At 68.7% G+C, this 115,343-nt stretch carries 105 protein-coding genes, 1 tRNA gene and 1 riboswitch (2 of these 107 only partly in view); of the genes, 56 read left to right on the top strand and 50 right to left on the bottom strand.

Translation table 11 applies throughout. The annotated features are described in order from the left end of the window. The 3 genes in view from purN to ACY466_RS06650 are tightly spaced (at most 50 nt apart) and all read right to left on the bottom strand, a layout consistent with a single transcriptional unit that may run on beyond the window. On the bottom strand, positions 1–239 hold the start of the coding sequence (gene purN / locus ACY466_RS06660) for a phosphoribosylglycinamide formyltransferase (protein WP_463252161.1). 406 nt of this gene lie to the left of the window's left edge; the window shows 239 of its 645 coding nt (coding positions 1–239); its start codon is at positions 237–239; the stop codon falls past the left edge of the window. 49 nt (positions 240–288) lie between these two features. Beyond that, positions 289–1,920, bottom strand: coding sequence for a cell division protein PerM (locus ACY466_RS06655; protein ID WP_463250884.1), 1,632 nt, complete (start codon positions 1,918–1,920; stop codon positions 289–291). Positions 1,921–1,970: 50 nt separating this feature from the next. Further along, on the bottom strand, positions 1,971–3,011 hold the full coding sequence (locus tag ACY466_RS06650) for a DUF5336 domain-containing protein (protein ID WP_463250882.1): 1,041 nt from the start codon (positions 3,009–3,011) through the stop codon (positions 1,971–1,973). A gap of 49 nt (positions 3,012–3,060) precedes the next feature. Here ACY466_RS06650 and ACY466_RS06645 point away from each other — a divergent pair, with 49 nt between their 5' ends. Then, positions 3,061–3,612, top strand: a complete 552-nt coding sequence (locus ACY466_RS06645; protein ID WP_463250880.1) for a hypothetical protein — start codon at positions 3,061–3,063, stop codon at positions 3,610–3,612. A gap of 56 nt (positions 3,613–3,668) precedes the next feature. On the opposite strand, the gene sfnG is transcribed toward ACY466_RS06645, so the two are convergent. Together sfnG and ACY466_RS06635 are read right to left on the bottom strand one after the other, a co-directional pair. Further along, entirely contained in the window at positions 3,669–4,793 is a 1,125-nt protein-coding gene (sfnG, locus tag ACY466_RS06640; RefSeq protein ID WP_463250878.1) for a dimethylsulfone monooxygenase SfnG, read from the bottom strand. A 13-nt stretch (positions 4,794–4,806) separates the two neighbouring features. Further along, a complete protein-coding gene (locus tag ACY466_RS06635; protein ID WP_463250876.1) occupies positions 4,807–6,027 on the bottom strand; it encodes an acyl-CoA dehydrogenase family protein in 1,221 nt (406 codons plus the stop codon). A gap of 212 nt (positions 6,028–6,239) precedes the next feature. Between ACY466_RS06635 and ACY466_RS06630 the strand changes: the two genes are divergently transcribed. From ACY466_RS06630 to ACY466_RS06620, 3 genes are all read left to right on the top strand, one after another. Next, the gene (locus ACY466_RS06630) at positions 6,240–6,788 is read left to right on the top strand and encodes a hypothetical protein (RefSeq protein WP_463250874.1); all 549 of its coding nucleotides are present in this window, start codon (positions 6,240–6,242) and stop codon (positions 6,786–6,788) included. A gap of 74 nt (positions 6,789–6,862) precedes the next feature. After that, positions 6,863–7,804, top strand: coding sequence for a COG1361 family protein (locus ACY466_RS06625; protein ID WP_463250872.1), 942 nt, complete (start codon positions 6,863–6,865; stop codon positions 7,802–7,804). A gap of 290 nt (positions 7,805–8,094) precedes the next feature. Continuing rightward, entirely contained in the window at positions 8,095–8,676 is a 582-nt protein-coding gene (locus ACY466_RS06620; RefSeq protein WP_463250870.1) for a hypothetical protein, read from the top strand. Between the two features lie 13 nt (positions 8,677–8,689). Here the strand turns inward: ACY466_RS06620 and ACY466_RS06615 are convergent, their stop codons facing one another. The 4 genes from ACY466_RS06615 to ACY466_RS06600 form a co-directional block, all read right to left on the bottom strand. Continuing rightward, positions 8,690–9,703, bottom strand: a complete 1,014-nt coding sequence (locus tag ACY466_RS06615; RefSeq protein ID WP_463250868.1) for a zinc-binding alcohol dehydrogenase family protein — start codon at positions 9,701–9,703, stop codon at positions 8,690–8,692. A 131-nt stretch (positions 9,704–9,834) separates the two neighbouring features. Continuing rightward, positions 9,835–10,740, bottom strand: a complete 906-nt coding sequence (gene sucD, locus ACY466_RS06610) for a succinate--CoA ligase subunit alpha (RefSeq protein ID WP_463250866.1) — start codon at positions 10,738–10,740, stop codon at positions 9,835–9,837. Between the two features lie 7 nt (positions 10,741–10,747). After that, on the bottom strand, positions 10,748–11,911 hold the full coding sequence (gene sucC, locus ACY466_RS06605) for an ADP-forming succinate--CoA ligase subunit beta (protein ID WP_463250864.1): 1,164 nt from the start codon (positions 11,909–11,911) through the stop codon (positions 10,748–10,750). 159 nt (positions 11,912–12,070) lie between these two features. Then, entirely contained in the window at positions 12,071–13,843 is a 1,773-nt protein-coding gene (locus tag ACY466_RS06600; protein ID WP_463250862.1) for a hypothetical protein, read from the bottom strand. Between the two features lie 222 nt (positions 13,844–14,065). Here ACY466_RS06600 and ACY466_RS06595 point away from each other — a divergent pair, with 222 nt between their 5' ends. Continuing rightward, entirely contained in the window at positions 14,066–15,265 is a 1,200-nt protein-coding gene (locus tag ACY466_RS06595; RefSeq protein ID WP_463250860.1) for a M23 family metallopeptidase, read from the top strand. A 72-nt stretch (positions 15,266–15,337) separates the two neighbouring features. Here ACY466_RS06595 and ACY466_RS06590 read toward each other — a convergent pair whose 3' ends face one another. Continuing rightward, on the bottom strand, positions 15,338–17,815 hold the full coding sequence (locus ACY466_RS06590) for a UvrD-helicase domain-containing protein (RefSeq protein WP_463250858.1): 2,478 nt from the start codon (positions 17,813–17,815) through the stop codon (positions 15,338–15,340). Positions 17,816–18,015: 200 nt separating this feature from the next. On the opposite strand from ACY466_RS06590, the gene ACY466_RS06585 reads away from it, so the two are divergent. Continuing rightward, positions 18,016–18,309 carry a chorismate mutase gene (locus ACY466_RS06585; protein ID WP_463250856.1) on the top strand — a complete coding sequence of 98 codons (294 nt, stop codon included), beginning with the start codon at positions 18,016–18,018 and terminating at the stop codon, positions 18,307–18,309. Between the two features lie 45 nt (positions 18,310–18,354). On the opposite strand, the gene ACY466_RS06580 is transcribed toward ACY466_RS06585, so the two are convergent. Next, positions 18,355–19,815: an NAD-dependent succinate-semialdehyde dehydrogenase gene (locus ACY466_RS06580; protein ID WP_463250854.1), complete on the bottom strand. Its 1,461-nt coding sequence runs from the start codon at positions 19,813–19,815 to the stop codon at positions 18,355–18,357. A gap of 64 nt (positions 19,816–19,879) precedes the next feature. Here ACY466_RS06580 and pgi point away from each other — a divergent pair, with 64 nt between their 5' ends. Both pgi and ACY466_RS06570 read left to right on the top strand, forming a co-directional pair. After that, complete coding sequence (gene pgi, locus ACY466_RS06575; RefSeq protein WP_463250852.1) at positions 19,880–21,523, top strand: glucose-6-phosphate isomerase; 1,644 nt, start codon at positions 19,880–19,882, stop codon at positions 21,521–21,523. A 200-nt stretch (positions 21,524–21,723) separates the two neighbouring features. After that, a complete protein-coding gene (locus ACY466_RS06570; RefSeq protein WP_463250850.1) occupies positions 21,724–23,007 on the top strand; it encodes a hypothetical protein in 1,284 nt (427 codons plus the stop codon). A 10-nt stretch (positions 23,008–23,017) separates the two neighbouring features. Here the strand turns inward: ACY466_RS06570 and ACY466_RS06565 are convergent, their stop codons facing one another. Beyond that, positions 23,018–23,770, bottom strand: a complete 753-nt coding sequence (locus ACY466_RS06565; protein WP_463250848.1) for an SDR family oxidoreductase — start codon at positions 23,768–23,770, stop codon at positions 23,018–23,020. A 39-nt stretch (positions 23,771–23,809) separates the two neighbouring features. Between ACY466_RS06565 and ACY466_RS06560 the strand changes: the two genes are divergently transcribed. Continuing rightward, positions 23,810–25,291, top strand: coding sequence for a dihydrolipoyl dehydrogenase family protein (locus ACY466_RS06560; protein ID WP_463250846.1), 1,482 nt, complete (start codon positions 23,810–23,812; stop codon positions 25,289–25,291). 29 nt (positions 25,292–25,320) lie between these two features. Here the strand turns inward: ACY466_RS06560 and ACY466_RS06555 are convergent, their stop codons facing one another. Then, positions 25,321–25,887 carry a molybdenum cofactor biosysynthesis protein gene (locus ACY466_RS06555; RefSeq protein WP_463250844.1) on the bottom strand — a complete coding sequence of 189 codons (567 nt, stop codon included), beginning with the start codon at positions 25,885–25,887 and terminating at the stop codon, positions 25,321–25,323. A gap of 58 nt (positions 25,888–25,945) precedes the next feature. Between ACY466_RS06555 and ACY466_RS06550 the strand changes: the two genes are divergently transcribed. After that, positions 25,946–27,529 carry a carboxylesterase/lipase family protein gene (locus ACY466_RS06550; RefSeq protein ID WP_463250842.1) on the top strand — a complete coding sequence of 528 codons (1,584 nt, stop codon included), beginning with the start codon at positions 25,946–25,948 and terminating at the stop codon, positions 27,527–27,529. 10 nt (positions 27,530–27,539) lie between these two features. Here ACY466_RS06550 and ACY466_RS06545 read toward each other — a convergent pair whose 3' ends face one another. Beyond that, complete coding sequence (locus ACY466_RS06545) at positions 27,540–28,406, bottom strand: Fpg/Nei family DNA glycosylase (protein WP_463250840.1); 867 nt, start codon at positions 28,404–28,406, stop codon at positions 27,540–27,542. Positions 28,407–28,445: 39 nt separating this feature from the next. After that, complete coding sequence (gene cobF, locus ACY466_RS06540) at positions 28,446–29,192, bottom strand: precorrin-6A synthase (deacetylating) (protein WP_463250838.1); 747 nt, start codon at positions 29,190–29,192, stop codon at positions 28,446–28,448. A gap of 25 nt (positions 29,193–29,217) precedes the next feature. On the opposite strand from cobF, the gene ACY466_RS06535 reads away from it, so the two are divergent. The 3 genes from ACY466_RS06535 to ACY466_RS06525 are packed head-to-tail and all read left to right on the top strand — an operon-like array spanning position 29,218 to position 30,866. After that, on the top strand, positions 29,218–30,018 hold the full coding sequence (locus ACY466_RS06535) for a thymidylate synthase (RefSeq protein WP_463252160.1): 801 nt from the start codon (positions 29,218–29,220) through the stop codon (positions 30,016–30,018). Beyond that, on the top strand, positions 30,015–30,518 hold the full coding sequence (locus tag ACY466_RS06530; RefSeq protein WP_463250837.1) for a dihydrofolate reductase: 504 nt from the start codon (positions 30,015–30,017) through the stop codon (positions 30,516–30,518). Before ACY466_RS06535 ends, ACY466_RS06530 begins: the two co-directional genes overlap by 4 nt. Before the next feature lie 21 nt (positions 30,519–30,539). After that, positions 30,540–30,866 (top strand): cupin domain-containing protein, encoded by a 327-nt coding sequence (locus tag ACY466_RS06525; RefSeq protein WP_463250835.1) that lies wholly within the window; start codon positions 30,540–30,542, stop codon positions 30,864–30,866. 22 nt (positions 30,867–30,888) lie between these two features. Here the strand turns inward: ACY466_RS06525 and ACY466_RS06520 are convergent, their stop codons facing one another. Continuing rightward, positions 30,889–31,839: an acyl-ACP desaturase gene (locus ACY466_RS06520; RefSeq protein WP_463250833.1), complete on the bottom strand. Its 951-nt coding sequence runs from the start codon at positions 31,837–31,839 to the stop codon at positions 30,889–30,891. A 385-nt stretch (positions 31,840–32,224) separates the two neighbouring features. Between ACY466_RS06520 and ACY466_RS06515 the strand changes: the two genes are divergently transcribed. The 5 genes from ACY466_RS06515 (at position 32,225) to ACY466_RS06495 (ending at position 37,943) form a co-directional block, all read left to right on the top strand. Further along, positions 32,225–33,436, top strand: coding sequence for a PucR family transcriptional regulator (locus tag ACY466_RS06515; protein WP_463252159.1), 1,212 nt, complete (start codon positions 32,225–32,227; stop codon positions 33,434–33,436). 72 nt (positions 33,437–33,508) lie between these two features. Further along, on the top strand, positions 33,509–34,216 hold the full coding sequence (locus ACY466_RS06510) for an ABC transporter ATP-binding protein (RefSeq protein WP_463252158.1): 708 nt from the start codon (positions 33,509–33,511) through the stop codon (positions 34,214–34,216). Further along, on the top strand, positions 34,213–36,756 hold the full coding sequence (locus tag ACY466_RS06505; protein ID WP_463250831.1) for an FtsX-like permease family protein: 2,544 nt from the start codon (positions 34,213–34,215) through the stop codon (positions 36,754–36,756). The genes ACY466_RS06510 and ACY466_RS06505 overlap by 4 nt, the downstream gene beginning before the upstream one ends. A 121-nt stretch (positions 36,757–36,877) precedes the next feature. After that, positions 36,878–36,953, top strand: a tRNA-Arg gene (locus ACY466_RS06500). 93 nt (positions 36,954–37,046) lie between these two features. After that, a complete protein-coding gene (locus tag ACY466_RS06495) occupies positions 37,047–37,943 on the top strand; it encodes a DUF3089 domain-containing protein (protein WP_463250829.1) in 897 nt (298 codons plus the stop codon). Here the strand turns inward: ACY466_RS06495 and ACY466_RS06490 are convergent. Further along, positions 37,928–38,530, bottom strand: a complete 603-nt coding sequence (locus tag ACY466_RS06490) for a TMEM175 family protein (RefSeq protein ID WP_463250827.1) — start codon at positions 38,528–38,530, stop codon at positions 37,928–37,930. The two genes, ACY466_RS06495 and ACY466_RS06490, sit on opposite strands and share 16 nt — an antisense overlap. Positions 38,531–38,742: 212 nt before the next feature. On the opposite strand from ACY466_RS06490, the gene ACY466_RS06485 reads away from it, so the two are divergent. The 4 genes from ACY466_RS06485 to ACY466_RS06470 all read left to right on the top strand — a co-directional run bounded on the left by ACY466_RS06485 (position 38,743) and on the right by ACY466_RS06470 (position 44,699). Next, positions 38,743–40,092, top strand: a complete 1,350-nt coding sequence (locus tag ACY466_RS06485; RefSeq protein WP_463250825.1) for an HNH endonuclease — start codon at positions 38,743–38,745, stop codon at positions 40,090–40,092. 163 nt (positions 40,093–40,255) lie between these two features. Continuing rightward, a complete protein-coding gene (locus tag ACY466_RS06480) occupies positions 40,256–41,620 on the top strand; it encodes a DEAD/DEAH box helicase (RefSeq protein WP_463250823.1) in 1,365 nt (454 codons plus the stop codon). 287 nt (positions 41,621–41,907) lie between these two features. After that, a complete protein-coding gene (locus ACY466_RS06475) occupies positions 41,908–43,971 on the top strand; it encodes an ABC transporter ATP-binding protein (RefSeq protein WP_463250822.1) in 2,064 nt (687 codons plus the stop codon). Then, positions 43,968–44,699, top strand: a complete 732-nt coding sequence (locus ACY466_RS06470; RefSeq protein WP_463250819.1) for an energy-coupling factor transporter transmembrane component T family protein — start codon at positions 43,968–43,970, stop codon at positions 44,697–44,699. The genes ACY466_RS06475 and ACY466_RS06470 overlap by 4 nt, the downstream gene beginning before the upstream one ends. 15 nt (positions 44,700–44,714) lie before the next feature. Here ACY466_RS06470 and ACY466_RS06465 read toward each other — a convergent pair whose 3' ends face one another. From ACY466_RS06465 to ACY466_RS06410, 12 genes are all read right to left on the bottom strand, one after another. After that, positions 44,715–45,146, bottom strand: a complete 432-nt coding sequence (locus ACY466_RS06465) for a type II toxin-antitoxin system Rv0910 family toxin (RefSeq protein WP_463250817.1) — start codon at positions 45,144–45,146, stop codon at positions 44,715–44,717. 62 nt (positions 45,147–45,208) lie between these two features. Further along, on the bottom strand, positions 45,209–46,852 hold the full coding sequence (locus ACY466_RS06460) for a solute symporter family protein (RefSeq protein ID WP_463250815.1): 1,644 nt from the start codon (positions 46,850–46,852) through the stop codon (positions 45,209–45,211). Next, on the bottom strand, positions 46,849–47,229 hold the full coding sequence (locus ACY466_RS06455; protein ID WP_463250813.1) for a DUF485 domain-containing protein: 381 nt from the start codon (positions 47,227–47,229) through the stop codon (positions 46,849–46,851). The genes ACY466_RS06460 and ACY466_RS06455 overlap by 4 nt, the downstream gene beginning before the upstream one ends. 165 nt (positions 47,230–47,394) lie before the next feature. Further along, complete coding sequence (locus ACY466_RS06450; RefSeq protein WP_463250811.1) at positions 47,395–49,128, bottom strand: sodium/solute symporter; 1,734 nt, start codon at positions 49,126–49,128, stop codon at positions 47,395–47,397. Continuing rightward, a complete protein-coding gene (locus tag ACY466_RS06445) occupies positions 49,128–49,484 on the bottom strand; it encodes a hypothetical protein (protein ID WP_463250809.1) in 357 nt (118 codons plus the stop codon). Before ACY466_RS06445 ends, ACY466_RS06450 begins: the two co-directional genes overlap by 1 nt. A gap of 17 nt (positions 49,485–49,501) precedes the next feature. Further along, positions 49,502–50,305: a LytR/AlgR family response regulator transcription factor gene (locus tag ACY466_RS06440; RefSeq protein ID WP_463250807.1), complete on the bottom strand. Its 804-nt coding sequence runs from the start codon at positions 50,303–50,305 to the stop codon at positions 49,502–49,504. 52 nt (positions 50,306–50,357) lie between these two features. Beyond that, entirely contained in the window at positions 50,358–51,554 is a 1,197-nt protein-coding gene (locus tag ACY466_RS06435) for a sensor histidine kinase (protein ID WP_463250805.1), read from the bottom strand. Positions 51,555–51,564: 10 nt separating this feature from the next. Then, positions 51,565–52,779: a lipase family protein gene (locus ACY466_RS06430; protein WP_463250803.1), complete on the bottom strand. Its 1,215-nt coding sequence runs from the start codon at positions 52,777–52,779 to the stop codon at positions 51,565–51,567. 4 nt (positions 52,780–52,783) lie between these two features. Next, positions 52,784–54,424 carry a Na+/H+ antiporter gene (locus ACY466_RS06425; RefSeq protein WP_463250801.1) on the bottom strand — a complete coding sequence of 547 codons (1,641 nt, stop codon included), beginning with the start codon at positions 54,422–54,424 and terminating at the stop codon, positions 52,784–52,786. A gap of 38 nt (positions 54,425–54,462) precedes the next feature. After that, a complete protein-coding gene (locus ACY466_RS06420) occupies positions 54,463–54,726 on the bottom strand; it encodes an antitoxin (RefSeq protein ID WP_463250800.1) in 264 nt (87 codons plus the stop codon). An 84-nt stretch (positions 54,727–54,810) separates the two neighbouring features. Further along, entirely contained in the window at positions 54,811–55,932 is a 1,122-nt protein-coding gene (locus ACY466_RS06415) for an MBL fold metallo-hydrolase (RefSeq protein ID WP_463250798.1), read from the bottom strand. Between the two features lie 52 nt (positions 55,933–55,984). Next, positions 55,985–56,719: an enoyl-CoA hydratase gene (locus ACY466_RS06410; RefSeq protein ID WP_463250796.1), complete on the bottom strand. Its 735-nt coding sequence runs from the start codon at positions 56,717–56,719 to the stop codon at positions 55,985–55,987. A 61-nt stretch (positions 56,720–56,780) separates the two neighbouring features. Between ACY466_RS06410 and ACY466_RS06405 the strand changes: the two genes are divergently transcribed. From ACY466_RS06405 to ACY466_RS06375, 7 genes are all read left to right on the top strand, one after another. Beyond that, positions 56,781–57,875 (top strand): flavin-containing monooxygenase, encoded by a 1,095-nt coding sequence (locus tag ACY466_RS06405; RefSeq protein ID WP_463250795.1) that lies wholly within the window; start codon positions 56,781–56,783, stop codon positions 57,873–57,875. Further along, complete coding sequence (locus ACY466_RS06400) at positions 57,872–59,503, top strand: ABC-F family ATP-binding cassette domain-containing protein (protein ID WP_463250793.1); 1,632 nt, start codon at positions 57,872–57,874, stop codon at positions 59,501–59,503. Before ACY466_RS06405 ends, ACY466_RS06400 begins: the two co-directional genes overlap by 4 nt. 58 nt (positions 59,504–59,561) lie before the next feature. Then, on the top strand, positions 59,562–59,834 hold the full coding sequence (locus ACY466_RS06395; protein ID WP_463250791.1) for a helix-turn-helix transcriptional regulator: 273 nt from the start codon (positions 59,562–59,564) through the stop codon (positions 59,832–59,834). Then, complete coding sequence (locus ACY466_RS06390) at positions 59,831–60,391, top strand: hypothetical protein (protein ID WP_463250789.1); 561 nt, start codon at positions 59,831–59,833, stop codon at positions 60,389–60,391. Before ACY466_RS06395 ends, ACY466_RS06390 begins: the two co-directional genes overlap by 4 nt. Next, the gene (locus tag ACY466_RS06385) at positions 60,388–61,284 is read left to right on the top strand and encodes an ABC transporter ATP-binding protein (RefSeq protein WP_463250787.1); all 897 of its coding nucleotides are present in this window, start codon (positions 60,388–60,390) and stop codon (positions 61,282–61,284) included. Before ACY466_RS06390 ends, ACY466_RS06385 begins: the two co-directional genes overlap by 4 nt. Then, positions 61,281–62,531, top strand: coding sequence for an ABC transporter permease (locus tag ACY466_RS06380; protein ID WP_463250785.1), 1,251 nt, complete (start codon positions 61,281–61,283; stop codon positions 62,529–62,531). Before ACY466_RS06385 ends, ACY466_RS06380 begins: the two co-directional genes overlap by 4 nt. A gap of 283 nt (positions 62,532–62,814) precedes the next feature. Continuing rightward, a complete protein-coding gene (locus tag ACY466_RS06375; RefSeq protein WP_463250783.1) occupies positions 62,815–64,716 on the top strand; it encodes a BCCT family transporter in 1,902 nt (633 codons plus the stop codon). 84 nt (positions 64,717–64,800) lie between these two features. On the opposite strand, the gene ACY466_RS06370 is transcribed toward ACY466_RS06375, so the two are convergent. Then, entirely contained in the window at positions 64,801–65,322 is a 522-nt protein-coding gene (locus tag ACY466_RS06370) for a CGNR zinc finger domain-containing protein (RefSeq protein ID WP_463250781.1), read from the bottom strand. 26 nt (positions 65,323–65,348) lie between these two features. Here ACY466_RS06370 and ACY466_RS06365 point away from each other — a divergent pair, with 26 nt between their 5' ends. From ACY466_RS06365 to ACY466_RS06355, 3 genes are read left to right on the top strand one after another with little or no spacing between them, the layout of a single operon-like run. Next, on the top strand, positions 65,349–65,528 hold the full coding sequence (locus ACY466_RS06365) for a hypothetical protein (protein ID WP_463250778.1): 180 nt from the start codon (positions 65,349–65,351) through the stop codon (positions 65,526–65,528). Further along, the gene (locus ACY466_RS06360) at positions 65,515–67,368 is read left to right on the top strand and encodes a DEAD/DEAH box helicase family protein (protein ID WP_463250776.1); all 1,854 of its coding nucleotides are present in this window, start codon (positions 65,515–65,517) and stop codon (positions 67,366–67,368) included. The genes ACY466_RS06365 and ACY466_RS06360 overlap by 14 nt, the downstream gene beginning before the upstream one ends. A gap of 15 nt (positions 67,369–67,383) precedes the next feature. Further along, on the top strand, positions 67,384–69,321 hold the full coding sequence (locus ACY466_RS06355) for a propionyl-CoA synthetase (protein ID WP_463252157.1): 1,938 nt from the start codon (positions 67,384–67,386) through the stop codon (positions 69,319–69,321). Here ACY466_RS06355 and ACY466_RS06350 read toward each other — a convergent pair. Then, positions 69,311–70,654 (bottom strand): cryptochrome/photolyase family protein, encoded by a 1,344-nt coding sequence (locus ACY466_RS06350; protein ID WP_463250774.1) that lies wholly within the window; start codon positions 70,652–70,654, stop codon positions 69,311–69,313. The two genes, ACY466_RS06355 and ACY466_RS06350, sit on opposite strands and share 11 nt — an antisense overlap. Before the next feature lie 60 nt (positions 70,655–70,714). Beyond that, complete coding sequence (locus ACY466_RS06345) at positions 70,715–72,892, bottom strand: glutamine synthetase III family protein (RefSeq protein WP_463250772.1); 2,178 nt, start codon at positions 72,890–72,892, stop codon at positions 70,715–70,717. Positions 72,893–73,035: 143 nt separating this feature from the next. On the opposite strand from ACY466_RS06345, the gene ACY466_RS06340 reads away from it, so the two are divergent. Beyond that, positions 73,036–73,755 carry a response regulator transcription factor gene (locus ACY466_RS06340; protein ID WP_463250770.1) on the top strand — a complete coding sequence of 240 codons (720 nt, stop codon included), beginning with the start codon at positions 73,036–73,038 and terminating at the stop codon, positions 73,753–73,755. Then, on the top strand, positions 73,752–75,062 hold the full coding sequence (locus ACY466_RS06335; RefSeq protein WP_463250768.1) for a sensor histidine kinase: 1,311 nt from the start codon (positions 73,752–73,754) through the stop codon (positions 75,060–75,062). Before ACY466_RS06340 ends, ACY466_RS06335 begins: the two co-directional genes overlap by 4 nt. A 20-nt stretch (positions 75,063–75,082) precedes the next feature. Here the strand turns inward: ACY466_RS06335 and ACY466_RS06330 are convergent, their stop codons facing one another. Continuing rightward, a complete protein-coding gene (locus ACY466_RS06330) occupies positions 75,083–75,439 on the bottom strand; it encodes an FKBP-type peptidyl-prolyl cis-trans isomerase (RefSeq protein WP_463250766.1) in 357 nt (118 codons plus the stop codon). A 146-nt stretch (positions 75,440–75,585) separates the two neighbouring features. On the opposite strand from ACY466_RS06330, the gene ACY466_RS06325 reads away from it, so the two are divergent. Then, entirely contained in the window at positions 75,586–76,377 is a 792-nt protein-coding gene (locus tag ACY466_RS06325) for a carbon-nitrogen hydrolase family protein (RefSeq protein ID WP_463250764.1), read from the top strand. Positions 76,378–76,487: 110 nt separating this feature from the next. On the opposite strand, the gene ACY466_RS06320 is transcribed toward ACY466_RS06325, so the two are convergent. The 3 genes from ACY466_RS06320 to ACY466_RS06310 are packed head-to-tail and all read right to left on the bottom strand — an operon-like array spanning position 76,488 to position 79,711. Next, entirely contained in the window at positions 76,488–77,798 is a 1,311-nt protein-coding gene (locus ACY466_RS06320) for a citrate synthase (protein ID WP_463250762.1), read from the bottom strand. Between the two features lie 54 nt (positions 77,799–77,852). Beyond that, positions 77,853–78,773: a carbohydrate kinase family protein gene (locus ACY466_RS06315; protein ID WP_463250760.1), complete on the bottom strand. Its 921-nt coding sequence runs from the start codon at positions 78,771–78,773 to the stop codon at positions 77,853–77,855. Beyond that, a complete protein-coding gene (locus tag ACY466_RS06310; protein ID WP_463250758.1) occupies positions 78,770–79,711 on the bottom strand; it encodes an aldose 1-epimerase family protein in 942 nt (313 codons plus the stop codon). The genes ACY466_RS06315 and ACY466_RS06310 overlap by 4 nt, the downstream gene beginning before the upstream one ends. A 52-nt stretch (positions 79,712–79,763) precedes the next feature. Here ACY466_RS06310 and ACY466_RS06305 point away from each other — a divergent pair, with 52 nt between their 5' ends. Then, positions 79,764–80,519 carry a lysostaphin resistance A-like protein gene (locus ACY466_RS06305; RefSeq protein ID WP_463250756.1) on the top strand — a complete coding sequence of 252 codons (756 nt, stop codon included), beginning with the start codon at positions 79,764–79,766 and terminating at the stop codon, positions 80,517–80,519. A gap of 126 nt (positions 80,520–80,645) precedes the next feature. Here ACY466_RS06305 and ACY466_RS06300 read toward each other — a convergent pair whose 3' ends face one another. Then, a complete protein-coding gene (locus ACY466_RS06300) occupies positions 80,646–81,908 on the bottom strand; it encodes an MFS transporter (RefSeq protein WP_463250754.1) in 1,263 nt (420 codons plus the stop codon). Beyond that, positions 81,905–82,522: a pyridoxamine 5'-phosphate oxidase gene (gene pdxH / locus ACY466_RS06295; RefSeq protein ID WP_463252156.1), complete on the bottom strand. Its 618-nt coding sequence runs from the start codon at positions 82,520–82,522 to the stop codon at positions 81,905–81,907. Before pdxH ends, ACY466_RS06300 begins: the two co-directional genes overlap by 4 nt. 209 nt (positions 82,523–82,731) lie before the next feature. Between pdxH and ACY466_RS06290 the strand changes: the two genes are divergently transcribed. The 4 genes from ACY466_RS06290 (at position 82,732) to ACY466_RS06275 (ending at position 86,861) form a co-directional block, all read left to right on the top strand. Continuing rightward, complete coding sequence (locus ACY466_RS06290) at positions 82,732–83,871, top strand: citrate synthase 2 (RefSeq protein WP_463250753.1); 1,140 nt, start codon at positions 82,732–82,734, stop codon at positions 83,869–83,871. 98 nt (positions 83,872–83,969) lie between these two features. After that, a complete protein-coding gene (gene serC / locus ACY466_RS06285; protein WP_463250751.1) occupies positions 83,970–85,091 on the top strand; it encodes a phosphoserine transaminase in 1,122 nt (373 codons plus the stop codon). Positions 85,092–85,185: 94 nt separating this feature from the next. Next, positions 85,186–86,058, top strand: a complete 873-nt coding sequence (gene sepH, locus ACY466_RS06280) for a septation protein SepH (RefSeq protein WP_463250749.1) — start codon at positions 85,186–85,188, stop codon at positions 86,056–86,058. A gap of 26 nt (positions 86,059–86,084) precedes the next feature. Beyond that, positions 86,085–86,861: a DUF6928 family protein gene (locus tag ACY466_RS06275; RefSeq protein WP_463250747.1), complete on the top strand. Its 777-nt coding sequence runs from the start codon at positions 86,085–86,087 to the stop codon at positions 86,859–86,861. A gap of 16 nt (positions 86,862–86,877) precedes the next feature. Here ACY466_RS06275 and ACY466_RS06270 read toward each other — a convergent pair whose 3' ends face one another. Beyond that, positions 86,878–87,159: a DUF2537 domain-containing protein gene (locus ACY466_RS06270; protein ID WP_463250745.1), complete on the bottom strand. Its 282-nt coding sequence runs from the start codon at positions 87,157–87,159 to the stop codon at positions 86,878–86,880. Next, a complete protein-coding gene (locus ACY466_RS06265) occupies positions 87,156–87,959 on the bottom strand; it encodes a TrmH family RNA methyltransferase (RefSeq protein WP_463250743.1) in 804 nt (267 codons plus the stop codon). The genes ACY466_RS06270 and ACY466_RS06265 overlap by 4 nt, the downstream gene beginning before the upstream one ends. 46 nt (positions 87,960–88,005) lie before the next feature. Here ACY466_RS06265 and ACY466_RS06260 point away from each other — a divergent pair, with 46 nt between their 5' ends. Then, positions 88,006–89,223, top strand: a complete 1,218-nt coding sequence (locus ACY466_RS06260) for a GNAT family N-acetyltransferase (RefSeq protein WP_463250741.1) — start codon at positions 88,006–88,008, stop codon at positions 89,221–89,223. Here the strand turns inward: ACY466_RS06260 and ACY466_RS06255 are convergent. The 3 genes from ACY466_RS06255 to ACY466_RS06245 form a co-directional block, all read right to left on the bottom strand. Next, complete coding sequence (locus ACY466_RS06255) at positions 89,202–90,446, bottom strand: MFS transporter (RefSeq protein ID WP_463252155.1); 1,245 nt, start codon at positions 90,444–90,446, stop codon at positions 89,202–89,204. The two genes, ACY466_RS06260 and ACY466_RS06255, sit on opposite strands and share 22 nt — an antisense overlap. Before the next feature lie 82 nt (positions 90,447–90,528). Next, positions 90,529–90,957, bottom strand: coding sequence for a MarR family winged helix-turn-helix transcriptional regulator (locus ACY466_RS06250; RefSeq protein ID WP_463250739.1), 429 nt, complete (start codon positions 90,955–90,957; stop codon positions 90,529–90,531). A 52-nt stretch (positions 90,958–91,009) separates the two neighbouring features. Further along, a complete protein-coding gene (locus tag ACY466_RS06245; RefSeq protein ID WP_463250737.1) occupies positions 91,010–92,488 on the bottom strand; it encodes an NCS2 family permease in 1,479 nt (492 codons plus the stop codon). 58 nt (positions 92,489–92,546) lie between these two features. On the opposite strand from ACY466_RS06245, the gene ACY466_RS06240 reads away from it, so the two are divergent. Further along, entirely contained in the window at positions 92,547–92,801 is a 255-nt protein-coding gene (locus tag ACY466_RS06240) for a DUF2530 domain-containing protein (RefSeq protein ID WP_463252154.1), read from the top strand. A 155-nt stretch (positions 92,802–92,956) separates the two neighbouring features. Further along, positions 92,957–93,091 carry a hypothetical protein gene (locus ACY466_RS06235; protein WP_463250734.1) on the top strand — a complete coding sequence of 45 codons (135 nt, stop codon included), beginning with the start codon at positions 92,957–92,959 and terminating at the stop codon, positions 93,089–93,091. Here the strand turns inward: ACY466_RS06235 and ACY466_RS06230 are convergent. The 3 genes from ACY466_RS06230 to ACY466_RS06220 all read right to left on the bottom strand — a co-directional run bounded on the left by ACY466_RS06230 (position 93,069) and on the right by ACY466_RS06220 (position 97,211). Continuing rightward, entirely contained in the window at positions 93,069–93,632 is a 564-nt protein-coding gene (locus ACY466_RS06230; protein WP_463250731.1) for a phosphatase PAP2 family protein, read from the bottom strand. The two genes, ACY466_RS06235 and ACY466_RS06230, sit on opposite strands and share 23 nt — an antisense overlap. A gap of 4 nt (positions 93,633–93,636) precedes the next feature. Further along, on the bottom strand, positions 93,637–96,252 hold the full coding sequence (locus ACY466_RS06225; RefSeq protein ID WP_463250728.1) for a sacsin N-terminal ATP-binding-like domain-containing protein: 2,616 nt from the start codon (positions 96,250–96,252) through the stop codon (positions 93,637–93,639). A gap of 101 nt (positions 96,253–96,353) precedes the next feature. Beyond that, on the bottom strand, positions 96,354–97,211 hold the full coding sequence (locus tag ACY466_RS06220) for a DUF3027 domain-containing protein (protein WP_463250726.1): 858 nt from the start codon (positions 97,209–97,211) through the stop codon (positions 96,354–96,356). A gap of 64 nt (positions 97,212–97,275) precedes the next feature. Here ACY466_RS06220 and ACY466_RS06215 point away from each other — a divergent pair, with 64 nt between their 5' ends. From ACY466_RS06215 to ACY466_RS06205, 3 genes are read left to right on the top strand one after another with little or no spacing between them, the layout of a single operon-like run. Continuing rightward, positions 97,276–98,097, top strand: a complete 822-nt coding sequence (locus ACY466_RS06215) for a glutaminyl-peptide cyclotransferase (protein WP_463250724.1) — start codon at positions 97,276–97,278, stop codon at positions 98,095–98,097. A gap of 30 nt (positions 98,098–98,127) precedes the next feature. Further along, positions 98,128–99,741 (top strand): MFS transporter, encoded by a 1,614-nt coding sequence (locus ACY466_RS06210; RefSeq protein ID WP_463250723.1) that lies wholly within the window; start codon positions 98,128–98,130, stop codon positions 99,739–99,741. Then, positions 99,738–100,259 (top strand): DUF2771 domain-containing protein, encoded by a 522-nt coding sequence (locus ACY466_RS06205; RefSeq protein ID WP_463250721.1) that lies wholly within the window; start codon positions 99,738–99,740, stop codon positions 100,257–100,259. The genes ACY466_RS06210 and ACY466_RS06205 overlap by 4 nt, the downstream gene beginning before the upstream one ends. Here the strand turns inward: ACY466_RS06205 and ACY466_RS06200 are convergent. Next, on the bottom strand, positions 100,256–100,675 hold the full coding sequence (locus ACY466_RS06200; RefSeq protein WP_463252153.1) for a cold-shock protein: 420 nt from the start codon (positions 100,673–100,675) through the stop codon (positions 100,256–100,258). The genes ACY466_RS06205 and ACY466_RS06200 overlap by 4 nt on opposite strands. A gap of 207 nt (positions 100,676–100,882) precedes the next feature. Here ACY466_RS06200 and ACY466_RS06195 point away from each other — a divergent pair, with 207 nt between their 5' ends. From ACY466_RS06195 to ACY466_RS06180, 4 genes are all read left to right on the top strand, one after another. Continuing rightward, positions 100,883–101,146 (top strand): hypothetical protein, encoded by a 264-nt coding sequence (locus ACY466_RS06195; RefSeq protein WP_463250719.1) that lies wholly within the window; start codon positions 100,883–100,885, stop codon positions 101,144–101,146. A 28-nt stretch (positions 101,147–101,174) separates the two neighbouring features. Beyond that, complete coding sequence (locus tag ACY466_RS06190) at positions 101,175–101,606, top strand: YccF domain-containing protein (protein WP_463250717.1); 432 nt, start codon at positions 101,175–101,177, stop codon at positions 101,604–101,606. A 63-nt stretch (positions 101,607–101,669) separates the two neighbouring features. Next, the gene (locus ACY466_RS06185; RefSeq protein WP_463250715.1) at positions 101,670–102,956 is read left to right on the top strand and encodes a glycosyltransferase 87 family protein; all 1,287 of its coding nucleotides are present in this window, start codon (positions 101,670–101,672) and stop codon (positions 102,954–102,956) included. 162 nt (positions 102,957–103,118) lie between these two features. Continuing rightward, a riboswitch (cyclic di-AMP (ydaO/yuaA leader) is annotated at positions 103,119–103,329 on the top strand. 8 nt (positions 103,330–103,337) lie between these two features. Next, entirely contained in the window at positions 103,338–103,934 is a 597-nt protein-coding gene (locus ACY466_RS06180; protein ID WP_463250713.1) for a transglycosylase family protein, read from the top strand. 228 nt (positions 103,935–104,162) lie between these two features. Here the strand turns inward: ACY466_RS06180 and ACY466_RS06175 are convergent, their stop codons facing one another. Next, on the bottom strand, positions 104,163–104,354 hold the full coding sequence (locus tag ACY466_RS06175; RefSeq protein ID WP_463250712.1) for a hypothetical protein: 192 nt from the start codon (positions 104,352–104,354) through the stop codon (positions 104,163–104,165). 60 nt (positions 104,355–104,414) lie between these two features. On the opposite strand from ACY466_RS06175, the gene ACY466_RS06170 reads away from it, so the two are divergent. From ACY466_RS06170 to ACY466_RS06150, 5 genes are all read left to right on the top strand, one after another. Beyond that, the gene (locus ACY466_RS06170) at positions 104,415–106,694 is read left to right on the top strand and encodes a helicase-associated domain-containing protein (RefSeq protein ID WP_463250710.1); all 2,280 of its coding nucleotides are present in this window, start codon (positions 104,415–104,417) and stop codon (positions 106,692–106,694) included. Positions 106,695–106,792: 98 nt separating this feature from the next. Continuing rightward, positions 106,793–108,448 (top strand): DNA repair helicase XPB, encoded by a 1,656-nt coding sequence (locus tag ACY466_RS06165; RefSeq protein ID WP_463250706.1) that lies wholly within the window; start codon positions 106,793–106,795, stop codon positions 108,446–108,448. Positions 108,449–108,608: 160 nt separating this feature from the next. Next, positions 108,609–109,295, top strand: coding sequence for a DUF3239 domain-containing protein (locus ACY466_RS06160; protein WP_463250704.1), 687 nt, complete (start codon positions 108,609–108,611; stop codon positions 109,293–109,295). Positions 109,296–109,317: 22 nt separating this feature from the next. Then, positions 109,318–110,511, top strand: a complete 1,194-nt coding sequence (locus ACY466_RS06155) for a pyridoxal phosphate-dependent aminotransferase (RefSeq protein WP_463250703.1) — start codon at positions 109,318–109,320, stop codon at positions 110,509–110,511. Beyond that, on the top strand, positions 110,508–111,554 hold the full coding sequence (locus tag ACY466_RS06150) for an AraC family transcriptional regulator (protein ID WP_463250701.1): 1,047 nt from the start codon (positions 110,508–110,510) through the stop codon (positions 111,552–111,554). The genes ACY466_RS06155 and ACY466_RS06150 overlap by 4 nt, the downstream gene beginning before the upstream one ends. Here the strand turns inward: ACY466_RS06150 and ACY466_RS06145 are convergent. Further along, positions 111,539–113,143 carry a GMC family oxidoreductase gene (locus tag ACY466_RS06145; RefSeq protein ID WP_463250699.1) on the bottom strand — a complete coding sequence of 535 codons (1,605 nt, stop codon included), beginning with the start codon at positions 113,141–113,143 and terminating at the stop codon, positions 111,539–111,541. The two genes, ACY466_RS06150 and ACY466_RS06145, sit on opposite strands and share 16 nt — an antisense overlap. After that, positions 113,140–114,876: an aldehyde dehydrogenase family protein gene (locus ACY466_RS06140; RefSeq protein ID WP_463250697.1), complete on the bottom strand. Its 1,737-nt coding sequence runs from the start codon at positions 114,874–114,876 to the stop codon at positions 113,140–113,142. Before ACY466_RS06140 ends, ACY466_RS06145 begins: the two co-directional genes overlap by 4 nt. Positions 114,877–114,985: 109 nt before the next feature. Between ACY466_RS06140 and ACY466_RS06135 the strand changes: the two genes are divergently transcribed. Continuing rightward, on the top strand, positions 114,986–115,343 hold the 5' portion of the coding sequence (locus tag ACY466_RS06135; protein ID WP_463250695.1) for an alpha-ketoglutarate-dependent dioxygenase AlkB. It continues 272 nt past the right edge of the window; 358 of the gene's 630 nt are visible here — the first part of the coding sequence; it begins with the start codon at positions 114,986–114,988; the stop codon falls past the right edge of the window.

The following is a 115,343-nucleotide window of genomic DNA, read 5'->3' as shown; positions in this document are numbered from 1 at the left end:
CACGACTCCCGATCCGGGAAGTCCTTCAACGGGACGCGGATGGTGTCGATGGAGGTGTTCTCGGCTCCGCACGAGCGGTCGGTGCACACGGCGACGATCTCGGCCGGATAGTTCGGCTCCGACGCCGCATCGGTCAACGCGCGAAGGAGAGTGCCCGTCCCGGAAGCCAGGACGACGACACGAGCCGCGCGGTCCCGCTGCGAGGTCGTACGCGGGGCAGACAGCGTGCTTCTCCTCAGCGTCGAACGGGGTGGACCGGGCCCGGAACGACTAGAAGCCTAGACGTGACTAGGGCCGACGCTCGGACTCGGGGTCGACCGGGTTTTCCGATGCCGCGTCGACCTCGGGTGACGTCGTGGTCCCGTCGTCCTCGAGCTCCACGATCTCGGCGTCGACGACGTCGCCGGCCGCGTCCGGCTCGTCCTCGACAGCTTCGGTGTCGACGGCTTCGGTGTCGACGGCTTCGGTGTCGACGGCTTCGGTGTCGACGGCTTCGGTGTCGACGGCTTCGGTGTCGACGGCTTCGGTGTCGACGGCTTCGGTGTCGACGGCTTCGGTGTCGACGGCTTCGGTGTCGACGGCTTGCGGGTCGACGGCTTCGGTGTCGGGCGCGTCTGCATCCGAGGTGTCCGCATCGGGACCGTCGGCGGAATCGAGCACCGCCGATCGGTCGTCGTCCGGGGCGGGGAGGGCGGCCATCTCGTCGATTCCCGAGTCCGGGTCGGAGTCGACCTCGCGCTCGTCCCAGGTGTGCACCTCGTGGCGACGCATCAGATACGCCGTGACCGCGGCGATCGCGGACCCGACGACGACGCACCACGCGAGAACGAACGCGCCGAACACCGGCACGTCCACACCCAGGTCACCGAACGTTCCGACGGCACCGCCGGCGACAAGACCCAGCCCGACCGCGATCAGACCGAGCGCGACGGACGCGGACGCGGCAGCTCGCACGGCGTCGAGCGTCGTGGTGGTCGCGCGCGCACTCGATCGGCCCAGGACGACGGCCGCCACCAGCGGAACCACCAGCATCGCCGGCCACCACGCCTGCGCCGAGGATTCGGGAAGGACCGCGAGGACGGGGACGGCCGGGATCTCTCCGCCGGTGGCCTCGAAGATCCCCACCGACGCGCTGCCCACGTGCGCGGTCGACCCGACGAGCACGGCGGCGGCACCGACGACGACATTGGGGAGGTACGCGATCGACAGCGCCGTCAGACCCAGCACACCACCGACGCCGCCGCCGGTCTCGAGGAGGGCGCCCAGCGTCGACCAGGACATCAGAAGCGATCCCGCGACGAGCACCGCCGCCCCCGCCATCGTCACCGCCCCTGCGCGTGCAGCCGGCCCGGCGGACGCGGCCAGCCACGGCGGCACGGTGACGGTGCGCAGCGCTCCAGGCCAGGTACCCCGGAACACGCCGATTCCCACGCCGATCCCGTGCACCAGCAGGACCCACCCGAACGTCGCCAGGGCGTTGGGGGTCGACAGCGCGATGACGGTCGACGCATCGTGGATCATCGCCAGCATCACCGCGGAGATCGACAACGGTCCGGCGAGCGCGGATCCCACCACCCACAGCACTTCACGGCGAGTCGACCGCTCGGACAACGCCTTCCCGACGCCGGCCGCGACCGACCACACCAGAACACCGGTGGGCAACAGCGGAAGAACACCCAATTCGGCACCGGCGATGCCCAGCGGCACCTGGTGAACGGCGAGCCAGGTGGCCGCGAGTCCGCCGAACGTCCCGGTCAGGTCACTGTTGGCGCTGACCAGGGTGACCACCACGACGGCCGACACGAGAGCCAACAGAACCCCGACGGGTCGGAAGGCCACGCCGACCAGCACGCGAGCTTCGTCGGGAGTGGGGCCGAACCGAGCCGCCGGGGTGGGGTCGCGATCGAGTAGTGAGGTCATCGCCTGTCAGGTTCTCACCGAGCGACGCGTGGGTGTTTCAGGCGCGCCGATCAGCGCCGATCGTCGGGGTGCTCCGTGACATCCATCGCGCGCGTCGACTCGGGCGCGCTCGAATCGGAGTCCGCCGGGGGCGAGTACCGCTCGGTGGGAGACGTCGTCGCCGAACTGCCCGACGGCTGGCCGTATCCGGCGGGTTGACCCTGAACGGGCTGCCGACCCGACGCGGGCTGCCCGTGACCCGACTGGCTGTACCCCGACTGGCTGTACCCCGACTGGCTGTAATTGGGCTGACCGTACTTCGGTTGGCCGTATCCCTGGGGCTGGCCGTACGCCTGAGGCTGGCCGTATCCCTGAGGCTGGCCGTATCCCTGAGGCTGGCCGTACGCCTGAGGCTGGCCGGAACCCTGGGGCCGACCGTAGGGGTACGGGCTCGGGTTCGGCTGGCTCGGGTTCGGCTGGCTCGGGTTCGGCTGGCCGTATCCCTGCCCCTGCTCCAACGGGTAACCCTGCTGCGCGTTCCCCTGCTGCCCGAAGCTCGGCTGTCCGTAGGCCTGCTGTCCGTAGCTCGGCTGGCCGTACCCCTGCTGTCCGTAGGCCTGCTGTCCGTAACCCTGCTGGCCGTACCCCTGCTGGTTCTGACCCTGCTGCCCGTGCGGGGCAGGTGCCTCGGCGGTCTTCGGTCGCGGAGCCGGAGCGGTGACGACACCCGACTCGAGCAGCAGACTCCCGATGGACGCGACGGACTGCACGAGCCCCAGCAGCAGCACCAGAATCGTGCCGATTCCCAGACCGACCTGTTCGGTCGCACCGAAGATGTCGACGAGCTCACCCCGGTTCATCGCCTGGGCCGCGAGCGTGAGGAAACCGGTCAACGACAGCGCCGCGACGATGGAGGTGTGACGGCCCTGCTTCGGGAGCAACCCTGCCGCTGCGATGAGCGCGGCCACGAACAGCACGGTGATCGACGTCGAATCGCCCAGCGCCCGCTGGAAGAAGTTCGAGGAGTCGACCGCCAGGGTGAACTGTGCGCTGAAGCCGAGGAGGAAGGCCAGCACGCCGGTTCCGATCACCACGTACGACGCAATCTTCACGACGAACGAAGTCCGGTCCTCGGACGTCACCGGTGCTGCGGACGTCGAGGTGTCTGCGGGCGTCGAGGTGGCGACGGGCGTCGACGTGTCTGCGGAGGCCGAGGTGGCTGCGGACGCCGAGGCCGGCCCCTGCTCCGACGACTGGGCGGGTGACGGGAACGCGTACGTCGGGCCGGCCGACGACGCGGCCGGTGCCTCCGAGCCGCTCGCGCGATCCTGCGACGACGTGGAGCTGGGGCTGTCCGACCACGAGGGTCCGGTCCACGACGAATCGGACCATGCGGACTGCGTCGAGGTGTCGTCCGTCCGAGGTGCGCCGCTCGGCTGCGCTTCGCTCGGCCGGGATTCGCTCGGCCGGGATTCGCTCGGCCGGGATTCGCTCGGCGGGGACGCGCTCGGCTGGGGGTCCCTTCGGCCGGAGTCGGGCGTGTACGGGGACGTCGGGCCGTCGGTGCGGTCCGACGACGGAACGTTCGCGTCGTCCGTGGGCTGGGCCGGGGATCCGGTGGAGCCGGACGGTCCGTCGTGCTCGGGTCCCCCTGATGAGACGGTCATCGTCGATTCCTCCTCGTCGGTTCCTGGTACCCGGCCACCCTACTGACCGACGACGACGCCCACCTCTCCCCGGCGGGGGCAGGTGGGCGTCATTCGGACGATTCAGGCAACCGGTGCCGGTTCCCTGACGTCGGCCCGCGCCGCCTCGATCTCGCGGACCAACGGAAGGACCTTCGCACCGAAGTACTCGATCTCCTCCTGGAAGTGGAGGAACCCACCGAGGATCAGATCCACTCCTCGATCCCGGTAGTCGACGATGCGCGTCGCCACCTGCTCGGGTGTGCCGATCAGTTGGGTTCGGAAGCCGTCGTTGTACTGCACGAGATCCTCGAACGACGAGTCGGACCACATCCCCTGCTTGTCGGAGGTGGAGTTACCGGCCTGGCGAACCGCGTCCCGAAAACCCTCCACCGCAGGCCGATTCGCCTTCGCGACGATCTCGCGCAATGTGTCCCGCGCCTCCTTCTCCGTGTCGCGCGCGATGACGAACCCGTTCAGTCCGAACTTCACCTCGCGGTCGTGCGCGCGAGCGACCCGCCTGATGTTGTCGAGCTGGTCGGTGACGCCGTCGAAGTCCTTTCCGTTGGAGAAGTACCAATCGGAGTACTTCCCGGCATTCTCCTGCGCCGCGGACGAGTTGCCGCCCTGGAACAGCTCGGGGTTGGGGCGATCCGAGGTGTTCAGGGGCTTCGGCTTCAAGGTGAAGTCGTGGATCCGATAGAAATCACCACGGAAGTCGACGTCGTCCTCGGTCCAGATCTTGCGCAGCACCTGGAGGAACTCCGCGCTGCGTCGGTACCGCTCGTCGTGTTCGAGCCATGGTTCGCCGAGATGGGTGAACTCGTCCTTGAACCATCCGCTGACGACGTTGACCGCGAAGCGGCCGTTCGACAGGTGGTCGGCGGTGGCACCGAGCTTCGCGAGCACGGCCGGCTGCCACAAGCCCGGATGAACGGCGGCAATGACTTTCAGCCGTTCGGTAGCGAGGAGAAGTGCGAGCGAGAAACTCGTCGACTCGTGCTGGTACTCGGCACCGTAGCTGGCCTCGTACCGCACCTGACTCAGCGCGTACTCGAAACCGTTGTTCTCGGCCGTCCGCGCGAGCTTCTTGTTGTACTCGTATTCCCAGCTCGTGCGCTGCTCGATGGTCGACGTCACCAGTCCCCCACTCACGTTGGGAACCCAGTAGGCGAACTTGATCTCGTCGGAAATGCGTTCGGTGGTCATGACACCTTCTCCTTCAGGAGTACCAGGTCGGTTGCGGAAGTTCGGACGTCAGAACCCACCGACCGACTTCTCGACGCTTGTAGGCAACCGGGTCGTGAAGAGTGTGGGTGCGAACGTTGCGCCAGAACCGGTCGAACCCGTATTTGCTCGCCGTCGCCCGAGCCCCCAGCGCTTCGAAAACGGTCGAGGTGATCTCCAGGGCGACCTCGGTGGCGCGTGCCTTGACGGCAGCGACCCGAACCTCGTGCTCTCCACGCTCCTGCTCGGTCACGTTCCAGGCGTTGTCGTGGATCGATTTGCCCTCCAGCGCAACCGCATCGGCCAAGGCCTCGGCCGCCCACAGCTTGGCGGTGAGGTCACCGTAGATGTCGATGATGTACGGCTCGTCCACGGCCTCGTCCACGGTGCTGTGCAACCACGCCCGAGTGGTGCTCCTGGTGTAGGACGCGGCTTCGTCGAGCGCGCCGCGGGCGATGCCGAGGTAGAAATTCACGAACACGAGCTGAATGGTGGGAACGTTCAGCGTGTTGTAGACCCGGGGCTGGAACTTCTTGTCGACGAATCCTGCTGCGTCGCTCCAGTTCACCCGAACCCGGTCGATGGTGACGCTGCCGCTCTCGGTCTGCCGTTGGCCGATGTTGTCCCAGTCGTCGTGAAAGGTGAGTCCGTCGATGGTCGACGGAACGAGCGCGAAGACGTGCTGCCCGTCCGGGAGTGCGCCTTCGAGCACCGTCACGTCGGAGACCCGGCTGCCCGTGGAGAACGTCTTGGCACCGTCGAAGACGAGGGTGTCGCCCTCGTCGGTGACCGTCACGTCGTTGTCGCGGGGATTGACGGCTCCACCGAAGAACCAGGTGCCGGCCGTCGCGGCCTCTTCGACGGCCGCGATCTGCTCGCGCGTCCCCACCAACCGTGCGGCCCAGAACCACAACAGGTGGTACCCGAGGAGTTGACCGATGGAACCGTCCGCGGTCGCCACCGTGCGGATGACCTGGTAGGCCGTCGGCCAGTCCTGCCCGCCTCCACCGTGTTCGGGAGGCCCGAGCAGGGTGACGAGGCCGGCGTCCTTCAGGAGCTGGACCTCGTCCACCGGGGCGGCGCGGCCCTTGTCACGATCGGCGGCTCCGATCGCCAGAAGCGCGGCGACCTCGGCGGCACGGCCGATCCAGGCCTCGGGCGTGGTCGGCGCGTCGGGCCAGTGTCGAGTCAGGGGGCGATTCTCTGTCGTCGTCATGGCGACCAGTGAAGCCGCGAGGCGCCGCCGTGAGAACACTTCGAATCACCGTGATTCGAGCAGACCGAAAACCGGGTTCTCGATTCCCAAACCCCCATGCGGATTTTTATCGAATAAAACCGATTTGTTTGTAACGCATCACAGACGCTGTCGATTAATCTTGCGTCAACAACAAACCGGCGGGTCTTGCCCGCATTCCCCGAGGAAACGTCATGCGCAGATCCGTCATCGCCGCTGCAGTCACCGTCGGCGCGCTCGCCGGCGCCATCGCCTCCCCCGCCATCTCCAGCGCTCAACCGACCACGCCCAACACCATCGTCACCTTCGCCGTCGCCGGGGGAAACATCGCGATCGCAGCGGAGTCCGGAGCACAGCTGGCCGAGGAGAGCCTGACCAACGTAGCAACGGGAAACCTGGGTAATGTCACCGTCACCGATGACCGCCGAATCATCGGTGGGTGGACCGCGTCCGCGGTCAGCACCTCGTTCAGAACCGGCACTCCCCCGGCAAACGGTACCGAGATCGCGGCCGACCAAGTTCGCTACTCCGGTGGACTGGCCGTGGCAGTGAGCGGATTACCTTTGGCTCTGCCGGGCACTTTGACGAATCCGACACCGACACTGGAAGCGACCAAGCCCGTCCAATCGGCCACCGTCATCGGCCGGAACGCAGCACGCTGGAACCCGACGCTCACGGTGACCCTCCCCGCGAATCGTACTGCCGGTACGTACACCGGAACCATCACACACTCGGTGGCCTGACGCCGGTGCGTTCACACTTTCCACAAGCGGCGGCCGTCCTAGCGACGGTCGCCGCTGCACTCAGTCTGGGCACGATGACCTCTGTTCAGGCACAGGAACCGTCGGCGGAGCCCACCGGGATCGGCATCCGACTACTCGAAGCGCCGGTGGCGCTGGCCGACGACCCTCGCGCGCAGAATTACCTCGTCGACAATCTTCCACCGGGGACCCTGATCGAGCGTCGGATCGGAGTCACCAACGACACCGGCGCCGACACCACGGTGAAGCTCTACGCGGGTGAGGGCGACGTGACCGCCGACGGCTTCGTTTTCGGCGATGGGGTCGAGGGAAACGAACTCACATCGTGGATGACAGTGACTCCGAGCGAGGTACCACTGGCTGCGGGCCAATCGTCCGAAGCCGTGGTCAGGGTCGCGGTACCCGAGGACGCGACGGAAGGCGAGCGGTACGCGGTGGTGTGGGCAGAAGTGGAGTCGCCTCCCATCGCCGGTTCGATTACCTCCGTGACCCGGGCAGGCATCCGTGCATACATCTCGGTGGGGCCGGGCAACGGACCACCGGAGGATTTCGAGGTCACCTCGGTCACCCCCGAGCGCTCCGACACCGGGGCGCCCACGCTGGCGATCGAAGTAGAGAACATCGGGGGAAGGGCGCTCGATCCGACCGGTACCGCAACGTTGTCCGACGGACCCGGCGGCCTGTCGACGACCCCAATAACGGACTCCGGTGGTTCCATCGCGCCGGGAGCCTCCGGGGTGTTGCGAATCGAACTCGACCGCGCCCTTCCGCCGGGTCCGTGGACTGCCGACGTCTCCGTCAACAGCGGACGAGTGAATCGAGATGCGGCGGCTTCGATCACCTTCCCCGAGCAGAGTGGCGACGCAGTCGCGACAGCGACCACCGGCACCATCATCCCGGTATGGGCATGGGCGATCGCAGCCACTGTCGCCGCCGCGGCCATCGTGTCCGTCGCGTGGTTGTTGCGAAAGCGAGCGTCTGCGGGCGTTTCGCGATGATCGCGCCCACGCGGAGTCGAGGCCGCGGACCGATCACGGCATCGGTAGTGACAACTTTCGTTCTGCTGACATGCGTCGGCACACCCGCCGCTGCGGCACAGAACCCGGCCACCTGTGTTCCGGTCGACACCACTGCATCGACCACCACCCCGCCGCTCACCACTGCACCGCTCACCACGGCACCGACGACGGCGTTGCCGCAGTGTCCACCGGATGACCGCACGACAACGTCCGCTTCCTCGACCCCCACGGCGACGACCCCCCTGACGACGACCTCGACCGCCGTCACGGTGACGACGACGATTGCCGGCACCCCACCGTCGTCGATTCCCTCGTCTGCTGTCGATCTCGTTCCCACCGTCACGCTCGACGCACCCGAGACGACGAACATCGGACCCACGACGTCCGCATCTGTTCCGACCCGGTCGGCGCGTGCGGTCGGACCCGCTGCTCTGGCCGCCGAGCTGGGACCCGTCACCGTGACAGGTCCCAGCGCGGCCACCCCGGGTAGCTCGTGGGTGGCCAGTGGTACCGCCGGCGTCACCAGCGCGCTCGGAAGCTGGACCGTATCCGTCTCACTGTCCACGTTCGCCGTCGATGCGGCTCCGAACCGGCCCGTGACCATCAGCAACGCGACCTACGCCGCGAGCTCGGCAACGTGCCTGTCTACGTTGGGATTACCGATCGGACGAACGATCGCGCCGACCACGGTGCCCGTCGCGACGGACGCTCGAAGCTTTCGATCGTCACCGAGTGGCTTGCTCTCCGGAGTCGTCTGTCTCGCCAACTGGACCTATGCCCTCACATTGCCGATCCCCGCCGACGCGCTGGCCGGAAAATATGTCGGGGTCCTCACCCATTCGGTGGCGTGATCCACACGGCCCGTCACACCGTCTCCGCGATCACCACCTTGCCGATCACGTCTCCGCTCTCGATGCGGCGATGGGCCTCACGCACAGCGTCCACGTCGATGGGACCGAGGGTCTCGGTGACGGTCGTGCGAATCGTGCCCGCGTCGATCATCGCCGACACCTCGTTCAACAGCTCGCGCTGAGAAGTGCTGTGCGGCAGATGGAGCGGCACGGTGAACATCAGCTCCCAGAGCCAGGACTGGCTCTTGGCCTTCAGCGGCATGAGATCGAGGCCCACCGGATCGTCGATGGCGACGACGGCTCCGTGCACGGCCAGGACGTCCGCGTAGGTCTCGACGTTGCCCTCCGAGAACGGCGAGAAGATGTACTGCACACCGTCCGGAACGAGCGCCGTCACCTCGTCTCGCAGTGCGCGGCGATCCACGACGTGGTGTGCGCCCATCTGCCGTGCCCACTCGCGCGATTCGTCGCGTGACGACGCCGCCACCACGGTCAGCGAGGTCAGGGCCCGCGCCAACTGGATGACCATCGATCCGGTACCGCCGGAGGCTCCGACGACGAGAAGCGTTCCCTCGCTGCCCCTCTCGATTCCGAGTCGCACGAACAGCGCCTCCCACGCCGTGATGGCGGTGAGGGGGACGGCGGCCGCCTCGGCGTACGACAGCGAGGACGGAGCCCGGCCGACGATGCGTTCGTCGACCAGTTGATACTCGGCGTTGCTGCCGTCGCGGGCGATCGACCCGGCGTAGAACACTCGATCCCCCGGCACATAGGTCTTCGCATCGGGCCCGACGGCGACGACTTCGCCGGCTGCGTCGTAGCCCAGGGTCTTCGGGGCGTCGTCGGCGGAGAACGAGCCGCGCACCTTCATGTCCACCGGATTGACCGACACAGCACGAACGCGCACGAGGACGTCGAACCCGTCGGGCCGAGGTGTGTCGCGTTCGACGGACACGAACGACGTGTCGGAATCCACGGGACCGGACTGCGTGGCCACGATCGCGCGATGGGTGGAGGGGATGCTCATGTCTCGACGGTAGAGGTTGCCCTCGGGGCGCCGACGTCACCCCCACCCACGAGTGAGGGGCACCCTCGGTCCGTGTGCGCGACCGAGGGTGCCCCTCACTCAGGTGGAGAACTTCAGGTGGAGAACGAAACCTACTTGCGCGCCTTCAGGATCTCGCGCGCGAGCTCGGCGGTCTCGGACGGCGTCTTGCCGACCTTGACACCGGCCGCCTCGAGGGCGTCCTTCTTGGCCTGAGCCGTACCCAGCGAGCCCGACACGATGGCGCCGGCGTGGCCCATGGTCTTGCCCTCGGGTGCGGTGAAGCCCGCGACGTAGCCGACGACCGGCTTGGTCACGTGCTCCTTGATGTAGTCCGCAGCACGCTCTTCGGCGTCGCCACCGATCTCGCCGATCATCACGATGACCTCGGTGGCGGGATCCTTCTCGAACGCCTCGATGGCGTCGATGTGGGTGGTGCCGATGACGGGGTCGCCGCCGATGCCGATGGCCGTCGAGAAGCCGAAGTCCCGCAGCTCGAACATCATCTGGTAGGTCAGCGTGCCGCTCTTCGAGACCAGGCCGATGGGGCCGGTGCCGGAGATGTTGGCGGGCGTGATGCCGACGAGAGCCTCACCGGGGGTGATGATTCCGGGGCAGTTCGGACCGATGATGCGGGTCTTCTTGCCCTTCTCCACGTTGTAGGCCCACGCGTATGCGCTGTCCTGCACCGGGATTCCCTCGGTGATGACGACGAGAAGCGGGATCTCGGCGTCGATGGCCTCGACGATGGCGTCCTTGGAGAACGCCGGCGGCACGAAGGCGATCGAGACGTCGGCGCCGGTCTTCTCCATCGCCTCGGCGACGGAGCCGAAGACGGGAAGCTCGACGTCGGAGCCGTCGGCGGCCTTGTGGGACACCGTCGTTCCGGCCTTGCGCGCGTTGACGCCGCCGACGACCTGCGTGCCCGCCTTGAGCATCAGGGCAGTGTGCTTGGTGCCTTCGCCGCCGGTGATGCCCTGGACGATGACCTTGTTGTCCTTGTTCAGAAAGATAGACATGGTTCCCTTACTTCGCAGCCAGCTCGGCGGCCTTGTCGGCGCCTTCGTCCATGGTTTCGGCCAGCGTCACCAAGGGGTGCGCAGCATCGGCGAGAATCTTGCGGCCCTCGTCGACCTTGTTGCCGTCGAGGCGGACCACCAGCGGCTTGTTGGCGTCGTCGCCCAGCTTCTTCAGCGCGCCGACGATGCCGTTGGCCACCGCGTCGCACGCGGTGATGCCGCCGAAGACGTTCACGAAGACGCTCTTGACCTGATCGTCGCCCAGGATGACGTCGAGACCGTTGGCCATGACCTCGGCCGAGGCGCCGCCACCGATGTCGAGGAAGTTGGCGGGCTTGACGCCACCGTGCGCCTCGCCGGCGTACGCGACGACGTCGAGGGTCGACATGACCAGTCCGGCACCGTTTCCGATGATGCCGACCTGACCGTCGAGCTTGACGTAGTTGAGGTCGTTCTCCTTCGCCTTCGCCTCAAGGGGATCGGCCGCGTCGGCGTCCTCGAACGCAGCGTGGCCTTCCTGACGGAAGTCGGCGTTGGCGTCGAGCGTGACCTTGCCGTCGAGGGCGAGGATCTGATCGTCGGGCGTGCGAACCAGCGGGTTCACCTCGACGAGGAGAGCGTCTTCGTTGATGAAGACCTCCCAGAGCTTCTGAATCGTGTTGGCCGCGGCGTCGAGCACCTCGGCGGGCAGCTTGCCGGCCTCGGCGATCTCACGTGCGAACGCGAGATCGACACCCTTGACGGCGTCGACGGGGATGCGAGCGAGGGCGTCGGGGTTCTCCTCGGCGGTCACCTCGATCTCGACACCACCCTCGACGGAGCACATCGCGAGGTAGGTGCGATTGGTGCGGTCGAGCAGGAAGGAGATGTAGTACTCCTCCGCGATGTCGCTGGCCTCGGCGACGAGGAGCTTCTTGACGACGTGACCCTTGATGTCGAGTCCGAGAATCGACTCCGCGTTGGCCGTGGCCTCGGCGACGTCCTTGGAGTACTTCACACCGCCGGCCTTGCCGCGGCCGCCGACCTTGACCTGAGCCTTGACCATGACAGGCTTGCCGATTTCTTCGGCGATCTGCGTGGCACCGGCGACCGTGTCCGTGACACGACCTGCCGACGTCGGTACTTCGTGCTTGGCGAAGAGTTCCTTCGCCTGGTATTCGAAGAGATCCATCAGCTCACCATCTCGTCTGCGTTGACGCCCGCTCGAGGGGTAGGAGCGGGTCCGACTTGGCACTGTAACTTTCCTGCCTGCGGCTCAAACGACAGCCCGGCGATGTTGTGGTTCAGATCACCGAACCCGAGCCGAAACGGACATACGCTGGGCCGGAGGTTACCGGCGGGTACGTCCGACCAGCACTGCGGCGACCACCAGAGCCACGGCCCCGAGCCCGCTCGGGTACACGCCGACGAGGAGCGACACCGGTTCGGTCGACTCCACGAGCGCCACGCCCAGAACCAGAACCGCCGGACCCACCGCGGCCCCGAGCAACAACGACGCTCCGCGCGCCGGCCGCGACCGCAGGGCCACGACGCCCGCCGCCACCACGGCGACCGCGAGGACGACGCGGCCCCAGACGTCGTATCCCCACGGCAGAGTCGCGATCGATCCCACGGCCTGCCCGCCGAGCGAATAGGCCGGGAGAAGGACACCCAGGGCTGCGACGGCGGCCGCACCCACGACCACCGCGGTCGACGATGCCGACGGCTCGCGTTCGATGCTGGTGTCGATGTCGTCGCGTTCCGCCGCGCCGGCGGCAACGAGAACCGCCAGCGCGGCCACCGTGGCGACGATCCCCAGCAGCAGGGCATAGGCCCCCGGTCCGAATCCGACAGCGCCGATACCCGCCGCCAGGACCAACGCCTGCACGACGCTCGCAGCCGCGGCCAGTTGAGCGAACAGGATCATCGCGACAGCGGGGCGCGCGATCGGCGCGAACTCGCTGAGCAACAGCAGCACCGACGTCGCAGCGGTGATCACCGCGATCAGGACGGTCAGCCGGATGCCGGAGACGACGGGCGCTTCCGCGCCCGGCAACGCGAGCAGATCCACCGCGGCCGGAGCTGCGACCGCCACGGCCGACACGATGGACAGTGCCCCGGCCAGGGCATGACGACGGCCCGGACCGCTCGCCGGGCGAGCCGAACCGACCGGGCGGGCCGGACCGCCGGTGCCGACCGGCGTCGCACTGCGTCCGATCACCCACGCCGAGACGGCGCCCGCCGTGACCAGCACGAGTGCGGCCGGCGCTCCCCACCGCGGACCGGCACCGATGTCGATGCGATCCCCGGCGCCCGCGGCACCCCACCACCGCACGAGCATCGTCGACGAGGCGGCCCACCCGACGCCCGTCATGACCGCCGCGGCGACCGGTGCGGAGTTCGAGGTGAGCGCGTACGACGCCAGGATCAGCACCAAAGCCGCCGAGATCGCACTGCCGATCGAGAACAGCACCGGGCCGTCCACCACCGCGTGGGCCAGGAACACCGGATCGGTCGAGGTGTAGGCGGGCAACACGAACGCGACGGCGACGATCACGGTGGCGACGATCAGGAGCGCGACCACCGGGAACGGGAGGCGCCGACCGACCGGAACGTCGTCCTCGGTCGGGGCGTCCGAGGTACGGCGCACCAGGGCGGCGCCGGCCACGCCCGCGACGAACACGAGCAGGTGTCCCCCCGTCACGAGGACAGCACCGAATCCCGCGTCCAGTGCGGCGGCCGTCGAGGGTCTGAACAACTCGAGCCGATTGGCGTCGATGGCGCCCTCGAACAGCTGCAGATCGGTGATCGACGCACCGAATGCGAGAGCGCCGACACCGGCGGTCGCCGCGCCCACCACGTCGGATCGGCCTCGACGGGCGGCCACCACCAAGGCCGCGGTTCCGATCGCCCAGAACACGGTGCCGACGACGACGGCCGGAGTGGACGGCCCGATCACCCCGACACCGCTCACCACGGGCGCGACGCCGGCGACCGCGAGGACGGACGCGAGGATCGGGGCCAGCGCACCGACCGCCGCCGAGACGGCGACGACGAGCGCCGCTCGACGGTCCGGCGGGACCGACGAGGTGAGCGGGTCGGGCGCCACGGCGAGAGGTGTCACGATGGAGGACGGTAACGAACGCAGCCGCGGTTCGTGATCGCAACCGTGGTCGAGCCGGGCGGTGTACCCACTGGGAGTTGTCTTCAAGTATCACCAGGTCGACTTGTGAGCCACCTCACATATACCTCAGGATCCCGCGTTTGGCTTGCGCCTGCTGCAACCGTTTCGTTACCGTCGCCCAGTCACATCACGAGCAGGTTACGATCAGGAGGACGGCAGCTCTTGCAGCACCACCGCACTCCTTTCACGCACAGCCGCTTCGTCACGAATTCTTCGGACACCGCCGCACGCGTCGACGAGAACACCGTGTTCACCCCGGCCGACGACGCGTCGTTCCTGGTGGACACCGGATCCATGAACATCACGGACAACTCGGGTGCCACGTCCCCCTGGGATCGCGACCACGAGACCGAGGACTACGCCGCGTCCACTCCGGCGTACGCCTCGGCAGCCCGGTCCGACCGCACGGACGGCGTCCGCCGTCGCCGCTCGGTCCCGGCGAGCCAGTTCCTCTCCGCGCCCGTTCGCATCACCCCCGCCGCATCCGTCGCGGTCGGCGTCGTCGCCACCGACGACGTGACCCCGGTCCGCACCGGCGGCGCGCACCGTATCCCGGCTCCGCCGAACGCCCTGAAGGGTCGCGTCGCCGTCGTCGCAGTGGCAGCCGGCGCCGTCGTCGCGGCCGGACAGGCCGCACTCGCCGATCCCGCGGCGGCACCCGAGCGCACCGACACGTCCGAGTACGCCCTCGCAGCCGGCGCCGCTCCTGTGCTCGCCGACGTCGCGATGGTCGAGCCCGAGGCACCCGAAGCCCCCGGCGTCGTCAGCGCCCCTCCGGCCGGCCCGCCCGTCACCATCGCCACCTCGACCGGCGCTCCGATCTCGGCACCGACCAACTCGGCCGCACCGCAGATTCTGAACATCGCCGCACCGGTCGATCTGGGCCAGTTCAGCGAACTGCTCGCGAAGGGCCAGCGATTCGCCGAGGAGCGCCTCGCTCGCGAGGCCGAGGCACGACGCCCCCTCTTCGCCCTGCCCGCCGCCGGCACGTACACCTCGGGTTACGGCGCTCGCTGGGGCACGCTGCACGCGGGCGTGGACATCGCCAACGCCATCGGCACCCCCGTCTTCGCGGTGGCCGACGGGGTGGTCGTCGACTCCGGTCCGGCCGCCGGCTTCGGACTCTGGGTTCGCATCCTGCATGCCGACGGCACCGTGACCGTCTACGGCCACATCGATTCGTCCGAGGTCCAGGTCGGTCAGGCCGTGATGGCCGGCGACGAGATCGCCAAGATGGGCAACCGCGGCCAGTCCACCGGGCCGCACCTCCACTTCGAGGTGCACGTGGGCGGCGAGAACAAGGTCGACCCCCTCCCCTGGCTCGCCTCGCGCGGCATCAGCCTCGGCCCCGAGCGCGACTAGGGCCGGCACCGCACACACGCGAAGAACCCCGCACAGTTTCTGTGCGGGGTTCTTTCGTCGTTCCCGAGTCGACTACAGCTTGGTCATGGGAACGCCGCCGATGAGCATCATCTTCACCCGGCCCGACGTGCCGAAATCGATGAGGACCATCGCCCGCTGGCCCGTTCCGTCGGACTCGACGACGGTGCCGAGCCCGTACTTGTCGTGGTTGACCCGGTCCCCGACCCCCAGCGTGAGGGTGTTGTTGGTGGGGCGCGCCTTTCCGAAACTCGGCGACGTCGACGACGGTGACGAACCGCCGGACCAGCCGCCACGCGGGTTGCTGGTCCAGTCGCGCTGCCGACCGGAGCCGATACCGCCGGAGGTGCCGCCGCCCGTGCCCGGATCCTCACGCTTCCACTCGATCAGGTGCTGCGGGACCTCCTGTAGGAAGCGCGACTCCGGATTGTTGATCGGTTGGCCCCACGCCGACCGCATGATCGCGCGGGTGAGGTAGAGACGCTCCCGCGCTCGGGTGATCCCGACATACGCCAGGCGACGCTCCTCGGACAGTTCCACCGGGTCGCCGAGGGCCCGCATGTGCGGGAACTGCCCGTCTTCCCACCCGGTGACGAAGACGATGGGGAACTCGAGCCCCTTCGCCGTGTGCAGCGTCATCAGAGTGACGACGCCGTCGCCGTTGTCGGGGATCTGATCGGTGTCGGCGACGAGCGAGACCCGCTCGAGGAACGCGGCGAGCGACCCGGCCTCGGGCTGTCCGTCGTCGGGCTCGCCGTCTGCGCTGTCCGCGGAGTCCTCGACGAGGTCGGCGTTCACGTCGACCTCGTCGAGCCCCTCGGCGTTTCGAGCGTCGGCGCTGAACTCCCGTGCGACGCTGACCAACTCGTTCAGGTTGTCGAGGCGAGCGCCGTCCTGGGGATCGGAGCTGGCCTCGAGCTCGGCCCGATACCGCGTGCGGTCGAGGACGGCCTCCACGATGTCTCCGATGTCGGCGACCTCGTTCCCGTCCGCGTCGGTGGCGTTCATCGTCGCGCGGAGTTCGTCGATCATCTCCATGAAGGACGAGATCGCGTTCTGCGCGCGTGTGTTCAACAGGGCGACCCGGCCGGCCGCGGCGTCGACGAGAGCAGCGGTGAAGCTGATGTTCTTGCGTTCGGCGTGCACTGCCACGCACGCCTCCGCGCGGTCACCGATCCCCCGCCTCGGCGTGTTGAGGATGCGGCGCATGCTCACCGTGTCGTCCGGATTGGCCAGCACGCGCAGGTACGCCACGACGTCGCGGACCTCCTTGCGCTCGTAGAACCGCACCCCGCCGACCACCTTGTACGGCAGACCGAGGCGAACGAAGATCTCCTCGAGCGCACGGGAGGAGTTGTTGGTGCGGTAGAACACGGCGACGTCGGAGAACTTGCGGTCCCCGCCGTCGACGAGCCGATCGATCTCGCCCGCAACGAACCGGGCTTCGTCGTGTTCGTTGTCCGCGACGTACCCGACGATGGGGTCTCCCTCGCCGGTGTCGGTCCACAGCCGCTTGTCGCGGCGGCCGGTGTTGCGCGAGATCACCGCGTTGGCCGCGGTGAGGATGTTCTGCGTCGACCGGTAGTTCTGTTCGAGAAGAATGGTGCGGGCGTCCGGGTAGTCCCGCTCGAACTCCTCGATGTTGCGAATCGTGGCGCCGCGGAACGCGTAGATGGACTGATCGGCGTCACCCACCACGCACAGCTCGCTCGGCGGAACACCGACGTGTGGAGCACCGTCCTGAGAAGCACCGTCCTGCGGTGCAGCGGAGGTGCCCACCAGCTCGCGGACCAGCATGTACTGCGCGTGGTTAGTGTCCTGGTACTCGTCGACCATCACGTGGCGGAACCGGCGGCGGTAGTACTCCGCGATGTCCGGATGCCGCTGCAGCAAAGACACGGTCTCGCCGATCAGATCGTCGAAATCGAAGGCGTTGGCCGCCCGCAACCGCTGCTGGTAGTAGCCGTACACCTTCGCCACGACCGTCGGGAGTTCCGCCGGATCCTGCTCCGCGTCGAGCGCGGCCTGTTCGGGCCCCACGAGCTCGTTCTTCAGGTTGGAGATGGCGGTGGCCAGCAGACGAGACGAGAACTTCTTGGGATCGAGTTCGAGATCCTTGCCGATCATCGTCAACAGGCGCCGCGAATCATCCGCGTCGTAGATGGAGAAGTTGGAGTTGAGCCCGGGCAGAAGTGCCGACTGGTTGCGCAGGATCCGCACACAGCTCGAGTGGAAAGTGGACACCCACATGAAGTTCGCGCGCGGGCCCACCAGCGACACGACGCGCTCGCGCATCTCCGCGGCGGCCTTGTTGGTGAACGTGATCGCCAGGACCTGGCCGGGAGTGACGTCGCGCTCCGCGAGCAGGTAGGCGATGCGCCGGGTGAGCACGGCCGTCTTGCCCGATCCTGCTCCGGCGACGATGAGGAGCGGGGAGCCGGAGTGCATCACGGCCTCGCGCTGCTGGGGGTTCAGGCCCTCCAGAAGAGAGTCCGAGGACTGGGCACGGCGTACTGGTGACTGAGTGTTCATCGCCCGCCCAGGTTACCGGCGGACACCGACACCTCCGACCGCGCGGGAGGGCGGCGCATACTGGAGTTCGCGGCCGACGACGACCCGCAGCACGATGCGGTAACGATTGCCCGAGCACGTCCGACATACTTCAGTGAGTCGGCACCGAATAACTGTCGACGCAATCAGGTCGCAGGAACACCATCGACTCGAGGAGTGAGATGTCCACATCGACGCAATCCGCGGTCGACCCCGCAGCGATCCCCACCACCGAAGCCGAGATCGACGAGCTTCGCAAGGAGATCGACCGCCTGGACTCGGAGATCCTGGCCGCCGTGAAGCGCCGCTCCGAGGTGTCCCGGCTGATCGGCGCGACCCGGATGGCGTCCGGCGGTCCCCGCCTGGTGCACAGTCGCGAGATGAAGGTGCTGCAGCGCTTCAGCGACCTCGGGCAGGAAGGCCACACTCTGGCCATGCTCCTGCTCCGCCTCGGCCGCGGCCGCCTCGGTCACTGACCGAGGACGGCCCGACCGCTCGACCCGGAGTGCTCGGCCCGGAGCTCAGGGCAGGGCGATGTACTTGGTCTCGAGGTACTCCTCGATCCCCTCGCTCCCGCCCTCACGCCCGAATCCCGACGCCTTGATGCCGCCGAACGGCGCGGCCGCGTCGGAGATGACCCCTCGATTGATGCCGACCATCCCCGTCTCGATGGCCTCGGCGACCCGCAGCGCCCGGTCCAGCCCCTTGGTGTAGACGTAGGCCGCCAGGCCGTACTCGGTGTCGTTGGCCGCCGCGATGCCGTCCTCCTCGGTCTCGAAGCCGCGCACCGCGAGAACCGGCCCGAACACTTCTTCCGTGAGAATCCGCGCGTCGTCGGGGACGTCGGTCACCACGGTCGCCGGGTAGAACCAGCCGCGGCCGTCCGGGGTCTGTCCGCCGAGCCTCACCGTCGCACCCTTGCTCGCCGCGTCGTCCACCAGTTCCGCGACGGTGTCGCGCTGGTCGGAGTTGATCAGCGGACCGAGCTTGGTGTCCGGATCCGTCCCGCGGCCGGTGGTCATGGCCGCCATCTTCTCGGTCACCTTGGTCACGAACTCCTCGAGCACCGAGTTCTGCACGTGAAAGCGGTTGGCCGACGTGCACGCCTCGCCCCCGTTGCGCATCTTCGCCAGCATCGCGCCCTCCACGGCGGCGTCCACGTCGGCGTCGTCGAACACCACGAACGGAGCGTTTCCGCCCAGTTCCATGGACGTACGGAGCAGATTCTTCGCGGATTTCTCCACGAGCATGCGACCGACGCCGGTGGACCCCGTGAACGTGAGCTTGCGCAGCCGCGGGTCTTCGAGCAGTGGCGAGGTCACCGCCGAGGAACTCGATGTCGGCAGGATCGACAGCACGCCCTCGGGCAGTCCGGCGTCGGCGATCAACTTGCCGAGGTAGAGCATCGTCAGCGGGGTCTCCGACGCCGGCTTGACCAGCATCGTGCACCCGGCCGCCAGGGCCGGCCCGATCTTGCGGGTCCCCATGGCGAGCGGGAAGTTCCACGGCGTGATGGCGAGAACCGGCCCGACGGGTTGCTTCGTGACCAGGATGCGACCGTTTCCGGCCGGGGCCTGCGAGAATCGGCCCTCGATGCGCACGGCCTCCTCGGCGAACCAGCGGAAGAACTCGGCGCCGTACTTGACCTCCGCCTTGCTCTCGGCCAGCGCCTTGCCCATCTCGAGCGTCATGAGCAGTGCGATGTCGTCGGCCTGCGCCGTGATCGCCTCGAACACCGCGCGCAGGATCTCGCCCCGCTCGCGTGCCGGGGTCGCGGCCCAGCTCGTCTGCGCCGCGGACGCCGCGTCGAGGGCGCGCACCGCGTCCGCCGGGCTCGCGTCGGCGACCGAGGTCAGAACCTCACCCGTCGACGGGTCCTTCACCTCGAAGGTGGCGCCGTTCTCGGCGTCGACCTGGTGGCCACCGATCCACAACTTGGTGGGTACCGATGCGATCAACTGGGTCTCGTTCATGCCGGTCATCTGCCGGGCATACCCACCTCGGACCCCGCGCTACACGCGCTCCGGCGCATTAGGCTCGACTCCCATGAGTGCCGACATCACCACCACACCCGCCTGGACGACGCTGACCACCCACCACGCGCAGATCGCCGATCGTCATCTGCGCGAGTTCTTCGCCGACGACCCGTCGCGCGGCCGCGAGCTGACCGTCACCGCGGGCGAGTTGTACATCGACTACAGCAAGCACCGCGTGGAGCGCGAGACCCTCGAGTTGTTGCTCGATCTGGTCCGCGCCGCCGATGTGGAGGGGCGCCGCGACGCGATGTTCGCGGGCGAGCACATCAACACCTCCGAGGACCGCGCGGTGCTGCACACCGCGCTTCGACTCCCCGCCGACGCCACCCTCGAGGTCGACGGCCAGGACGTCGTCGCCGACGTGCACGAGGTCCTGCGCCGAATGGGCGAGTTCACCGATCGCGTGCGCTCGGGCGAGTGGACGGGTGCGACCGGCAAGAAGATCGAGACCGTCGTGAACATCGGCATCGGCGGTTCCGACCTCGGCCCGGTCATGGTGTACCAGGCCCTGCGGCACTACGCGGACGCCGGGATCTCGGCGCGTTTCGTCTCGAACGTCGACCCGGCCGATCTGGTGGGAACCCTCGCCGGGCTCGACCCCGCGACCACGCTGTTCATCGTGGCGTCCAAGACCTTCGGCACCCTCGAGACCCTGACCAACGCGACGGCTGCCCGGCGGTGGCTCACCGAGGCTCTGGGCGAGGACTCGGTCGCACAGCACTTCGTCGCCGTGTCCACCAACGCGGAGAAGGTCGCGGACTTCGGCATCGACACGAACAACATGTTCGGCTTCTGGGACTGGGTCGGCGGGCGCTACTCGGTGGATTCCGCGATCGGCCTGTCCGTGATGCTCACCGTCGGACGGGAGGCGTTCGCGGATTTCCTCGAGGGATTCCACATCATCGATCGGCACTTCCTCGAGGCGCCCCTTCACACCAACGCGCCGGTCCTGCTCGGAGCGCTCGGAGTCTGGTACTCCAGCTTCTTCGGCGCCCAGTCGCGCGCGGTGCTCCCGTACTCGAACGATTTGAACCGATTCGCCGCCTACCTGCAGCAGCTGACGATGGAGTCGAACGGCAAGTCCGTCCGCGCCGACGGATCCCCCGTCACCACCGACACCGGGGAGATCTTCTGGGGCGAGCCGGGCACCAACGGGCAGCACGCGTTCTACCAGTTACTGCACCAGGGAACGCGGCTCGTCCCGTCGGACTTCATCGGGTTCGCCGAGCCCACCGACGATCTGCCGACCGCCGACGGCACCGGGAGCATGCACGACCTTCTGATGAGCAACTACTTCGCGCAGACCAAGGTGCTCGCGTTCGGCAAGACCGCCGAGGAGATCGCCGCCGAGGGCACCGCGGCGGACATCGTGCCGCACAAGGTGATGCCGGGCAACCGGCCGTCCACGTCGATTCTCGCGCCCAAGCTCACCCCGTCGGTGGTGGGTCAGCTCATCGCGCTGTACGAGCACCAGGTCTTCGTCGAGGGCGTGATCTTCGGCGTCGACTCGTTCGACCAGTGGGGTGTGGAGCTGGGCAAGACGCAGGCCCAGGAGCTGACGCCGGTGCTCACCGACGCGTCGGGGCCGGGGGACGATCTCGACTCCTCCACCGGCGCTCTCGTCGCCTGGTACCGAGGCGAGCGCGGTCGATAGGACCGACACATGACGAGACCGCGACGTTCCGTCTGGTCGGGGGTCGGACGGAATGCCGCGGTCTCACAGTGAACGTCGTCGGGAAGCGCCCGAGCGTTACAGACCCGTCGACACACCGCGAAGATGGCTGTGAGGGACCACAGCCGGGCGCGGCAGCGGTACCGTCGAATCATGACCGAGCTCGAGACGGGTACCGCTGCATGACCCGCCTGTCCGTCGTCGACGAGATCTTCCTCCGCACCCATCGCGGGATGGGTGTCCCCATCGCCATGCAGGGTGTCTGGATCACGGCCGAGCCGATCACCCCGGACGCGCTCGACGCCATCGACGAGGCCCTGTCCCGCGGTTCCCTCGGACTGCGCATCGTCACCCCGCGTGTGCCGGGAGCGCGGCGCCGATGGGTGAGCAGCACCGGACGCACCGGTGCGCGGTGGACCGAGGGCACCACCGCCGATCGGGCGGTGCGGTGGGCGGACCGCCAGGCCGACGTGCTCCTCGATCCCGAGTACGGACCGGGCTGGTCGCTCTCGGCCGCCCCTCTCGACACCGGCGGCACCGTCGTCTCCCTCGTCTGCTCGCACGTCGTCGCCGACGCCCGCGGACTCATTCGCGCGGCCGAGGCGGCGTTGTCCGGCCGCGACGCCCCCCGGTCCCGACTCGCCGACTTCGACACCAGCGACGCCTCGGACGCGGCCTCGACGCTGTCCACGGTCATCGGCCGCAGTGCCGTCGCCGCGGCCGCGCTGGCGGTGCGTCCGACCCGACGCACCGAGTTGCGTCGCTACCTCTCGTCCTCCCGTGGCGAACCTCGGGCCTCGCCGGCCGCTCCTCCGCCGGGATGGGCTCCCGCCTCGGTCACGGTGGACGTGGACGCCGCCCGATGGGAGGCCACCGCCGCCGCCGACGACGGCACGCCGAACGTGCTGTTCCTGTCCGTCGTCGCGGCCGCGGTCGACGAACTCCGCGGCGGCGGCGGCGATTCCGTTCTGCTGGGCGTGCCGATGAAGGTCGAGGATCAGGGCGGCGCGAACGGCCTGTCCATCACCGCGGTACGCGTCGAACGCGGGCAACATCTCGGTGACATCCGTGGCCGGGCCAAGTCCGCATATCGCTCACCGCTCCGTGGTCCCGCCGGTTTCCCCGACGAACTGCTGCACGTGGTCCCTCAACGCTGGGCGTCGGTGCTGGCACCGTCGACGGGACGACGAGACGCGTTGTGTTCCAACATCGGTGACCTTCCCGACGGCATCCGGACCATCGGTGGGCGACCGGCCATCCGCATCGCGGCCCGCGCCATCCACCCGGTCACCGATCCCGAGTCGGTGGCCGCATCACCCTGCATGCTCTCGGCCTACCTCTGCCGCACCGCCGACGTCTACACGATGTCGATCGTCGTCACCGATCCCTCGGTGGACGGCGACGCGATGCGCATCGCGACGGCGACGTCACTCGATCGACACGGGCTCGATCCGAGCTTCTGGTGACCCCGCCCGGTCACACCATGCGGTCGGTGATCGCGTGCGGCAGGACGCGCAACGCGATGTCGAGCGCCTTCCAGGTGGGACCGGGAAGGGCGGAGCGTCGTGCTTCCTTCTCGATCGCGTCGACCATCGCGGACACGCCCGCATCGAGCGTGGCGAGCAACCGGCCCGCGTCTCCCGCCCCGGCGGACATGTCCGTCGCGATGTATCCGGGCAGGAGCGTCGTCACGGCGATCGGGCTGCGCCGCAGTTCGGCCGTCAACGCCTCCCCGAGTGCGGACACCCCGGACTTCGACGCCGAGTACACCGCCTTGGATCCGGACAGTCCGCGGTCGGCGCTGACCGAGGACACCAGCACCAGATGCCCGGCGCTCTGCTCACGGAAGATCTGCAATGCCGCTTCGATCTGGGACACGGCGCCCACGAAATTGGTGCGGGCCGTCTCGAGGTTGGCCTCCGCGCGCCCGGTCCCCATCCGGGCACCCTTGCCGAGACCGGCGTTGACGATCACGCGGTCGAGGCCGCCGAGCTCGTCCCGCAACGCGGCGAATCCACGGACGACGGACTCGTGGTCCGTGACGTCCACGGGCGCCACGGCCACCGAAACGGACGGAAAACGCTGCGTCAGTTCGGCTTTCAACGCCTCGAGACGATCGGTACGGCGTGCGCACAGCGCCAGGTCGCGGCCCTTCGCGGCGAACCGTCGCGCCATCTCCTCCCCCAGCCCGGAACTCGCACCCGTGATCAGGATCTTCTGCCGCACCATCACGCCACCTCTCGTCAGCCAACCCGAAGGAGTCCCATCATGCCCGCAAGCGACACCTACGACGTCGTCGTCATCGGCGGCGGACCCGTCGGCGAGAACGCGGCGCAGTACGCCATTCAGGGGTCCGACCGCACGGCCGCTCTGGTCGAGCACGAACTGGTCGGCGGCGAGTGCTCGTACTGGGCGTGCATGCCCAGCAAGGCCCTGCTTCTCCCGATCGCGGTACTGAACCAGGCGCGACACCTGCCGGGTACGAGGGAGATCGTCGGGACGCAGACCCTCGACGTTCCGGCCGTGCTCGCCCGACGCGACACCTACACCCACGGACTCGACGATTCCTCGCAGGTGGAGTGGGCCGAGGGCGCGAACATCCACGTCGTTCGGGGGCACGGGCGCATCTCCGGCGAACGCGAGGTGACGGTCGAGTCCGCGGACGGCACCCGCCGGACGCTGACGGCCCGCCACGCCGTCGTGTTGGCGACCGGAACCACCGCGTCCGTACCGCCGATCGACGGACTCCGCGACGCACGGCCGTGGACCTCGCGCGACAGCACGAACCTGCACGAGGTGCCCGAGCGCGTACTGGTGATCGGCGGCGGCGTCGTGGCCTGCGAGTCCGCGACGTGGTTGCTCGCACTGGGTGCGGCCGTGACCATGGTGGTTCGAGGATCGTCTCTGCTCTCGGGGTCCGAGGACATCGCGGGAGAGGCCGTGGCGCAGTCACTTCGGGACGCCGGAGCCGATATCCGGTTCGACTCCGAGGTGTCGTCGGTCTCCCGACCCGACGCGTCCGACACCGGGTACGGCCACCGCCACGGCGGACCCGCGACGGTGACCATCGGCGGCGGGAACTCGAACGAGAACCTGGAGTTCGACGAGATCCTGGTGGCCGCGGGGCGCACTCCCGCGTCGAACGACGTCGGTCTCGATTCCGTACCCGGCGGGCCGACGCCGGGTGAGTACGTTCCCATCGACGACGCCCTGCAGGTCTCGGGCGTGGCGGGCGACTGGCTCTATGCCGTCGGCGACGTCAACGGCCGTGCGCTGCTCACCCACATGGGCAAATACCAGGCCAGGGTGGCGGGTGAGGTGATCGCGGCCCGTGCGGACGGAAAGCCGGTGTCGGGCCGGAAATTCGCGGCCACCGCCGACCACGGCCAGGTTCCCCAGGTCGTGTTCACCACCCCCGAGGTCGCGTCCGTCGGTCGCACCGAGAAGCAGGCTCGCGACGAGGGCATCGACGTGCGCGCGGTGGACATCGACTTCGCCGTCGCCGGCTCGTCGCTGCGCCAGGACGATTTCGCCGGCCGAGCGAAGATGGTGATCGATTCCGCGTCGGACACCGTCATCGGCGTGACCTTCGTGGGCCAGGGAGTGGCGGAGCTGATCCACGCCGGCACCGTGGCGGTGGTCGGACGGGTTCCGCTGGACGTGCTGTGGCACGCCGTCCCGTCGTACCCGACGATGAGCGAGATCTGGCTCCGACTGCTCGAAGAGGCGCGGCGAGACCCGGCGAGCTGAGCGGCTGCGTCAGGTCACCGGCGGCTGCGTCAGGTACCGAGGGGTTGGGCGCGGCGGACCGAGTCCGCCGCCCTCGCCGCGTCGAGCGGAACCGGCGAAAGGATTTCGCCCGCACCGAGCGTGAGGGTGCCGGAGCCGACGGGCGCGATGCGCAGACCGCCCCGGCCGATCAACGCCTTGCGGGTACCGGGCGCCACCATGGTGTCCATCCACCCGCACGGGTGGGCGGGGCGGCCGCCGCGGAACAGGATCGGGCCGGTCCCGGTGTCGAGGACGAACTCCTCACCGCGCAGCGGGTCGAGCTCGAGCCCACGCACCACCACGTTGCGTCGGGCGACGGAGACGTCGACGGCCGGTGCCTGCGCGGCGTCCAGTGCGGCCTCCCAGGCCTCGATCGCGAAGAGGGTGACGGCCGCTTCCGTGTGCGCCTTCACCCCGAAGAAGCGGTCCCCGCGAATGCCCTTCGTCGCGACGACGTCGACGGAATCGGGGAAGCGAGTGGGTACCTCGGCCGGCCCGTCCTTGCTGCGGCCGAAATACGCATGTGACGGCGCGACCAAGAACTGGACGATCTCTATGGGATATCGGTAAGTCATCTCGGCCCCAGTCTATTCGCCGAAGTGGTGTCCGACGCGATCCGTATAGTCCGAAGACATGGGTGACGACACAGGTCAGCAGGCAGTGAACACGGTGGTCCACACCGCGGAGGGGCCGGTTCGGGGCGTGGCACGCCGACGGACCGTGCACTGGCGGGGCATTCCCTACGCCCGTCCGCCGGTGGGGGAGTTCCGGCTCCGGGCACCGCAGCCCGTCGAGCCGTGGACGGTCACGCGCGACGCCTCGCGGTTCGGCAACGCCTCGATCCAGGACACCCGACGCAACCCCATCGGCCCCGGCCGCGGGCAGTCCGTGGACGAGGACTGCCTCACGCTCAACGTCGTCGCCCCCACCGCGCCGTCACGCACGCCACGACCGGTGATGGTGTTCGTCCACGGTGGGGCCTACACCGTGGGCACGTCGTCCACGTCGCTGTACGGCGGCACGTCGCTGGTCACTCGCGGTGACGTCGTCTACGTCTCGATGAACTACCGGCTCGGCTCGCTCGGCTACCTGGACTTCCGACAGTTCTCCACGCCGGACCGTCCGTTCGACAGCAACCTCGGACTGCGCGACCAGGTCGCCGCGCTCGAGTGGGTGCAGCGCAACATCTCCGCCTTCGGCGGCGACCCGGACAACGTCACGATCTTCGGGGAGTCGGCGGGCGGCAACGCCATCACCACGCTGATGGCGGTGCCCGCGGCGGCCGGTCTGTTCCAGCGGGCCATCTCGCAGAGTTCGGCTCCCGGCATGGTCAGCACCAACGGCCGCAGCACGCTGTGGGGCGCGCAGTTCGTCGAACTCCTCGGCGTGGATCCAACCGACACGGCGGCCGCGGCGAGTGCCCTGCACGACGCGACGCCGCAGAAGCTCGAGCAGGTCGGTCGGGCTCTCGGCGCCAAGATCGGCCGCGAGACGCCGGGGCTCATTCCGTTCGGCCCGAGCGTCGACGAGGACTTCGTCCCGGAAGCACCGCTCGAGGCCTACCGATCGGGGCGCGCCCACCGCGTGCCCATGATCATCGGGACCAACCGGAACGAGGGCACGCTCTTCCCCAAGTGGCTCGACGTGTTGCCGACCAACCCGGACCGCATCGACCGCTTCTTCGCCAACACCGACCCGTCGGCGAAGGACCGTATCCTCGCTGCCTACGACGGCTACCCGGGTGCGGAGGCGGCGGTGAACTTCGGTGGCGACCTGACGTTCTGGCGTCCGTCGGTGGAGATGGCCGATGCCCACGCCGAGTACGCCCCGGTGTACGTCTACCGGTTCGACTACGCGACGCGATTCTTCGATCTGCTGGGGCTGAAGGCGACGCACGGTTCCGAGCTGTTCGCCGTGTTCGGCGCGTACGACGCGGCCGTCGGGAAGGCCTTCGCCCTGCTCGGAGACCGGAGCAGCAGCCGCCGGGTCACCGACGAGGTGCAGACGCAGTGGCTCTCGTTCGCGCGAACCGGGCAGCCGACGTCGGACTGGGCGCCGTTCGAGGTACCCACCCGCGCGACCCGAATCTTCGACGCGACGACGCGCATGGAGAACGACCCGCTCGGTGCGCGCCGCGCGGCGTGGGACGGGTTCTCCGGATACGACGCGGCGAGCGACGAATCGTCGCAGGACTTCCGGGTCGCGGCGGAGCGCTGACCCCGGGGGCCTACTTGACCAGGCGGGACAGTCGGCGGTCGGCGAGGATCCGGCCGCCGGTCTGACACGTCGGGCAGTACTGGAACGAGCGATCGACGTACGAGACCTCGCGCACGGTGTCCGAACACACCGGGCAGCTCTCACCCGCGCGAGCGTGGACGCGCATGCCCGACCGCTTCTCCCCCTTCAGCCGAGCGGCATCCTGCCCGACGGACCGGTCGACGGCGTCCTGCAGTACCGAGCGCGTCACGTCGAACAGGCGCTGCATGTCCGGATCGGACAGCGACGCCGTCGTCGCGAACGGGGACAGCTTCGCCGTGTGCAGGATCTCGTCGCTGTAGGCGTTACCGATGCCCGCGAGAAGCTGCTGGTCGACCAGCGCCGTCTTGAGTCGAGAGCTCTTGCGCCGCAACAGTTCCGCGAACTCCGGTTCGGTGACCGCCATCGCGTCGGGTCCGAGACGGGCGATACCGGGGACTTCCTGCGGGTCCCGGACCACCCACACCGCGAGCCGTTTCCGGGTGCCGGCCTCGGTGAGATCGAACGCGGGCGTCAGCCCCTCCGTGGTGAACAGGTGGACCCGCAGCGCGAGCGGACCCTTACCGGGTTTCGGCGGGGTGGACGAGGGGTTGTCGCTCCACCGCAGCCAGCCGCCCCGCGACAGGTGGGTGATCAACCACAGGCCGTCCGCCTCGATCCCGAGGTGCTTCCCGAACCGTGATGCTCCGGTGATGTCGCGACCCTGAAGGTCGGTCACCGGCGGGTCGAACGTCTTGAGGACGCTCAGCGCGGCGACGTCGATGCGACCGACGACCGCGCCCGTCGCATGATCGCGGAGAAACCCCGCGAGGGCCTCGATTTCGGGTAGCTCCGGCATCGGTCCAGCTTATGGTCAGCGGCGCGGCTCATGGCCAAGTCAGGGACGCTGGAGCAGATATGTGTCCATGACCCATCCGGTGCGGTCGCGCAGCGTGCGTCGCGTCTCCACGATCTCCTCGCCCACGTCGCGAACCAGACCCTCACGAACGACGGCGTCGGGAGTGCCGAGATTGGCTCCCCAGTACACGTGCCACTCGGGAAACGCTCGAAAGCCGCAGTCGGAATCGAGCATGACGACGGCCGCGTCGACGCCGTCCGGCACGCCCTGTTCGCGCAGCTGCCGCCCGGTGGTGGTGAGGACCGGCTCGCCGACGCGGTTGAGCACCATGCGGTGGGCGGCGGCCAGGGCCGACGGAGCGGTCACGCCGGGGACGACGGCGATCTCGAACGGGTGAGCCACGACCGCTCGAACCCGTTCGGCGACGCGGAGCGTGCTGTCGTAGAGCGACGGGTCACCCCACACCAACATGGCACCGACGCTGTCTCGCGGTTCGGCGTCGACCAGGTCGGCCAGTGCCCGTGCCCGGCGGTCGTGCCAGTCGTCGACGGCGCGGTCGTAGTTCTTCGGCGCGCGGTCGCGGGGCGGGTCCACGAAGTCGACGATCCGGTGCTCGCGGGTGACGTGCTCGGCCAGAATCTGCGTGCGCACGTCGACGAGTTCCTGCTTCTGCGCACCCTTGTCGATGACGAAGAAGACGTCCACGGTGTTCATCGCCTTGACCGCCGCGACGGTCACCTGATCCGGGTTCCCGGCGCCGATACCGATCACGTGCAACGTCTTCATGTCCGGAAGCCTAAGCTGGGCGCTCGTGATGGTCTCCACCCCGTACGAGGACCTGCTGCGCCACGTTCTCGAATCCGGCACCCCCAAGTCCGACCGCACCGGAACCGGCACCACCAGCGTGTTCGGCCATCAGATGCGGTTCGATCTCGCCGAGGGCTTTCCGCTGGTGACCACCAAGAAGGTGCACCTGAAGTCGATCGTCTACGAGCTGCTGTGGTTCCTCCGCGGCGAGTCCAACGTGGGTTTCCTGCGCGAGAACGGCGTGACGATCTGGGACGAATGGGCCGACGCCGACGGTGAACTGGGACCCGTCTACGGCGTGCAGTGGCGATCCTGGCCGACGCCGTCGGGCGAGCACATCGACCAGATCTCCCAGGTGATCGAGACGATCCGCACCGATCCCGATTCCCGACGCATGATCGTCTCCGCCTGGAACGTCGGGGACATCCCCGAGATGGCCCTGGCACCGTGCCACGCGTTCTTCCAGTTCTACGTGGTCGACGGCAAGCTCTCCTGCCAGCTGTATCAGCGCAGCGCGGACATGTTCCTCGGCGTTCCGTTCAACATCGCCAGCTATGCGCTTCTCACCCACATGGTGGCCGCGCAGACCGGGCTCGAGGTGGGCGACTTCGTGTGGACCGGCGGCGACTGCCACATCTACGACAACCACCTCGACCAGGTGCGCGAGCAGCTCACCCGCACCGCCTTCGCGCCGCCGACGTTGCGCTTGGCGGCCCGCGACTCCATCTTCGACTACACCTTCGAGGACATCGAGGTCGTCGACTACGAGCATCATCCGGCCATCAAGGCGCCCGTCGCCGTATGAGCGCTCGGGTCGGACTGGTGTGGGGGCAGGCCAACGGGGGGATCATCGGTTCCGGCGGCGGCATCCCGTGGCACGTTCCCGAGGACATGGCCCATTTTCGTGAGGTGACCGGCCGTCATCGCGTCGTGATGGGGCGCAGGACGTGGGATTCGTTGCCGGCGCGATTCCGGCCGCTGCCGGGGCGCACCAACGTGGTGCTGACCCGAGACCCGCAGTGGCACGCGGAGGGCGCGCTGCGGGTGTCGACCATCGACGAAGCGCTGGACACCGATCGGGACACCTGGGTGATGGGCGGTGCGGAGATCTACCGACTGGCGATGCCCTACGCGTCGGTGGTGGAACTGACGGAGATCGATCTCGACGTGCCCGGTGACACCGTGGCACCTGCGGTGCCCGACGACTTCGTCGCCGACATCGGTTCGTGGTCGATGAGCGCGAAATCCGGATTGCGTTATCGATTCGTCCGATACACGCGCGATTCCCCGTGCCGAGACTTCTGAACTGCGCAATACTCGCGCATCATGGACAAGAAATCGCTGACCGCGCTCGCCCGCCAGCAGCTCAAGCTCGCCAAGACGGCGTCCAGTGGCCGGAGTTCGCAGACCGTCTACGGCGGGCACCAGCGCAGTCTTCGTCAGACCGTCGTGGCGCTGAGCGCCGGTCAGTCCCTCGGCGAGCACGACTTGAGCGGCGAGTCCACGATCGTGGTGCTCACCGGACAGCTCTCCCTGGTGAGCGGCGAGAAGTCGTGGAAAGGCTCGACCGGCGACCTGCTGGTGGTCCCCGACGCCCGCCACAGTGTGCAGGCCGTCGAGGACGTCACGTTCTTGCTGACCGTCGCCATGTGAGAACGCGGCCGGCAGAGAACCCTCAGGCGTTGACCTCTTCGCGGGCCTGCTCGCGAGCGAGGGCGCGATCGCGAGACTCCTCGAACCGCAGTGCCTGCTGTTCGAGGTCGGCGAGATAGTCGACGACCAGGTCGCGCATCTTCTCGCCCTCGCCCCCGAAATCGTTGCGCTCGAACATGTTCCACTTTCGCAGGACCGGCAGCAGCACCTCGTCCAAGTGCTGCCTCAGGTCGTAGATGCCGTACTTGGCGATCAGGACCGCGTTGCGGCGGAAGTCGGGCTGGTTCAGACCCGGCATCTGGAAGTTCAGCACCACGTCGGCGATCGCCTTCATCGCCTGGTCCGGGGCGAGCTCGATGGCCGCCTCGCACAGGTTGCGGTAGAAGATCATGTGCAGGTTCTCGTCGGCGGCGATGCGGGCGAGCAGCGCGTCGGCGATGGGGTCGTTGCACGCCTTGCCGGTGTTGCGGTGCGACACCCGCGTCGCCAGTTCCTGGAACGTCACGTACGCGACGCCGTGCAGGAGGTTGGCTCCCTCCATCGGCGAGTCGATGCCCACCGTCATGTGCTCCATGCGGGCGCGCTCGAGGGCGACGGGATCGACGCTCCGCGTGACCACGAGGTAGTCCCGCATCGCGATGCCGTGGCGGTTCTCCTCGGCCGTCCAGCGACCGACCCACGTTCCCCAGGCGCCGTCCATCGAGAAGTTCTCGGCGAGGCCACGGTGGTAGGACGGCAGGTTGTCCTCCGTGAGCAGATTCGTCACCATCGCCGCCTTGGCCACCTTGGACAGCGACGACTGCTCGGGTGACCAGTCCTGGCCACCGAGCATCGCGAAGTTCTTGCCTTCGCTCCACGGTATGTAATCGTGCGGATTCCACGCCTTGGCCAACGACAGATGGCGTTCGAGATTGACCTCGGCGACGGGCTGAAGTTCGCGGAGCAGTTCGAGCTGAGTGAGCGGACGCGTCACGGTGGACCCCCTGTGGACGGCAGACGACGAGGACGAACATTCGTCGAGCGTCGACGCTAGGTCGCACGAAATCCTGGCGGCACCAGGTTGCGTCGATGTTGGAAGTAGTCGCAATGGGCGACCGGAGCCCATGGTCGAAATCACAGTCCGATCACGGGACACGACCCAAACCGACACGTTTTACCGTTTATAGGCCTATAATCTGAACTTGCGCCCCGTTTTCGATCCAGAAGCAAGCCCGGAACATGGGTGAAGGCACCAGGAGCTACGTCGCAGCAGTGGGGGGCCACTGCATGTCGCGGACGGAAGGAACACCCACGTGAACGTTCAGAACAGGCAGAACACGGCTCTTGCACCCGACGCCGACACCGTCGCGGCCGGCGTACTGGTCGCCGGCCGCGCGCCGACTGCACTCCGCGACGTCGATGCTCCGGTGACCGAACCCGGAACCGTCGCACGGCGCACCGTGGGTCACTTCGCACCCAACGTCGCGCGCCCGCTCGCCGGCGAACAGCTGCGCAACGAGGTCGGCGAGTTCGCATCTCGCTGCCTGTCCTCCGCCATCGGCGCGGTGGACGAGGGCGGCGTTCCCGCCGCGGAGCAGATCGCCGAGCTGGGTTCGAAGGCCGCGCAGTGGGCTCGTGAAGGCGTGCCGCTGCGCACCGTCCTCGGGATCTACCACGAGGGCATCCAGACGGGGTGGGACCGCGCCGTGGATCGGGCCGGAGGTGACGCCGCCCGCCTCGTTCACGCGGCCAAGTCCTACGTCGCGTTGGCCGAGCGGGTGTCCACCGCCGCGGCCGCCAGCTACGTCGACGAGCTGCAGGCCGTCGCCAGCGAGCATCACACCGCCGCGCACACCGTGGTGACCGCGTTGCTCAGCGGTCACAACGCCCGGTCGGTCGCCCGCCAGTCCGGCATCGAGCTCGCGGACACCTACACCGTGCTGGCCGTCTCCATCGCCGCGCACGCGGACGAGAGCAACCCGGCCGCGCAACGTGCCGTGTCCGCACGACGCAAACTGCGTCGGGTCCAGGCCGAGCTGGCCATCGTCTGCGGCCGGTCTCCCCTGTCGATGCTCAGCTCCGAGGGCGGCACCATCCTGGTCCCCGGTGAGCGCGACGATGCCTGGGTGGAGAACCTGGTCGACCGGATGGGCACGGCCGCCGGCACCGAGGTGACCGCGACCGTGGCCACCAGCTCCGTCAACGAGGTGCAGGCGGCATCGGATCAGGTCCACGAACTGCTCGACCTGGCGCAGCAGCTGCGTCGGCCCGCCGGCGTCTACCGCATGACGGATCTGGTGCTCGAGTACCAGCTCACGCGACCCGGTCCCGGACGCGCCTACCTCTCGCGGGTGCTGATTCCTCTCGACAATTCGCCCGAGCTGCTCGAGACCCTCGAGATCCACATCAATCACGATCTCAACCGGCAGCGCTCCGCGCGGCAGCTGCACCTGCACACCAACACCGTCGATTACCGCCTGAAGCGAATCGCGCATCTCACCGGCTTCGATCCCACGCGCCCGTCCGGGATGCGGCACCTGCAGGCCGCGTTGGTGGCCCGCAAGCTCGAATCGATCTCGCCGAGCGCGTAGACGCCGACTTCGTCGATCGGGGCCTGAGCTGCTTCTTCGTCATCGACCAGTAGCGTCGGCGACATGGCCGAGTTGGAACTGACGTTGTCGAACGTCGTGAAGGAGTACCGCACCGGGGCAGAACCCGTTCGTGCCCTCGACGGAATCGACCTGACGCTCAACGGCGGACAGTTCGTGTCGCTCGTCGCGCCGTCCGGGGCGGGCAAGAGCACCTTGCTGCACATGCTCGGTGCGCTCGACACTCCTGATTCCGGCTCGATCCTCTTCAACGGGATCGAGGTGACGGAGCTCGGTGACAACGAACAGTCCGAGTTCCGTCGGCACCAGGTCGGTTTCGTCTTCCAGTTCTTCAACCTCCTGCCGACGATGTCTGCATGGGAAAATGTGGCCGTGCCCAAACTGCTCGACGGCCTGCCGATCAAGAAGGCGAAAGCCGACGCACTGGCGCTGTTGGACATGGTCGGATTGAGTAATCGAGCCGAGCATCGCCCAGCCCAGTTGTCGGGCGGGCAAATTCAGCGCGTGGCCATCGCGCGTTCTCTGATCATGGATCCCGCGCTGCTCATCGCCGACGAGCCGACCGGAAACCTCGATTCCACGACCTCGCTCAGCGTGCTCGACATCCTCGCGGATGTCGCTCACCGCAGCGATTCTTCACGCGCAGTGGTGATGGCGACGCACGACCTCGAGGCCGCCCGCTTCACCGATCGAACCGTCGGCATGATCGATGGGCGTATCGACAGCGACGTGCTCTCCGCCGACTCGAGTACCGGCCGGTGATACGCTTCACTCCGACCGGCCTCCGGCCTGCCCGCTTGATCCCGACCGGCCTCCGGCCTGCCCGCACTGCCCTCAGCAGATTTCGTGTTCTCGGTCTGCGAGATCTGCGCGCGCACTGGGTCCGCACCCTGGTCTCGACCGCGGTGGTCGCCGTCGCAGCGGGACTCCTCATCGCGGTGCTGGGAACCTACGGCTCGCTCACCGGTTCGGTCGAGCGCCTGGCGGTGTCGATCGCCGGCAACGCCGACCTGGAGATCACCGGAGTCACCGACAGTGGTTTCTCCGCAACCGAACTCGACGTCGTTCGGGCAGTTCCCGGAGTCCGGGCTGCAGTTCCGATGCTGCGCGGCACGGTCACGTCCGGCGGCGGTGACGTGCAGTTGTTCGGTGTCGACGCCTCGATCACCTCTCTCGATTCCGGCCTGCGCGACGGGATCACGGCCAACCCGTCCGCTCTCGCAACGCCCGACGGTGTGCTCGTCGGGAGCGCAACGGGCCTGCGGGACGGTGACACACTCACCCTCGACGGCACCGAATCCACCGTCGTCGGCACCATCGACAGCGCGGGGTCGGAACGGATCGACGGAGGCAATTTCGTCGTTGCCCCACTTGCCGCAGCGCAGAACATCACGAACCGAGCCGGACAGATCGACTCCGTCTTCGTCCTCGACGACGACGGTGCAGACCCGGCCGCGGTCAAGGCGGCCGTCAACGACGCCGTGGCCGGTCGGGTTGCCGTCAACGACACAGACTTTCGAGCGGACCGAGCGAACGACGCCCTCGGTCTGACTCGGAATGCGACCCTCATGGTCTCGCTGATCTCGTTCGTCGTGGCCGGGTTCCTGGTCTTCAACGTGATGAACATGACCATCGCGAAACGGCGCCCCACCCTGGCGCTGCTGCGCTCGATCGGCGGCACCCGCGGCACCATCGTGCGTGACCTGCTGGCCGAAGCCGCGATCATCGGCGCGATCGGCGGAGCGGTCGGTGTTCCGATCGGAATTCTGATGGGGCGCGCCGCGATCGGAAGCCTGCCGCCGTTCCTTCTCCAATCGTTCGACGCCCGGGTCGAGTACGTACTGCCCTCCTTCGCCATCCCCGTCGCGGTGGTGGCGTGCGTCGCCGCGTGCGTTGCCGCGTCCGGACTCGCGGCCGTCCAGGTGTACCGCATCTCCCCCATCGAGGCCCTGTCCGTCGGCGGCGGTGAGACGCGGACCGAGCGCCGCCTCGGGTCGACCCTGGCCGCAGGCGCAGTCGGGGTGGTTGCCGTGATCGGCGCGTGGGTGTTCGCCGCCACGGTGGAGGGCCAACTCGCTCTCGCTGCCGGAGCGGTGTTCCTCTTCGGTGTTCTCGCGCTCTGCATCGCGGGCACCGAACCCATCGTCAAGTGCGCCGCCGAGCTACCACGGCGATGGGGCGGTGCGGGCAGACTCGCGACGGCGACCATCGAACGCGCGCCACGCCGCATCTGGGCAACGGTCATGACGATCGTGATCGCGGTCGCCGTCAGTGTCGGGGTATCGGGCGCCCTCAGCGACCTGACGAAGTCCGCAACCGCATCGTTGTCGTCGCTCAGCCGTACCGACCTCTACGTCTCGTTGCAGTCACCGGACGCGGTGCCCGCCGGAGACACCCTCGATCCTGCTGCCGTGGAACAGGTTCGACGAACACCCGGTGTATCGGGTGTCGTCGAGGGCCAGTGGGCCTACGCCACGATCGGTGAGCAGTTCGTCTCCATCCAGGCCGTGGCCGACGGAAGCAACGCCGTCAGCCTGTCCGCCCTGACACCCGACATTCGCACGCGAGTACTCGCCGGCGACGGCGTCGCCATCTCGCGAACTCTCGGCACGGCCCTCGGCGTGACGGCCGGCGACTCCCTCGAACTACCCACTCCGACCGGGGTACAGCCCGTTCGAGTGTTGGCCCTGGTCGACTACCTCAATGCCGCCGGCGGCACCATGGCGATATCGCTGGACACCATGGAGCGCTTCTTCGACCGCCCCGGAGCCACCTACCTCGAGGTGACCGTCGACGGCGACGTGTCCGCCGTCGAGCGCACACTCGTCTCGGAGCTGCCGCGGGAGCTGAACGTGTACACCGGTCAGGAGGCGCTGGACGGCGCGAGCGGATCCATCGCACAGGCCGGCGCGCTGGCGGTTGCGCTGCAGTGGATCGTCGGGCTGGTCGCCGCTGTCGCTCTGCTCAACACCCTCATGCTCTCCGTACTCGAGCGGCGCCGCGAGCTCGGCGTGTTGCGAGCGATGGGCGGCAACCGAGGCACCCTGGCCAGGATGGTGCTCGCCGAGGCGGTTTCCGTGGGAATCGTCGGCGGGCTGCTGGGATTGGCCATCGGCGCGGCGCTGCAATATCTGAGTACGTTCATTCTCGGTGCGAGCACAGGAATCGCGATCACCTACGCCCCGGGGCCGTCCGTGCTGGTCTACGGATTGATCGCCCTCCTGCTCAGCCTGCTCGGCTCCATTCCGCCGGCCCTGCACGCGGCAAGGCTGACCATCGTGGACGCGATTGCTGCGGATTGACCCGCTGGGACCCGGACGGCGGGCGCCTCGTCACCTGATCGGACGGAAGCTCGACGTCATCTCGCCCAGCACCGGGAAGCCCCGGTAGAGTGCTGGCGGGCGGCTCGGTTCACCGAGCTCGGCCCTCGTAGCTCAGGGGATAGAGCAACCCTCTCCTAAAGGGTAGGTCGCAGGTTCGAATCCTGCCGAGGGCACCACGTCACCGCAGTCATGAACCGATCCGGTGAGAAATCGCTCGCCGAGCGAACAGTTCGTCACCCGATTCTGCTGTCGGACCCTAGAGTTTCTCCATGCGCCGCGCCCTGTTCGTGATCATCGCTCTCCTCGGCGCCTGGGCGCTGACGGCGCCGGCGGCGTCCGCCGAACCCGCCACCACGTGGCTCTGCCGACCCGGCGCGCCCCTGGACCCGTGCGGCGGCGGTACCGACGCACCGGTGGACTGCTTCTACGTCTACCCGACGGCGTCGTTGCAACCGACGGCCAACGCGAACACGGCCGTGACACCGGAGATCGCAGCCGCTGCAGCACTGCAGGCCGGGCCGTTCCATTCTGCCTGCAACGTGTGGGCGCCGACGTACGGGCAGCTCACGTTGACCGCCCTCTTCTCCGGCAATCAGGGACCCGCACGCGACGCCGCACTCGCGTCCGCGTTCACCGACGTCCAGGCGGCATGGGACGACTACCTGGCGAACCACAACAACGGCCGGGGCGTCGTGCTGGTCGGGCATTCCCAGGGGTCACGCATGCTGACCACCCTTCTGCGCGGTATGGACTCCGCGGAACGCTCGCAGGTGGTGTCCGCGATCGTGCCCGGCATTCGCATCACCGAAGCGGACCTGCCCGGAATGGACGTCTGCGTCGATGAATCGCAGACCGGTTGCGTCGTGACCTACTCGGCGTTCTCCCGCACTCCCCCACCCGATTCGCGCTACGGCGGCGAGGGTGTCCTGTGCACCAACCCGGCGTCGTTGGGCGCGAACGACCGCGCGGCGCTGCGTGGTCCGATTCCGAACCTCACCGCGCAGTGCGACGCGAACAACATCCTGATGATCGACGGGCCCGGGGCGTCCGCCCTGCCCGCGCTGCCCAACGAGACGTGGGGACTGCATCTTCTGGACCTGACCCTGCCCCAGCAGACGCTCGTCGACCTGGTGCGGACCCAGAGTGCGGCCTACCTGGCTCGCTGACGCGCGCGGCCGACGAGTCGAACCGTCGGTCCGGTCAGCAGAAGCACCACGAGGCCGATGAGTCCGACCGGTGTGAACGACATCAGGAAAGCAGCGAGTACCAACCCGAAGGTCACCGAGGCGGACACCACCGGCGCCTCACCACGGGCGTCGTCTCGGAGAAGTTCCGGGGTTCGAGCAACCAGAAACCGCGTCGCCATCATGGCCCCGGAGGCAACTGCGATCACGCCGATGTACAGGCTTGCCGACCCGGGATGGTCGGAGTCACCCGACGAAATCAGCTGGGTCGGGAAGGGCAGGAAGACGATCGAGGCCAGCCACACACAGTTCGCAACGACCACGGGGGTCGTGTAGCCCACGAGGTCTCGGTAGACCTCGTGATGCACCCACCACAGATTGCAGATCACCGCGAAAGACAGCGCGAAGGCCAGCAGCTCGGCCCTGTGCTCCACCAATAGCTCCGGAACGGTCGATCCGGAGCGAGGCGCGTCGGAATCGGCGAGCGGTAGGACGAGCAACGTCGCGGCGATGGCCACCACCGCGTCACTGAAGTTGACCAGCCGCTCGAAGCCTCTTTCCCGAACCATCAGGTCATTGTGCGCCGAAACGATCGGGCCGTCGCGTCGACCGACTCGAGAGTGTCCGACCGCTCGCAAGAACCCGACAAATCACTCGAAACTTCTGCCGTGCATGATGATTCGAGACATTGATCGGCACACGCCGTGCGACTCGACCGATCCGGACGAACGTGTCGGACCCCTGTTCTATCGTCGCACTCACGTTCTATTTCGGGGGGATGATGAGCGCACTACTGACGGCCGACGTCGGCACGGACACCACGGACCCGGCACCGCCATCGGTGGAGGAGATCCATGCCTTCACCGAACGGCTCGCCGCCATTCGCGACTACGACACCGCCTCGGCGGACATCGAGGTGATCACCGCGCTCGAACGTCTGCACGCCGTCGGCGCGGCCGGGCAGGCCTCGGTCACCGCGCACGCGAGGTCCGAGATCCGCCGAGATCGTCGCGAGCGTGGCCGGGCACAGACGCAGTGGGACCAAGGAATCGCGCTGCAGATCGGTTTGGCGCGGATGGAGTCGCACCACCGAGGCGGCACCTACCTCGGCATGGCCACGGCGTTGACCGAGGAGATGCCCCACACGCTCGCCGCCATGCGGGCCGGGCGGTTGAACGAGTTCCGCGCCATCCGACTGGTACGCGAGACCGCCTGCCTCACTGCGGATGACCGCCGTGAGGTCGACCGGCGCATGTGCGCCGACCCGGCCACGCTGGACGGCATCGGAACCACGACCTTGACGGCGATGGCCGCGGCGCACGCTGCCGAGCTCGACAGCGCTGCCGTCGTGCGCCGGAAAGCGAAAGCCGTTGCGGGGCGGCGCGTGACCACCAAGCCGGCGCCGGATTACATGGCGTATTTGACCGCGACGATGCCGATGGATCAGGCGGTGTGCGCGTGGGCCACGCTGCGCCGCGACGCGATGACACTGGTCGGCACGGGCGCCGGGGGACGCACACAGGATCAGGTGATGACCGATCTGTTGTTCGAACGCATCACCGGAACCGCCACCGCCACAGGGGCTCCTGTCGCCGTACAGCTGGTGATCTCCGACGAGACACTGCTCGGAGGTGGCGACGAGCCGGCCTTCGTTCCGGGGTACGGACCCGTTCCCGCGTCCGCGGCGAGAGCCTGGATAGCCGAGGCGGTCGCCCGCGGAGAATCGCCCGACGAGGCCGCGACGGTCACGCTGCGGCGGCTCTACGCGAACCCGAGCACCGGGGAACTGACCGGCCTGGAATCACGGGCGCGAGCGTTCCCCGGCGGGTTGGCGCGCTTCATCGATCTTCGCGACAGAACCTGCCGCACTCCGTGGTGCGATGCCCCGATCCGTCACCACGACCACGTCCGGCGCCATGCCGACGGCGGCGAGACCTCGGCCGAGAACGGGCAGGGGTTGTGCACCGCCTGCAATCTGGCCAAGGAGGCCGACGACTGGTCCGCGGACACCGCACGAGATCCGCAGGGAGTGCACACCGTCACCACGCAGACGCCGACCGGGCACCGCTACACGTCCCGCTCGACCCCGCAACCGGCCCCACGCGGTCTGCGAGACACCGATCACACGTGACCATCGGTTACTCTGGACAACGCTGCCGCACCAGGTGTGCGGCGTACGTCGTGGAATCAGCACGAATTTTTCTTACGGCGATCGATACTGCCCACCGGCAGTCTCGCCCTCTGCGCTCCGTTCTCGGGAGTGCTCCGATGCCCGAAAGGCACTCGAACTCTTCATGACCTCTTCTTCGTTCGCCGAACTCGGCGTCAGTGACCGCATCGTCCGCGCCCTCACGGCTGCCGGCATCGCGTCACCGTTCCCCATCCAGGCCGACACCCTTCCCGACACCCTGCAGGGCCGCGACGTTCTCGGTCGCGGAAAGACCGGCAGCGGAAAGACTCTCGCGTTCGCCATCCCGATGGTCTCTCGCCTCGCGGACTCGGCCAAGCCGGTCCGCACCCCGGGCCGCCCGCGTGGTCTGATCCTCGCCCCCACCCGCGAGCTGGCCACCCAGATCGCCGCGGCGCTCGAGCCGCTCGTCATGGCGTCGAACCTTCGGGTCACCACCATCTTCGGTGGCGTCTCGCAGGCCCGTCAGACCACCGCGCTGAGCCGCGGCGTCGACATCGTCGTCGCGTGCCCCGGCCGCCTCGAGGATCTGATGAAGCAGGGCTTCGTCTCCCTGAACGACGTCGAGATCACCGTCCTCGACGAGGCCGATCACATGGCCGACCTCGGATTCCTCCCCGGCGTGACCCGCATCATGAAGGCCACCCCGTCCACGGGTCAGCGACTGCTGTTCTCGGCGACGCTGGACAACGGAGTGGACAAGCTGGTCAAGCAGTTCCTGTCCAACCCGGTGCAGCACTCGGTCGACGACGAGAACTCGCCCGTCGCCGCGATGACGCACCACATCTTCGAGGTCGGCGGCGTCGACGTGAAGAAACAGCTCGTGCAGAAGCTCGCTTCCGGCGGCGGCCGTCGCATCCTGTTCATGCGCACCAAGCACCAGGCCCGCAAGCTGGCCCGCCAGCTCACCGAGGCGGGAATCCCCTCGGTCGACCTGCACGGAAACCTGTCGCAGGCTGCTCGTGACCGCAACCTCGCGGCGTTCTCGGGTGGGGATGCCCGCGTGCTCGTGGCGACCGACGTCGCCGCGCGCGGTGTGCACGTCGACAACGTCGAGCTGGTCGTCCACGTCGACCCGCCCGCCGAGCACAAGGCGTACCTGCACCGCAGTGGCCGCACGGCCCGCGCGGGCAGCGCCGGTGACGTGGTCACGGTCGTTCTCCCGGAGCAGCGCCGCGACCTGTCCGTCCTCATGCGCAAGGCCAAGATCGACGTCGCCCCGCAGCGGGTCACCGCAGACTCGGCGGCGGTCGACGAACTGGTCGGCGCCGTGGCGGACTACGTCAAGCCCGCACCCAAGGAAGCCGCACCGGCTCCCCGTCAGCAGTCGGCTCGCGGCCACGCCCAGCGCGGCGGCCGGGGCGCGGCCAACGGAGGCGGTGGTGGCGGCGCTCGTCGTCGACGTCCGGCGGGCTCCGGCGGCGGTCCGACCCGCGCCGGACGCAGCGAGTCGGCCGGCTACCGCGGCTGATCGGAACACCGGCGCACCTGTGAGTGCGCCCCACGTGACCTTGCTCATCCAGGGTGAGGTGACGAACGCTTTCGGGGCGGTCACGACGAGATGTCGTGGCCGCCCTGTCGGCGTCGTCGTGGAGGAAAACCCGCACGTACAGCCGATTTGTCCGTAACGTCGGTCCTTCGACTCCCACCCGGCGACCGTGTCGGGGTGCGGACACCTCTCCTCGACCGATCCCGTTGGCCACCGGTGCAGCTCACAGCAAGACGAGAGAGGTTCGCCGACGGTGGCACACTCGACGTGTGACATCGAGAGCAGCGACATCCGGCGGCGCCTCCCGGCGCGCGCGTAACGCGCTCCATCCCGAGGAACTGGCAACCGGATCGGTCATGACCGCTCTGGCCGTCGCCTTCGCGGTGATCAGCGAAGTCGTCCCGGTGGCCGGCGCCCTGCAGATCGTCGCGGTGGTCCCGCTCGCCGTCATCGCCCAGCGTCATCGGGTGCGAGCGCTCGCGATCACCGCGACCGGCGGAGTGGTCGTGGTCTTCGTCGCCGCGGGATACGGAACCGCACTGACGTTCGTCATCGCGTCGATCGTGGCCGGCATCGTGGGTCACACGCTGCGGACCGGCGGCGGCGTGGGTCGAGTTCTCGTGCTGTCCTGTCTCACCGGGGCCGTGGTGGGCGCCGCGTCCGTGGGCCTGCTGCTGGCGCTCACCGGTCTGCGCGAGCTGTTCATCGCCATCCTCGACAACTCGATCCGCGGACTGGCCGAGACCATCGGCCGCATCCCGTTTCTCACCGACATCGCGACGACCGTCGCCGACGGTGCCTCCACCGGGCTGGAGTACTGGTGGGTGCTCGTATTCACGTCGGGGTTTTTCTCCACCGTGGTCAGTGCGCTGGCCGCATGGTGGATCCTGCGTGCGACCCTCACCCGGCTCGGCGAGCTCGAGGCCCGCGGCGAACTTCCGGACGTCCACGCCGCGCTCGACGCCGACCCGGATCCCGTCCCGGTACGCCTGAACGGTGTGACCTACCGCTACCGGGGTGCGAACACCGACGCGCTGGGCCCCCTCGACCTCGAGATCGTCCCCGGAAATTTCGTCGCTGTCGTCGGCGCCAACGGGTCCGGGAAGTCCACGCTGGCCCGCATTCTGGTCGGTGCCGAACCCACCGGCGGCCGGGTCGAGCGGCGCGGTCCCACCGGTCTCGGAGTCATCGGCGGTACCGCAATGATCCTCCAGCACCCGGAATCACAGATTCTGGGAACGCGCGTCGCCGACGATGTGGTGTGGGGGTTGCCCGTCGACGATCGCCCGGATGCCGAGCAGATCGAAGGGCTGTTGACCGAGGTCGGCCTGGCCGGTTACGGAGAGCGCGACACCGGCTCGCTCTCCGGCGGCGAACTCCAGCGACTCGCCGTCGCCGCGGCCCTCGCCCGACGCCCCAAGCTGCTGGTGGCCGACGAGGCCACGGCCATGATCGATCCCGCCGGGCAGCGCGCGTTGGTGGCGTTGCTCGCCGAGCTGCCCCGTCGCCACGGCATGGCGGTCGTGTTGATCACGCACCGGTCCACCGAGGCCGCCCACGCCGACGACGTGGTGCACCTCCACCAGGGCCGACGAGTGGTGCATCGTCCCGAGTGGATGGCCTCGATTCCGCACCGGGTGACGGCACCGCCACCGTTGGGCGAACCCCTGCTGGAACTGCGGGGCGTCGGCCACGTCTACAACCTGAGGTCTCCCTGGGCGACCCGCGCCCTGACCGGGATCGATCTCACCGTCCATCGCGGCGAAGGGTTACTGGTGGTCGGCGGGAACGGCTCCGGAAAGTCCACCCTCGCCTGGATCCTCGCGGGCCTGACCTCCCCGACCGAGGGAAGCGCGAAGCTCCGTGGCAAGGCCACCTCGTCGAAGGTCGGCACGGTGGCGCTGGCGTTCCAGCACGCCCGGCTGCAACTGCAACGACGCACCGTGGCCGAGGACATCGAGGCCGCGGGAGGAACCCACGTGGGGTCGCATCACGTGGGCCATGCCCTCGATCAGGTGGGACTCGACCGCAGTATCGCCGGGCGCCGCGTGGACGAGCTCAGCGGCGGGCAGATGCGCCGCGTCGCCCTCGCCGGCCTGTTGATCGGGAACCCCGACGTGTTGGTGCTCGACGAACCGCTGGCGGGTCTCGACCCACCCGGTCGCCGCGAGATCACCGCACTGTTGACCGCGCTACGACGCGGCGGTCTGACTCTGGTGATCATCTCGCACGACGTCGACACCCTGGAATCCGTCCGCACACGCACCGTGATTCTCGAGAACGGCGTACTGCTCTCCGATCGCGCCCCGGAACAGATCGGAGACAGTCGATGAGAGGGATGTTGCTCCGCCAGACGCCGTCCGAGTCGCCGGTGCATCGCCTGTGGGCCGGAACCAAGATCGTGGCCGTCGCCGCCCTCGGTGGGTCGTTGATCTTCTCCCCCACCTGGCCGATGCTCGCGGCAGTGGCCACCTTTCTCGTCGTGGCTGCGATCGCAGGGCGCATCTCGGTCTTCGCCGTGCCGAAGCCGCCGTGGTGGCTCTGGGGGCTCATCGCCTTCGGTGCCCTGGTCAACCTGGTGGTGGGCGTCGACGCGGTGGTGATCTACTTCCGCGGAGTTCTGTTCGGCCTCGTGCTGCTGTGGGCGTCGCTCACCGTCGTCTGGACCACCGCGATGGCGGACATCGCGCCCGCCATCGCCACCCTGCTGTCCCCGTTGCGCCGGGTCGGTGCACCGGTGGACGAGTGGGCGACGGCCATCGCCCTGATGCTGCGCGCACTCCCGATGCTGATCGACGACGTCTACACCCTGGTCGCCGCACGCAAGCTCAGACCACGCAAGGCGGTCCGCAACGGCACGACGCAGGACACGTTCCTCGTCGACATCATGGCCGCGATCATGTCGGTGGCCATTCGGCGCGCGGCCGACATGGGTGAGGCCATCGCGGTACGCGGTGGCTCGGGAAGCATCGCGGCCGGTCGCCGCCGGCCCGGCCGATCCGACGCCGTCGCTCTCACGTTGGTGATCGCGGCCGTCGTCGTCGGGTTCGTTCTGTCCTGACAGGTTAGGACGACGTCACGAGTACAGCGAGACGAACGTCGTCAAGGACTGTTCGATGTCGCCCTTCAGTGCACGGGCGACGCCGGACCCGACCGGGCCGAACAGGGGCGCACCCCCGAGTTCGATGGTCATCTTCAGCTCGGACCCGTCACCGTCGCCGGAGATCTGCAGCTTCAGCGACACCTTCACGCCACCCTTGCCGGAGCCCTTGAGCTGCAACTCCTTCGGCGGGTCGTACTTCTGCACCGTCCATGCCACGCGGTTGCGCATTCCCTTGACGGCGACCACGGACGACATGCGGGTGCCCTCCGCCAGTTCGTCGGGAATGTCGCTGCGCCAACCGTCGTGAATGCTGAGCCACTTGTCGTACCGGTTCAGATCGGACGCGGCCTCCCACGCCTTCTCCGCAGACAGAGGAACCGAACGGACCACCTCGAGTTTCGCCACCGGTGAAGATTAGCCGGTGAGGAAAGTCGCGATGGTCCGTTCGGTTCGGTGAGTCGAGACGACTAGTGTGCGGAAGCCTGTTCGGCGCCGACACCGGTCATGGAGCGAACCTCCATCTCGGCCTGCTTGTCGGTGCTCTCGTTGTCCTTGGAGGTGAGAGTTCCGACGATGCCGAGCAGGAAGGCGAGCGGAATGGAGACGATGCCCGGGTTGGACAGCGGGAAGAAGGCGAAGTCCGAGTCGGGAAGCATCGAGGTCGGCGAACCGGAGACCGCCGGGGAGAAGATGATCAGCAGGATCGTCGAGATCAGGCCGCCGTACATGCTGAACAGTGCGCCACGGGTGGTGAAGCGACGCCAGAACAGCGAGTACAGGATGGTCGGCAGGTTGGCAGCGGCCGCGACGGCGAACGCCAGAGCCACCAGGAACGCGATGTTCTGACCGTTGGCCAGGATGCCGCCGCCGATGGCGAGGACACCGATGACCACCGCAGTGATCCGCGAGACCTGGACCTGCTTCTTGTCGTCGACCTTGCCCTTCTTGATCACCCCGGCGTAGATGTCGTGGGCGAACGACGCCGACGCCGTGATGGTGAGACCTGCGACCACCGCCAGGATCGTGGCGAACGCGACCGCCGAGATGATGCCGAGCAGGATGACGCCACCGAGCTCGAAGGCGAGAAGCGGTGCGGCCGAGTTCTGCCCGCCGGCCGCGGCGAGGATGCGGTCCGGTCCGACGATAGCCGCGGCGCCGTAGCCGAGCACCAGCGTGAAGAGGTAGAACGCGCCGATCAGCGAGATGGCCCAGACGACGCTGCGACGGGCTTCCTTCGCGGTGGGGACGGTGTAGAAGCGCATCAGCACGTGCGGGAGACCGGCGGTGCCGAGCACCAGGGCCAGGCCGAGCGAGACGAAATTCAACTGCGACATCGCCGAACCGCCGTACTGCGCACCCGGGGCGAGGACGTCGCGGGCGGCGACGGTGTCGGACACCGACTCCCCGACCATGGTCTGAGCACTGCCGAGAATGTCGTTGATGTTGAACCCGAACCGGGCGAGCACCAGGAAGGTCATGAGGCCGGCACCGGCGATGAGCAGCGCAGCCTTGATGATCTGCACCCAGGTGGTGCCCTTCATGCCGCCGATGAGGACGTACATGATCATGAGCACACCGACGATCGCGATGACGATCGACTGTCCGACGCGATCGGAGATGTCGAGCAGGAGCGCGACCAGGCCACCGGCACCGGCCATCTGCGCGAGTAGGTAGAAGAACGAGACGGTCAGCGTGGAGAGCGCGGCCGCGGTACGGACCGGGCCCTGCTTGAGCCGGAAGCTCAGGACATCGGCCATCGTGAATTTGCCGGTGTTGCGGAGCATCTCGGCGACCAGCAGCAGGGCGACGAGCCAGGCGACGAGGAAGCCGATGGAGTAGAGGAAGCCGTCGTAGCCGTAGACGGCGATGGCGCCCGCGATGCCCAGGAAGCTGGCCGCGGAGAGGTAGTCACCGGCGATGGCGACGCCGTTCTGCGGACCGGAGAAGCCGCCGCCGGCGGTGAAGAACTCCGAGGAGGTGGCGTTCTTCTTGCTGGCCTTGATGACCACGGCCATCGTCACGAGCACGAAGATTCCGAAGATGGAGATGTTGACCAGAGGGCTGCCGACCGTTTCGGCCTCGATGGTCTGCTGCGCAAGGAATGAGTTCACTGGAGGGGTCCTTCGAGCTCTTCGCGAATCTTCGCGGCGCGGGGGTCGAGCTCGCGGTTCGCGAACTTCACGTAGATGCCGGTGATGACGAACGTGGTCACGAACTGGGCGAGTCCGAGAAGGATGCCGACGTTGATGTTTCCGAACACCGGAGTGCCCATGAAGTCGTTGGCGTAGGCACCGAGCAGGACGTAGATCGTGTACCAGACGAGGAAGAAGATCGAGACCGGGAACACGAAGTTGCGCAGCTTCTTGCGCAGCTCCTGGAACTCGGGCGACGCCTGCATCTCGACGAATTCGTGGGGTTCGGGTACCCGGCGTTCGACACGCTGGGGTTTCGGCGGCTGCGCACCGGGTTGGGCGTCTGCGGTGGTCACGGGCGGCTCCTGACTTCTCGTGAGTACGGCGCTGACGGTAATGAGATGCCGATCACAGCGGAAGGTCGTGGCGGGGGTCACACGCCGAGCTGCGTGCACGTGCGACGAACGGTCGGTGGGCGGCGACGAGCGGCGCGGACGTTTCCCGCGTGGCGACGACGAGACTCAGCCCTTCCGCAACCGCTCCACACCCATCCCCAACCGCTCGGGCGCGTGCATCGCCGTCATGATGCGCCCGATGTCGGCGGGCACGGTCCTGCGGGTGAGCATCGACCCGATCACCATGGCCGCGAAGGCCAGCGGCACGCTCACCGCGGCCGGATACCCCACCATCGCGGAGGCCCAGCCGTCGAGGAGGTCGTCGGGCACGCCACCGAGCACCGCCACGGACGCCGCCCCCGTGGAGACGGCGCCGCCCACGACGAGTCCGGCCGCGGCGCCCACCGCGGTCAGCCCGCGCCACCAGATCCCGAGGACCAGGAGCGGACACAGGGTGGACGCCGCCACCGCGAACACCAGTCCGACGGTGCGCGAGAGATCGAGCGTGGTGACGCCGACCGCCAGGGCGAGCGGTCCCGCCCCGGCCACCACCGCGGCGATGCGGAAATCGCGCACCCGCCCGGCGAGGACGTCCGTGCTGAGGACGCCGGCGATGGTCACGAGGAGTCCCGACGACGTCGACAGGAACGCGGCCATCGCGCCCGCGGCGACGAGCGCGGCCAGCAGATGACCGCCGAGTCCGCCGATCGCCGCCGACGGCAACAGGAGGACGGCCGCGTCGGACGCACCGGTGATGAGCAACTGCGGGACGTAGAGCCGGGCGAAGACCCCGAGCACGGTGGGAAAGAAGTAGAAGACGGACAGCAACCCCACCACGGTGAGTGCCGTCAGCCGCGCCGCGGGACCGTCGGGGTTGGTGTAGAAGCGCACCAGGACATGGGGCAGCCCCATGGTTCCCAGGAACGTCGCGAGCATCAGGGAGTAGACCTGGAACAGCGGTTGCGGTCCGCCCAGCCCGTTACCCGGTTGCATCCAGGTCTCACCGTCCACGGGCGCACCGGCCACCACGGGAACCGGTGAGCCGGCGGCGAGCTCGAGCACGGTCCCCGCGGAGAGGACGTGGTCCCCCTCCGCGAGGGTCACCGCACCGTCGACCGGCGCACCGTCGACGGTGCCGCGCACCACGACGTCGAGCGGGTCGGCGACCTGCACCACCACATCGGTACTGATGTCCACGGAGGTGGACGTCTCGACGGACGGCGGTGCGGGCGTACCCATGTCCCGCGGATCCTGGACGAAGTAGAAGGTGAGCACCAACGCGGGCAGGGCCACCGCGGTCAACTTGAGCCAGTACTGGAACGCCTGGACGAACGTGATCGAGCGCATCCCGCCGCCCACCACGTTGGCGATGACGATGGCCCCGATCGCTGCCGCGCCCACCCAGCCGGGAACGCCGAGCAGAATGTTCAGCGTCAGACCCGCTCCCTGGAACTGCGGCACCAGGTACAGCGTGCACACCCCGGCGACCACCAGCATCGCCAGCGTACGCAGACGGGCCGAGCCCAAACGGAATTCGGCGAAATCCGGAACGGTGTACGCCCCGGATCGACGCAGCGGGGCGGAGACGAACAGCAACAGTCCGAGATATCCGGCCGTGAAGCCGATGGGATACCAGAGCGCGTCGGCCCCGTACTTGGCGATCAGCCCAGCGACCCCCAGAAACGATGCGGCCGAGAGGTATTCGCCGGACACGGCAGCAGCGTTCCAGCGGGGACCGACACTACGGGACGCGACGAGGAAATCGGAGGTGGTGCGCGCCAACCGAACTCCGTACGCGCCCACGGCGACGGTGGCCACCGCGGAGGCGATGACCGCCGCGAGCGTCAGGTACGAGCCCACTAGCGATCGACCAGCTCGGTGAACTCCTGCTCGTTGCGATCGGCGGCGCGAACGAAGAGCCACCCGGCGATCAGCATCACCGGATAGACCCCGACGGCGAGAGTCCACCACGGCACACCGATGCCGAGGAGCGTCACCGAGCCGGCCGCGGGCGCGAGCACCCAGACCAGTGGGATGGATCCGAGGAGCAGGACCACGACCACGGCGGTACGCAGGGCCAGCGCCAACTGCGTGCGCACGAGACCGTCGATCATGGCCTCGCCGACCTCGGTCTGCTCCTGCACCTCGACACGGGTGCGCACGATGCGGGCGCCGCTGCGTTTCGCGAGGACGACGCGTTCGCGTGGATCGGCCATCTCAGGTCACGACCGTGTCACTGACCGGCGAGAGCGGCGCGCGGACCGCGCACCAGCCGATCCCGGAGTTCACGGGTGTGGCGCCGGCTGACGGGAAGCTCGGTGGGCGGGCACTCCCGCAGACCGCGCAGGCACACCACCAACCCGGACCCGACGGTGCGCGTCCCGCTGACCAGGGACACCGCCACCAGGTACGAGCGGTGGACCCGCAGGAACCCGTGCTCGGCCCAGCGCGATTCCAGCGTCGAGAGCGCGATCCGCACGAGGTGAGTGCCGTTGGTGGTGTGCAGGCGCGCGTAGTCGCCCTCGGCCTCGACCCAGGCGACCGTCGACCTCGGCACGAGGGTCGTCACCCCACCGAGCTCGACGGGGATGACGTCGTAGGAATCCACGCGCGGCGGCGCGGGGGCAGGCGGGGCGTCCGAGGGAGCGGTCGTGCCCGTCCGACGCTCCGCCACCCGCCGCACGGCGTCCGCGAGCCGACGGTCGCGGATCGGTTTCAGGAGGTAGTCCACCGCCCCGATCTCGAATGCGGCGACGGCACGGTTGTCGTGCGCGGTGACGAACACGACCGCGGGCGGATCCGCGAAGTTCCCCAGCACTCGCGCCAGTTCCAGGCCGTCGAGTCCCGGCATGTCGATGTCGAGGAACACCCCGTCGACGGGTGAGTCCTGAAGAATCCGCAGTGCCGTGGTCGCGTCGCGCGCACCCTCGACCGACGCGACGGAGGGGTCCGCGCGCAGCAGGAAGAGAAGCTCGTCGAGGGCAGGACGCTCGTCGTCGACGGCCAGCAATCGAAGTCCGCTTCGGGAATCGTTCATGACGGTGCCCATGCTGCCACGCCCGGTATGCGCTCCACGTCCGGTTCGGCCGTCACGGTCGAATTCCGGGCCGGAATTTGGGTATGCGCATGCTGACCTTCGTGCCGGCGTCGGGTGCGGTCTCCACGACCAGCCCGTAATCGTTGCCGAACGCGGCCCGCAACCGGTCGTCGACGTTGGCGAGCCCCACGTGGACCCCGTCGCCGGAGCCGAGCGACCCGGACCGCAGCAACTCCGGATCCATGCCCACCCCGTCGTCCTCCACGGTGATGGAGGCGTCGGTCCCGGCGTCGGCGGCGACGATGGTGATGCGTCCGCTCCCCCGTCCCGCGACCCCGTGCCGGACGGCGTTCTCCACCAACGGTTGCAGAGCCAGGAACGGCACCACCACCCCCAGCACCTCGGGAGCGATCTGCAAGGTGACGTCCAGCGAGTCGCCGAAGCGCGCTCGCTCGAGGGTCAGATAGCGGTCGATGTTCTGCAGTTCGTCCGACAGCACCGTGTACTCCCCCGCCGACCGGAACGAGTAGCGCGTGAAGTCGGCGAACTCGAGCACCAGCTCCCGCGCCCGCTCGGGATCGGTGCGCACGAACGACGCGACGGTGGTGAGAGCGTTGTAGATGAAGTGCGGGCTGATCTGCGCCCGCAGCGCCCGGACCTCGGCGCGGTCGAGGCGTGCCCGGCTGGCGTCGAGCTCGGCCAGTTCCACCTGCTCCCCCACGTACTGTGCGACCTCGGTGCACGCGACGAGCAATCCCGGTCCGGGCCTGGTCGCGGTGACCACACCCAGCACTCCCACCACACCCGCGCCGGTGGTGAGGACCGGCTGCACCACCGCGAAACGCGCGGCGACGTGGGGGTCGGTCGACGTCGGACGCATCAACACCCGGCGCTCGCTCTCGACCGCGCGGCGGGCCGTGTCCACGAACTCGGTGTCCAACCAGGCGTCGTCGTCGACGCCCCCGCCCGGTCCGCCGTCGTATGCGAGCACGGCGCCGTCCGGGCCCGCGACGACCACCGCATCGGCACCGGTGAGGGACCGCAGGTGCGGCGCTGCTTCGGCCGCGGATTCCGCGTCGAGTCCGCGGCGCAACGGCCGCGCGGCGAGCGACGCGGTGTGCAGCGCGACGTGTACGGCGCGTTCGCTCGGGGTGGTGAGAGGTCGGCGTCCCCGGCGCGCGATCACCACGAGGACCGTCGCGACGGCGGCGAGGAGAAGGACCAGCGCCGCCCCGGTGGTGACGGTCATCGCGGCGGGGCTACGCGGTGGCGCACGAGTCGACCGGCGGCGTGCCGAGGAAGCGGTCGACGACCCACTCCACACCCTCGTCGACGGCGGCGGCGTCCGCATGCCCTTGGTCCGGGCGAACCCGGAAGTCGATCACGGCGCCGAGCTCACAGGCCCGACGCGTGGCCGCCTCGGTGTCGACGGCGGGCGTGAGCGTGTCCTGCGACCCGACGAGCACCATCATCGGCCCGGCGGGTTGCTCCCGCGGCAATGCGTTGTCCTCCAACCACGCTCGGATCGAGTCGTAGGCCTCTTGGCTGCGCGGGGCGATGTCGTCGGGACCGATCGCACCGGCCGCCTGCAGTTTCTGCGTCGCCAACGGACCGGTGCACGCGAGGAGGACGTCGCGGAACTCGAGCAACCCCCCGCTCAGGAAATCGGCGTCCTCGAACTGGGGGTACGACGTGCGGAATCCCTCGACGATGAGCGGCATCAACAGCCGTTGCGGGACGGTCAGGGACAGCTCGCCCCCTTCGGGCGCGAGCGGGGTCAGATCGGCCGCGGGTGAGAGCGCCGCGGAACCGACGAACTCGAGCCCGTCACCGTAGTCGTCCGCCATCTCCGCTGCGGCCCAGACCGCCTGTCCGCCCTGGGAGGTGCCCAGCGCGGCCCACCGGGTGCCGGCGTCCGGCGCGATCGCGCGCGCCGCGCGGACGGCGTCGATGAGGTCGTACCCCGCGGCGGACGCGTTCAGGTAGGGGTGCGGGCCGTCGGTGCCCAGACCCTGGAAGTCCGTCACGGCGACGACCGCGCCCAGTTCGAGGAACGGTGTGACCGAGGTGATCGAGCCGAGCAGGTTCGGGTAGAGGGACGGCGCACACTCGTCCGTCACCCCGGTGGTGCCGTGCCCGATGGTGACCACCGGTCGCCCACCGGCGGGAACCGGTCCCGACGGCACGAACACGGTGCCGCTCACCTCGACACCGCTGCCGTCGACCCCGGACGTCGAGCGGTAGACGACGCGGTGCGCCACGGCGCCGAGCGCGGACACCGACTGATCCACCTGACCGAGGACCTCGTCCTCGACCAGAGCGCCGCGCTCGTCTCCGACCGGGGCGGGGGCGGTCTCGGCGGTGGTGCCGGTCGCGTCGGGAGTCACCGGATCGGACGCCTCCGTGGTCGACCCGCAGGACGACACCACGAGCATCGCCGTCAGTGCTGCTGCTGCCGCGTGCAAGCGTCGCACCGTCTCACCCTCGTTCCGCCGCGAACCGCGCGAGCCGCGTCTCGGCTGCGGCCTGTTCGATGTCCAACCCATCCAACACCGTACGCAACACCTCGTCGTCCAACTCCCCCGTCGCGTGCGCCGCGACGAGAGCGGCGCGTTGTCGGCGCAGAACGTTGCGACGCCAGGTGTCGAACAACTCGCCCGACGCCCGGAGCGTGGCCATCCGCTCCTGATCGTCCTCCGTTTCGTCGGCGTCGATGCGCGCCAGCATCACTCGGCGGACCCGCTCGAGCACGTCGGCCACCTCGTCGGCGGGGACGTCGTGCGACGTTGTCGCCGCGGCCTCGTCGAGCGCGTCCCGAACCGCCTGCCGAGAGATGTTCCGCGCCAGCCGTTTCTGCTGCTCCTCCCGCGCATCGCCGTCGGGATCGGCGATGTCGAGAGACCGGATCAGCACGGGCAACGTCACGCCCTGGATCACGAGGGTGCCGACGGCGACCGTGAAGGCGATTGCCTGGATCAACTCTCGACCGGGGAAGTCGTCGCCCGCCAGCGTCACCAGCGGTACGCCGGACGCGGCCGCCAACGTGACCACCCCTCGCATGCCGGCCCAGGACACGACCAGGTTCTGCTTCCAGGTCAGCGGAGGCGACGATCCACCCCACCCGATCCGCGCGGTCGCCCGGTCGACACCCATGCTCGTGAAGATCATCACCGGCCGCACGACGATCACCAGAAGCAACACGAGCAGTCCGTAGAGGAACACCTGGTGCACGGAGCGTCCCGAATCGGAGATGTCGTCGACGACGAACTTCAGCTGCAGCCCCATGTAGGCGAAGACGAACGTCTCGAGCAGGAGATCCAGCGTCGGCCACACGTGCCGTTCCTGGATGCGTGTCGAGACCGTGTCCGACGATTTCGCCGCGCCGAGAACGAACCCCGCGGTCACCACCGCCAGCACGCCCGACGCGTGCACCTGCTCCGCCGCGAGGTACGCGGTGAACGGGATGAGAATGCCCAGAACGGTTTCCAACGCCGAGTCCGCCATGCGGCCGCGCATGAACTTCACCAGTCGCGCCAAGAGGTAACCCACCACGATGCCGCCGATCACCTCGTACGCGAAGTAGAGGACGGGCGAGTCGATTCGGATGCGACGCCCGGTGACGGCCGACACCGTCAGGGTGAACAGCGTGAGCGCGGCGGCGTCGTTGACGAGGGATTCCCCGGTGAGGATCGCCATCACGCGCGGCGGCAGACCGAGTTTGCGTCCGACGGCCACCGCGGCCACCGCGTCGGGCGGGGCGACGACCGCACCGAGCACCAGCGCGGCGGCCAGGGTGAGCTCGGGAACGAGCCAGAACGAGAAGTACCCGACGGCGGCCGCGGTGACCACGACCATCACGACGCCCAGGCGCAGGATCGGTCGCACGTTCCGAACGAAGGTCGCGAACGAGAAGTTCAGCGCCGCCGAGTACAGGAGCGGCGGAAGAACCAGCCCCAGAATCAGATCCGGGGCGAGTTCCGGGCGCGGCAATCCGGGAACGAACGACGCGACCGAGCCGACGGCCACCAGGACCAGCGGTACCTGGAGGTCGAACCGTTTGGCGAAGCCGGCGATGACGACGGCACCGACGACCACGACGAGAAACAGCCAACTGTCCACGTCGACGATTGTGCAGTGCCGCCGAGGTCAGCGGCGCGTCAGATGCCGGCGGGGCCGTTCCCGGTGGGGCCGGTGCCCGTGGGGCCGGTGCCCGTGGGGCCGCTGCCGGGGTTGCCGTCCTTCGGAATCTGGTTCTTGGCCGCCTGCTGGACCTTGTTCACCTTGTCGGCGTACTTGCCCTGCGTCTTCTTGTCCACGAGGTCACCCGCCTTGTCGACGGCCTGCTCGATCTTGTCGGCGTTCTGTGCCGCAGCCTGCTTGCCCTTGCCGATGAGGCCCTTGAGTGTGTCCGCGAATGCCATGACTGCTCCTTGTTCGTGTGCGTCGATCCGGTTCTGCGCGTCACTGGCCTACATGTCGACAGGACGCCGATCGACGCCGGACCGTCACGATACCGCGGTCTCGCTCCACCAGCGTCGCCGCGACAGCGGCCGCAACAGATCGATTCGCTGTCCCACCATGGGTATCGCGGTCGCCACGCCGGTCTCGGCGGCGGCCGTCTCGAGCCGTTCGACGGGTTCGGACCAGTCGTGGAAGGCGAGGTTGAAGGTGGCCCAGTGCACCGGCGTCATCGTCCCGTGTGTCGAGTCGTCCCGCTGGAGAGCGGTGTGCGCCCGGACGGCCTCCTCGGGAGTCATGTGAATGTCCGGCCAGCGATCGTCGTACGCGCCGATCGGCAACAGGGTCGCGTCGAACGGGCCGAACCGGTCGCCCACCTCGGCGAAGGCCTCGGTGTACCCGGTGTCGCCGCCGAAGAACGCGCGGTGAGCGGGACCGACGACGGACCACGACGCCCACTGGGTGATGTCGCGCAACAGGGTGCGACCGGAGAAGTGACGCGCCTCGTGGCAGGTGAGTGCGAGGCCACCGACGGTGGTGGTCTCGTCCCAGTCGAGTTCGACGATCCGTTCCTCCGGCACCCGCCAGCGCCGCAGGTGCGCGCCCACGCCGAGTGGCACGACGAACGGAGCGGTCTGGGTGGCGACGAGCGTGGCGACGGTGTCGCGGTCGAGGTGGTCGTAGTGATCGTGGGAGACGACGATCGCGTCGAGCGGCGGAAGCGCTTCCGCCGCGACGGGTACGGGATGCATGCGGGCAGGTCCGATGACTCGCGAGGGCGACACGCGCTTGCTCCACACCGGATCGGTCAGCACTCGATGGCCGTCGATCTCGATCACGACGGACGAGTGGCCGAACCAGGTGATCGCCAGATCACCGGCCTCCGCGGGGGCGAGGGGCGTCGCGAGGGGAACCGGACGGGGAGGGCGTCCGGCCCGGCCGCGGGTCATCATGGCCACGGCGATCGGACCCTGCTGCCCGGGAGCCGTCTTCGGCGTGCTGGTGCGATTGTGGAACTGGCGATCCCGGTAGTGCGGCGACGCCGCCGCGAACGGGCGGATACGACCGGGGCCGGCGCCGAGGGCGGACGGGACACCGAGAGCGGCCCGGACGAACCAGGACAGTCCTGCGGCTCCGAGGGCGATCGAGGCAACCGTGGCTGGCTTCACTCCCGCCAGGATAGTGGTTTTGCTGTGCACGCGGGTCACGTCAACCTCTGCATCAGCGACCGATGAAGTTCGGGGCGCGCTTCTCGGCCCGGGCCCGCTGCGCCTCGCGGGCGTCCTCGCTGCTCCAGGCGGCGTCGTAGGCGGCCTGCTGGGCGTCGTCGGTCGCGTCCCTGGTCCCGTCGTCGTTGAAGACCATCTTGAGGTGCCGCAGCGACAGCGGCGCCAGATTCGCGATCTCCTCCGCCCACTGCTGCGCGACCTCGAGGGTGCCGATCTTGTTCGCGAGCCCGCAGGTCGAGGCCTGCTCGGCCGGCACCTTCTCCGCGCCCAGGAGGATCGTGCGCGCCACCCCGCCGCCGGCCACCGCCGTCAACCGAGTGACCGTCCACCGGTCCACCGCGATGGCCAGGCGCGTCGAGGGAATCGCGAAGTAGGCACCCGGGGCCACCACGCGCAGGTCCGCCGCGATCGCGAGCTGCGTGCCGGCACCCACCGCGGGCCCGTTGACCGCGGCGACGACCGGAACGGGCACCGTCTGCAACGACGCCATCAATGCCTTCAGCGCCACCGGGAACTCGGCCGCGTTGATGTCGTCCGAGAGGTCTGCCCCGGCGCAGAACGAGGATCCGGATCCGGTCACCACGATCACCCGCGCGCCGTCGGCGGGAGCGGCCTCCACGGCCTCGCGAAGTTCGCGGCACAGGGCCATGTTCAGCGCGTTGCGGCGCTCTTCGCGTCGGAGCTCGATCGTCAGAACGTGACCGTTCCGATGTAGTGCGATAGTCACGTGTCGCCACTTTCTCGTCGCCGGGTATCGAGCCGTCCCCCCGTGTGCGAACCTACCCGGTATGGCGGACACGGTTCGGGTCGCGGTGATCGGCGCCGGACAAGCGGGATTGTCGGCGGCCTATTTCCTTGCTCGCGCGGGGCTCGAGCCCTGGCGTGACTTCGTCGTCCTCGACCGACCCGCCGGTCCCGGCGGTGCCTGGCAGTTCCGGTGGCCGTCGCTGACCCTGCGCACCGTGAACGGCGTCCACGATCTTCCGGGGCTCGCCATGGCGGACGCCGTGCCGGACATCGCTCCCGAAGTCAGTGCGGCACAGACGATCCCAAAATACTTCGCGGCCTACGAGAAGGCCTTCGATCTCCCGGTGCGCCGTCCCGCCCCGGTGCGCGTGGTGTGCGACCGATTCCACGAACCGGGCCGCCACTTTCGGATCGAGCTCGACGGGGTCGACGACGACGTGCTCGATGCCGAGGGGATTCTGAACGCGACCGGAACCTGGGAACAACCATTCGTCCCCCGGTACCCGGGAATGGAGACATTCCGCGGACGACAAATGCACACCCGCGATTACACGAGCGCCGAGGACTTCCGCGGCCGGCACGTGGTGGTGGTGGGCGGCGGAATATCCGCGGTCCAACTGCTCGACGAGATCTCCCTCGTGACCACGACGACATGGGTGACGCGTCGGGAACCGGTGTTCGCCGAGCGAGAGTTCACCCCCGAGGTCGGTCGTGACGCCGTCGCCCGCGTCGAGGACCGAGTCCGCCGCGGACTGCCACCCGGATCGGTGGTCTCCGTGACCGGACTCGTGCTGACGCCGAGCCTGCGGGCCGCCCGCGACCGCGGCGTCCTCGTCTGCCGACCGATGTTCGAGCGCGTGACGCCGGACGGCGTCGTGTTCGCCGGCGGAGAGACGGTAGCGGCCGACGTGATCCTGTGGGCCACCGGCTTTCGCAGCGCACTCGACCATCTCGCGCCGCTGCATCTGCGCGGACCCGGCGGCGGGATCGAAATGGACGGCCGGTTGGCCACGCGGGTCGCGGCCCGGCCGCGCGTGCACCTGCTCGGTTACGGGCCGTCCGCGAGCACCATCGGCGCCAACCGCGCGGGGCGGGCGGCGGTGACCGAACTCCTCGCGACCATACTTGCCCCATGAGCGCCGTACTCCGAGCCGACGGCCTGTCCGCCCGACACGGTGATCGCACCCTGTTCGAGGGCCTGAACCTGACCGTCGGGCCGGGTGACGTCATCGGCCTCGTCGGTGCGAACGGGGCCGGAAAGTCCACTCTGCTCTCGCTCGTCGCGGGCACCTCGACGGCCGAGTCGAGCGGCCGGGTCACCGTCTCACCGCCCGACGCCACCGTCGGGCACCTGACCCAGGAGATCTCGCGCATTCCCGGCGAGACGGTGGAACGGTTCCTCGCGCGCCGCACGGGCGTCGCCGCCGCCGAGGCCGTCATGAACGCCGCGGCCGAGGATCTGGCCACCTCGACGGAGGACCTCTACACCCCGGCACTCGAGAAGTGGCTCGCACTCGGCGGTGCCGACCTCCCCGAGCGCACCGCGGAGGTGTTGGCGGACCTGGGGTTCGATGCACCCGTGGACTCGGCCATGTCCGCTCTGTCGGGCGGTCAGGCCGCACGGGCCGGTCTGGCGGCCGTCCTGTTGGCTCGGTACGACGTCCTGCTTCTCGACGAACCGACCAACGATCTGGACCTCGCGGGCCTGGACCGTCTGGAACGATTCGTCACCGAGACCCAGTGCGCACTGATGGTCGTGAGCCACGACCGAGAGTTCCTGGCGCGCACCGTGACCGGCATCGTGGAGCTCGACCTGGCCCAGCAACGGATTGCCGTGTACGACGGCGGGTACGAGGCGTACCTCGTGGAGCGCGAGGTCGCCCGCCGGCACGCCCGCGAGGAGTTCGAGGAGTACGCGGACACCAAGGGTGGACTCGAGGATCGCGCTCGGATGCAACGCAATTGGCTCGAGCACGGGGTGCGGAACAACCGACGCAAGTCCAAGGACAACGACAAGATCGGTCGCAAGTTCCGAGCCGAGGCCACCGAGAAGCAGGCTGCGAAGGCGCGGCAGACCCAACGCCGCATCGAGCGGCTCGATGTCGTCGAGGAGCCCCGCAAGGAGTGGGAGCTCCGCATGGAGATCGCCGCGGCGCCTCGCAGCGGTGCGATGGTGGCGAGCCTGAACGGCGTCGTCGTGCGGCGCGAGGCGTTCACGCTGGGTCCGGTGACGACGAGCATCGACGCCGGCGATCGCATCCTGGTCACCGGCGCCAACGGCTCCGGTAAGTCCACCCTGCTCGCAGTTCTGCTGGGACGCGTCGAACCCGATACCGGGACGGTGACGCTCGGCTCGTCCATCGCGCTCGGTGAGATCGATCAGGCCCGCGCCGCGTTCGACGGCACCGACTCGGTGGCCGATGCCCTGGCCGGGCACGTTCCCGAGTGGTCGGACGCCGATGTCCGCACCCTGTTGGCCAAGTTCGGGCTGCGCGGCGCGGCGGCGATGCGGGCGTCCTCGTCGCTGTCCCCCGGCGAGCGCACCCGCGCCGGTCTCGCCCTTCTGCAGGCACGCGGAGTGAATCTGCTGGTGCTCGACGAACCGACCAACCACCTCGACCTCCCGGCGATCGAACAACTCGAATCGGCCCTGGACTCGTTCGACGGCACGCTGTTGCTGGTGACTCACGATCGCCGCATGCTGAACTCGGTTCGCAGCACCCGCCGATGGACGCTGACCGACGGGGTCCTCACCGACGCGTGATCGACTCCCGTCGTCCCGGGTATTGACAACTCGTTGTGTTTTCACAACACTTCGATGCATGAGCCCGGTGAAACGGGGGACGCAGCTCCCCATCCACAACCGCATCGGCGTCCTTCGCGCCGAGAGACGGATGACGCGAGCCCAGCTCGCGGAACTCGTCGACGTCAATCCCCAGACCGTCGGTGCCCTCGAGCGCGGCGATCACTTCCCCAGCCTCGACCTCGCCATGCGCATCTGCGACGTCTTCGCACTGCCGATCGAAGCGGTGTTCTCGCGTACCGAGTTCCCGCCGCTCTCCGCCGAGTTGTACTCCCGGAAGGGTGAATCATGAGCTCGCAGACCAATCTCCTGGACCGCTACCAGGCGTACCGAGTACGTCGGCATCTGGCGAACGAGGCGCAGTACCAGCACTACCTGCCGAGCTGGCGGACACGATCGCGCCGACGGCTTCTGGCGTCCGTCCTCGTCGCCGGTCTCGCGTACATGATGGCGGCCTCGGTGTTCGTCCTGTTCGGCCCGGAATGGTCGCCGCTGCTCTGGCTTCCCGGAGCAGCGCTGATGAGCGTGGCGTGGACCGTGATGCAGATTGTCTCGGGTCGGCGCAGCGACGCCCCCGCGGACGCGCTCGACGAGTGGGAACTGGCGCGCCGCAACAGCGCTCGGTCGATCGGCTTCGCGGTGACGCAGGCGATCGTGACCGTGCCCGCCGTCGCTCTCATCTGGACGACGACGTACACCGATGATCCCCGACTCGCCCTGGGCGGCGGATTCGTCGTTCTGACCGCCGTGCTCATCGGAACCTGCACGCCCGGAATCATTCTCGCGTGGACCGCACCCGAGGACGACCCGGAGGACACCGCCACCGCACCCGAGGAGGAAACCGCATGAACGGCTCGACCCTGGAAATCCGCGATCTGCACAAACGATACGGGAACACCGTCGCACTCGACGGAGTCGGCTTCGACGTGAAACCCGGTGAGATGTTCGGCTTCGTCGGCAGCAACGGCGCGGGCAAGACCACCACCATGCGCATCGCGCTCGGGGTGCTCACCGCCGACTCCGGCGAGGTTCTGCTCGGCGGGCGCCCGATCGACCTGAACGTCCGTCGCACCGTCGGGTACATGCCCGAGGAGCGTGGCCTGTACCCCAAGATGAAGGTCGGTGCGCAGCTCGCGTACCTGGCGCAGTTGCACGGACTCTCGTCGAAGGATTCCGCTGCGGCGGTGGCGAAGTGGACCGAACGCCTCGGCATCGACGCCAGGGTGGGCGACACCGTCGACTCGCTGTCCCTGGGCAATCAGCAGCGTGTGCAGTTGGCCGCGGCGCTGGTGCACGATCCCGCGGTTCTGGTGCTCGACGAACCGTTCTCGGGCCTCGACCCGGTGGCGGTGGACGTGATGAGCGAGGTGCTTCTGGAGAAGGCGCGGTCCGGCGTACCGGTGCTGTTCTCGAGTCATCAACTGGATCTGGTGCAGCGACTCTGCGATCGCGTCGGCATCATCGCCGGGGGCCGCATGCGGGCCGTCGGAACGGTGGATCAGTTGCGCGGCGAAGGCGACAGCACCCTCGAGGTGCACGCACCCCGAGCCCGCGAGGACTGGGCCTTCGGACTCCCCGGAGTCTCGGTTCTCGGCCGATCCAACGGACGAACCACCCTGAAGCTCACGCCCGACGCCGACGACCAGGCCGTCCTGAGCGCAGCGCTCGCCACCGGACCGGTGCACGAATTCGCGCACACCAAACCGTCCCTGACCGACCTGTACCGAGAGGTTGTCGCATGAGTACCGACACAGCGAAGACCGAAACACCGAGTACCGACACAGCCGCCGGCGCCCCTGCACTCTCGTCGTGGCGCGCGATCTCCCTGATCGCCAAGCGCGAGTTCGTCGTTCAGGTCCGCAAGAAGAGCTTCCTCGTCTCCAACGCGATCGTTCTGCTGGTGATCGTCGGCGGCATCGTCGGCTTCTCGATCTTCGCCGGCGGCGACGACACGGTGGATCGCACGAACGTGGGACTCGTCGGCGATCAGGCGCTGTCGTCGACCCTCACCACCGTCGGCGATCAACTCGGCACACCCGTCGACGTGCGCGAGATCGCGAACGTCGACGACGCCCGAGCGCAGGTGGGCGCGGGCGAGGTGGACGTCGCCCTGGTTCCCGGCGCGGGTGGAAGCGTCACGGCCGTCGCCGAGGACACGATCGACCCGACCCTGCGTTCGGTGCTCGACGCGGCGGTGGCCGCCGACGCGCAGAACACCGCACTGCAGAATCTGGGCGTCGACCCGGCCGCTCTGGCCGCCGACACCGCCGGGGCCACCGTGACCGTCGAGTCGCTCGAGCCCGATGATCCGCAGCAGGGGCAGCGCCTGATCCTCAGCTTCATCGCCGTGACCCTGCTGTACGCCCAGATCATCACCTTCGGCATGTACGTGGCCATGGGTGTGGTGGAGGAGAAGTCCAGCCGCGTCGTCGAACTGCTCCTGTCGACCGTGCGACCCCTGCAGCTGCTCTGGGGCAAGGTCCTCGGTATCGGCGCCGTCGGTCTGGTTCAGCTCACCGCCTACGGCGCCGCGGGCCTCGCCGCCGGCGTGGGTACCGGAGCTCTCACCGTCACGGGCGCCGCCGTGAGCGTGTTCGCCTCGACACTGGGCTGGTTCGTCCTGGGCTTCGCGTTCTTCGCCGTGCTGTACGCCGCGGGAGGATCGATGGTGTCGCGTCAGGAGGACGTCAACTCGACCACGATGCCGCTGCTGATCCTGATCCTGGCGATGTTCATGAGCGCCTTCTACTCGATCGGCGAACCGGACGGGACGCTGTCGAACGTCCTGTCCTGGATCCCACCGTTCTCGGCCATCATGATGCCGCTGCGGATCGCCGCGGGGGTGGCGCCGCTCTACCAGATCGTCGGCACGATCGTCCTGATGGTCGTCACGACCGCGGTCTTCGCGGTTCTCGCCGCCAAGGTCTACCAGCGATCCATCCTGCGCATCGGCAAGACCGTGTCGTGGCGCGAGGCCCTGGGGCGGTGACCCGGGTCGACCGATTCGAGGACCCGCACGACACCCGGTAATACAGAACGAGAACCGCCCGATTCCCCGAATCGGGCGGTTCGGTTATACCCTCGAAACCACGCACGGGTGATTGGGCGGCTGACATCAGCCCGCGCCAGTCGCAACTGGACCCAACAGGTCCGGACCGCCGGCGTCGTCTGGATCGGGGTCCGACGCGCACACTCGGCCTACCCGCACCGACGTGCCACCGTTCGACCCGAAGTAGTCCGTGACCGATATCCGCAACGCAAGGACTCGACGAATGAACGCAGTTACCTCCGCCTGGCGTGGCTTACGCAAACCCGTTTTCGTACCCGCTTCCATCATCATCGTGGCCATGATCGGCTTCGCGGTGATCTTCGCCGGAACGGCGTCGGACGCGTTCGAAGCGCTGAATTCCGCCATCACCGACGGTGTCGGCTGGTGGTACATCCTGTCCGCGACCGGTTTCGTGGTGTTCTCGCTCTACTGCGGCGCGTCTCGCATCGGCAACATCCGCCTGGGCCGTGACGACGAGAAGCCCGAGTTCGGGGTGCTGTCCTGGTTCGCGATGCTCTTCAGCGCGGGCATGGGTATCGGCCTGGTCTTCTACGGCGTCGCCGAGCCGCTCTCGCACTACATCACCCCGCCCGAGGCGGGCAGGGTCGCCGGCGGTACCGACGCCGCGGCCAACCAGGCCATGGAACTGACGCTCTACCACTGGGGCCTGCACGCCTGGGCGATCTACGTCGTCGTCGGCCTCGGCCTGGCGTACATGACCTACCGCAAGGGTCGCCCGCTGTCCGTGCGCTGGCTCCTCGAACCCCTGCTGGGACGCAAGCGCATCGAGGGACCGATCGGTCACTCGATCGACGTCATCGCCATCGTCGGCACCCTGTTCGGTGTCGCCACCTCGCTCGGTTTCGGTGTGCAGCAGATCTCGGCCGGCCTGGAGTACCTCGGGTGGATCGAGACCAACAACTGGTTGGTCGTCGGGCTCATCGCGTTCGTCACCCTTCTGGCCATGTACTCGGTGGTGTCCGGTGTCTCCAAGGGCCTGAAGTGGCTCTCAAACATCAACATGGTCCTCGCGGCGTCGCTGGCGGTCTTCGTCCTGATCGCCGGTCCCACCCTGTTCCTCATGCAGTCCTGGGTGCAGAACCTCGGCGGATACGTCGAATCGCTGCCCGAGCTGATGCTGCGCACCTCCCCCTTCGCCGACGACGGTTGGGCGGGCGCGTGGACCATCTTCTACTGGGGCTGGTGGATGAGCTGGGCGCCGTTCGTCGGCATGTTCATCGCCCGCATCTCGCGCGGCCGCACCATCCGGGAATTCGTGTTCGGTGTTCTGCTGGCCCCGACGCTCATCGGCTCGCTGTGGTTCACCATCTTCGGTGACGCCGGCATCCTGCGTCAGCGCAACGAGGGCAGCATGCTCACCGCCGACGGCACCGTCGGTACGGACACCAGCCTGTTCCAGCTGCTCGACGGCTTCCCGCTGGCGACGGTCACGAGCGTCCTGGCAATTCTCGTCATCGTCTTCTTCTTCGTCACGTCCTCGGACTCCGGTTCGCTGGTCATCGACATCCTCTCCACCGGAGGCGACCTCGAGACCCCGAAGATCACGCGTGCGTACTGGACGGTGCTCGAGGGTGTGGCCGCCGCGATCCTGCTGCTGATCGGCGGGGCCGGATCACTGACCGCCTTGCAGACGGCCTCGATAGCCACGGCGGTACCGTTCTCCATCATCATGGTGTTGGCGTGCTTCTCGCTGCTCAAGGCGTTCCGGTACGACATCGCGATGACCCCGACGTACGTGCGGGTCGCGGCGAGCGAGGAGCCCACCGAGGCTCCCACTCCGGAGACCGAACCGCTTCCCGGCCAACCCGGGCGTCGTGGCATCTCGTCGACGTTCGCGGGCCTCACTCCGTCCAAGGACGGGCTGAACACGCCCACCGGGGCACGGCTTCTCGCCATCCACTCGGTGGCGCAGAACCAGCTCGAGGTCAACCCCGAGACGGGCACGGTCGAGTTCACCGAAACCGAGGGCCCCAAGGACCCCCTGGGCGGCGAGGTCTTCGACACCCCCGAGTTCGCCGAGTCCGCGGAGGGCGAAGCGCATCAGCGTCGGACCAACGCGAACGGCAACGGCAACGGCAACGGGAGCAACGGCTCGAGCCACTAGTCCCACCGATCCACCCCTCGGCCCGTACGGCGCAGCCCATGCGCGGGGCGGGCCGAGGTGCGTTCGCGTCTCGGCCGACCCTCGTCACCTCGCCCGTGACGCCCGATGCCGCCGCACCGCATCGCGATTGGAACATGCGGTACCGCAGTACCGCTGCCGACCGGTGCGCGAGACGTCGGCGTACACCCGCTCGCAGTCGCCGGCGGCGCACCGGCCCAGTCGGTGCATCCCTCGACCGACGAGGTGCAGCGCGGTACCGACGCTGACGATGGCGCGCACCACGTCGGCCAGCGGAAGCTCCGGATCCCGGTAGTGCAGGTGCCAGCCGTCGTCGGCGTGATTCGTCAGACGCGGATACGCCGACGTCTGCGCCAACAGCGCGTTGAGTGTGAGAGCGCGGCGCTCGTCGGTGGGAGCGTCGACGACACCGAGCCACTCGTCGAGGAACGCGTCGGCGCGGGCGAGGTCGGTGTGCAACAGCACCGTGTCCTCGCTCATACCCGCTGCGAGGCAGCGACGTTCGAATTCCTCCGCGGTGCGCGGGCGATCGTTGACCAGGTTCACGGCCATGCGGACGGCGTATTCGCCGTAAGGGTTGAGATGCACAAGACCATTACAGCAGACTCGGGGACATGACGACGCCCATCACCTGCCTGCACCGCTGGACCACACTGTCGCGGCACCCCACGAGCGAGGGGACGGTGATCTACCAGCGGTGCCACTGCGAGCGATTTCGGGTGCTGCGGGAGGCCCGCGCCGTGGCCGAGCATGTCGGCGGGCTCTGCGACACTGATCGCGATGCCTCCGCGTAGACGAACCACCCGCACCGGAACCACCCGCCGCGCCCCCGCCCGTCGCCGGTCCACCCGCACGGCCGATCCCGTGTTGGCCGCGCCGGCGGCCGGCGAGCGGGTCTGGGTCCTGGACGTCCCGTTCGACGATCGAACGCTCGCCTCCGCGGCGGGGGCGCGGTGGTACCCGGGACCGAAGGTGTTCGCCTACTACAGAACCGAGCTGCCGGACGAGCTGTCCTCGTTCGAGTCACCGCCGTACAGCATCCAACGGTGGCTCGAGGACGATGCCAACGAGGAGTGGCGTCCGGCGGAGATCGGGACGCGGTCCATGACGCCGCGCGAGGCCCAACACGAATCCGTGCGACGCCACCTCGGCGCCATCGCCGACGGCTTCCCGTACTTCGCTCAGATGGACTCCACCGGTCTCGGCAAGACCCTCTCGGTGTGCGAGGCGATTCGCGGTATCGAGGACGAGTCCGTGGGCACCGTTCTGGTGGTCGCCCCGAAGGGCGCCCTCCCGGGGTGGCGCCGCACCATCGCGGATTCGGAGGCCGATCTTCCGCTCGAGAGCCGCCGACGCTGGCTGCTGTGCACCTACCAGTCGACGAAGAAGCTGCTCAGCGTCGAGGCCGACGTCGATCTGGGCAAGAAGGCGCGAACCAAGAACAAGCGCACCATCACGTTGGGACAGTTGAGATTCGACATCGACGTGGTGATCGCCGACGAGTCGCACGCACTGATGAACATCGAATCCCAGCAGTCGCAGATCCTCTGGCGATACCAGGAGGCCGCGCGGTACGTGATCTGGATGTCGGCCACCCCCGGCTATCAGCCGCTGCACTTCGCCTACATGTCCCGCGCGATCGAGCGCAGCGCGTCTCCCGAGACACCCATCCTGGGCGACGAGCAACTTCTCGGCTACGCGGTGACCACGAGATGGGCCACGTTCCTTCAGGATTCGGGCTTCGCGATCAAGACCGGCCGCAACACCGCCGGGCTGACCACGTGGCGGTGGGAACCGGGCAGCCCCGAGGAGCGGCGGCGCGACATCGACCGTATCCACGGCTGGCTATCCGGCGGCGCAGTGCCGTGGTCGATCTCCCGTCCGTCCCCCGAGACGCCGAGAGAGGCTCTGGGACAGGAACTCACGGCCAAGGAGAAGCGTCTGTACGGCGCGGCCTGGCTGGACTACCGCCGCGAGGTGGGACTGCCGGTGTATCGCACCCTCGGCGGACGCCGGGTGCCCGCGACCAACTCCACCACCCGCGCGGCCGCGCTGAGGTTTCGGCAGAAGTGTTCGTACCTGCGCATTCCCGCGTCCGCGGACCAGATCCGCGCGTGGGTGTCGGCGGGCAACCAGGTGTTCGCGTCCCTGTTCTACCGAGAATCCGTGGCCGCCCTCAGCGCAACACTCCGGGAGGCCGGTCTGGCCGTCGCGGTGGTCGACGGCAGTATGGGCAGCGCCGAGCAGGAGCGCGAGATCCGGCGGTTCCAGACGGGTGAGGCACCGGTCATCGTCTCCACGACCACCAGTGCCGTGAACCTGCACAGCAACGAGCTCCTGCTGCCCGAGCGCACGCTGTCCACCTCGGCGCCCCGCATCACCCTCGTGCACGATCCGCGCTGGACACCCATCGACATCCGTCAGATCGAGGGCCGCGCCAATCGCATCGACAACGACCATCGGCACACCTCGTCCACCTGCTACTACGCGTTCGCCGAGGACACCGTGGAGGAGGAGATGGTGATCACCGGACTCGAGCGGATCCAGGACGTGTTCACCCTGGTCGGCAACGACGAGATCATCGACCCCGAGACGTTCCTCGCGGCGAAGGCCTTCGCCGCCGAGGGAACCTGACCTACCGAGAAGGGCCTGTCGGCGGCCCGCGAAACGTACAGTCGGCTCATGACGACTGCCGGTTCCTATCGACGCACGTACGAGTCGGCCGCGACCGATCCCGAGAGCTTCTGGCTGGCCGCCGCCGAGGCCGTCGACTGGGCATCGGCCCCGACCGCCGCGCTCGACGCCACCCGCGCACCGTTCTATCGGTGGTTCCCGGACGGCACCCTCAACACCTGCCACAACGCCCTCGACCGGCACGTCGAGGCCGGTGCCGGGTCCCGCGTCGCCCTGATCCACGACTCCGCGATGACCGGAGCCCGCACGCAGTACACGTACGACGATCTGCTCTCCGAGGTCTCGCGCTTCGCCGGCGTTCTCGCCGCCCGCGGCGTCACCAAGGGCGACCGGGTGGTGCTCTATCTGCCGATGATCCCCGAAGCGGTGATCGCGATGCTCGCCTGCGCCCGTCTGGGCGCCGTGCACTCGGTGGTGTTCGGTGGGTTCGCCGCCAAGGAGCTGGCCGCCCGCATCGACGACGCGGCCCCCGTCGCCGTCGTCACCGCCTCGGGCGGCCTCGAACCGGGTCGGGCCGTGCCGTACCTCCCCCTGGTGCAGAAGGCGTTGGCGTTGTCCACCGCGACGCCGGGCACCGTGATCGTGAAGGACCGCGCGGAGATCGACGGATCGGCAGCCGATCACGACGGATGGCTCGATTGGGACGAGTCGATGGCGATGGCCGAGCCCACCGGGGCCGTCACCGACCCGCTCTACATCCTCTACACCTCCGGAACCACCGGGAAACCCAAGGGCGTCGTCCGCGACAACGGAGGACACGCCGTCGCACTGACCTGGTCGATGCGCAACATCTACGACGTGGGGCCCGGTCAGGTCATGTGGACCGCGTCGGACGTGGGGTGGGTGGTCGGCCACTCCTACATCGTCTACGGCCCGCTGCTGGTGGGCGCCACGACGGTGCTCTACGAGGGCAAGCCGGTGGGCACCCCCGACGCGGGCGCGTTCTGGCGCGTGATCTCGGACCACGGCGTCCGGGCGCTGTTCACCGCTCCCACCGCGCTCCGCGCCGTGCGCAAGGTCGACCCCGACGCGGCGTTGCTGCAGGAGTACGACATCTCCTCTCTCGCAACGTTGTTCGTGGCCGGAGAACGTCTCGATCCGGACACCTGGGAGTGGGCGTCGCGCGTCCTCGACCGACCGGTGGTCGACCACTGGTGGCAGACCGAGACCGGGTGGGCCATCTGCGCGAACCTGCGCGGACTCGAGCCCATGCCCATCAAGGCGGGCTCCCCCACCGTCCCGGTTCCGGGCTTCCGAGTCGGCGTCCTCGACGCGGCGGGAACGGAGGTCGGCTCCGACACCGAGGGCAACATCGTCATCGAACTACCGCTTCCCCCCGGCACTCTCACCGGACTGTGGCAGGACGAGACGCGCTTCGTCGAGTCCTACCTCGCCGCGTTCGACGGGTACTACCTCACCGGAGATTCCGGCTACGTCGACGCCGACGGGTACCTCTACGTTCTCGGCCGGACGGACGACGTGATCAACGTGGCCGGGCACCGATTGTCCACCGGCAGTATCGAAGCCGTGGTGGCGCACCATCCGGCCGTCGCCGAGTGCGCGGTGATCGGCATCCACGACGAGACGAAGGGGCAGCGGCCCAGCGCGTACGTCGTCCTCAAGGCGGGCGTGGACATCGACCCGGACACGTTGCGCACCGAACTCGTCGCCGCGGTGCGCGAGGACATCGGGCCCGTGGCGACCTTCCGCGATGTGACCGTCGTCCAGGCTCTGCCCAAGACCCGATCCGGCAAGATCCTGCGAAAGACCATGCGGCAGATGGTCGACGGCGAGGAGGTCGTGGTGCCGAGCACCATCGAGGACGCCTCGGTGCTCGACGCGTTGGCCGCGGCGTTCGGGCCGCGACCGGACACCGTGGGCCCTAGTTCTTGATCGCGTCGAACCGCCGCAGCGACTCCTCGCGTTCGTGCTTGTGGTCGACGATCGGCTCCGGATAGTCGTCCGGGCGCCCGTTCTTCAAGGTGTGCACGGCCTTTCCCTCGATGTCGCGAAGTTCCGGAACCCACCGGCGTACGTACTCGCCCTCCGGATCGAACTTCTCGCCCTGGGTAGTCGGGTTGAACACCCGGAAGTACGGCGACGCGTCGGTGCCGGTTCCGGCGGTCCACTGCCAGCCGTGCTGGTTGCTCGCGATGTCGCCGTCCATCAGGTGCTGCAGGAAGAATCGGGCGCCCCGCCACCACGGTAGGTGCAGATCCTTCACCAGAAACGACGCGACGATCATGCGGACGCGGTTGTGCATCCAGTTCTCCGACACCAGTTGTCGCATCCCGGCGTCGACGATCGGGAAGCCCGTTTTCCCGTCGCACCAGGCCTGGAACAGCTCGTCGGCGTGCTTGCCCGAATCGAGCTCGATGGCATCGAACCGTTTGTCGTAGTTCTCCCGCGCACTGCCCGGTCGGCGATGGAGCACGTCGGCGTAGAAGTCACGGAAACACAGCTCACGACGGTAGGGCTCCGAGCCCTTGGTGGTCAGGTCGGCCAGCAGCGTGCGCGGGTGCACCGCCCCGTACTTGAGGTACACCGACATGCGGCTCGTGCTGTCCTTGTCGGGACGGTCGCGCTCGTCTCCGTAGTTCTCGACCCGATCGTCGCGGAACTCCTTCCACGCCTTCCGCGCCGCCTTCTCCCCCACCTCGACGTCCACGTGCTGCTTCTCCGTCGGGATCGACACCCGCTTCGGTCCGCCGTCGACGTCCTTGGGGTCCATCCACGACGCCGTCGACGTCGAGGTGTCGGCCGGATCGCGCCAGCCGTGCTCCTGCCACCGCCGGTAGAACGGGGTGAACACCTTGAAGGAGTCACCGTCGTCCTTGGTGACCCGGCCCGGCGAGACGGCGTAGGCGGATCCGGTGAACACCAGATTCACCTTCTCGCCCACCGCCTCGTCGCGGCGCCGACCGTACGGACCGAAATCCTCGCTCGCGTGGACGTCCTCCGCTCCGATCGCCTTCGCCACCTTCGGCACCACCGTCGCCGGGTCGCCCTTCACCACCATCAGACGACCGTCCAGCTGCTCGTCGAGCGCCTCGAGCGTGCGGAAGAGCACGTCACGGCGCGCCCATCCCGACGGCTTCAGCAGCCGGTCGTCCAGGACGAACAGGGGCAGGACGTCGCCCCCGGCCTCGGCGGCGTGCGCGAGGGCGGGGTGATCGGACAGACGGAGATCTCGGCGGAACCAGAGGACGGAGGGCGCAGTGCTCATGGTTGTAGTTCGTACCCGGTTCCGCTTCGGTCCTAACTCCGCGCCCCCGCCTTCGGACTCCTACAGGACGAACAGCATTTCCTGATAGGTCGGCAGCGGCCACAGATCGTCCGCCACCAGCCCCTCGAGCACGTCCGCGGCCGTCCGCACCGCCGCCATCGCCGGAAGCAGCGCGTCCCTCGCGTGGACCGCCTCGGCCATCGCGTCGTGCCCGGGATCGGCGGCGAGGGCCTCCGTCAACGACGCGAGCCCGGACCGCAGTTCGGCCAACGGCGTCGAGACCGCCTCGAGCGAGGCGAGATCGATGTCGAGGCCCACGGCCTTCAACGCGGCCAGGTTCTGCGCGATCTCGGTCTGATAGCGCAACGCCGCGGGCAGGACGATCGTGGTACCCATCTCGAGCGTCAGACGCGCTTCGACCCCGATGGTCAACGCGTACTGCTCGAGTCCGATCTCGTAGCGGCTGTGCATCTCTCGGTGGTTGAACACGTTGTACTTGTCGAACAACTCCAGTGCGGACTCGGTGATCAGCTCCGGCAGCGCGTCGACGGTGGTGCGCAGGTTCGCCAGGCCGCGGGACTCCGCCTCGACCGGCCAGTTCTCCGAGTAGCCGTCACCGTTGAACACCACCGCGCCGTGGTCGGTGATGATCTGGGTGAGCAGGTTCTGCACGGCGGTGTCGAACTCGACGCCGTTCGCGATGGCCGACTCGAGCTCCGTCGCCATGAAGTCGAGCGATTCGGCCATGATCGTGTTGATCACCACCATGGGCTCGTTCACCGTCTGCATCGACCCCGGCGCGCGGAACTCGAATCGGTTGCCCGTGAAGGCGAACGGGCTGGTGCGGTTGCGGTCGCCCGGATCGGTGGGCAGCACCGGAAGCGTGTCGGCGCCGATCATCATCGTGCCCTTGCCCTTCGACGACGTGGCGGCTCCCTTCGCGATCTGGTCGAACACGTCCGCGAGCTGATCACCGAGGAAGATGGAGATGATCGCGGGCGGTGCCTCGTTCGCGCCGAGCCGGTGATCGTTGGTGGCCGAGGCGACCGACGCGCGCAGCAGCCCGGAGTACTTGTGCACGGCCCGGATGACGGCCGCGCAGAACACGAGGAACTGCGCGTTGTCGTGCGGGGTGTCGCCCGGCACGAGCAGGCTGCCCAGATCTGCGTTGCCGAGCGAGAAGTTCACGTGCTTGCCCGAGCCGTTGACTCCCTCGAACGGCTTCTCGTGGAACAGGATCTCCATCCCGTGCTTCTTGGCGATGGTCTTGAACGTGGTCATGAGCAGCTGCTGATGGTCGGCGGCGATGTTGCCGCGCTCGAACATCGGAGCGATCTCGAACTGGCCGGGAGCGACTTCGTTGTGCCGGGTCTTCGCCGGGATGCCGAGCTTGAACAGCTCGCGCTCGGTGTCCATCATGAACCCGAGCACGCGCTCGGGGATGGCGCCGAAGTAGTGGTCGTCGAACTCCTGGCCCTTGGGCGGCTTGCTGCCGAACAGCGTGCGGCCCGCGTTCAGCAGATCGGGGCGAGCGAGGAAGAAGTGCCGGTCGATCAGGAAGTACTCCTGCTCGGGCCCGCAGAAGGACACCACGTGGCCCGGATCGGTGTGCCCGAAGAGCGTCAGGATGCGCTCGGCGTGACCGCCCATCGCCTGCTGCGAGCGCAGCAATCCGGTCTTGTGATCCAGCGCCTCACCGGTCATGGACACGAACACCGTCGGAATGCAGAGGGTGTTGCCGTTGGGGTTCTCGAGCACGTACGCGGGGCTGGTGACGTCCCAGCCGGTGTAGCCGCGGGCCTCGAACGTGTTCCGCAGTCCTCCGTTGGGGAAGCTCGACGCGTCGGGCTCGCCCTGGATCAGCGTCTTGCCGGCGAACTCGGCCATCGCCGAACCGTCGGACACGGGCTCGAGGAAGCTGTCGTGCTTCTCGGCGGTCAACCCGGTCAACGGATAGAAGACGTGGGCGTAGTGCGTCGCGCCCTTCTCGATGGCCCAGTCCTTCATCGCCGACGCCACCGCGTCGGCCACCATGGGATCCAGGGCGGCGCCGTGTTCGATGGTCTTCAGCACCGACTTGTAGACGGACTTCGGCAACCGCTTCTGCATCACGACGCGATTGAAGACGTTGGAGCCGAAGACCTCGCCGGGCGCCTCGGCGTCGGTGAAGCTGACGGCCGGCGGCTGGTGCGCCTCGACCGCGCGCAGGGCCTGGAGTCGGACTGTGTTCGCACTCATGGTGTACCCCTCGTCGGACCGGAGGCGTCCGCGAGGAGTTCGCGGGCGACTTCGCCCGAACGATAGGGGCCGTCGGTTCCGGACATGTTGCGGAATTGTGACCGTTGACGCTCTCCCGCGACCGCACCCGTCACAATCGAGGAATGACCGACAGCGCTCCCCCCACCGGTGCTCCCGCCACCGTTCTCGTCGTCGACGACGATCAGGACGTCCGCGCGTCCGTCGAACGGGGGCTCAGACTCTCCGGATTCACCGTGCTGACCGCCTCGCACGGCGCCGAGGCACTCACCGTCACCGCCGAGAAGGACCCGGACGTCATCGTGCTCGACATGAACATGCCGGTGCTGGACGGCAACGGCGTGGTCACGGCGCTGCGCGCGGTGGGCAACGACATCCCGATCTGTGTCCTGAGCGCCCGCAACTCCGTCGACGATCGCATCGCCGGACTGGAATCCGGGGCCGACGACTACCTGACGAAGCCGTTCGTCCTCGCCGAGTTGATCGCCCGGATCAACGCGATGCTGCGGCGCCGCGCCCCGGTGGCCGCCGACCGCACCGGGACGGCCACCGTGGTCGGGCCTCTGAGCATCGACGTTCCGGGCCACCGTGCGGCCGTCGACGGCACCGCGTTGGACCTCACCAAGCGCGAGTTCGAACTGCTCGCCGTGCTCGCGCGCAACGCCGGCGTGGTGCTCACCCGCGAACGCCTCCTGGAACTGGTGTGGGGGTACGACTTCGTCGCCGACACCAACGTCGTCGACGTGTTCGTCGGGTACCTGCGCCGCAAGATGGAGATCGGCGGCGCGCCGCGCATCCTGCACACCGTGCGCGGCGTCGGCTTCGTGCTGCGAGCGGACACGTGAGAACTCCCCGTCGATCATTCTCGCTCCGCGCGCGGGTCGCGGCGGCCACCGCGGCGGGCGCCGTGGTGATCGTCGCGCTGGTCGGGTGGTACGTCTCCGCCGCGATCTCCCGGAACAACCTGTTCCAGCTCGACCGACGCCTCGAAACGGCGTCGGAGGTGGTGGTTCCGCGCGCATCGACGTTCGAGCTCTTCCTCGGCAACCTCAGCGGGTCCGGCGCGTTCGCGATCACCATCCGCGAGGGCGACGACGTGCGCGCGTCGACGGTTCCGGTCCTGCCCGAGCTCGCCATCGGCTCGGCCACGGTCGACGTGGACGGCACCCCGTTCCGCGTCTACTCCGCCGCCGCGGCCGACGCCCCGGCCAAGACCGTGTCCATCGCCGTGCCGGTGTCCGAGGCATCCGACATCACCACCGCCCAGCAGTGGCAGGTACTGCAGGGCGGGATCGCCGCTGTCGCGGCGTCGGTGGTGCTCGGCCTGCTGTTCGGTGGCCGCGCGGTGCGGCCGCTGGTGCAACTCACTCGTGAGGTGCAGGCCGAGCCGCCCACACCCCCGCGCTCGTCCACGGGCGTCCGCGAGGCCGACGAGTTGGCCGCCGCGGTCGGCGCCATGCTGCAACGTGTCTCGGATGCGCAGTCCCGGACGGAGGGCGCGCTCGAGACCGCCCGCGACTTCGCGGCGGTGTCGGCTCACGAACTGCGGACACCGCTCACCGCCCTGCGCACGGACATCGAGGTGCTCCGGACCCTGGATCTGTCCGATGAGCAGCGCGACGAGATTCTGGTGGACATGCAACGCACGCAGGGACGCGTCGAGGCGACGCTGACCGCGCTCGAGCGGTTGGCGTCGGGTGAACTGACGACGACCGCCGAGCGGGTGCCGACGGACGTTGTGGAGGTGGCCGACGTGGTGGCACGCGACGCCGAGCGCACCCTGGGTGGGGTGAGCGTGCGCGTGGACTCCGACCTACCCGTGCAGATCGACGGTCACCGCACCGGACTGAGACTGGCCCTCGACAACGCGGTCACCAACGCGGTCAAGCACGGCGGGGCGGACACCGTGGTCATCGGCGTCGAGAAGACGGCCGCGGGGGCCAGAATCACGGTCGACGACAACGGGAGCGGAGTTCCCGAGGCCGACCGAGAGCGCATCTTCGGACGCTTCGAACGGGGAATCGACGCCGCGTCGGGCGGTTCCGGGCTCGGCTTGGCCCTCGTGGCCCAGCAGGCTCAGCTGCACGGCGGCAGTGCGCACATGGAGACGAGCCCGCTGGGTGGGGCGCGATTGGTGCTACTGCTCGGCTGAGCAGTTGCGGGAGGACCCGCTCAGGCGTTCAGCAGGTCGATGACGAAGACCAGGGTCTTGCCGGAGAGTCGGTGTCCCGCGCCGGCCGGACCGTAGGCCAGCTCGGGCGGAATGGTCAGCTGGCGGCGGCCGCCGACCTTCATTCCGGGGATGCCGTCCTGCCACCCCTGGATGAGTCCGCGCAGCGGGAAGGTGATGGATTCGCCGCGGTTCCAGGACGAGTCGAACTCCTCGCCGGTCTCGAACTCGACGCCCACGTAATGCACCTCGACGGTGCCACCGGCCACGGCTTCGTCACCGTCACCGATGGTGATGTCCTCGATCACCAGATCGGTGGGAGGGGATCCGGCCTGGAACTCGATCTCGGGCTTGGTCACGAAGAACTCCTGTTGTCGAGTGATCTCTTACTACGAATTTCGTACCAAGTGCTGATGTTCGACACTCGACTCTATCGCGGACCGTGTCCGGCCCTCGACCCTTGTCCTAAGCTCGACCTGCCCGACCCACGTTCCTCGGAGGCCTCGTGAAGATCACCCTCGCCCAGATCACCTCGTCGCGCGACCCCCGCGAGAACCTCGAACTGGTGCGGTCCGCCGTGCGCGGCGCCGCCGACGCGGGCTCGAGGATGTGCGTTCTTCCCGAAGCCACCATGCGCCGCTTCGGGGGTTCCATCGTCGACGTCGCCGAACCGCTCGACGGGCCCTGGGCCACGGCCGTCCGCGAGATCGCCGCCGACGCCGCCATCACCGTCGTGGCCGGAATGTTCACCCCCGGTGACGACGAGCGAGTGCGCAACACGCTCCTGATCACGGGCGGCGGTGTCGACACCTCCTACGACAAGATCCACCTGTTCGACGCCTTCGGTTTCGCCGAATCCGACACCGTCGCACCGGGTTCCGATCCTCTGGTCGTCGACATCGACGGCGTCGGCGTCGGCTTCGCCACGTGTTACGACATTCGATTCCCCGGACTGTTTCAGACCCTCGCCGACCGCGGCGCCGTCGTCACGGTGGTTCCGGCGTCGTGGGGCCGTGGGCCCGGCAAGCTCGATCAGTGGACGCTGCTCGCGCGGGCACGAGCGCTCGATTCCACGACGTTCCTCGTCGCGTGCGGGCAGGCCGATCCTGCCGCGTCGGGCATCGAGACCAAGGGTTCGGCGCCGGTGGGCATCGGGCATTCGATGGTGGTCTCGCCGAGCGGAGACGTGCTCGACGAGCTCGGTGACGCCCCCGCGTCGCTGACCGTCGACCTCGATCCGAGCGAGGTCGAGCGGGTGCGCACGAACGTCCCGGTGCTGGTGAATCGGAAGTTCTGATCTTTCGGGCCCGAACACGAGTTCCGCGGGGCCCGAACACCAGTGAGGGGCACCCTCGGTCCGTCTGGCGGACTCAGGGTGCCCCTCACTCGGTGGCGGTGCGAGAAGACCTACGAGCGGCCGTCGATGCCTTCGTAGCCCCGCTCGGTGTACCCGGTGTAGATCTGGCGGGGGCGACCGATCTTGGTGGTCGGATCCTGGTGCATCTCCTGCCAGTGCGCGATCCAGCCCGGCAGGCGCCCGAGCGCGAACAGCACGGTGAACATGCGCTCCGGGAAGCCCATCGCGCGGTAGATCAGGCCCGTGTAGAAGTCCACGTTGGGGTAGAGCTTGCGCTCGACGAAGTAGTCGTCGTTCAGGGCGACCTCTTCGAGCTTCATGGCGATGTCGAGCAGCTCGTCGTTGGTGCCGAGCTTCTCGAGGATCGAGTGCGCGGTCTCGCGAACGATGGCGGCACGCGGGTCGTAGTTCTTGTATACGCGGTGCCCGAAGCCCATGAGCTTGACACCGTCCTCCTTGTTCTTGACCCGACGCAGGAAGTCGGCGCTGTCGCCACCCTCACCCTGGATGCGGTAGAGCATCTCGAGCACCGCCTGGTTGGCACCACCGTGCAGGGGACCCCACAGCGCGTTGATGCCGCCCGAGATGGACGTGAAGAGGTTGGCGTCCGACGAGCCGACCAGACGCACCGTGGACGTCGAACAGTTCTGCTCGTGATCGGCGTGCAGGATCAGCAGCATGTCGAGGGCCTTGACCATCTCCGGATCGGCCTCGTACGGCTCCGCCGGCAGACCGAAGGTCATGCGCAGGAAGTTCTCCACGTAGCCCTTCGAGTTGTCCGGGTAGAGGAAGGGCTGGCCGACCGACTTCTTGTACGCGTACGCCGCGATGGTGGGCAGCTTGGCGAGAAGCCGGATCGTCGAGAGCTCGACCTGCTCGGGATCCTCCGGATCCAGCGAGTCCTGGTAGTACGCCGACAGCGCGTTCACGGCCGACGACACCACCGGCATGGGGTGCGCGTTGCGCGGGAACCCGTCGAAGAATCGCTTGAGATCCTCGTGCAGCAGGGTGTGCCGACGGATGCGATCGGTGAAGCCCTCGAGCTGATCCGTGGTCGGCAGCTCACCGTAGATCAGAAGGTAGCTGACCTCGATGAACGACGACTTCTCGGCGAGCTGGTCGATGGGGTACCCGCGGTAACGCAGGATGCCCTCGGCACCGTCGATGTAGGTGATCGCGGACTTGGTGGACGCCGTGTTGACGAAACCACCGTCCAGCGTCGTGTAACCGGTGTTCGCGAGCAACTTGCCCAGCTCGATACCGTCGTTGCCTTCGGTCGCTCGCGCGATGGTCATCTCGTGTTCGCCACCGGGATAGATCAGCTTGGCGGTAGCGGCGTTGTCGGCATTCTCAGCGGGCACGAATGGTCCCTCTCGAGCTCGGTGTAACGGAACTTGTGGTCTCGGTCGCTAAAACTAGTCGTCCTGTAGCTCGGCCGCCCAGGGAGGGTCGGCGCCGGGCCGGGACACGGTGATCGCCGCGGCCCGCGCAGCCACGGCGAGCGCCTCGCGCCACCCGTCCGCGCCGAGCCCCCGCACGTCCTCGGCCGTGGTCACCGAGTGGGTCGTCAGGTGGTGGAGCAGGGCGCCGTGAACCGTGTCACCTGCACCGATGGTGTCGGCCACCGTCACAGCCACACCCGGAACGAACGTCTCCCCGTCTGTCGTCACCACCGACAGGCCATCACCGCCGCGGGTCACCACGACCGCGGTCACGCCTGCGGCCAGCCAGTCGGCCACCGTGGTTCCGTCCGCCCCCTCGCCCAACCAGCCCGCGTCCTCGACGGAGACCTTGAGGATGTCGACGAACGGGAGCCACTGCCGGAACCGGGCGCGATACCCGTCGCCGTCGGTCATCGCGGCCGGGCGGATGTTGGGATCGAGCATCGTCAGCACGCCCGACGCGTGGAGACGAGCCAGGATCGCCGCGTACACGCTCGCCCCCGGCTCGTAGAGCATCGAGAGGGTGCCGAACGATGCGGCCGTGACGGAGACCGGTAGCGGTCCGGGGTCGGCGACCAGTCGATCCGCGGTGCCGTCGGCGTAGAACGAGTACTCGGCCGCGCCGGTCTCGTCGAGCGAGGTCAGTGCGAGCGTGGTGGGTTCGGGTCCGCGCTGGAGCAGGTTCAGCCCCACGTTCGACGCCTCCAACCACGCCACCAGTTCCCGTCCGAACGCGTCGTCGGAGATGCGAGAGAGGAACTCGACCTCGCTGCCCAGCCGTCCGAGCGCGACCGCCACGTTGAAGGGACCGCCGCCGAGCTTGGGCGCCAGCATCGGTCCCCCGGCATGAGGCACCAGATCGACCAGCGCCTCCCCGCACACCAACACCGTCATCGCGGGCCGTCCGTATCCGCCTCGGCCAGACCCCAACTGCCGCTCCAGGTCTCGCCGGGGGCGAGGATCACCAGGCCGATGCCCGAGTTCAACGCGTCGGGTGGGCAGGTCATCGGTTCGATGGCGAGCGCGCGCCCCCGATCGGGATAGGCCTGATCGTTCTTCGGATCGGCGGTGAACACCTGCACCCACGGGAACGCCGAGTCCGTCCACAACGTGGTCGACGGTGCGTCGGGCGCCGTCAGGTGTTGACGGGCGACTCCGTCGGGACCCGGGACCAGGGCACTGAACGGAGTGTCCAGCCAGACCCCGTTCAGCGACCGGGGCGTCGAGAAGTCGTACTCCGTTCCCTCGACCGGAACCGGCCCGCCACGGGGGAGGTTGCGCTCCGGATCGAGTGGGAGACGGACGCCGGCGGACAACTCGAGGGTGCAGTCGTCGAGCGGAGCGTCCCCCGCGCGGACGAAGGAGTGCACGCCCATCCCGAACGGGGCGTTGCCCGCGCCGACGTTGCGGGCGGTGTGGGTGACGGTCAGTCCTCCGTCGCCCAGGCCGTGCGTCGCCGTCAGCTCGAGCTCGAACGGCCACCCCGGCTCGCCGCCGACGCGGATCGAGTGGGTCACGGAGGCGTCGTCCACGGCGGTGACGTCCCAGTCCCGGCGGCGCACCAGGCCGTGGCTCGCGTTGTTCCGCTCCGGCTCGGTGATCTCGAGTCGGTGTTCCTCGCCCTCGAACACGAAGCGGCCGTCGCGGGTGCGGTTGGGCCACGGCGCGAGCACCAGGCCCGCGGAGAGCGGGGGCTTCTCACCCACCGGCCACGATTCGGTGAGCGCCCGGCCGGAGCGCTCGAGCAGGCGCAACGCCGCGCCGGTGCTCACCACTTCCGCCCGGTAGGGACCGTGTGCGAGCGAGTGCACCTTGCTGCCGGTGTCGACCATGGGTCGAGGTTAGCCGAGCCGTCCGACGCGTTCCCCTGTTACTTTGGATCAAGTGTCCAGCGCCCTCGATGTCGCCGCCGCGCCCGATGGACGAGTGTCCGGCCGGTGGTTCGACCGAACCGTCGTCGACATCCTCGTCGTCGTGGCCGCCCTCGTGGCCTTCAATCTCACCGCTCACTTCGCCCCGACTCCCGTCGCCGTCGCCGCCGTCCCGGTCGGTGCGCTCCTCCTCCTCGCCTTCGCGCGCGCCCGCGGTCTGCACTGGGAGGACCTCGGTCTCGGCAACGTCGGCCGCGGCGCCCGGCACGGACTCGCCGCCGCAGGGGTGACGCTGCTGGTCGTCGCGATCGCCGCCAGCATCCCGTTCACCCAGAGCGCCTTTCTCAACGAGCGGTACGGGGTGAACGTCGGCGCCACCCTGTTCGCCGCGCTGGTGCTCATCCCGCTGCAGACCGTCATCCCCGAGGAGCTCGCCTTCCGCGGCGTGCTGCACGCGAAGCTGTCGCGCCGGTTCGGCATTCGCGGTGTCGCCGTGATCGGCTCTCTTCTGTTCGGTCTGTGGCACATCGCGTCGTCCCTGGGTCTGACCGTCGGGAACGACGGTTTCTCCGCGGTGCTGGGTACCGGGGTCTTCGGCCAGATCGTGGGCGTCACCGGCGCCGTCGCGGCCACCACCCTCGCCGGGTTCGTGTTCACCTGGTTGCGCCACCGCGGGGGCAGCATTCTCGCTCCGATAGGACTGCACTGGGCGCTCAACGGTGCCGGGGCGTTGGCCGCGCTGGTCGTCTGGCAACTCACCGTGCACTGACCCGATCTCGGGTTCCGATCTGCACAGGTTGCGTCGGTTCGCACACTCCACCGCGTGCGTCAGGCGGTGCGTGCCGCGACAACGTGTGCGCATTCGAACCGGCCCCGATCACCCCGGCCCGCTCGCCTACGGCCCGATGCGGTACTTCACGAACGCGGGGATCGCGAACGCGGCGATCGCCACGCCCACGATCACCAGCACGCCGCCACCCGCCGCGGTGACCGCGGTGCCGACGTACACGGCGGTGAAACCGTGCAGCACGTCGCCGATGCGAGGACCGCCCGCGACGACCACCACGAACACCCCCTGCAGGCGTCCGCGCATCTCGTCGGTCGCGACGGATTGCAGCATCGCACTGCGGAATGCGGACGAAATCATGTCCGCGCCGCCGCCGAGCGCGAGGAAGCCCAACGCGAGGTACAGCGCCCAGGACACGCCGCCCGCCACCGCGATTCCGACCGAGACACCGAACCCGATCATCGCCACGCCCCACACGACGATGCACACGATCACCGCGAGTCCCTGCCGGCGCACCCGCGGCAACCACCCCGAGAACACCCCGCCCAGAACGGCACCCACCGACAGCGACGCGAACAGCAGGCCGAGCACCAGGCCTCCCTCCACGGGATCCCCGAACGTCTCCGTGGCGATCTGAGGGAAGAGCGCTCGCGGCATACCGAACACCATGGCGATGATGTCCACGACGAACGACGCGAGCAGCACCTTCTGCGTCGTCAGATAGGCGAACCCGGCGAACACCTCGCGCAGACCCGCCCGTCGGGACTGCCCGGTCGGCGGGATCCTCGGCAGCCGAATCGCCGCCCAGAGCGTGGCGAACAGGAACACGGTGTCGATCAGATACAACGGCGCGAGACCGATGCGCGCGATGAGAATCCCGGCCACCAGGGGTCCTGCGATCGCACCGAAGTTGAAGACCGTCATGTTGAGCGAGTTCGCCGCCGGAAGCTGCCCCACGGGAAGCAACCGAGGAATGATGGCGTTGCGGGTCGGTGAATTGATCGCGAAGAACGCCTGCTGCACGGCGAGCAGCACCAACACCACCCACACGTCGTTCAGCTCCAGGTACGCCTGGACGAACAGCAACGCGGACGACAGCCCGATTCCCGCGGAGCTGATCACCAACAACGTACGACGGTCCATGACGTCGGCCAGCGCCCCGCCCCACAGGCCGAACACCACCAGGGGAACCAACGCGAAGAGTCCGGCCAATCCGACGTAGGCCGAACTGCCGGTGATGACGTAGAGCTGCTGCGGTACGGCGACCACGGAGAGCTGGGCACCGATGACGGTGACGATGCCGGCCGCCCAGAGTCGACGGAAGTCGCGATTCTCCAGTGGGGTGGTGTCGGCGAGGATCCTGCCTCTCACGGCTGGAGGCGCACCACGTCACCGGTCGCCGGTGTGACCCGTAACCGATTGTGCAGGCGGCTGTTTCGCCCCTGCCAGAACTCCACGGTCTCGGCCCCGATCAGGAACCCTCCCCACTGCGGCGGTACCGGAACCGGCTCGCCCTCGAAGCGGGCGGTCACCTCGGCCAGCTGGCGCTCGAGGTCGGCGCGCGAATCGATCCGCGCCGACTGCACGGACGCCCACGCACCGAGCTGCGAACCGCGCGGGCGGGTGGCCCAGTACGCGGCCGTCTCGTCGGGCGAGGTCCGGACGACGGGCCCGCGCACGGTGACCTGACGTTGGATCCCGATCCATCCGAACGTCGCGGACGCGGACGGGCGCGCCTCGAGATGGCGCCCCTTGTCCGACCCGTAGTTGGTGAAGAAGACGATGCCGTCGTCGCGAATCTCCTTGCACAGCACGGTGCGCGTCGCGGGGTGGCCCGCGTCGTCGACCGTCGCGAGGGTGATCGCGTTCGGCTCGGGGAGGTCGGCATCGACGGCGTGCCCGAGCCAGCGACGGATCAGGGGCAACCAACCGTCGTCCAGATCGGCGACCTCGAGGTCCGCGTCACCGCCGTAGGCCACCCGCATCGCGGCGAGATCCACTCGCCGATCGTCCCGGTCTTCGCTCACCGACTGGACGGTACTCCCGGATACCGTCGGGTTCGCTGTCACCACTATGGTTCGGAGTCCGATGGGGTTCGAGCTCCGATGGGGTTCGAGGTGCCGATGGGGGCCGTGAATCCCGGGTACGCAGCGGGGGGTTCCATCACGGTGACCACGAGGAAACGAGAGATCTGATGACTCAGAACACCGGGGTGACCGCCTCGAACGGTGTGCCCGAAGGATTCGTCGGAGGACTCGAAGGCGTCGTCGCCTTCACCACCGACATCGCCGAACCGGACAAGGACGGTGGGGCGCTGCGCTACCGCGGTGTGGACATCGAGGATCTCGTCTCCCGCGGCGTCACCTTCGGCAACGTGTGGGCTCTGCTGGTCGACGGCCGCTTCGGCCCCGGACTGCCGCCCGCCGAACCGTTCCCGCTACCGATCCACACCGGCGACGTCCGCGTCGACGTCCAGGCCGGACTGGCCATGCTCGCCCCCATCTGGGGCTACCAGCCTCTGCTCGACATCGACGACGACACCGCGCGCGAACACCTCGCCCGCGCGTCGGTCATGGCCCTGTCCTACGTCGCGCAGTCCGCTCGGGGCATCTACCAGCCCGCGGTCCCCCAGACCCGAATCGACCAGTGCTCCACCGTGACCGAGCGTTTCATGACGCGATGGAAGGGTGACCCGGATCCGGCCCACACCGAGGCGATCGACGCCTACTGGGTGTCCGCCGCCGAACACGGGCTCAACGCATCGACGTTCACCGCCCGCGTCATCGCGTCGACGGGCGCGGATGTGGCCGCTGCACTGTCCGGGGCGATCGGTGCGATGTCCGGCCCACTCCACGGCGGTGCTCCCGCCCGCGTCCTCCCTATGATCGAGGAGGTCGAGAAGACCGACGACGCACGAGGATTGGTCAAGGGCATCCTCGACCGCAAGGAGAAGCTCATGGGCTTCGGGCACCGCGTGTACCGCGCGGAGGATCCGCGCGCCCGCGTGCTGCGCGCGACGGCGAAGCGACTGAACGCGCCGCGCTACGAGGTGGCCGCCGCGCTGGAGCAGGCAGCGCTGGCCGAGCTCCGTGAGCGTCGACCCGACCGCGCGATCGAGACCAACGTCGAGTTCTGGGCGGCGGTCGTCCTGGACTTCGCCGAGGTGCCGGCGCACATGATGCCCGCGATGTTCACCTGTGGCCGTACCGCCGGATGGTGCGCGCACATCCTCGAGCAGAAGCGTCTGGGCAAACTCGTGCGTCCCGCCGCGATCTACACCGGACCCGCCCCGCGCGACCCCGAGACGGTGGAGGGTTGGGGCAACATCGCCTGACGGCCCCGTTGCACCGAGCGGGCCGCGCAGGAGGCACCGACCCCGGCGGACTAGCCTGACCGTGCACGAGTCCGCCGACCGAAGGGCACGAACATCTCATGGCCGAGAACCTGACCATTCCAGCCGACCTCAAGCCCGGTGACGGACGCTTCGGGTGCGGGCCGTCGAAGGTTCGGCCGGAGCAGTTGCAGTCCCTCGTGGACGTGGGCGCCTCGGTGTTCGGCACCAGTCATCGTCAGAAGCCGGTCAAGGACGTCGTCGGGCGGGTGCGCGACGGCCTGCGTGACCTCTTCTCCCTGCCCGACGGATACGAGGTGGTCCTCGGAAACGGCGGCACCACCGCGTTCTGGGACGCGGCGGCGTTCGGTCTGATCCGCGAGAAGTCGTTGCACCTGACCAACGGTGAGTTCAGCTCCAAGTTCGCCTCGGTGGCGAAGGCCAACCCGTTCATCGGCGACCCCATCGTGGTGAGCGCGGATCCGGGCAGCGCCCCCGAGCCCACGTCCGACCCCTCCGTCGACCTCATCGGCTGGGCGCACAACGAGACCTCCACCGGTGTCGCGATCCCCGTCCAGCGCCCGGCGAACTCCGAGAACGCGCTCGTCGCCATCGACGCGACGTCGGGAGCCGGCGGTCTGCCGGTGAACGTCGCCGATTCCGACGTCTACTACTTCGCACCGCAGAAGAATTTCGCCGCCGACGGCGGACTGTGGGTCGCGCTCATGAGCCCGGCGGCTCTGGCCCGGGTCGACGAGATCGCCGCGAGCAAGCGTTGGGTCCCCGACTTCCTCTCGCTCCCCATCGCCATCGACAACAGCAGCAAGAACCAGACCTACAACACCCCGGCCGTCGCGACGCTGCTGCTGTTCGCCGACCAGATCGAGTGGCTGAACGGCAAGGGCGGCCTCGACTGGGCCACCTCGCGTACCGCCGACTCGTCCGCGCGCCTCTACGACTGGGCCGAGAAGTCTTCGTACGCAACGCCGTTCGTCACCGATCCCCGGCATCGCTCGCAGGTGGTGGGCACCATCGACTTCGACGACAGCGTCGATGCCGCGGCGGTGGCGAAGACACTGCGCGCCAACGGCATCGTGGACACCGAGCCGTACCGCAAGCTCGGCCGCAACCAGTTGCGCGTCGGGATGTTCCCCGCCGTCGAGCCGGACGACGTCTCCGCGCTGCTCGCCTGCATCGATCACGTGGTCGAACACCAGGGCTGATCGGACGCGTGTCCCCCCGGCTGCGCGACTGTGGTGCATTACAGTCAGGAGCGGCACGCATGTTCTGCCACCTCGATCGGACGAAGGAGTGATCGTGCGAGAGATCCACGTGATCGGCCTGGCGTCCGACGGCAAGCACATCGTCTGTGCCGATTCCTCCGGTGAGAAGTTCCGTCTCCCGGCCGACGAGAAGTTGCGAGCGGCCGCCCGAGGCGACGCTGCGCGGCTCGGACAGATCGAGATCGAAATGGACTCCCTGATGCGACCGCGCGAGATCCAGGCGCGTATCCGATCCGGCGCCTCGATCGAACAGGTCGCCAAAGAATCCGGTATGCCGGCCAGCAAGATCGAGCGATACGCGCACCCGGTGCTGCTCGAGCGTTCGGCTGCGGCCGACCTGGCGCAGAAGGGTCACCCCGTCCGCGGCGACGGCCCCACCGTGCTGAATCTGCTCGAGATCGTCACCCTCGCGTTCCGCGGTCGGGGACACACCATGGAGCACACCGCGTGGGACGCCTGGCGCGACGAGGACAACCACTGGGTCGCCCAGCTCGAGTGGCCCGCGGGTCGCACCACCAACACCGCGCACTGGCGTTTCCAACCGGATGCGCACGGCGGAAGCGTGACTCCGCTCGACGACGCCGCTCGTGAGCTCGTCGACCCCGATTTCGGTCGGCAGCTCCGCGGCCTCGCACCGGTGACGGCACCGGCGGAGGACTCGCCGTCGCAGCAGACTCTCGACGAGTACTACGGCGTCGACTCCGCCGACCTCGATTCGTCGGACGAGACGCCGGCGACAGCGGACCCGACTCCCGCACCGACGCAACCCCGACCGACACCGGCCCAGCCGGCCGCGAAAGCTCAGCCGGCCGCGAAGGCCCAGCCGACCGCGAAGGACAAGCGCGGCAAGCCGTCGATGCCCTCCTGGGAGGACGTCCTGCTCGGAGTGCGGAGCCAGGGCAAGTAGCGTTACCCGTAACCGGAACGAGATCGATGGGATCTTCCGACCGGACGACACGACGAGAGGGGCGCCCGGTGGGGGTTGGGTCAGCGGCGGTGTGGTGTGTGAGTGCACCGGATCCGATCGCCGTGCTACGCGGCGGTGTCACGTCCGATCGTGATGCCGCGGCCGCAGTGGCCCGCTCGGTGCACCCCGGCCTCGAACCCGAGTTGGTGGGCATGGCCCCACTGACCGCGTTCGCGGTGTCGGCCGAGCCCCATCGCCTCCTGGTGGGGTGCTACCAGGGCATCACCGTCGTCTGCGCGTCCGATCCTGCTGTGGTGCGGCCCTCCACCGTGGATTCGAGCTGGCTGAACCTGACCTCGGCGGACCGCACCTACCTGATCGCGTCCGAGCGCGATCACGCGTGGGGCGCGTTCGCTCAGTGGGACCACGGCACGCTCCGCCGTTCGTTCAGTGCGAGCCCGGCGTACATCCACGAGGACGAGGGCCTGCCGCAGCCGTGGGAACGCCCGTTCTGGTCGGGTGAGCACCCGTTGCAGTTCGACGGGGACTACCCGGACCCCCAGGCGCTTCCCTTTCACCCGCAGGAGTTCGCGGACGCCGCCGGCGCGCAGTGGCTCGGTGTGCGCATGATCGGCGGCGCACAGGACGGCGACATCGACCCGACGACGGTGCTGCTGTGCGACTTCAGGATGGTCGACCCCAGTGCCGTTCGGCACTCGCCGCCTCCTCCGTCCGACGAGGCAGCCCCGTCGCCCACGCCGCCGGCCAAGAAGCGCGGTCTGTTCCGACGCCTGGTGTCCTGACACCGGCGTGACCGGCTCACCCCGCCAGCAGATCCACCGCGAAGATCCCGACCCCCAGCACTGCGCCCGCTGCCGCCCCGTGGATCAGCCAGCGCCACACCGGTTCACGTCGGCGCCGCGCCAGCAGCGGCACGGGCCCGGTCACCACGACGGTCACGATGATCACCGCGAAGACGACGCTGACGGGGGTCAACGCAGCCCCCAGCGCACCGACCGCGGTCGCGACCAGTACCGCCGTCGCCACCGCACACACCGACCCGATGGCCCACGGCGTCGGCTCCGGGTCGAACTCGGTCACGCCAGCCGTACCCGCTCGTAGAACGCCATGGCCGCGGCGGTGGCGACGTTGAGGGAATCGGTCCCCGGCGCCATCGGAATGCGTGCGCGAACGTCGGTGGCGCGCATGGCGTGCTCGGTGAGCCCCGGCCCCTCCGCCCCGAGCAGCAACGCCACCTTCTCCCCCGTCATCGCCTCCGCCAGCGGCACCGCATCGGGATCCGGCGTCAGCGAGATGAGCTGAAACCCGTTGTCGCGCACTGCCGAAAGACCCCGGGGCCAGTCCGGGACCGAGGCGAACGGGACGCGGAGCACGTGGCCCATCGACACCCGCACCGACCGTCGGTACAGCGGATCGGCCGTGGCGCCGCCGAAGAGGACGGCGTCCGCACCGAGTCCGGCCGCGTTGCGGAACATCGAGCCCAGATTCTCGTGGTCGTTGACCCCCTCCAGCACCGCGACCGTGCGGGCGGACGACAGGACGTCCTCGAGCGCCAGCGGCGGCGGTCGGTGCGCCGCCGCGAGGACCCCACGGTTGAGGTGGAACCCGATCACCGTCGCCATCACCTCGGCGCTCGTCCGATAGAAGGGGGCGTCGACGGCCTCGAGGTCGTCGGCGAGCTCCCCCAGACGCCGCTCGACGCCGAGAAGAGCGCGCGGAACGAACCGCGAGGTCACCAGACGTCGGACGACGAGCACGCCCTCGGCGATGACCAGTCCCTTGCCCTCGGGGAGGTCCGGCCGTCGATCCGAGGAGTTGAGGTCTCGGAAATCGTCGAGCCGGGGATCGGCGGGATCTTCGATGTCGACGACGTTCACCACGGCCCCATCATCGCAGGATGCCCCGGTATGGAAAAGTTGCCCGGCGATGAGTACCGACGGAACGATCACCATCCGCACTGCCACCGACGACGACTGGGACGCCATCGCGCTTCTCGACGCCCACGCGTTCGGCGAGCACCAGAACGCGGACGACATGGCGGAGACCAAACTGCTCACGGCGTCCTCGGAGATCTACCTCGCGTGCGACGGTGATCTTCCCGTGGGCGTCACCATGCACTTCCCCATGGACGTCACGGTGCCCGGCGGTGCCGCGCTGCCCGCGACGGGAGTCTCCTGGGTCTCGGTGGCACCCACCCACCGCCGACGCGGCATTCTCCGGCGCCTCTTCACCGCGCAGCACGAGCGGTTCGAGGAGGCCGGGAAGCCGCTGTCGGTGCTCACGGCCAGCGAGGCCACCATCTACGAGCGGTTCGGATACGGCGCGGCCACGCAGGGAGTCGACTTCACCATCGACCGTCGTTTCGCCGCGTTCCCGAAGGACCTGGCGCCGCCCACCGGCGCCCGGTTGGTGACCGCGGAGCAGGCCCGCGACCTTCTTCCGGACGTCTACGAGCGGTGGCGCACCCTCACCCCCGGCGCCCAGCCGATGCCGGCGACTCGCTGGCAACGCTTCTTCGCCGATCGGAAGAACTCGCGGGGCGGCTTCTCCAAGCTGTTCTTCGTCGTTCATCCCGACGGCTACGTCGCGTTCCGCCGCGGCTATCGCGTCGGGACGGCCGGAGCGCAGGAGGCCCGCATCGTGGACTTCGTCGCGGCGACCGACGAGGCACGTTCGGCGCTGTGGCAGGTGCTCATGGGTATCGACCTCGTCGAGTCGTACGAGGTCACGCTGCCGGTGGGTGATCCGCTGCTGACGCTGCTGACCAACCGTCGGGTACCGCGGGTGACCGGCACCAAGGACGGCCTGTGGGTGCGACTGATGGACGTACCGGCGGCCCTGTCGGCTCGGACCTACGCGATCGACACCGACCTGACCATCGAGGTCCGCGACCCCTTCCTGTCGGCCGGCGGGGTGTTCCGCTTCGTCACGCGCGACGGCCACGCCGAAGTGGTCCGATCCGACGGTGCGGTCCCCGACATCACCGTGGCGTCGTCGGTGATCGGCAGCATGTATCTCGGAGCGCACCGAGCGCGCCAGTTCGCGGCGTCGGGTCGGGTGACGGCGTCGTCGGAGAAGGCGCTGCACGAGTTCGATCTCGCGTTCGGAACGCCCACCCCACCTCAGATCGGCTGGTTCTTCTGAGCCGAGGCCAAGGGGTCGATCGTCGGTGGCGTGAGCCGAGCCCGCCGAACCAGAGCGGCAGCGGTCAGCCCGGCCGTCAGTGAGATCAGTCCGCCGAGCACCAGGGGTGCCCGCGGATCGACGGCGTCGGCGATCCACCCGAGCAGCGGGCTGCCGAAGGGCGTACCGCCCAGGAAACAGAGCATGTAGATGCCCATGACCCGGCCGCGCATGTCCGACGGGACCGAGGACTGGAGGATGTTCATCGCCACCGTGCTGAACGTGAGCTGCACGGCTCCGGCCGGGATCAGCAGCACCGCGACCGCCCAGAACGACGGCATGACGCCGGCGAGCGTCTCGAAGACTCCGAACGCGACGGCCGATCCGGCGAACAGGCGCATGCTCGGCGTACCGACCCGGCGGGCAGCGAGTGTGGCCCCGAGAAGCGTGCCGACGGCGAGGCTCGTGGAGAGGAATCCGTAGGCGTCGGCGCCGAGGCCGAAGGTGTTGCGCGCCATCACCGACAGGGCGAGCGGAAAGTTGATGCCGAAGGTGGACACCACCGCGACGGTGACGAGCATCACGCGGAGGTCCTTACGGCCCACGACGTACTGGAACCCCTCCCGAATCTGACCCCGTGAGCGGGGAGCGCGATCGACTCGGAACAACTCGGCGGGCCGCATCGCCTTCAGCGCCAGGAACACCGCGACGAACGAGACCGCATTGACGAGGAACACCCACCCCGTGCCGACGAGGGTGATGGACACACCCGCGATGGCCGGGCCGACGATCCGGGCGAGGTTGAAGGTCATCGAGTTCAGACCGATGGCGTTGGCAAGTTTGTTCGGCCCCACCATCTCGATGGTGAACGACTGCCGCACCGGCGCGTCGATCGCGGACGAGCAACCCAGCAGCAGGGCGAGCACGTACACGTGCCACAGCTCCACCACGCCGCCGACGTCGAGGAGACCGAGGATCAGACCGAACACCGCCGCTGCGGCCTGGGTGGCCATGAGGAGCCGACGCTTGTCGTACCGATCGGCGAGAACACCTCCCCAGACCGACAGGAGGAGGGTGGGGCCGAACTGCAGCGCCATGACGATGCCGACGGCGACGGCGCTGCCGCCGGAGAGCGTGAGGACCAGCCAGTCCTGCGCGATGCGCTGCATCCAGGTACCGACCAGCGAGACGATCTGACCCGACACCCAGAGCCGATAGTTCCGGGAGTGCAACGCGGCGAACAGCGACGGCCCGTCGCGCCTCGGTCGAGAAGAACGTTGCACGAAGTATCAAATTACTCCGCCGGTGTCGGCACCGGCGGAGCGGCTACTCCGACTCGTTGACGATGGCGGACAGGATGTCCACCGCGGTGCGCATCGCCTTCAACTGATCGGCGTCGAGGCCGCGAAGCTGCTCGGTGAGCCAGGCCTCGCGCGCGTTGACCTCGTCGTCGATCACGGCGCGACCGGCGTCGGACAGGGAGACGATGATCTGGCGACCGTCGGTGGGGTGCGGCATACGCTCGACCAGCCCCAGGTCCCCCAGCGAGGACACCACGCGCGTCATCGACGGCGGCTGCACCCGCTCGCGGGCCGCGAGCGTGCCCGGGGTCATGGCCCCTTCTCGCGCGAGCGTGGCGAGGGCCGACAGCTGGGTGAGCGTGACCTGACTGGTTCGGCGACCACGGAGGTGGCGCGTCAATCGGACGCAGGAGAGGGACAGATCCCCCGCCAGAGCTCGCAATTCCTGTGGCATCGCCACAGGATACGGTACGAGCCCCCAGCCGACTCGGGTCCCTTTTGTCCGCTTAGGTCAGGGCGTCGGTGATGGGTCCCAACCCGAAGTACAGGACGAACAACAGCGCGACGATTCCCATCAACGGATGCACCTCGCGGATCTTCCCGCGGCCCACGGCCAGCACCACCCAGGTGACGAATCCGACGCCGATACCGTTGGCGATGGAGTAGGTGAACGGCATGACCACGATGGTGAGGAACGCCGGTAACGCCACGTGGAACTTGGTGAAGTCGATGTCGGCGACCTGCCCGATCATCAGCGCGCCCACCACCACCAGAGCCGGTGCGGCCGCCTCGATGGGGACGACGGAGTAGAGCGGGGTGAAGAACATCGCCGCCAGGAACAGCAGGCCGGTGACCACGTTGGCGAGCCCGGTGCGCGCTCCCTCGGCGATGCCCGACGCCGATTCGACGAACACCGTGTTGGACGAGGCGGACGCGCCGCCGCCCGCGACCGCTCCGACGCCCTCGACCACGAGCGCGCGCCCGACGCGCGGCAGGGTGTCGTTCTCGTCCGTCAGCTTCGCTTCCTTGCCGAGTCCGGTCATCGTCCCCATCGCGTCGAAGAAGTTCGCGAGCACGAGGGTGAACACCAGCAGGCTCGCCGCGAGCACACCGATTCGGGTGAACGCACCGAGAAGATCGACGTTGCCCACCAACGTCAGGTCCGGCAGATCGAACACCACGTCGGGCACCACCGGCACGGCCAGGTTCCAGCCCTTCGGGTTCACGCCCTGCGAGGCACCGGTGGAGGTGACCGCTTCGATGACGGCCGCGAGCACGGTGGTGATCACGATGCCGACCAGCAGACCGGCCCGCACCCGGCGGGCCACGAGAATGCCCATCAGCAGCACACCGAAGACGAAGACGAAGGTCGGCCACGACGCGATGGAGCCGTCGATACCCAGACCCACGGGGACCGTCGTGCCCGCCGCGTCGGGGATGCGACGGACGAACCCGGAGTCGACGAGACCGATGAGCGCGATGAAGGCACCGATGCCGGCAGCGATCGCCGCCTTGAGTTCTCGCGGAATCGCGCGGAACACGGCGGTGCGAAATCCGGTGAGCGCGAGGACCACGATGATGATGCCGTCGATCACCACCAGACCCATGGCCTCGGGCCAGGTCACCTGCGGCGCGATGGTCACGGCCAGGAGTGTGTTGATACCGAGTCCCGCGGCGATGGCGAAGGGGTAGTTCGCGATGACGCCGAACAGGATGCTCATCACACCCGCGACCAGAGCCGTCACGGCAGCCACCTGGGCCACGGGAAGGATGTTCCCGGCCACGTCGACCTTGGCCGCGGCGTCGTCGGGCGAGAAGCTGCCGAGAATGAGCGGGTTCAGCACCACGATGTAGGCCATGGCCACGAAGGTGACGACACCGCCGCGCACCTCCGTCGCCACCGACGAACCTCGTTCGGTGATCTTGAAGTACGAGTCGACGGCGGAAAGGCGAGTGCGGCTCGTGCTATCTGACGCTCGGGACATGGTGTGGACATTAAGGCATGAGTGCCGGAAGCCCACAGGTAGCGTGTGCGTCGTGACGATGCCGATCGAGCCCCCGCCGAGAATTCCGGTGCGGTGGACCGACCCCGCTCCCGTCATCGCCATCGTCACGCTCGGCTGGATCGTCGCCGCCGTCGCGACCACCCTCGTCCCCACCTGGTCTGCCGCCTCCCCCGTCTGCTGGTCGGGTGCCGCACTCGGCGTGCTGGGCTACGTCCTGTTCCTCCGGCAGCGCCGGGCCGCCCGCCAGGGCCGCCGAACCGCGCAGCGGGGGCTCGACGTCGATCGTCGGTGACGCACGTCATGTGATGCGCCCGACTCCTGCCCGCGAGGGTGTTCCAGGGCTCTGACGTGCGCGAACTCACCCGCAGGCTGGTTGAGTAACACAGAGTTAACGTGGAGAATCGGTTATGTCAGTTCAGACCGATTTCTATCCGAAGGACCCCAGCAGTGAAGTACGTCGAAAGTTTCCTCAACCGTCGTCGCCACGTCCGCGCTCTCCGCGACATCTACGCGCGTGCGAACAACGTCGGCAGCCCCGCGATGCGTGACGAACTCCTCGTCATCGCTCAGCGCGACCGCTGACCCCGCGACCGAGCAGTTTCAGGACCACCGCCACACCCACCGCGCCCCAGAGCGCGCCCACCGCCCACCCGACGAGCACGTCGGTGAGCCAATGGGCCCCGAGGTAGACGCGGGAGAACCCGATGAGCAGCGACGCCGCCGCGAGCACGATCGACACGGTGGCCGCTGCTCTCGTTCGTTTCAAAGCCCCGGCGCGGCGCACCGTCGACACCACCGCCACCACGAAGATCGCCGACATCATCGCGTGGCCGGACGGCATCGCATAGGTCGAGATGTCCACGAGGCGTTGCGGTTCCGGTGGCCTTTCCCGGCGCACCACGTTCTTGGACACGTTCATCAGAACCCAGCCGAGCACCATCGTGGCCACCAGTGCCGCCGCGGGAACCGCGTGTCGCCGGACCGCGAGCACGATCGCGACGATCACCGTCGCCGCCGCCACCCCGACCGTGTTGCCCACCGTCGTGACGACCTCGAACGCCGCGGTCCACCCGTGCGTCCGGTGCTCGGTCATCCAGTCCAGCACCCGCTGATCGACACTCACCGCATCACTCGGTCCGCGGCCGCTGCACGTGGACGTCGTCGGCCGAGTCCACCCAGAACGGCACGTTTCGCACCCCGGTGATCGCGCCCGAGAGCCGCACCGCGAGCCGCTCGTGCACCACCACCGTGTTCGGCAGCGGAAGAACAGCCGCCAGGACGACGAGCAGTGGATCGGAGTCGATCGACTCCGGGACACCGGGCTCGGTGACCTCCGCCGAGACCACGGCCGACACCATGTCGACGTCGAGCAGATCCGCGAGGGCCTCCGCGCCCTCGACACGACCGAGCACGGCGACGTTCGGATCGACCACCGCCGCCCACATCGGATGATCGAGGACGAGAGCGTCGGTGGGGTCGCACACCGATCCCGAGATCGTCCGGACCGACGGCGGGGGGTCGAGATCCTCGGCGTGCCACCGTCCTGCGGCCACCGCATCCATCAGGGCGCGGTGAGTGCGGACGGCGGCGCCGCCGGTCACGACGCGGGCATCGTCCGCGAGACGATCGAGGATCTCTTCGGCCTGGGCGGCGTCGTCGACGACCGGTCCGGCGAGGAGCGCGGTCAGCGCGGCCGCCCTCGGATGGACGATCGGATCCAGTACACCCTCGAAGGTGCGGTCTCCGGCCGCGCGAAGCAATCCCGGCCGCACTCCCCCGATCCGTGCGTGCCGACGTAACCACCACGCCGAGTAGCCGTCCCGGTCGGCCGTGGCGGCGAGGAGCGCCGGATCCTCCGCGATCATCGTCAGCGCCTGCGGCCAGAACGCGTCGTCCACCAGATCGAGATCGCGGATCGCGACGATCTGCGCCGGGTCCTCGCGCAGCGACTCCCACCACGCGTCCTCGTCGTCGAGATCGTGATCGGGACCGGTGGGCAGGTCCTCGGTGAACACGGTGAACGTCCACCCCACACCCACCGCCCGGAGCGCGTCGACCCCGTACCGTTCGACTGGCGAGGGGTCGACGATCCCGAAGGGACTGTCCGCGTACAGCACTCGCGCGAGCGGCGAGTCCGGCAGCACGAGCTCGTCGGCGGCTCGCTCCTCGCCGTCGGCCGACCTCAGCGGTAACGCACCCAGACCCGGGACCGCGGCCGCGCCGGGGCCGAGCGAGCGCGCGAGCACCAGAACGTCCTCGACGAGGGACTCGCTCACCGTGTCCGGATCGTCGAGCATCGCCGCGAGCACCGGGTCGGACAGGAGATCGGCGGGTCGCGCCGGCTGCGTGCCGAGCCGCAGCAACAGCGGATGCACGGCGTCGGGATGCACCACGCGAGCCCACCCGACGCGACCGATGTCCGAGCCGTCCTCCACCGCCAGAACGGTTCTCGGACCGGTGACCGTGCGTCCGTCGGTGAGCGGCACCGGCATGCTCGCGCACTCCTGCGCCGCGACACCGTCGTGCACCAGGGGCTCGAGTCCGTCGTAGACCCGACGCCACCACGCCGGATCGCGCTCGAGTCCGGCGAGGGCTTCGACCACCGCCGCCAGACCGAGACCGCGCACCCCCGCCGCGGTCAGCGCCCGGGCATCGGCGACGCCGGAGACCTCGGCCGCCACCAGACCCGGAACGACGTCCTTCAGCGCGTCGCACAACTGTGGTGATGCGGATTCGACGAGCACGGCGTCGGCCGGGCGCAGGTCCCTGCCGTCCGCACCGGGCACCCACGGCGCCTCGGCGAGCTCCGTCGAGATCGATTGCCGCAGAGCGTCGTCGACTTCCGAGGCAGCGAAACCCGGAACCGGAACCACAGCCGTCCGGTACCGGGCGGGAAGCGCCGGCGCCACCTGCGCGTACCCCTCGGCCACGCGGCGGAGTCGATCGTCCACCGGCGGCAGAACCCGGCGGCGATCGGGCTGCATCTGCACGTCGGCGACCACCAGCAGCGGCACCGTGAGCGCCTCGTCCGAGCGGGTGGGGGCTCGCAACACATCTCGCCGGACGGGCTGCGGAACCCCGTCGATCACGGGCAGGAACCACCGCGCGTGCACGGTGTCCATTCGCCAGAAGATGCGACCGTCGACGGTGACCTCGGTGACCGCACCCGGCCCGGCCGCCTCGGAGCGATCGATCACGCTCTCGACTCCGTTGCGTACCACCGTGATCGAGACCAGGGCATCGAGTTCGAGCAGGAGGTCGACGGCCTCCGACGCTGCGGCCGCGAGCACGTCGTCGGCGCTCTCGACCCCGAACATCACCACTTCGGTGTCCCAGCCCGCGGCCGGAGCGTGGTCGACGGACCAGGGCAACCGCAACATCGGAACCCCGACGTCGGGTTCGGCGAGACCGGCCCCGACGACCTCCGTGCGGGTGCGCTCGGCATCGAAGCGGACCGACCCCGTGATCGACCTGACTTCGACCGCCGATGCCACCGCGCGCACCGCGGTGAACCCGACGCCGTACCGGCCCACCGACTTCCGACCGGCCGGCTTGTCCGAGGCACGCAGTGCGGCGAGCGCCTCGAGGCCCGCGGGATCGAGCGGCGCACCGATGTTGGCGACGTGCAGTTCGTCGTCGTCGACCCATACCGACAGCCGGCCCGGCACGTCGGCACGGCGCGCTGCGTCGGCGGCGTTCTGGGCGAGTTCGGTGACGACCCGGTCGCGATAGCCGGCAGCCACGAGGTCCGCCTCCGCGGCGGCATCCTCGCGGAGCCGCGTCGGCGACGACGTCCATGCCGCGAGGACCGAGGCGCGCAGCCCCGCAGCGCCGAGCGGGTCCGCTAGGTCACCGACGGTGACTCCTGTGACTCGTCGGCGGTGTCGACGGCCGGAACCTCGGTGCCGTCGGCCGGAACCTCGGTGCCGTCGGCCGGAACCTCCGCGGCAGCCGGGTTCGCGGTCACGTCGAGCGCACCGTCGTCGTACGGATCGAACGACGGCGAACCGGCGCCGGTGGGCCCCTCGGTGTCCGAGTGGGCTCCACACCCGTACTGCGCGTGCACGACGCGGCCGTCCGCCGCCAACTCGTTGCCGCACACGCCGAACGCGGCGCTCAGCGAGCCGGCGATGGGCAGGTAGAAGCCACACAGACCGCACGTCGACGGCGCAGCCTTGGCCATGGGCGATTCCGGACCGAACTCACCCTCCGCCCACCGCTCGGCGGCGTCGAGCCGACCCTCGCGGCTGAGGACCTTCTTGCGGCCGAGGCCGAGTTCGAGCGCGACGTCGTCCACGGCGGGGTCACCGGTCGCGAGGTACCCCGGTACCAACCGCTCGTCCGCATGGGCGGGCGGAAGCAGGTCACCGGGAGACAGATCACCGGGGCGGACGCGGCGATCCCACGGCACCCAGGTCGGCGACACCACGGCGTCGGGACCGGGGAGAAGGACCAGCTCGCTGACCGTCACGACCTCGGCGTCGGCGGGCGCCGCGACCACCACGGCCCATTGCCACCCGCGGTACGCCGGCATGTCGGCGGCGAATCGGTGGATGGCCGAGGACTCGTCGACGGCCTCGACACCCAGATGCTCACCGACGGCCCCGTCACCGGTGTCGACGACGGCGGCCCGAGCGACGTCGGCTGCCTCGGCGAGCAGGGGGCGGATCTCGGTCACGGAAGCAGCACTCACCCGCACCATTTTGCCGTACGCGGGCGCGTCGGGTGTGCGGCGGGCCGTCGTGGCGGGCTGACAGGATGGAGCGATGGTGCGGAGTGGCTCGATTCGCGTGGGTGCCCTCGGGGTGGCAGCGGCTCTGCTCGCCGCCTGTGGTGCGGATGCGGGGACCGATCCCGACGCGTCCGTATCGGACGTTCCGCGGCTCGAGGTGCGGATCGTCGCGACGGAACCGCACGAGCGCACCGCGTTCACGCAGGGCCTCGAGGTCGACGGCGACCGCCTGCTCGAAGGAACCGGCCTCGTGGGGGCGTCGTCGGTCACCGCCACCGATCGAGCCACCGGCGAGGTTCTCGCGGACGTCGATCTCCCCGGACCGCTGTTCGGGGAGGGCATCACCCGCGCGGGCGACATCCTGTGGCAGCTGACCTGGCAGGACGAGATCGCGATCGCGCGCGACCCGGTGACCCTGGAAGAACGCGGCAGGGTGTCGTACGAGGGAGAGGGATGGGGGATCTGCGCGTACGACGACCGACTCGTCACCAGCGACGGATCCGAGACGCTGACCTTCCGTGATCGGGAGACCTTCGACCCCGTCGAGGTGGCCGGACGAACGACGGTTCCGGTGACCCTGGACGGGCAGCCGCTGCGTTCCCTGAACGAGCTCGAGTGCACCCCCGACGGTGTGTACGCCAACGTGTGGCAGACCGACGACATCGTCCGAATCGACCCCGACAGCGGCGATGTCACGGCCGTGATCGACGCGTCGTCGCTGCGTGAGGCCTTGCCGTCGCAGGACGGGATCGACGTCCTGAACGGGATCGCGGCGATTCCGGACACCGACCGTTTCCTGCTGACTGGCAAACTCTGGCCGACGCTGTTCGAGGTCGAGTTCGTCCCCGCCGAGTGAGCGACGCTCGCGCCGAGCCTTCCGCCGCCGATGGGGGACAATGAACACGTGACAGGTACGGACGACTCGCGCCATCCTGGATGGGACAACTACTCCCCGTCCGAGGCGCTCCCCCCGAGACGATCCCCGCTGCCTCCTCTGCATCCCGTCGACCCCGACGAGACCCGCCGGATGTCGCCGCCCGGTGACGCGCGCGGGCCCCGCAAGATCACGGTCACCCGAGTCGCGGCCCGACGCGGTCGCGAGCTGACGGGCAAGGGCATCGCCACGTTCCGTCGGGCTGCGACGGCGAACGGTGCCGACAAATCGGGGCTGACGGCCCTCACCTACGCCACGATGGCGAACTTCGCCACGGACGCCGCGATGGCGGTGGCCCTGGCGAACACGCTGTTCTTCTCGGCGGCCACGGGCGAGGACAGGACACAGGTCGCGCTGTATCTCCTCATCACCATCGCACCGTTCGCGATCATCGCCCCCCTCATCGGTCCGCTGCTCGACCGGCTGCAGCGTGGCCGACGGCTGGCCCTCGCCGCGTCGTTCGTGATCAGATCCGTGCTGGCGATCGTGCTGATCTTCAACTTCGACAGTTGGATCCTGTACCCGGCGGCGCTGGGCATGCTGGTGATGAGCAAATCCTTCGCCGTGCTCAAGTCGGCCGTCACCCCGCGAGTTCTCCCGCCGGAGATCGATCTGGTGCGCGTCAACTCTCGCCTCACGGTCTTCGGTCTACTGGGCGGAACCGTGTGCGCCGGCGCCGTGGCCGCGGGGATCGCGTTCGCCTTCGATTCCATCGGCGCCCTGTGGTTCACGTTCGCGCTCACCCTGTTCGGCGCGTACCTGTCCATGCGGATTCCGTCCTGGGTGGAGGTCACCGAGGGCGAGGTCCCCGCCACCCTCGGCTACCACGCCGAGGCGTCCACCGAGGTGATCGGTGCCGTTCCCGCCCCCAGCAAGCGGCGACAACCGCTCGGCCGCGCCGTTCTCGTCGGCCTGTGGGGCAACGGGACAATCCGGGTACTGACCGGCTTCCTCACCCTCTACGTCGCGTTCGTGGCGAAGTCGCGGACCGAACACGAACCACTGCAGCAGGCCTTGATGCTCGCGCTCGTCGGTGTGGCCGCCGGCCTCGGCAACTTCGGCGGAAACACCGCGGGAGCCCGCGCGACGCTGACCAAACCGTCCATGCTCGTGGTGCAGTGCGCCGCGGCGGCCACGGCGGTCGCCGTCGTCGCCGCCCTCACCGACAGCCTCCTCAGTGCCGCGCTCGCCGCACTGGTGGCGTCCGCGGCGAGCGCCCTGGCCAAGGTCTGTCTCGACGCGTCGTTGCAACACGATCTGCCCACGGAATCCATCGCCTCGGGCTTCGGCCGGAGCGAGACGGTGCTGCAATTGAGTTGGGTTCTGGGCGGCACGCTCGGGGTTCTGCTGCCCACCGAGTACTGGGTGGGTTTCACCGTGATCTCGGTGTTGCTTACCATCGGTCTCGTGCAGACAATCGTGACGTATCGGGGCGGGTCCATCGTTCCCGGCTTCGGAGGAAACCGCCCGGTTCGAGCGAAGCAGGAGGTGGCGCTCAGCGAAGTCGAACGGGCTCGCCGGGACCGCACCGCGCCGAACGCCACCAGTGAGGGAGTCACGCGATGACGCGCCGCACCGGACTGATCGCGGCCGCGATCGCCGTGGTCGTGGTCGGCGTCGCCTTCGTCGTGCTGCTGGGCCGCGCCATCCTGAACGCCCCCGAGACACCGCCTCGCATCACCGCGTACGCGAACGGGACCACCATTCAGGTGGATCCGTTCCGCTACTGCCCGGTCGACGCACCGCTGTGCGACTACGAGGGGACCACCGCATCCATCCCGATGCGGGCGGGCAACCCGCTGCAGCTGTCGATCCCGCCGAGCATCTCCGGTGGCCCGTGGGGCCTGGCCACGGTCTACGGCACCCGCGGGGGTTCCGACGACGACATCGTGGAGACCGACGAGTACTACGGACCCGGCGACCGCACGTCGGTCACCGTTCCGCAACTGGACGCCGACGGCCTACCTCTGCTGGGTGTCGAGATCCGACTCCCGTCCGGAGTCATCGACGCCGACACGGCCGAGGAAGAAATCGTCAGCCACGCGGTGTGGTCCATCGCGACCACTCCGGAGGGAACCGACTAGCTGTCGAGCTCGCGCGCGACGGCCCGGACCACCTCGGAGATCTTCTGGGCCGTCTTGCGATCGGGGTACTTGCCCTTCCGCAATTCGGGCTGCACCGTCGCCTCGAGCAGCGTGATCATGTCCTCGACCATGCCGTGCAACTCGTCCGGCGTGTGCTTGCGCGCGGTCGGCTCCTTCCGGGAGCCGGCCGCGGCGTTCTGCCGCACCGAGGGGGCGGGCTCGAGAACGGTCACGCTCAGGGCCTGCGGGCCACGCCGTCCGGCAGCCATGCCGAATTCGACGCGCTGGCCGGGCTTGAGGCCCTCGACTCCCTGCGGGAGAGCGGACGAACGCACGTACACGTCCTCGCCCTCGTCCTGCGAGAGAAAGCCGAAACCCTTCTCGACGTCGTACCACTTCACCTTGCCGGTCGGCACCGATCTCACCCGTTCGTTTCTTGGTTGCACTTGCTCGATGGACACGTTCCGATACGTACCTGTTCGGTGTTCCTCGCCGGAACACACGAATCGCGCCGGAGAGGCGTGGGCCGTCCAGGCCGACATCCATCTCGACGCGAGAACTCGATCGTACCCTCGCCCCCGTGGGCGGGCGCCACAGGTTTGTGCGCCGACTAGGCTGACACCGTGACCGATCGCCCCGCCGCACCCGACGACGCCTCCCGAACCCCCGCACCGCGACGGACCGGCGTACCTGCGCTTCTCGCCGTTGCCATGGTCTGTTTCGGCCTCGGAATTCTGGCGCTCGTGGTGATCTTCGCGGTGCTGCTGATCTCGAACACCACCCCCAGCCTGTGGCTGTACTTCGCCGCGATGCTGAGCCCGCTGGGCTTCCTGCTCGGGTTGATCTACGCCCTGTCCTCCGGGCGTCGGGCGCGGACCGGACGCTGATGGCCCGCGGCGCCGACATACTGGTGTCATGCGCCTGATCCTGAACGTCATCTGGCTGGTCTTCGGCGGGCTATGGCTCGCCCTCGCCTACTTCCTCTTCGGGTTGCTCCTGTGCATCCTCGTCGTGACGATTCCGTTCGGAATCGCCTCGTTCCGCATCGGGGTCTACGCGCTGTGGCCGTTCGGCCGAACCGTGGTGGACAAGCCGTCGGCCGGAACGGGGTCGCTGATCGGCAACGTCCTGTGGATCGTGCTCGCCGGGATCTGGCTGACCATCGGGCACATCGTCACGGCAACGGCGATGGCGATCACCATCATCGGCATTCCCCTGGCGCTCGCGAACCTCAAGATGATTCCGGTGTCGCTGATGCCGCTGGGCAAGGACATCGTCGACAGCGATGTTCGTGATCTGCCGCCGGGCCACGTGCCGGGGTACGTCAAGACCGGTCGCGCTACGTAACGAACGGTTCCTTTCGGCGTGGCTTACCGCGCCGATCGGCATTTTCGGGCCTATCCTCCGTGCGTGGACCCCAAGAATCCGCCGCAACGTTCATTCTCGTCACAACGTGGTGTCGTCGTTCTGTCGGTCATCGGTGCGATCGTCGCGCTCGTCGCCCATGACCGGCTCATCCCCTTCGGCACCCCGAAGTTCGGGCTGTTCGAATTCGGTATCGACGCATCGGTCTACCGGGCGGGCGGCGCCACCGTCCTCGACTCGACCCGGCTCTACGCCGGGGCACTCGTCGGCGAACTCCCCTTCACCTACCCACCCTTCGCCGCCCTGCTGTTCGCGCCGCTCGGACTCCTGGCGGACGCCACCACCCACCTCGTCTTCTGGCTGGGGAACCTCGCCCTGATCTACCTCGTCGTGCGCTGGTGCTGGATCCATCTCGGCTATCGCGACGATCGGTCGCTGCGCATCGTCAGCGCGGCACTGGCCGTGGTGTTCACCTGGCTCGAACCGATTCGGATGACGGTCTGGCTGGGACAGATCAACCTCGTCCTGCTCGCGCTCGTGCTGTGGGACCTCGGCCGACCGGAGGGCAGCCGCCTGCGCGGACTGGGGGCCGGGATCGCGACGGGCATCAAGATGACCCCGGGTCTGTTCCTGGTCCACCTGGCCCTGACCCGGCAATGGCGAGCGCTCGCGATCGGGGCGGCCACCGCCGCGACCTCCGTCGTTCTCGGGTTCGTCGTCCTCTTCTCCGACGCGGCGGCCTTCTGGTTCGGCACGATCTCGGATTCGACCCGGATCGGCGACATCACCTCGGGCGCCAATCAGTCGCTGCGCGGCGCGATCCCGAGATGGTTCGGCCTCGACGAACCATCGGTGGCGCTGTGGATCGCCGTCACGGCCGTCGTCGCGGTCGGGTCACTCCTCGTCGCTGCCGCCGCGCACCGACGCGGACTGACCCTTCTCGGACTGACCGTGTGCGGCCTGACGACGCCGCTGGTGTCGCCGTTCTCCTGGGGCCACCACTGGGTCTGGTTCCTTCCCCTGACGATCCTGAGCCTGGATCTCGCCCTGCGAGCCCGACGGCGGCTCGTATGGATCCTGCCGCTGGCGGTGACACTGCCCCAGATCGCCTGGTTCCATCTGTTTCCGGGCGGCGTCTACGCCATCGGCACGTTCATGCTGCCGCCGTCCAGCGACATCGAGGCAGTGCTGCTGCAGACGGTCTACCCCATCACGGCCCTCGTCGCGATCGTCGGCATCGGCGTGACCCTCCGGATATGTGACTTCCGCCACATAACAACTCGATTACGAACAGGTGACGAGTCGACATTCAGTGCCCGCGTATCCGTCTAGCTGCGCTTACCCGTACTCGAGCCTCACAACCGACCGACCGACCCGCGACCAGGCGAAGTTATCGAACAGTGACATCCGGGCCCGGTTCGTAATAGTGTCCTGCTCGGCCGGAAGTTCGGCCGACGTCCGGCCCGCCGCGCCAAACCTCGTCCCGCGGGTACCGGACACCCGACACGAAACAAGATCAGGGACGGGGGCGGGGGACCCACACGTCCTTCGTAGATAGTTCGGCCGTCACGCAACGAGCCCCACCCGGGTTCGCGTCGACGGTCTTGGGGTGAAGCCACACCGTTCCAGCCAGGAGCGAGTGGGCCGGGCTACCTCTCAGCCCGAATCCGACAGCTGACCTCGCAGGCGCGTGTGGAGAGGATTTCTACCCTTATGAGCGGACGTCATCGCAAGCCGAGCACCACCGGCAAGACCGTCGCCAAGGTCGCTGTCACCAGCGCACTGGTCGGCACCGCAGGCCTCGCCTTCAGCGGCACGGCAAACGCAGCACCCGACTCCGACTGGGACCGTCTGGCCCAGTGCGAGGCCGGCGGCAACTGGGCCATCAACACCGGCAACGGCTACCAGGGCGGGTTGCAGTTCGCACCCAGCACCTGGAGCAGCCACGGTGGTGGCGAATTCGCCGCGACCGCGAACCAGGCCTCGCGTGAGCAGCAGATCGTGGTCGCCGAGCGCGTCCTCGAATCCCAGGGCTGGAACGCCTGGCCGTCGTGCTCCTCGCGTCTCGGCCTGACCAGCGCTCCCACCGAGCGTTCGGCCCCGGCCGCGTCGGCACCCGCCGTCAGCGCACCCGCGCTTCCCGATCTCACCAGCATCCCCGCCACCAGCTCCGACGCGGTGGCCGGCTTGACGCAGATCGTCCAGAACTTCACGTCCGACCCGATGATCCTCGGCTTCCTGGAGCAGGCCACGGCTCACCCGGACGTCGCCGCATTCCTCGAGGCGAACCAGGACTTCCTTCCTCGGTAGTCCTCACCGCACGTCGAAGGCTCCCACCGCATGCGGTGGGGGCCTTCGACGTCTGGGGGTTCGTACCCCTGGCACGAGTGAGGGGCACCCTCGGTCCGTCTCGCGAACCGAGGGTGCCCCTCACTCGGATGGGCGCGCTGTCGACCGCGAGTCAGGGGCACCCCGACCACTCGTGACGGACCGAGCGGCACCCTCACTCCGGCACCGGCACCGGCACCGGCGTACCGATCAGCGGTTGATCACCGTGTGCGGATGCGCGTACGGCAACGAGTCGACCGGCAACGGGAACTCGATCTCCTCGCCGTACGGGGACAGGCTGCCGGCGCGCGCGGAGGCCAACTCCGTCACGGGATGGTCCTCGTCGTCGACGCCGTGGGGCCAGCCGGGATCTACGTATCGCTTCTTCGCTTCTTTCGCCATGACTCATTTTGGCACTAGGGGTCGAACCTCCGCCAGTGCAGGTCTCTAGGCTCGAGGGCGATGAGCGCGAACGACGGTCCGACGGCGGACACCCTCACGGACTGGTTGGCGTCCCGAAGCGACGACGACCTGGCCGAACTGTTGCGGTTGCGTCCCGACCTGACCATTCCGCCCCCACCCACCCTGGAGGTGCTCGCAGGCCGCTCCGAGCAACGCGCGTCGGTACTGCGGGTGGCGGACGACCTGGACACTCTCGCGCTGACGATCCTCGAACTGCTCGCACACGAGGGCGCCGACCGCGCGCCCGTCCCCCGCAGGACGCTCGACCGGTTCATCGGCAAACTCGCGACCAAGAAGTCCGTCGATGCCGCGCTCGGCGCGTTGCGGACACGAGCGCTGGTGCGCGGCACCGCCGACCTGACCATGGTCGCGGCCGCCCGCGACGCGATCCCGTGGCGCGTGGGTCGTTTCCACGACGCGGATCCCGCCCTGACCGCGGACGTGGTGACGACCCGGCTCGCGACGCTCGACGATCGCGAACGAGATCTGCTCGCGACCCTGACCAAATCGTCGTCCATCGGGCGCACCCGCGACGCGGCCCCCGGAACCCCACCCGATCGGCCCGTGCAGAAGCTCCTCGGAGCCGGTCTGCTGACCTGGCTGGACGAGAACACGGTCGAGCTCCCCCCGCAGGTCTCGCAGGCGCTCCGAGGGGAACCGGTCACCGATCCCACCCTGCTGAGCCCACCGGCGGCGACCACCGAGAAAATCACCGTCGCCGACGTCGACGCGGCCGCCGCGGGCGAGGCCCTCGAACTGCTCCGGCAGTGCGAGGACGTGCTCGACTCGCTCGGCCGCACGCCGGCACCGATCCTCAAGGCCGGCGGTCTCGGTGTACGCGAGGTGCGCCGCATCGCCAAGAGCGTCGATCTCGACGAGGCCCGCACCGGGTTCGTCGTCGAGATCCTGGCGGGCGCCGGGTTGGTCTCGGTGGGCTTCCCCGATCCGCCACCGGCCGGCGAATCCGACGACATGTGGGCCCCCACCACCGCCGTCGACACCTGGCTGGCCGCCGGTCCGGCGCAACGCTGGTCCGCGCTCGCCACCGGATGGCTCGACCTCACCCGGCTGCCCTGGCTCATCGGGATGCGCGACGCCAACGACAAACCCATCGCCGCTCTGTCCGACGAAGCGCGATCGGCGGCCGCTCCTCGTGATCGCCGCATCGTGTTGCGAGTCCTCGCCGATCTGGGATCCGGTCGCGCACCGGCCGCGGACGACGTCGTTCGTCTCGCGACCTGGAACCGGCCTCGACTCGCCGGTCGCCTCGGACGGGGTCCGGTGACCCGGTTCCTCGCCGAAGCCGCATCGTTGGGGATCGTCGCTCGTGGCGCGCTCTCCTCCCCCGGCCGGGCCCTGCTGGCCGCACCGGACTCCGCGACCGCCGCAATGCACGCCGTGCTTCCCGCCCCCATCGACCACGTCCTGGTGCAGGCCGACCTGACGGTCGTGGCGCCGGGGCCGCTCACGCCCGAACTCGCGCAACGCATGGCGTCCGTCGCCGACATCGAATCGGCCGGTGCCGCCACGATGTATCGCATCGACGAGCGCACTTTGCGGCGAGCACTGGACGGCGGCACCTCCGCGGCCGAACTGCACGCCCTGTTCGAGACGCACTCGCGGACTCCGATTCCGCAGTCGCTGACGTACTTGATCGACGACGTCGCGCGTCGGCACGGACGGTTGCGAGCCGGCGTGGCGTCGTCGTTCGTCCGCTGCGAGGACCCGGCGCTGCTGGCCGAGGTCCTCTCGTCTCCCGCAGCGGAATCACTCGCCCTGCGTGCGTTGGCGCCGACGGTCGCCGTCTCGCAGGCCCCCCTGGCCGACGTCCTGGCCCAGCTCCGAACCGCCGGTTTCGCGCCCGCGGGCGAGGATTCCTCGGGCACCATCGTCGACGTCCGCGATCGCGGCGCCCGCGTCCAGGTCCGACGCGGGCGGTCGGTCTACCGCACCCCCGTGGTCCCGTCGGACGAGCAGCTCGGCCGCCTGGTGTCCGAGATGCGTGCGGGCACCGTCGCCTCGACGGCCCGCCGTAGCGAGGGAGTGCGGTCCGACGGCACCCGCGCGTCCGGTGCCGCGACCATCGCCTTGCTGCAGCGAGCCGCACTGTCGCGGTCACCCATCAGCATCGGATACGTCGACGCCGCGGGGGTGTCGAGCAACCGCGTGGTCGAACCGGTGGGGGTCGGCGGCGGCCAACTCGATGCATGGGACGCCGGCGCGGGCGTGATGCGGCACTACACGCTGCACCGCATCACGTCGGTCTCGATGGTGGGCTGACCCCCCGCGGCTGGCGCGTACACCCCACCGTCTGGACAATGGAGTGGTTGCGCCCGCGAAGGAGATCTCTCCACCGTGCGGGCGCGTGAGGAGACAACGTGACCGACGGACCACTCATCGTCCAGTCCGACAAGACCCTGCTGCTCGAGGTCGACCACGACATGGCCCCGCAGGCTCGCGCGGCCATCGCACCGTTCGCCGAACTCGAACGAGCGCCGGAGCACGTGCACACCTACCGCATCACCCCGCTCGCTCTGTGGAACGCCCGGGCCGCGGGACACGACGCGGAGCAGGTCGTCGACGCCCTGGTCAACTTCTCTCGCTACGCGGTTCCGCAACCACTGCTGGTGGACATCGTCGACACGATGGCCCGGTACGGCCGCCTGCAGTTGGTCAAGTCCCCGGTCCACGGACTCTCGTTGATCAGCCTCGATCGTGCGGTTCTCGAAGAGATCATGCGGCACAAGAAGATCGCCCCGATGCTCGGCGCGCGCGTCGACGACGACACCGTCCTGGTGCACCCCAGCGAGCGCGGTCGCCTCAAGCAGATGCTGCTCAAGGTCGGCTGGCCGGCCGAGGACCTCGCGGGGTACGTCGACGGCGAGGCTCATCCCATCGATCTCGACTTCTCGGGTGGCCACTGGGAACTGCGTGACTACCAGCAGATGGCGACCGACTCGTTCTGGGCCGGCGGGTCCGGCGTCGTCGTGCTGCCCTGCGGTGCGGGCAAGACCATGGTGGGCGCCGCGGCGATGGCGAAGGCGCAGGCGACGACCCTGATCCTCGTCACCAACACCGTCGCCGGGCGGCAGTGGAAGCGTGAGCTCATCGCCCGAACCTCGCTGACGGAGGAGGAGATCGGGGAGTACTCCGGCGAGCGCAAGGAGATCCGGCCGGTCACCATCGCCACCTACCAGGTGGTGACGCGCCGCACGAAGGGTGAGTACAAGCACCTCGAACTGTTCGACTCGCGGGACTGGGGCCTGGTGATCTACGACGAGGTCCACCTCCTCCCCGCACCCGTCTTCCGGATGACGGCGGACCTGCAGTCCCGTCGACGGTTGGGCCTGACCGCCACCCTGGTTCGCGAGGACGGACGCGAGGGGGACGTCTTCTCCCTCATCGGACCCAAGCGGTACGACGCGCCGTGGAAGGACATCGAGGCCCAGGGCTGGATCGCTCCGGCCGAGTGCATCGAGGTCAGGGTCACCCTGACCGACGCGGAGCGGATGTCCTACGCGGTGGCCGAACCGGAGGAGCGCTACAAGCTGTGCTCGACCGCGCACACCAAGATCGCGGTGGTGAAATCCATTCTGGCCAAGCACAAGGACGCGCCGACGCTGGTCATCGGGGCGTACCTCGATCAGCTGAACGAGCTGGGCGAGGCGTTGGACGCGCCGGTGATCCAGGGTTCGACCAAGAACAAGGAACGCGAGTTGCTGTTCGACGCGTTCCGCAAGGGCGAGATCCCGACGCTGGTGGTGAGCAAGGTCGCGAACTTCTCCATCGATCTCCCGGAAGCATCTGTGGCGGTACAGGTCTCGGGCACGTTCGGATCACGGCAGGAGGAGGCGCAGCGGCTCGGTCGACTGCTCCGGCCCAAGCACGACGGCGGACAGGCGCACTTCTACTCCGTGGTCTCGCGGGACACCCTCGACGCGGAATACGCCGCTCACCGGCAGCGGTTCCTCGCCGAGCAGGGGTACGCCTATCGCATCACCGACGCGGACGACTTGCTCGGTCCGGCGATCTGACAGCGGACGACTTGCTCGGTCCGGCCATCTGACAGCGGACGACGTGCTCGGTCCGGCGATCTGACACGTCCGATCGCGTGTGCAGCGCGTTGGCCGCTCTGCCAAACTGAGTACCGGACCGGGCGCGCAGGCTCCGGGCGAAACGATGAGGACGACGAGCGTGCGGCATTTCGAGTTTTCGGTGGACCGCGGTCACGCCAGAGCGGTGAACGAGACACTGAGCGACGTCCGTCGATTGCAGTGGTCGTCCGTGGTGTTCGCGGTTCTGCTGGCCGCCGGTGTCGCGTGGATGGTCTATCTGCATCACCCCTGGTCGTACATCCTGGCCGCGGTCCTCACGATCGCGGCGGCCACCGCGCTCTGGGTCGCGTTCTGGGTTCCCCGGAAGGTGGGGTCCATCGAGAGCCTGTACGCGCGCAGCGCGCTGGTCCCGGCGATGATCTCCGAGTTGCGGCCACGCGGCGCCACCCTGATGGCGTTGATCGACGTCGCGAAGCCCGAGGCGTCGGTCCCGCACTTCGCGCTCGTGGTGCGCGCCGTGCAGGACATCCCCGGCCACAAGTTCGTCGAGGGTGAGCGAGTGCCGTCGGTGGCCGTGCTCAACGACCGCAGCACCACCTCGATGTCCGAGACCTGGCAGATGGTCAGCCCGATGCCGATCGCGTGGGGAACCCGTGACCGCACGGTGATGCGTCGCGCGATCGAGAGCATCGACCCGGCCGAATGGACGGTGCTGCAGAGCTGCCTGTCGATGACCGCGGAAGTGCGCGCCTCCGACAACCTCCAGTTGATCCTCGACCCGGATGTGCTCCCCGTCGAACTCCTCCGCCGCGCGGTCGAGGACTGATCGTCGCCGCTACCCTTGGGCCATGAACTCGGGTACTGCCGCGAATCGCACGGTGCAGCGACTGCGCCCGTTCGCCTCCACCATCTTCGCCGAGATGACGGCGCTCGCGGCCGAACACGACGCGGTGAACCTCGGGCAGGGGTTCCCCGACACGGACGGGCCGCCGCGCATGCTCGAGATCGCGCAGGAGGCGATCGGCGCCGGTCTGAACCAGTACCCACCGGGGCAGGGTATGCCGGTCCTGCGCCGTGCCGTCGCCGGCGATCGTCGCCTCCGGTACGGCACCGATCTCGATCCGGACACCGAGGTCCTGGTGACGGTCGGCGCCACCGAGGCGGTCAGCGCCGCGATGCTGGGGCTGATCGAAGCGGGCGACGAGGTGCTGCTCATCGAGCCGTACTACGACTCCTACGCCGCGGCCGTGGCCCTCGCCGGGGCGCGGCGTCGCACCGTTCCCCTGGTGCGCGACGCCGGCCGATTCGCGCTCGACGTCGACGCACTGCGCGCGTCGGTCGGCCCACGGACGCGGATGATCGTGGTGAACTCCCCGCACAACCCCACCGGCACGGTGTTCACCCGAGCCGAGCTCGCCACCATCGCCGAGGTCGCGTGCGAGCGCGATCTGCTGGTGCTCACCGACGAGGTCTACGAACGGTTGGTGTTCGACGACGCCGTGCATGTTCCGCTGGCCACGTTCGACGGAATGGCCGAGCGCACCGTCACGGTGTCCAGTGCGGCGAAGACGTTCAACGCGACCGGGTGGAAGACCGGGTGGGCGTGCGGCCCGGCCGAGTTGATCTCGGCGGTGAAGTCCGCCAAGCAGTTCCTGACGTTCGTCGGCGGCGCACCGTTCCAACCGGCGGTGGCGCACGCCCTCGAGCACGAGGGAGCGTGGGTGGAAGAACTGCGACTGTCGTTGCAGCGCAAGCGCGACACGCTCTCGGCGGCGCTGACCGACGCCGGGGTGGAGGTCCAGCGCAGCGAGGGCACCTACTTCGTGTGTGCCGACATCGCCCCGCTCGGATACACCGAGGCGGACGAGTTCTGCCGGTCGCTCCCGGAACGAGTGGGGGTCGTCGCGGTCCCGGTCGACGCGTTCGTCGACGATCGCCGCGGGTGGAACACGTTGGTGCGGTTCGCATTCTGCAAGCAGGACGACGTGCTCGCGGAAGCCTCCTCGCGGCTCGCCGGGCTCTCGCGTCCCTCCGTGCCGTGAGCGTCGAGTCCGCTCGCGCGGGAACCATCTCGGTCGGCTTCGTCCGGACCGCCGTGACGCTGGCCGCCGAGACGGGCGTGGATCTGTCGGGGTGTCTGCGCGACGCGGGAATCGACGACCGGGTGCTGTTGCAGCCCGACGCTCGACTGACCGCCGATCAGGTGACGCGGCTGACGCGAGCGTTCTGGCAACTCACCGACGACGAACTGATGGGACTCGGATCGGCGCCGGTCGCTCGCGGTACGTTCCGCGCCATCAGCCTCACCCTCATCCACCGGCCGGACCTCGGCAGCGCCCTGGACCGGATGGCGGACGTCGGCCGGCTGTTCCCCGGCGTCCCCCGGGCGAGGGTGATGCGCGGCGGCGGCCGAGCGCGCCTCGAACTGGAACCGACGCGTCCGGTACTCGCCGACTCCCTGTCCACGGAGTCGGCCGACCGGGCCCAGCGGCTGCAGGTCGACTTTCTGCTCATCCTGTGGCACCGCTTCTCGGCGTGGCTGATCGGCCGGCGGGTGAAACTGCTGGCGGTGCAGATGCCGTACCCGGAACCGAGTCTGCCGCCCGCACGGACCTACGACGACATCTTCGGCACCCACGTCACCTTCGGATGCGAGGTAGCCGCGCTGGAGTTCGACGACGCCCTCATGATGTCGCCCCTCGTGCAGACCGAGGAGACCCTCGAGGCATACCTTCGAGAATCGCCCAATCTTCTGTTCTCCGAGCGTGATTACGGATCGAGCTCGGCGAGCGTCGTGCGCCGTGCGCTCGCCCTGGGCGCGAAGGGACGGGCGTCGACCACCGCGGACATCGCCACCATGCTCTCCATCAGCGTGCCCCACTTGCGGCGCCTTCTGCGGCAGGAGGGCACCTCGCTCGGCCGGCTCCGCGACGAGGTGCTGCGCGACGCCGCGATCGCCGGACTCGAACGCGGCGAGACCGCCGAAGAGCTCTCGGCCCGGCTGGGTTTCAGCGAGCCGAGCGCCTTTCGACGAGCGTTCAAACGATGGACCGGCCAGACCCCGGGCTCCTACCGGTCCGAGTGAGCCCGACGCGCGGCGAGCACGAAGTCCGACGCCTTCTCCCCGATGACCACCGACGGCGCGTGGGTGTGTCCACGCACGATGGTCGGCATCACCGACGCGTCGGCGACGCGAAGGTTCGACACACCGCGCACCCGTAGTTCCGGGTCCACCACCGACGCGTCGTCGGTGCCCATTCGGGCCGTTCCCACCGGGTGGTAGAGCGTGTGCGACATCGTTTCCAACGATTCGGTGAGAAGTTCGGCGGTACTCGCGCCGGCGGGCAGCACCGGACGAACCAGCTCGCCGAGCCGGGACTTCAGCGGTTCGGTCGTCGCGATGTCGGCGCAGTACTGCAGTCCCGCTATCATCGCGGCACGGTCCGCGCCGTCGGGATCGGAGAGGTAGCGCGGGTCGATGACCGGTTTGTCGAAGGGGTCGGCCGACGCCAGCGAGATCCGACCTCGGCTCTCCGGTTTGACCAGGATCGCCGCGACGATGGCGGCGTGCGAGTCGGCCGGGATCAGACCCTCGTCGAAGAACGGCGCGGGCGCGAACAGCAGTTCGATGTCCGGCAGATCGAGCGAGTCGCGACTGCGGACGAATCCGTACGCCTCGGCAACGTTCGAGGTGAGCATGCCGCGGCGCCGCGTGAGGTAGTTGATCAGCTCGGGGATCTTCTCGGCCGTGAAGAGAGTGTCCGACTTGACGCTGTAGCCCAGCGCCGACACCAGGTGGTCCATGAGGTTCTCGCCGACCTCGGGAGCGTGGTGCACCGTCTCGATGCCGTGCTCGGCGAGGTGCGCCGAATCCCCGACGCCCGAGAGCATGAGTAGTTGCGGGGTGTTGACGGCCCCGCCGGACAACACCACCTCGGCACTCGCGCGCGCGGTGTGCAGCTTTCCGCCGCGGCGGTACTCCACGCCCACGGCCGTGGTTCCGTCGAACACCACCCGCGTCGCCTGCGCCTCGGTGATCACCGTGAGGTTCGGTCGGTCCGCAGCCGGTTTCAGGTAGGCGTCGGCGGAGCTGAACCGGGCTCCGCGCTTCTGGTTCACCCGCGTCTCGGTCATGCCCTTGGGCGTCGGCAGATTCGCCCGCTCGGTCGACAACCCCAGCGCGGCCGCCGCTTCGAGATAGGCGGCGGTGATCTTGCGGGGGCTGCGCTGCTTGGACACGTGCAACGGGCCCGAGTCGCCCTCGTCGGATTCGGTTGCGTCCTCGACGTTCTCGATGCGCCGGAAGATCTCGACCACGCGGTCGAACGACCACTCCGGACCGGCAGCGGCCGCCCAGTCGTCGTAGTCCGCCGCGAAACCGCGCACCCACATCATGGCGTTGATCGACGACGAGCCACCGAGCATCTTTCCGCGCGGCCAGAAGATCTGTCGGCCACGGAGTTCGGGTTGCGGTTCGGTGGCGTAGTCCCAATCGAGTTCGGACCGGAACAGTTTCGAGAAGGCGGCCGGGATGTGGACGAACTTGTTCTTGTCCTCCGGACCGGCTTCGAGCAGCGTCACGGTGATCGACGGATCCGCACTGAGGCGGTTCGCGACGACGCATCCGGCCGATCCGGCTCCGACGACGACGTAGTCGGACGTGGTGGCGCTCATCCGCGCAGCGCCGAGACGAAGAGGGCGGGCAGAGAGCGCCAGGACGGCGCCGCGGCGAAGGCGGTGAGCAGGCGACCGGTCGTGGCGGCGGTGGTGTTGGTGACGAACCAGGGTGGTTTCGGGGTGAGCGTGAGTTCCCCACGCACCACCGAGCGCGGCGCGGGCCGGAACGGCCCGCGCACGACGGTGCGTTCCGTACGGTCGACCAGAAGCGCGTTGTGCACCACTCCGATCCCGCTCTGGACGTCGGACAGGGTGTGCCCGGGGTAGGCACCCCAGGTCGCCGCGGCCGTGAGGTACCCGACGGCGGTCCAGGCGTTGACCGCAACGGTTCCGTAGCGCAGGTTCTCGATCATCGCGTCGAGCGCGGAGCCGAGTTCTTTCGCGGTGTCCGGGTGCACGATCACATTGACGCCGAGTGTGCCGACGAAGTCCTCGTTCACCAAGGTGGTGGCCTCGGTGACGAATCGCGTTCCGGTGTGAGGTATCTCGACGACCCCCAGCACCGGGGCGAAGTACTCGGTCTCGAGCAACGTCGTGTAGTCGTCGGGATCGATCCGCGGCACCAGGATGCGACCGCCACCGGGACCGTGGCGCTCGGCACCGGTGTAGTGGTCGGTGGCGCTCGCGACGCGGGTGTCGCTGCCGGGGTAGTACGCCGGCCGGCCGGGGGCGGTGTCCAGCACGCGGCGCAGGGCGTCGAGGAAGCGATCCTTCTGCTTCCACTCCGAGGAGATGACCACGGCCTGGGACGCCACACAGTTGTAGCCGCCGTTGTGCAGACGCTGCGTCGCGACGTGCTCGGCCTGGAACTCGATGTCGGAATCGCTCCACTCACCGGGAATCACGATCACGGGCGAAACTCCACCCAGTTCGCTGGAGATCGGCTTGTCCAACTGCGGTGTGCCGGCGGCCTTCCGGGCCGCACCGTCGGGACCGGTACCGAACACGATGGCGTCGTGGGTGAGCGCGCTTCCGGTCATGTGGACGTGGGCGACGGCGCTGTGATGCACGAGGTACTCCCCCACATCGGCCCCGCCGGTGAGGATGCGCAGGACCCCGAGCTCGATCAGCGGCGCGAGGACTCGCGAGAGCACCGGCAGCATCGGATCCGTCACCGGGTTGAGCTTGAGGGCCACGACGCGGTTGTGAGCGAAGAGTTCGTAGAGCGCGTCGAGGGGCGCGATCGAGGTGATGTTGCCGGCGCCGAGGACGACGCCGATTCCGCCGGTCACCGTCGGCGCGCGCTGGGCGAGTCCGGCGGCCTGGCGGGCCTCGGCGACGGAGACGCCCGGCTCGAGCCAGATCTCGGCGGAGAAACCGCTGAGCAGAAGCGAATCGAAGATCGACATGGGAAGGACACGAATCGTCGTGCGGTCTCCCGGCGCCCGGCCGAACCGCGCGTCGGCGAGCGGGCTGCGCCCGGCGTCGAGTGCGCGCACCGTCGAGGCCAGAGTGGTTGCGGCCGTGATCACCGAATAGGGGCCGGACAACCATTCCTCACCGACCAAGGGCGACGACCGATCCAATCCCTTGACGGTGCAGGCCGCGTCGACCCAGGCTGCGGCGTGGTCGCGCACGAGGTCCCGGACGCGGTCCAGCACCGCGGCGCGCGCGGCGAGTCCGGTCGTGGCCCAGGTACGTTCGCCGTCCGCGAGGTCGGCCAGGGCGGTGTCGACGTCGGCGTGCGTCGTCGTCGGGTGCACACCGGAAGCGGTGGCGTCAGTAGTCATGACGCCATTGTCGCCCGCTCGCCCCACCGTGTCCCGAGAACGCGTGCCGCGACGTAACGGGAACATTCGAAGCGAACACGTGTTCGAACGATTCGGGTACGATCGAACCATGACCTACGCCCTCCAGGCGTCGCTGTTCGACGACGACGCGTCCGGTCCCCGTGTGGGATCCTTGGCCGGACTCCGTCGCACGTCGCTGTCGCACGGTGCGTGGATCGACGTCCTGCCCGGATGGATCAGCGGTTCCGACGAGGTCTTTCGCACACTGGTCGCGAACGTTCCCTGGCGATCCGAGCGTCGTCCGATGTACGACCGGGTGGTCGACGTCCCGCGGCTGGTGTCCTTCTTCCCCGACCCGTCCCGCCTGCCCGATCCTGTTCTGGCCCGCGCGAAGACGGCGCTGGACGATCACTACGGTCCGGAGCTCGGGGAGCCCTTCGCCACCGCGGGACTGTGCTTCTACCGGG

It is taken from the genome of Rhodococcus sp. K11/5 (genome assembly GCF_055193735.1).
The sequence above is the reverse complement of the archived record's forward strand: the minus strand, read 5'-3'. Positions and strand labels throughout refer to the sequence as shown.

Bases quoted from the DNA above. Each gene is read 5' to 3' on its own strand.
- ACY466_RS06635 (WP_463250876.1), bottom strand. From the start codon at position 6,027: ATGACGACGACAGAGAATCGCCCCCTGACTCGACACTGGCCCGACGCG.
- ACY466_RS06555 (WP_463250844.1), bottom strand. From the start codon at position 25,887: ATGACTTACCGATATCCCATAGAGATCGTCCAGTTCTTGGTCGCGCCG.
- ACY466_RS06375 (WP_463250783.1), top strand. From the start codon at position 62,815: ATGAACGCAGTTACCTCCGCCTGGCGTGGCTTACGCAAACCCGTTTTC.
- ACY466_RS06385 (WP_463250787.1), top strand. From the start codon at position 60,388: ATGAACGGCTCGACCCTGGAAATCCGCGATCTGCACAAACGATACGGG.
- ACY466_RS06260 (WP_463250741.1), top strand. From the start codon at position 88,006: ATGAGTACCGACGGAACGATCACCATCCGCACTGCCACCGACGACGAC.
- ACY466_RS06435 (WP_463250805.1), bottom strand. From the start codon at position 51,554: ATGACCGTCACCACCGGGGCGGCGCTGGTCCTTCTCCTCGCCGCCGTC.
- ACY466_RS06350 (WP_463250774.1), bottom strand. From the start codon at position 70,654: ATGAGCACTGCGCCCTCCGTCCTCTGGTTCCGCCGAGATCTCCGTCTG.
- ACY466_RS06175 (WP_463250712.1), bottom strand. From the start codon at position 104,354: ATGGCGAAAGAAGCGAAGAAGCGATACGTAGATCCCGGCTGGCCCCAC.
- ACY466_RS06560 (WP_463250846.1), top strand. From the start codon at position 23,810: ATGCCCGCAAGCGACACCTACGACGTCGTCGTCATCGGCGGCGGACCC.
- ACY466_RS06655 (WP_463250884.1), bottom strand. From the start codon at position 1,920: ATGACCTCACTACTCGATCGCGACCCCACCCCGGCGGCTCGGTTCGGC.
- ACY466_RS06245 (WP_463250737.1), bottom strand. From the start codon at position 92,488: ATGTCCCGAGCGTCAGATAGCACGAGCCGCACTCGCCTTTCCGCCGTC.
- ACY466_RS06180 (WP_463250713.1), top strand. From the start codon at position 103,338: ATGAGCGGACGTCATCGCAAGCCGAGCACCACCGGCAAGACCGTCGCC.
- ACY466_RS06365 (WP_463250778.1), top strand. From the start codon at position 65,349: ATGACGACGCCCATCACCTGCCTGCACCGCTGGACCACACTGTCGCGG.
- ACY466_RS06215 (WP_463250724.1), top strand. From the start codon at position 97,276: ATGGTGCGGAGTGGCTCGATTCGCGTGGGTGCCCTCGGGGTGGCAGCG.
- serC (WP_463250751.1), top strand. From the start codon at position 83,970: ATGGCCGAGAACCTGACCATTCCAGCCGACCTCAAGCCCGGTGACGGA.
- ACY466_RS06155 (WP_463250703.1), top strand. From the start codon at position 109,318: ATGAACTCGGGTACTGCCGCGAATCGCACGGTGCAGCGACTGCGCCCG.
- ACY466_RS06310 (WP_463250758.1), bottom strand. From the start codon at position 79,711: ATGGTCGACACCGGCAGCAAGGTGCACTCGCTCGCACACGGTCCCTAC.
- ACY466_RS06495 (WP_463250829.1), top strand. From the start codon at position 37,047: ATGCGCCGCGCCCTGTTCGTGATCATCGCTCTCCTCGGCGCCTGGGCG.
- ACY466_RS06580 (WP_463250854.1), bottom strand. From the start codon at position 19,815: ATGACCGGCATGAACGAGACCCAGTTGATCGCATCGGTACCCACCAAG.
- ACY466_RS06340 (WP_463250770.1), top strand. From the start codon at position 73,036: ATGACCGACAGCGCTCCCCCCACCGGTGCTCCCGCCACCGTTCTCGTC.
- ACY466_RS06525 (WP_463250835.1), top strand. From the start codon at position 30,540: ATGGACAAGAAATCGCTGACCGCGCTCGCCCGCCAGCAGCTCAAGCTC.
- ACY466_RS06440 (WP_463250807.1), bottom strand. From the start codon at position 50,305: ATGAACGATTCCCGAAGCGGACTTCGATTGCTGGCCGTCGACGACGAG.
- ACY466_RS06530 (WP_463250837.1), top strand. From the start codon at position 30,015: ATGAGCGCTCGGGTCGGACTGGTGTGGGGGCAGGCCAACGGGGGGATC.
- pgi (WP_463250852.1), top strand. From the start codon at position 19,880: ATGAGTGCCGACATCACCACCACACCCGCCTGGACGACGCTGACCACC.
- sucC (WP_463250864.1), bottom strand. From the start codon at position 11,911: ATGGATCTCTTCGAATACCAGGCGAAGGAACTCTTCGCCAAGCACGAA.
- ACY466_RS06445 (WP_463250809.1), bottom strand. From the start codon at position 49,484: ATGGCCGATCCACGCGAACGCGTCGTCCTCGCGAAACGCAGCGGCGCC.
- pdxH (WP_463252156.1), bottom strand. From the start codon at position 82,522: ATGCGGGTGGCCTACGGCGGTGACGCGGACCTCGAGGTCGCCGATCTG.
- ACY466_RS06315 (WP_463250760.1), bottom strand. From the start codon at position 78,773: ATGACGGTGTTGGTGTGCGGGGAGGCGCTGGTCGATCTGGTGCCTCAT.
- ACY466_RS06630 (WP_463250874.1), top strand. From the start codon at position 6,240: ATGCGCAGATCCGTCATCGCCGCTGCAGTCACCGTCGGCGCGCTCGCC.
- ACY466_RS06140 (WP_463250697.1), bottom strand. From the start codon at position 114,876: ATGACTACTGACGCCACCGCTTCCGGTGTGCACCCGACGACGACGCAC.
- ACY466_RS06590 (WP_463250858.1), bottom strand. From the start codon at position 17,815: ATGAACACTCAGTCACCAGTACGCCGTGCCCAGTCCTCGGACTCTCTT.
- ACY466_RS06545 (WP_463250840.1), bottom strand. From the start codon at position 28,406: ATGCCGGAGCTACCCGAAATCGAGGCCCTCGCGGGGTTTCTCCGCGAT.
- ACY466_RS06400 (WP_463250793.1), top strand. From the start codon at position 57,872: ATGAGCGCCGTACTCCGAGCCGACGGCCTGTCCGCCCGACACGGTGAT.
- ACY466_RS06205 (WP_463250721.1), top strand. From the start codon at position 99,738: ATGACGCGCCGCACCGGACTGATCGCGGCCGCGATCGCCGTGGTCGTG.
- ACY466_RS06570 (WP_463250850.1), top strand. From the start codon at position 21,724: ATGACCCGCCTGTCCGTCGTCGACGAGATCTTCCTCCGCACCCATCGC.
- ACY466_RS06585 (WP_463250856.1), top strand. From the start codon at position 18,016: ATGTCCACATCGACGCAATCCGCGGTCGACCCCGCAGCGATCCCCACC.
- ACY466_RS06480 (WP_463250823.1), top strand. From the start codon at position 40,256: ATGACCTCTTCTTCGTTCGCCGAACTCGGCGTCAGTGACCGCATCGTC.
- ACY466_RS06250 (WP_463250739.1), bottom strand. From the start codon at position 90,957: ATGCCACAGGAATTGCGAGCTCTGGCGGGGGATCTGTCCCTCTCCTGC.
- ACY466_RS06485 (WP_463250825.1), top strand. From the start codon at position 38,743: ATGAGCGCACTACTGACGGCCGACGTCGGCACGGACACCACGGACCCG.
- ACY466_RS06625 (WP_463250872.1), top strand. From the start codon at position 6,863: ATGACCTCTGTTCAGGCACAGGAACCGTCGGCGGAGCCCACCGGGATC.
- ACY466_RS06615 (WP_463250868.1), bottom strand. From the start codon at position 9,703: ATGAGCATCCCCTCCACCCATCGCGCGATCGTGGCCACGCAGTCCGGT.
- ACY466_RS06395 (WP_463250791.1), top strand. From the start codon at position 59,562: ATGAGCCCGGTGAAACGGGGGACGCAGCTCCCCATCCACAACCGCATC.
- ACY466_RS06190 (WP_463250717.1), top strand. From the start codon at position 101,175: ATGCGCCTGATCCTGAACGTCATCTGGCTGGTCTTCGGCGGGCTATGG.
- sucD (WP_463250866.1), bottom strand. From the start codon at position 10,740: ATGTCTATCTTTCTGAACAAGGACAACAAGGTCATCGTCCAGGGCATC.
- ACY466_RS06360 (WP_463250776.1), top strand. From the start codon at position 65,515: ATGCCTCCGCGTAGACGAACCACCCGCACCGGAACCACCCGCCGCGCC.
- ACY466_RS06390 (WP_463250789.1), top strand. From the start codon at position 59,831: ATGAGCTCGCAGACCAATCTCCTGGACCGCTACCAGGCGTACCGAGTA.
- ACY466_RS06290 (WP_463250753.1), top strand. From the start codon at position 82,732: ATGACTCAGAACACCGGGGTGACCGCCTCGAACGGTGTGCCCGAAGGA.
- ACY466_RS06420 (WP_463250800.1), bottom strand. From the start codon at position 54,726: ATGGCATTCGCGGACACACTCAAGGGCCTCATCGGCAAGGGCAAGCAG.
- sfnG (WP_463250878.1), bottom strand. From the start codon at position 4,793: ATGACCACCGAACGCATTTCCGACGAGATCAAGTTCGCCTACTGGGTT.
- ACY466_RS06405 (WP_463250795.1), top strand. From the start codon at position 56,781: ATGGCGGACACGGTTCGGGTCGCGGTGATCGGCGCCGGACAAGCGGGA.
- ACY466_RS06550 (WP_463250842.1), top strand. From the start codon at position 25,946: ATGGGTGACGACACAGGTCAGCAGGCAGTGAACACGGTGGTCCACACC.
- cobF (WP_463250838.1), bottom strand. From the start codon at position 29,192: ATGAAGACGTTGCACGTGATCGGTATCGGCGCCGGGAACCCGGATCAG.
- ACY466_RS06210 (WP_463250723.1), top strand. From the start codon at position 98,128: ATGGGGGACAATGAACACGTGACAGGTACGGACGACTCGCGCCATCCT.
- ACY466_RS06345 (WP_463250772.1), bottom strand. From the start codon at position 72,892: ATGAGTGCGAACACAGTCCGACTCCAGGCCCTGCGCGCGGTCGAGGCG.
- ACY466_RS06565 (WP_463250848.1), bottom strand. From the start codon at position 23,770: ATGGTGCGGCAGAAGATCCTGATCACGGGTGCGAGTTCCGGGCTGGGG.
- ACY466_RS06145 (WP_463250699.1), bottom strand. From the start codon at position 113,143: ATGAGCGCCACCACGTCCGACTACGTCGTCGTCGGAGCCGGATCGGCC.
- ACY466_RS06470 (WP_463250819.1), top strand. From the start codon at position 43,968: ATGAGAGGGATGTTGCTCCGCCAGACGCCGTCCGAGTCGCCGGTGCAT.
- ACY466_RS06275 (WP_463250747.1), top strand. From the start codon at position 86,085: ATGGGATCTTCCGACCGGACGACACGACGAGAGGGGCGCCCGGTGGGG.
- ACY466_RS06240 (WP_463252154.1), top strand. From the start codon at position 92,547: ATGCCGATCGAGCCCCCGCCGAGAATTCCGGTGCGGTGGACCGACCCC.
- ACY466_RS06490 (WP_463250827.1), bottom strand. From the start codon at position 38,530: ATGGTTCGGGAAAGAGGCTTCGAGCGGCTGGTCAACTTCAGTGACGCG.
- ACY466_RS06220 (WP_463250726.1), bottom strand. From the start codon at position 97,211: ATGGTGCGGGTGAGTGCTGCTTCCGTGACCGAGATCCGCCCCCTGCTC.
- ACY466_RS06170 (WP_463250710.1), top strand. From the start codon at position 104,415: ATGAGCGCGAACGACGGTCCGACGGCGGACACCCTCACGGACTGGTTG.
- ACY466_RS06380 (WP_463250785.1), top strand. From the start codon at position 61,281: ATGAGTACCGACACAGCGAAGACCGAAACACCGAGTACCGACACAGCC.